Source organism: Psychrobacter sp. C 20.9 (assembly GCF_001921765.1).
Lineage (GTDB): Bacteria > Pseudomonadota > Gammaproteobacteria > Pseudomonadales > Moraxellaceae > Psychrobacter > Psychrobacter piscatorii_B.
On the sequence record NZ_MRYC01000001.1, the window covers coordinates 57,672 to 173,014 of the forward strand.

Genomic DNA, 115,343 nt, shown 5'->3' on the forward strand with positions numbered 1-115,343 from the left:
GCCAAGAGCATGTTATGCTGACCGTCGGTCTGTCTGTGGTCGATCAAACGACAGGCACAATGACAGCACCTAGCTCAGATGACACGTCGTTGCAAAGACCAATTCCGCTGGTTCGGATTCATTCTGAGTGCCTAACAGGCGATGCGTTTAGCTCATTAAAGTGTGACTGCGGACCACAGCTAAATACTGCCATGCAAGCCATCCAAGAGTCAGGTTGCGGTGCGATTTTGTATTTGCGTCAAGAAGGTCGCGGTATCGGTCTGACCAACAAGATTCGCGCTTATGCCCTCCAAGATCAGGGACACGACACGCTGGATGCCAATCTCATGTTAGGCTTGCCTGCTGATGCGCGTATCTATGATATGTGTGGTCCGATGCTTGCCCATATCGGTGTCAACGCTGTCAGACTCATCACTAACAATCCAAACAAAGTTGCTTATTTGACGGAGCACGGTATTGATGTTGTCGAACGGGTGCCATTGTTGGTCGGTGTCAACGATATGAACGCTGAGTACCTAGCGACCAAACGCGATCGTATGGGCCACTTGTTTGATAAAAATATCAACCTTGATATAGATACTTCTCTCGATACAGACCTTAATACAGCCATACACCTAAATAAATAGATGTCTTATGAGTATTTCAAATATAGATAACCAAGCAGACCTATCAACCGTGGCGTCAGAGACCACGCCAACCAATCAAGACATCCTGCGCGTACGGGCGTTTTTGGTGGACCTGCAGGCTCGTATCTGCGACGCCTTAGAAGCACAAGAACGCGATGGCAGCACTAATAAAAACGAGCATGCAACCTTCGTTCCCGATGACTGGGAACGTCCTGAAGGCGGCGGCGGTCGTTCGTGCGTATTGACAGATGGCACGGTCATCGAAAAAGCAGGCGTGATGTTCAGTCATATCCATGTCCACAATTTGCCTGCTTCTGCCACTGCACGCCACCCCAATATCGCTGGTCGCAAAGCGCAAGCCATGGGCGTGTCCTTAGTGGTACATCCCAAAAACCCAAATGTCCCAACCAGCCACGCCAACGTACGTTTGTTCGTGGCAGAAGCAGAAGGCGAAGCGCCGATTTGGTGGTTTGGCGGCGGCTTTGATTTGACGCCTTTCTACCCCGTACTCGCCGATTGTGTACACTGGCATCAAGTCTGTCATGATCTGTGCGCACCTTTCGGTGACCATATTTATGCTGATTTCAAACAGTGGTGCGATGAGTATTTTCATCTGCGTCATCGCGACGAGCAGCGTGGTATCGGTGGTTTGTTTTATGACGACGTCAGTACAGAGAGTCGCGGCTGGGATTTTGAGACGTGTTTTGACTTTATGAAAGCCGTTGGCAATGGTTACCTTGATGGTATTCTGCCGATTTTTGAGCAGCGTAAAAACACGCCTTATACTGATGCACAGCGCGAGTTTCAGCTCTATCGCCGTGGCCGTTATGTAGAGTACAATCTGGTCTACGATCGTGGCACATTATTTGGCTTGCAAAGTAACGGCCGTATTGAGTCGATCTTAGTCAGTATGCCACCTCTTGCCAGCTGGCATTATCGGTTTGAGCCGGCTGAGGGCACACCTGAGTTTGAGTTGACTGATTATTATCTCAAGCCGCGTGATTGGTTGGCTCTCTAAGCTTTTTTAAAGCTCAAGAATGTTAGGTTTGAGAGTGTAGGTCAGCGATTATCGCTGGCCTTTTTTATATCTAACAAACGATTTGCTAAAGGGGTTTTATATCATCCGATGATTACGAGGATATAACATTATATTGCTCCCATTCTGCCGATAAACGCTACAATAGTAGAGACTCTTTCGCAGCCACTGTGCGCAAAAGAATCTTAAGAAATATTTTTATAATAATATTTGAGGTAAGGCGAGCGTGATAGCGATGCCTACTATTAGCCACGTTTAAAGGAGTAAGTCATATGGCACAGGTTTATACCAAAAAATCTTTGAAATCTTTTTTTAGCATCACCTTAATGGCAGCGGCGCTGGGTTTGACAGCGTGTAGCGGTGCAGGCGACGATCCTGATATCAAAGCGCGCCAAGACAGCATGAAAAGCTGGGGCGATGCGATGGGCGTCATGGGTGATATGGTCAAAGCCCCTGATACCTTTGATGCGGCGGTTTTCAAAGAGCAGGCATCATTCTTGGCAGAAGATGCGGCAAACCCTTGGAGTCACTTTGAAAACCAAGAAGCCATGGGCAACGCGACTGAAGCCGTATGGTCAAATGCTGATGGTTTCAGTGCTGAAGCGGACAACTTTCAAAAAGTGACGGCTGAGCTAAATGCTGCTGCACAGTCGGCTACTAGTGTCGAAGACGTCCAGCCTGCCTTTGGTGAAGTGGGCGCAAGTTGTAAATCGTGCCATACCGAATTTAGAGCAAAAAATGACTAATGCTTTATACTAGCCTAGTAGCTTGTAGAAAGACAAAAAACCGCCATATCATTGAATATGGCGGTTTTTTATTGCTCAAAAAACATCACGTGAAGACAGCTCTTTGAAATAACGCTCTAAGCAAATTACTCTGTCTCTGCTTTTTTGGCATTATCATCATTAACATTGTCATCTTGCTGCTTATTTATCTGCTTAACAATAGACTTCACCGAAGGATCACTCAAATCAATCGTACGTATTGGGAATGGAATATTTACGCCCGCTGCATCCAACGAGTTTTTGATACCTACAATTACTTGATGAATCGAGGCAACTTTGTTGGCTTGCGTACCATCTTCGATGAACCAACGTACCATTAGATCAATGGACGAACCACCGAAACCAGTGGCAATTACGCTTGGCGTTGCTTTCTTTGAGACGCTCTCTATCTTATCTAATGTTTTTATAATCTCAGCTTTAGCCGCTTCAATATCATCTTCATAACCGATACCAACTGCGACTTGCAGACGGCGCTGCTTATAAGCGGTATTGACGGTCAATGCTGAGGTATAGAGATCTGAATTTGGAATCACCACTTGACGGCCATCATAAGTCCTGATGGTAGTTGCGCGGATTTTGATATCTTCGACTGTTCCTTCATAGTCGCCTGAAACGATTTGATCACCGATACGAAACGGCTCTGAGATCAGCAATAAAATACCAGAGAGTAGGTTTTGAAAAATATCTTTAAAAGCAAAACCAATCGCCACCGAACCAATACCCAGCGCGCCGATTAATTTGGCTGGTGTAAATCCTGGAATAGCAACAACCATGGCGATCATAAAGCCAATAAACAGAATAAGCGCCCCACCTATGCGCTGAAACACCTTCACCAAGTTTTGATGACGCACGCGCGCGCCTAAGGTTTTATGCACGACTTTTTTGAAAATAATCGACAACAGCCAAAAAATCCCCAACACAATGAGCGCCGCTACAAAATATGGAATGCGCTCAATAAAGCCTCTTGCCAAGTCTTGCGTGGTATAGACCACTTGTTGATAGACGGTCACACCATCGGTTAGCGTGTTCGATAGGCGGCTCACGTCAGGGGTGGGCATAAAGGGTTGCTCCTATTGCTGTCTTAGCGCGTGTTTAAATGAATAAATAAATGAACATCTCACTACTGTTTTGCCAGTTATGACATCAAATCAGCTTGTACAATTTCGATCCAATAGCCATCAACATCCTTGATAAAGGCGATGTTTTTCATACTGCCGTCTTCTGGACGTTTTTTGAACTCAACATCGTTCTTATCAAACCAAGCAATGGCCTCATCCAAGTTCGGTACATTAAAACAAATGTGTCCAAAGCCTTGAGGTTCTTGGTTGCCATCGTGATAGCTAAAGTCAGCTTTTGTCTCTGTGCCGTAATTATGGGTCAGCTCCAAAATACCGCGCTGACGGAAAGCAAAAATTTCTAAATCATCACCAGCAGGCAGGTTCTCACGCTCGCTCTCAGTTAGCTTTGCCAAGAAATACAGATCAAACTCCATATCAGGGAATTTTTTGACCGCCAGCAACGTCATACCCAACACGCCAGTATAAAACGCCAATGATTTTGCAGGATCTTTGACGCGGAGCATGGTGTGATTAAACGTAAAACCTGTCGTTTGCGTAGAGATTGACTGGACGCCATCTACACTGATACTGCTCGCAGGCTGTGCGATGGTTGCGTTATTATTATTAGATGGAGTAGACATAATTATCCCAATATAATTTAGAAAATGCAGTTATAAATAAGCGAATCACGATGATCGCAATTCGCTTGGTTCTCTCATCATAATAAAAATTGGCAAAATAATTGATAGGGTTTTGTAAGGATATGAACAAAGTATGTTCATATTTAGATATATTAGCTGTCTAAGAATCGTACCTTTCCGGTCTCTAGATCATATTCAGCGCCCACAACAAGTAGCTGACCACTGTTAGTCAAATCCTCTAGTGCCCGCGATCCATGTCTTAGCTGACTCACTGACATGCGCACGTTGGCACGGATAGAGCGATCAACCAGCTCATCGGCATCGACGTCTTGACCATTGGCCGTTGCCAGCTCGTGCAAGTTATAAACACTTGGGCGAATGCGATCAACGATCGATTGCAAATTAGGAGAATAGTTCTGATCAGGATTGATCAAGGTCTCAACGCAGGCCGTGACCGCGCCGCATTTTGAATGTCCAAGGACTACCACCAACTGCGTACCGAAAGCTTCGGCCGCAAACTCAATTGAGCCAATCTGTGATGGCGCCACCACATTGCCCGCCACACGTATGACAAACAAATCCCCCAAGCCTTGATCAAAGACAATCTCAACAGGTACTCGTGCATCCGAGCAGCCCAAAATAATGGCTAATGGATTTTGATCCTTGACCAATTCTGGACGACGCTGCATATATTCATCGGTACTGGTGAGACTATCCACGTAGCGGGCGTTACCTTGTTTCAACAATTCAAGCGCTTCTTGACCGGTAGTTGGACGTGTATCAGTAGGCATGAGAGATCCTTTATTATCAATAATATGAGAGTTATAAACGGCTTTATATACTTGTATGCAAACATAAATGGGCAGATGACTATTCACACTCACCCACCAGATGCCTTATGTTTGTCAGCCATACCGTGATTGTATAGGAATAGACGCCAAAAAACGGTAAAAAATTTTGTTTAAATGTCGTTATATCAAAGCATATATCATCAAAAGTAGAGCACCTCCTGGCGCTACCATAACGGTACAACTCGCGTAATTGATAACGAACTTGCACTGATTTATATCACGGGTTTGTTATAATACGCAGCAATCAGACAGCTATCAGGCAGCAATCAAATCGTGCTTACGCTCTTGCCAGTTTTTTGATGACATCGAGATACCTTGATGGCTGCATTGATTTACTGCTCTGATCTATTGGACGCTTAGGAACAGATATTATGACCGACCCATCGCCAAGCACGCACAAAACCTCCGCGTCGCCTCAAAACGACAAGACGCTGCTGCAACTGAGTGGTATTAAAAAGACCTACGATCAAACTGAAGTGTTAAAAGACATCAATCTTGATATCAAGCATGGCGAGTTTTTGACCCTGCTTGGGCCCTCAGGCTGTGGCAAAACGACATTACTGCGTTTGATTGCAGGTTTTGAGCAACCCAATGCGGGGACAATCTATCTAGATGGCGTGCAGATGGCAGGCTTATCCGCTGATAAACGTCCGGTCAATACCGTCTTTCAGCAGTACGCCCTGTTTCCACATATGAGCGTCGCCCAAAATGTCGCTTATGGCCTAAAGATTAAAAAAGTGCCAAAAGCTGAGATTCAAGCGCGTGTGAGCGAGATGCTAGCCATGGTGCAGTTGGAGCATTTGGCCAATCGCAAACCGCAGGATTTATCTGGTGGGCAGCAGCAGCGCGTGGCGATCGCCCGTGCGGTAATCAATCGCCCCAAGCTATTACTACTCGATGAACCACTATCCGCGCTCGATCATAAGCTACGCTTGCAAATGCAGTCTGAACTCAAGCGTCTGCAACGTGAGCTGGGCATTACCTTTGTCTTTGTCACGCATGATCAAGAAGAAGCGCTGTCGATGTCAGACCGCATTGCCGTGATGAAAGACGGCATGTTCCAGCAAATCGGCACGCCTATTGAGATTTATGAGACTCCTGCCAACTTGTTTACTGCCAAGTTCATTGGTGAGACCAATCTGTTTAGAGCTGAGGTCAAGGGTGTCTATCCAGACCTTCCCGATCGTGATGGCAACGTGACCAATGGACGCATCGAAGTTGAAGTCTGTGAGGCTCAAGCGCAAGAAGGGCCAACAACGCTACGTAACTTGCGTCGACCCAATTTTGCCAATGATGTACAAGTGGGCGATATCGTTAATTTACTACTTCGTCCCGAAGATCTACGAATATATGATCCAAGAGATAACGAGCATAGCGGGCTACTGGGGCGCGTCATCGAAAGTAACTATAAAGGCAGTACGTTAGACTCGATTATTGAATTGGCAAATGGCCATATCATTAAGGCCTCTGAGTTTTTTGATGAAGATGACCCAAGCTTTGATTACAAACTCAACGAAGGCGTCAAGGTCTCATGGGTCGATGGCTGGGAGTGGGTATTGCCAGAAGACGCTGACCATACAAACAAGGCGACTGTACAAAAGGATGGTAGCTGATGGCCTGCAACCACTTAGGCAGCAAAAGTCCGTTTCGTACGGCAACGCTCTGGCTGATCTGGGGTTGGCTACTGATATTTGCGCTATTACCAAACATATTGGTCATTGCTGTCAGTTTTTTAACCCGTGATAGCAGCGCCTTTATTAGCCTGCCTGTCAGTATTGACAGCTATGTGCGCATGGTTGATCCGTTATATTTTGAGGTCTTTGTTCATTCATTATGGATGGCAGGTATCACAACGGTTATCTGTCTACTGCTGGGCTACCCTTTTGCGTGGCTCGTGTCCAAGGTAAAAGTGCGTTGGCAGCCGTTACTCATGCTGCTGTTGATCCTGCCCTTTTGGACCAACTCTTTGGTGCGCACCTATGCGCTAAAGCTGCTCTTTGCGAATAATGGCTTGATTAATAAGTCACTGCTGGCAATCGGTGTCATTGATGCCCCTATCGATATTTTATATACGCAAGGCGCAGTGATTGCAGGCCTAACTTACTTATTATTTCCGTTTATGGTACTGCCGTTATATGCCGTATTTACCGATTTGCGCAATGACATGCTGCTCGCCTCGCAGGATTTGGGCGCAACTAAAACACAGACCTTTTGGCATGTGGTGCTGCCACTGACGACGCCAGGGATTATCTCTGGGGTGCTGCTCGTGCTCTTGCCTGCGATGGGTATGTTTTATGTGGCGGATATTTTGGGCGGCTCTCGTAACTTGCTGGTCGGTAATATCATCAAAAACCAATTCTTAGATGCCCGTGACTGGCCTTTTGGCGCGGCTGCTAGCGTGTTATTGACAGTGGCAATGGCGGTATTATTACTAGCCTACCGTGCCAGTAGTCGCCGCATTGGCAAGACTGACTTTAACGAGGTGGCTTAATGTCTTATTCGCGTACGCTTAAAATTGGCAGTATCGCTGCCAAAGGCTATCTCGGTCTTATTTATACTTTGTTATATCTACCCATTATTATTTTGGTGGTGATGTCATTTAACAAGTCAAAAATCGGCTACAACTGGGGCGGCTTTAGCTTAAAGTGGTACGAATCACTATTTAACAACCAAGCGATGCTCGATGCGTTTTGGCATTCTATTGTCTTGGGGCTAGGCGCGGCTACCGTTTCGACTCTTATAGGGACGCTTACAGCGCTAGCACTGCATCGCTATAACTTTCGCGGTAAAGGCTTACTAAACGGGCTGCTGTTTGTGCTGATGATGTCGCCTGAGATTGTGTTGGCTATCTCTTTGCTCGCGCTATTTTTATTGATAGGCTTACAGCTAGGCTTTGTGTCTTTACTGATAGCGCATATCACTTTTTGCCTGCCGTTCGTGGTCATTACTGTTTTTGCGCGTCTGAGCAGCTTGGATGAGCGGCTAATGGAGGCAGCGCGCGATTTGGGCGCATCTGAGTCGACGATGATACGTACGGTACTGATTCCGGTAATATTGCCTGCGGTAATGGCCGGTTGGTTATTGGCTTTTACCTTATCACTCGATGATGTGGTGGTATCGACCTTTGTCACAGGGCCTAGTTATGAGATTTTACCGCTGCGTATTTATTCTATGGTGCGGGTAGGTCTCAAACCTGAAGTCAATGCGATAGGTACGTTATTGCTAGTTGCCTCTCTGGTATTAGTCGTTATCTCACAGTTGTTGTTACGCAAGCGCTAGACGTTGATTACTTATTGACTTCTCACTAATAGCAGACTATGAGTGAAAATCAACACAGTATCCACTATAATGAGTTTTTCTCACTTTAGCGGTTAGGTCTTATCATGCTTGAGCTTCGTCATCTTAATACCTTAACTGCGCTACGAGCGCATGGTTCACTTGCGGCAGCGGCCGATGAGCTACACGTCACTGCTTCTGCCGTTTCACATCAACTAAAAGAGCTAGAGAACTATTACGATGTCAGCCTCGTCAATCGCCGCACCCGCCCGCTCACTTTCACGCCAGCAGGTAAAGCCGTGCTAGCCTTAGCGGATAATATCATGCCGCAAGTCACACGTACCAAAAACGATCTAAAGCGCTTAGCGCATGGGCAAGCCGGTCGCCTGCGCTTAGCGTCTGAATGTCATAGCTGTTTTGATTGGTTGATGCCGATACTCAATCACTATCGCCGCGAGTGGTCGGATGTCGAGCTTGATTTTGCCACGGGCTTTGAGCCTGAGCCGCATCATCTCTTGATGGAAGGCGATATCGATTTGCTTATTACCACCAGTGATTTACCGCTCGACGATATTAGCTATCAGCCATTGTTTGAGTATGAGAGTCGCTTGGTGCTGTCACCAACGCATGATTTAGCGACGCAAGAATTTATTGAACCTAATGATTTGGTTAATGAGACATTGATTGCCTATCCGGTAGAAGCCAAACGCCTCGATATCATTGCTAATTTTATGACGCCAGCACAAGTGAGCTTTGAGAGTGTTCGTACCACAGAACTGACCGCGATGCTGATTCAGTTGGTCGCCAGCGAGCGCGGCGTGGCAGCCCTGCCCGATTGGGTCGTTGCTGAATATGAGAAAAAAGGCTGGGTCGTCTCGCGACCATTAGGTGATGGCGTACATTGTCAGTTGTATGCAGCAACGCGCACGGCAAGCCAAGATATGGCTTATATGCAGGGTTTCGCGAGTTTACTTGATGGGATTGTGAAGCCGTTGTAGTTTCATTACTAATTACTTTTTTATAGTGATGAAATATTATTCACCTTTTCATATCGTAATGAATGTTATGGTAAATAATGGTTCCCTAGTATTGTGTATTTAATTTATGAAGTGACAATCGCTAATAATATTGACGTTAAAGGTTGGTGGCCATTGGCACTAATCTTTACAGCGCTGTACCAAGCCTTGGTCTCCATAGTATATTGTGTCATTGATAAATTATCTCCGTCTTCTTATCAATATACAGCCGTCTATGGCTTACTATTTGCCTTACCTTTTGCGATAATTTTTCTGATTAGTGAAGTTTTTTATCCGATTAATTGGTATGCAGTTAATATGAAAGAGGTCGAATTGACTGCGGCACAAGCGGTAGTTCAAAGTTCTCTTTTTTTACCATTTACTATAGGGCTGATTCTATTGACTCATTTAATCATAAGGTGGTTGATATGCCTTAGGAGAGGTCGATAGGTATACCTATGGGGGGCAATCAGGCGCTCTCACTGATTTGGCTCCCTATACACGCATCAAGCTTAGCCTTGAAAATATAGTACGCTTACCAAAATAGGCTAAACGATTGTATGGAAAGGATACTAGAATGGCATCGTATAAACCCTAGATTATTAGTGAAACAAATATGAAGAACAACCAGTATTGTTATCTTAAAAAAATGCCTAGTAACCGTATTATGGGCGCATTAGCGATCAGCAGCCTATTGGTGATGGTCAGTGGTTGTGACAGTATCATGAAGGAGACTAAGCCTACTGACACGGTAGCCAATACGGCATTAAATCCAGATAATACACCTAAAAATAACTCCGATTATAAAGCCGTTAGTAAAGATGGCTTTATTGCTGCTGATGATTCCGCGTCAACCTCGAATGGCGTTATGCAAGTCATCAATGCCAACAACCAGTTCGCTGTTGATATGTATCAGCAGATAAACGAGCAACCTGATCAAGCAGATAAGAATGTATTTTTCTCACCCTATAGTTTGTCTACGGCAATGGCAATGCTGTATGCAGCAGCAGAAGGGGAAACAAAGCAGCAAATTCAGAAGACCTTTTACTATCCGTCGATGGATACTCTAAACCCTAATAGTGCTGCACTCTATAATCAATTCAATAAATCCAATCCTGATTATAAGCTCGCCACGGTCAATGATTTATGGATGCAACAAGGGCTAACGCCTAATAAGGCGTACGTAGACACCGTACAACGCTATTATGGCGGTCAAGTAACCAACCTTAATTTTAAAGGTAGTCCTGATCCCTCGCGCCTTATCATTAATAAAAAAATTGCTCAGCACACCAATCAGCTGATTCCTGAGTTGCTACCAAAGGGTAGTATTCCCTCTAGTGTTGTCGCAGTATTAACCAACGCGGTTTACTTTAAGGGCGATTGGAAAATGCCTTTTGAGGCAAATAGCACTTTTGAGCAGCCGTTCCATCCTCTTACGGGCACACCATCTGATATCAAAATAATGAATATGAAGGCTGATTTCGGCTATAGCGAGGACAAGCAAGTACAGGTCGTGCAATTGCCTTACAAGGGCGATGACTTATCCATGCTAGTGATATTACCCAAATCAAAAGACAAAGCTGCGATGGAACAGCTGGTGCAGGATTTGAGTGCTGATAAGATTAAACAATGGAATAAAGACTTAGTCACTCAAGAAGTAAACCTTTACTTGCCAAAGTTTAAGCTTGCAGAGCGCTACGATATGAAAAGTTTGCTGTCAGCTATGGGTATGCCAAGCGCCTTTCAGGACAAAGCTACATTTAAATTATTTGATCAGCCTCTGCCTATAAAAATTGATGATGTTTATCATCAGGCGGTAGTTATTGTCGATGAAAAAGGGACAGAGGCGGCAGCAGCAACAGCCATTGTAGCAACGGAAGCTTCTGCTCCTATAGATCAGCCAGTAGAGTTTAAAGCCGATCATCCGTTTGTATTTTTAATTAAGGACAACAAAACTGATGCAATATTATTCTTAGGGCAAGTCAATAAGCCTTAATTAGGGTATACCCCAGCGGAACCAGTCATTATGCCCTCTAGACTCATTAACAGACCATTTAAAACAGACTGTATTTCGATAACCACTTAAATCAGACCACTCATTAAGCAGGTGATATCGATACAAGCTCAAAGTACGCACTTAAAGAAATAAAAGCCAAGCGCGGTTGCTAATAATGTCAGTCCAACATGCAAGCCGATGAGCGCTAAGCCTGCTAGCAGCCGCCCATCATGAATAAAACCAAATACTTCTGCACTAAACGTACTAAAGGTAGTTAACCCGCCCAAAAAACCAGTTATCACAAACACGCGCACATGATCAGATAAGTTGCTACCCATACGCTCAAACCAGACGAGCGCAAGGCCAATCAGCAGGCCGCCCAAGACATTTGCGCCAAGCGTGCCAAGTGGTATCCAATGATACAGTGGATTAAAGCGCGCTAAATAGCCACGTAAACACGCGCCTAATGCTGCTCCTAAGCCGATTGCTAGCCACTGCATAGATTATCCTTAATTTATATGGCTTTTGAACGTTATACTGCAGGCAACAGTGCTGGTAATTCTGTCATTGGCCAGCGCGGAATACAGCTAATCGCCAGATCATCAGACTGTCCTGCCTGCAAGCGCTCAAATCCGGCATAAGCAATCATTGCACCATTGTCCGTACACAGTGCTGGCGGTGCGTAGTGGACCGTCGCATTGATCTTAGCCAGCTCCGCCTCTAGCATCTCGCGCAGATGTGTGTTGGCACTGACGCCGCCTGCAATGACCAGACGGCTCATACCTGCTTGCTTGAGTGCTTTGACACATTTCTTCACTAAGGTATCGACCACTGCATGCTGGAAGCTCGCGGCGATATCCGAGCGAATTTGCGGATCGCTATCAGAGCCCTCAGTGTCTTTGATCAAGTTATGTACCGCTGTTTTCATACCGCTAAACGAAAAGTCCAAACCTCGATGTAGCATCGGTCTTGGCAGCGCATAAGCATCAGGATTGCCAGCTTCTGCCAGTTTGGCAACATTAGGCCCACCGGGATAAGGTAAGCCTAGCATCTTAGCCGCTTTATCAAAGCACTCACCCGCCGCGTCATCGATCGACTCACCCAAGATTTCATACTGTCCCACACCATGAGCGGCTATAAGTAAAGTGTGACCACCAGAGACCAACAGCGAAACAAAAGGAAAAGCGGGCGGATTGGCACCCATAAGCGGCGCGAGCAAATGCCCTTCCATATGATGAATACCAATGGCAGGAATATCCAAACCATACGCCAGACTGCGGCCAAATAATGCGCCGGTCATCAACGCACCGATCAGCCCTGGCCCTTTAGTATAGGCAATCGCATCGATGTCGTTTTTACTCATATCACACTGCTCAAGCAGCTCGTTGAGTAAGGGCACGAGCTTACGAATATGATCACGACTGGCAAGCTCAGGTACAACGCCGCCATAGAGCGCATGTAGCTCAATCTGTGAGTACAGTACTTGCCCGACCAACCCTTGATTGTCACTATTGATCTGCTCGCTATCAAAGATCGCCAGCCCAGTTTCATCACAAGACGTCTCTAAACCCAATACCTTCATACTTTTGCCTTTATGCTTTTGTTTTCGGACTATTTTTTGCCACGTTTTTATTGTATATCGCTTTAAAATTTTGAATATCGAATCAAATCCGCTTCGCACAGCCAGTCATATTTTTAAAATCGATAGTAATAGAAAACGCGCATAAAAAAACCGCCATTGTCAGTCACAATGACGGTCAGTTTAACAAATTTCAATGACTGGTATACTCTATATATACTATATCAGCTTACTGACGCGAGCATATAATCAACAGCGGCTTTGACTTGTGCCTCACTGACACCATTTACCGCTTGTGCTGGCATTTTATTAAAGCCCTTAGCAGAGTGCATATATAGTGTCTCTTTATCTTTGGTCAAACGAGTCGCCCAAGCGGCTGTGTCACCATATTTCGGTGCATTCAATAAACCCGCTGTATGGCAGACTTTACAGTTTGACTCGTAAAGTTTAGCACCAGCATCTGCAGCGAGCACTTCAGGCTCAGCGACAACAGCAGTCTTTTCTTCAACCACCATGTCGGTAGTCTCAGATTCAGCCATAGGCTCAGGCACCGTAGTTTCAGATTCTGTTGCAACTGTTTCTTCAACACTCGTAGCAGCAGGTTCGTTGGCTGCGCTGGACTCTTCCGTAGTCGCGTTATCACCACTACAAGCGCTCAATACTAATAACACACTCAGACTGATAACAGATAAGCTCAGTCTTCTTATATCCTGCTGTATATCGATCATGACCTTACCTTTATTTGATGCGTTTGTGGCCAAATTTTTTGTAGCAGTTCATAGACTCACAATATTATATTACGAGTCTAATTAAAAGCTTATTCAGCAGGTGTTGCCATATCGGCGCTGTCAGTGGCAGCAGGCGCAGCCGCGGTATCAGCACTCTCTGTGGCTGGGGTTGTCGCGTCTGCCATGCTTGTATCCGCCGTACCTGCTTCAGCAGTGGCATCAACTTCTGTCCCATCTGCAGCTGTTGCATCCGCCGCTGGCATCGGTGCCGTCTCTGGAAACTCCATGTCTTCTGCTTCAGGGGCGTTTGCGCGTGCCAGCTCAGCCGCTTCATCTACCATATCAATCGCCAATACTTCTTCGTGCTCTTCGCCGCCGCTACAAGCACTCACGCCCGCACCCAAAGCTACGATAAAAGCTGTGCTTAACACCGTGTTCAATACTGTTTTTTTCATTCCAACATCCTCAATAAAATACGCACAAAACGGTTCATAGACCCTACAATATGGGAAATATCATAGCATAAACTCCCACTAAACCGTTATAGACCGTAGGGATTTTTTATTAACACTAAACTTTGTGCTCTAACTCACCTAAAACCTGACAGCTCAGCCTCGATACATTTTAAACAAAGTATAAATAGACAATAAACCGTTAAAATCATTGACTTTGTTGGTATTTTTTATTAAAATACCTGCCCTTACGCTAATGCGTGAGAATTGTCCTAGTTTGAGCTGATGCCAGTAATCTTGAGATATTACGGCTAAATACTAATACACAGCCAAACTAATGCCCTTATATCTCATCCTAATCGAGGAGTCTTCATGCCTGCAGTTAAGGTTAAAGAAAACGAACCAGTTGATATCGCTATCCGTCGTTTCAAGCGCGCTTGTGAAAAAGCTGGCGTATTATCAGACGTACGTAAGCGTGAGTTTTATGAAAAACCAACGCAAGTACGTAAGCGCAAAAAAGCTGCTGCCGTAAAGCGTTATAAGAAGAAGTTACAACGCGAAACTATTCGTACTACTCGTATGTACTAATCAACAATCTGATTAGTTAAGTACAAGTGCTACACTAACGCCACTGTTATCCATCGATATCAGTGGCGTTTTTTATGCTACAATTTTCGTTGTTACTGCTGATGCAATTTTTTATCAAAGCCCGCTCTCAGCAGGTTTTACCCCAAAAAAACTTATTAAACAGTACCCAACAAATAGCATTTAACAAACGAATAAGGATAATAGCAGTGAGCCAACTTAAACAGACGTTATCAGACAACATCAAAACTTCTATGAAAGCTCGTGAGCTTGAGCGTGTCAAAATACTGCGCAACGTACAGTCAGTTGTCAAACAAATTGAGATCGATCGTCAGACAGAGCTTGATGACGCGCAAGTATTAGAAGTGCTACAAAAGCAGCTCAAACAACGTCAAGAGTCGCTCACTATTTTTACTGAAAATGGCCGTGATGATTTGGCGGCCAAAGAGCAGTTTGAGATTGATATTATCAATGAGTTTATGCCACAGCAAATGAATCAAGATGAAATCATGGCATTGGTCAACGCGGAAATCGCAGAGCAAGGTGCCACTTCTATGCGTGATATGGGCAGCGTGATGGGTGTACTGAAAAACAAGACCGCTGGTCGTGCTGATCCTGCGTTGATCTCTAAAATGGTTAAAGATGCGCTACAAGGCTAATTTTTCGTTTTGGGTAGCAAGCCGGCATATGAGCTGCTATTACTGAAAATGATGTCGTCAAGCGCACCCGTTGTTGTACGAAAAACTGACTATTTACAAACCGCCTAAGGCTCAAAGTCTTTGGCGGTTTTTATTGCTTTGATTTCTGCATTGATATTGGCTAGTAGCGGGCGCGCACTATTGCTTTGTGCTGTGGCTTGCAGGTTTTCCGTCAATTGCTTGGCCTGCGTCAGTGATGTCAACGCACTCTCATAGCGACCATTCCAGAGCTGATCGTAGCTGCGATAACGCAATGCGTTGATCGTTGCAATATTAGCCAGTTGTGGTGACGTTGCGGTTTTAGCGAGCTTTTCATTAGCAAGCTGCAAACTTTGCCATGCATAGCGATCGCTTGGTTGCTGCTCTGTGAGTGGTTTTAGCAGTACTTGTGCCCTTGATGGCTGATTGCTATTGGTCAGTGCTTCCGCCAAATACAGACGCAAGTCACGGCGCTCAGGATACAGACGCTGCTGACTCTCTAAAATATCTGCAGCTTGTTGCCATTTGCCTTGTTCACTTAAAAGCTGACTATGAGTAATCGACAGCAAAGGTTCTAGGCTTTGACGCTGCGTATTTGGGAGTTTATGTATCTCAGTCAATACCTCATTAGCCTCTTTGATACGCTGCTGTTCTCCATACCAGCTTACTAAGGCAAGTTTGGCACCCAGACTATTTTTAGCAGCGGTTGTGAGCGTCACTTCAGAAGCATGTTTGCCAGTAACTTGTACACGCCAATAGAGCAAATCAAACAAGGCTTGATGGCGCTGCTGCTGGCTCAATGACAGTGTGGGATACTGCCCAGCACGGCTCTGCGACTCACTCAGTCGCTCATCACTGAGCGGGTGCGAGCGCACAAAGCTTGGTAAAAAGCGATTTTCAACCTGATTGAGCTGGCTTTGTTGATTCATCGTGGCAAAAAACCGTGGCATTGCCCGAGGGTCATAGCCTGCCTGAGTCATGATTTGCATCCCTACTCGGTCGGCCTCGCGCTCGTTGTTACGGCTAAAAGCCATGCTGCTATTCATAGAAGCTGTCTGGCTACCCGCCATTACAGCCGCCGCCGCATCACCATCGACTGCTGATGCGGCAATCGCAGCCAACATACCGCCTACTTGCATCAGTAAGGCTTTTTTGCGCTCGTCTGCGCTGTGCTCATAGTGACGTTGACTGATGTGCGCGACTTCATGGGCGATGACACTTGCCAGCTCATCCATACTTTTGGCAGCCAATATCGTCCCTGTATTGATCCCGATGACTCCGCCAGGTGCCGCAAAAGCATTGATGCTGGGATTATCAAGAATAACTAAGCCAAGTGGTGCTTGCTGACGGGCTTGCGCATTCAATCGCCACGTCATGTCTTTTACCGTTTCTTGCACCCAAGGGTCGTGCTCCATTTTGACCCGACCATTGATGTTCTGTAATGACCACTCACCCAGCATTTTGTTTTGATACTGCTCAGCAAAGCTCAGTCCTTGCCCGCGCAAATTGGGTAGCTCTAACGATTGTGACTCTACTGTTTGCCATGAATGATTGGCAAATGGCATAGCTTGGCTATCATCACCATCCTTGCTATGAGCACTTGTAGCAATTACCAGCAGTGTCACTGACAGTCCGATTTTGATACTATTTGAAAAAGATAAAACCACAGAGTTGCGGCTATCTGTTTGCCCAAATAGTTTAGATAGCGAGCTTTCCGACAGCTTATTTAACGAATGGCTGGTGGCTTTAATAAGTCGTGGCGGTCTATTAGCGTGGTACAAATTCGTATCCTATCAGATTGTTGACGACGTCTTTTTGACTATACGAGCTTGTTTGTATAAGGTCAATTCTACTATGTGCTTAGCTACCAATCACTCAGCCACCCGTCACGATTGTGCAACATGACTGTGTGATTCTAATGAACCGAACATGGCGTTGATTATATTCAAATGCAATTATACATCGGCTATTTGGTATAATGGTTAAACACAATAATAGTAAGCTCATGGTTTCCGTAAATAGATTGACGATAATCAAAATAATTGTTTGAGCCTTTTTTGATAAAGAAACCGAAATATTGATACTTGTAAGGTTTGTATTATGTCCGCTGATAGCCAATTACCCATCAAACGTGCATCACACTCTATTTACTTATCAGCGAGCTTATCCGATCCAGAACAGCAAGAGATCAATCATCTGTTAGACTTGTTGCCAGTAGAGAATGGTGGCCCAGATGTTGGCACTGAGACGAAAATAGATGAAGAGCAACCTTTACTAAATATCAAGCGTTTCGTCGATGGTCGCGGGCTTGCATGCCCCATGCCACTGCTGAAAACCAAGGTTGCGTTACGCGATGTAGCCGCTGGTGACTCATTATATGTGGTCGCGACGGATCCCAACTCACAAGCTGATATCACAGCGTTTTGTCGTCAGAGTCAGCAAACACAAACGAGCGACTACTTAGCGTTAATCGTCAACGAAGTTACTGATTTGTCAGGCAATAGCACATCATTGCAGCGTTTCGCTACAATATATCACTTCATCATTACCAAAACTGATAGCAACTAAACGCTGCTGTCCTTTACAATTACAACTATAGAGATTTTTATCTGACTATTTGCTTAACTATTTAACCAAGGTCAAGAATATGGCTACTACTACTTCTGATGCTGCGAATGCGAATAAAAAAGACAGTACAGCTCCTATAAAAAACGATGCGCGCGATGCTGCACTAAAGGCAGCTGCACAGCGCCCACCTTATGACGCCAGTACGTTAGGCAATACCAGTACGCGTGATTTGGTGCCAGCAATGCCAACCCATTTGTCAGCGCCAGGGGTCAATTTGGGTGCGTACATCAATACCGTTCATCAAATCCCTATCTTGACTACTGTACAAGAGCAAGAACTTGCCCATCGCTATTATGATGAAGGTGATGTCGAAGCAGCACGTCTGCTGGTGATGTCACATCTGCGTTTTGTCATTCATATTGCACGTAGCTACTCAGGTTATGGACTGCCACAAGCTGATTTAATCCAAGAAGGTAATCTTGGATTGATGAAGGCGGTCAAACGTTTCGATCCCAATAAAGGTGTGCGCTTGGTGTCTTTTGCCGTACATTGGATCAAAGCTGAAATTCACGAATTTGTCATCCGTAACTGGCGTATCGTAAAAGTTGCGACCACCAAAGCACATCGCAAGTTATTCTTTAATTTACGTAGTTTAAAGAAAACCAACAATCAGCTCACGCTAGAAGAAGCAGACGCGATTGCCAAAGACTTGAATGTTACGCGCAAGCAAGTGCTCGAGATGGAGTCACGCCTGACTTCTTATGATGCCTCATTTGAAGCACAGTCAAGTGACGATGATGATGGTCGTTATGCACCGCAGCTGTTTTTGGAAGATGGCATCGATCCTGCTGAGCAGTTGGAAGAAGAAGACTGGGAAGAAAATAACTCGTCAGCGTTGATCGCGGCTATGGGAACATTGGACGATCGCTCACGTGATATCGTCGAGCAGCGCTGGCTTTCTGAGCAAAAATCCACTTTGCACGAGCTGGCAGCAGTTTACTCTATCTCGGCTGAGCGTGTCCGTCAGATCGAAAAAAACGCGATGGATAAAATTCGTGATGCCATGACCATTGATAGCGTGATCTTGCCAGATGACATTCAGTAGCTCTAAAAAAATACGAGTTTTGCCATGCTAAATTGGATCGGTATTGCCGCCATTAATATGGCTATTGCTGTCGCTTTGGGCGCATTTGGTGCTCATGGTTTAGAGAATATTGTCAGCGCACAACAGCTTGAATGGTGGCATACCGCGACGCTGTATTTGTTCATACATGCGCTGGGTCTATTAGTTGTGGGCTTACTGATACGCTTAAAATATACCACTCAAACTACGGCTTGGTTATTGCAAATCGGTATTATTATATTTGCTGGTAGTATGTATGCCATGACGCTTGGAGCACCGCGCTGGTTTGGCGCGATTACGCCCATTGGCGGGGTCCTTATGATTGCAGGTTGGTTATGGCTTGCTATCTCTACATTTCGATTTGAGAACTCAATGGATTAATCCATTCTACTCATACCTGCCGAAAGTTGATTGATATTATGAGTATAGATAAAAATAAGTCACCCATAATATTGAAAGCAGCTATATTGCGGTTGATACAAGAGGAAGGCTGATACAAGGAATCTCAAATTATTAAGGAGGATTTTATATGAGCACTATTAGTGTTAATGGTAAAAACTTACAAACCACCCATCAGACAGTGCAGTTGGTCATCAATGAACTTGGACTCAGTCAAGGACGCTATGCCGTCGAAGTAGATGGTGAGCTGATACCAAAGAGTGAGCTGGCTCAATTGCGTATTGAAGAAGGTATGAACATCGAAGTCGTACAGGCTGTGGGCGGAGGCTGATTTTTTATTTTTCAGTCTATTATTAGCTTTTATGAGTTATGAAGTCCTGATCGCAGTATTAAAGACGTACTAAAAAAGACCTCAACGTGTCAAACGTTCGAGGTCTTTTTTCTTTGGTAAATCACCAATGAATGAAATAGCTGTTTGTCGAATTTCTTATTTTTTAGCTTGTTCAGACGCTTTTGATGATCTGATTGCCCCCTTAATCAACGTGATTCAAACGTATCATTAAGCTGCTGGTACTGCTTCAGCAGGAGTGGTGTCTTGATAGCGCTCATCACGCCCAGCACCCTGAGTCTTTTTGCGCTCTTGACGGGTTTTGTACTTGCGTACTTGTCTATCAAGTTTGTCTGCCATCTCGTTAATGGCTTTATACATATCATCTTCTAATGCTTGGACAAACATTTCTTGACCTGAGACGCGCATAATTGCTTCAGCTTTATGGCTTTTTTTACCGCCATCATTTGCGCCACTATTGTCTAGCGATAATATCACTTTAATACTCTGTATCTGATCAAAGTGTCGCTCTACTTTTTCAAGCTTTTCACGAACTGCTGTGTCCATAGCTTCGGTAACACTGATATGGTGACCACTGATAGAAACATTCATATTATTGTCCTTGTATTTGTGACTTACATTCAACAGATGAAGTCGCATTCCTGCTCTTATCATCCTGCCTTACCAATAACTTATCTAATGCCTCTAGTAAGATTTCGACATATCCTTTTATCGTCTCCTTTATTCATTACAAGTAAATACTATAGATTGGCACTTAGATTTCGTTGTTGGTATGACTCTAATTTGTCATGAAAGAGAGATAGTAGCAAGACGTTAAATTGTAATTAAGTGTAACAATAGCTGTTGTTTCCATTATGTTTCTATATAATCAAAAAATTTTATTTTTTATATCTTGTCACAGAAATATCAATGATTACTCAAAATTGTTGCAGATGGCTGTATTTAAACGATTAATACTTCTGTTTGCGCTGAGTAGATGAGCCAATATTCATGGCTTCACGATATTTGGCAACTGTTCTTCTGGCAATATCGATACCGTCTGCCAATAATTCTTTTTGAATACGGCTATCCGATAGCGGTTTTTTGGGATCTTCATCAGCGATTAGTTTTTTAATCATGGCACTGATGGCCGTTGATGAGATATCGCCATCCGAACTGCTGACGTGAGAAGAAAAAAAGTGCTTTAGTGGAAATAGTCCTTGCGGTGTCAAAATCGTCTTACTGGTCGTGAGACGTGAAACGGTGGACTCGTGTAGATTTACTTCTTCTGCGATTGCCTTTAGAATAAGTGGTTGCATGGCCGTCGCACCGTGCTGCAAAAACTCCTGCTGATAACGCACAATACTGGTTGCTACTTTTAATAGGTTTTGGTTGCGCTCTTCGATACTGCGGATAAAGAGGCGCGCATCGGTGAGGTTTTCACGTAGATATTGGTTGTCCGGACTGTCATCACCGCGTTTGACTAAATTGGCATATTCTTGGTTTACTCGCAGCTTCGGCAAGGTGTCAGGATTGAGGCGTACATGCCAACCGTCTTCTAATGCCTCAGTATTGGCAGTGGCTTTACGACTCCTAATGGGTGTGACTAATACATCTGGAATGTCGTAACTGTCGGGCTGCTGGGTATAATCAGGCTGGTTGATCTGAAAGAGTAATCCGGGTGAAGGGTTTAAGGTGCGCAGTAAGTTAAGCGCAGGGGTGATGTTCTCAGGGGCAAGGCCTGTCCGTTCAGTAAGCGCTTTGATATTGTTACTCACCAAAAGCTCGCCGGCTGTTAGCAGCGCTTTTGCTTCTTTGAGATATGCAGTATTGGCGTCTAGCTTGGACAACTGAATCGCTAGGCACTCACTCAAATGACGTGCGCCAACGCCAATCGGATCGCAAGATTGGATCATACGCAATACGGCCATGACCTCGTCGTACTCAACGCGTTCATCCCACTGATAAAAGTTGGCCATGGTATCAAAGCTCTGTAGCAGCTCATCGATATCAATTCGTATGAATCCCATGTCATCCATAGAGTCCATCAAATACTCTGCAATCAATGTGTCCGCTTCTGATAGGCGCTTAAAGTTGAGCTGCCAACGTACGTGATCTTGGATAGTCGACGAAGTACCGCCCTGATAACTATCAAAATCCTCATCGCCTCTATTATTGCCTGCGCCTGTTGATGTCGAAGCGTAATTCTCTTTATCAAAGCTGCTAGCATCGAAGCTATCAGTGTCAAAACTGCTATCACTATCCATCGCTCCATCATCAATACGAGATTGCTGCAGTTTCTCCCAGCTGTCAGTGCTATCGTCACCATAGTCTGTATGGTTATCAGATCCTGCGCTAGATGCGTCACTGCTGCTTTGGTTCCAGCTATCAAGTGTTAATGACTCGCTTAGCTCATCTGCTCTATCGTCACGGTTATTCTCGTACTCGTCATCATCCTCTTCGATACGTTCAAGCAGCGGATTACTATCCAGTTTGGCTTGAACCTCTTGTGCGAGCTCAAGACTAGAGAGCTGCAGCAATTTAATGGCTTGCTGCATTTGCGGTGTCAGTTTTTGTGAAGTACTTAGCGTGCTCGCCAATCCGAACGACATACTCATGGGCGGCTTATTACACTCCAGTCTTGGTCATATTGTATTTATTTTGCCAATTAAGGCGATGATGTCACCTTAACAGGACATGACGATAGCATTTTTTATCACAATTTTGCTACGATAATTTATATCCTATCCAGATACGATTGGTATGTTTGTGATACAAATTTAGCATGTTTGCCTTAATAACCAACCGATAACTATGAATGGTTTGTTCAGCGTCATCAACATTTTATAATAAAAAACGTCATAAAAAATTGTCATGAGCAGCCATCAAGACTTACCCGTCACGGAGAATATTGTCATGACTGACACAACAATGCCCTCTCAATTTAGCACAGCTGCCATTCAAATGAACAGTCAGCAAGACATCGATAGCAATTTAGCGAATATAAAAGCGGCGATCATTGATGCCAAATCGCAAGGTGCTGAACTCGTTGTCGTACCTGAAAACTGCTGTAGCATGGGTCAGCAGTTTGCGACTGCAGAGCGTTTTGACGCGCTATCAGCGACGATGGCAGAGTATGCCCGCACTCATAATATATATCTACTGGCAGGCTCACTGCCTTGCCCTTATCGGCCTGATGGCATGGTCGTTCCTGATGGTCGGCTGCGCCAAGTTAGTCAATTGTTTGCGCCAGACGGGTCGCGAGTGGCACGATACGATAAAATTCATCTGTTCACCGCGACCGTGGCCGACAAGCAAGGCAGCTACAATGAAGCGGCGACGTTTGAGCCGGGCACGCAGACCGTGGTTGCGCCTCTTGAGTCCGGCGACGCTGTCTATCAGTTGGGTATGATGGTCTGTTTTGATTTGCGCTTTCCTGCTCTAGCGCAGCGCTTAAGTCAAGCAGGTGCTGATATATTAAGCGCACCGTCTGCTTTTACTTATCTGACTGGACAAGCGCATTGGTCGCTATTGTTACAGGCACGTGCTTTGGACAGTCAGTGCATGGTGATCGGGGCAGCACAGGGCGGCGATCATGCATATAAAAATGGCAATACTCGCCAGACGTGGGGACATACTACCATTACTGCTTTTGATGGCAGCGTTATTGCGAGCCATGATAGCAGTGAGCTAAATCTGTCTACGACATCTGACATAGATAAAGGATACGCCATCGTCATGGCATCATTAGACAAGCAAGCTCAAGTGCAAGGTCGACAGAAATTACCTATCTTTGATTGTCATCGTTTGGCATAACTTAAGAAGTAACATAGATTGCTTAAACCGTAGATTGCTTAAACCATAGATTACTTAATTAGGTAGGATTTTCATCATTTTGAGTGTGGGTGGCTCGTGGATGGGCGCGATCATAGACTTGTGTTAATTTGGCAAAATCAACGTGAGTATAAATTTGCGTGGTGCTAATATCACTATGCCCGAGCATCTCTTGTACGGCGCGCAAGTCACCACTGCCTGACAGCATATGTGATGCAAAACAATGACGCAGTAGATGTGGATACATGTTTTGGGCAATACCCGCGCGAGTAGCAGCAACTTTTAAGCGCTGTTGCACTGCCCGTGTTGATAATCTGGTGCCGAGCTTTTCACTGATGAACAATGCGCTATCCATCTGCTCTACCCATAGGTTACGATGTGGTAGGTAACGATTAATCGCTTCTGCAGCCTTTATCCCTAATGGCACTAGGCGTGTTTTATTCCCCTTACCCGTGACTCGTACCCGTAAGTCAGACAAATCTACATCTGCCATATCGAGTGCAACCAACTCGCCAACACGCAAGCCACTACTATAGAGCAATTCGAACATAGCCTTGTCACGCAACCATAAGCGCGCTTGCTCTGGCGTATCAGGAATCTCTTGATCGAGTAGCTGAGTCAGTAAATCGACATCAGCGATAGAAGGCAGCGGTCTAGGACTACGCTTCAGCTGATAGCCAGTGGTTGGGTTGATACGTGCTAGCGCTTCTTCAATCATCCAACCATAAAAATGCCGAATCGCAGACAACTCTTGCTGAACACTGGCAAGCGCTAGCTTGTCTTCATCAAGACGTTGACTGATATGCTGGGCCAGTTGCCGTTTATCACAGCGCGTCCACGTTAGACGCTTACCACGCAAAAATAACGCCAGTTGATTTAAACCAGCGAAATAAGCGGTCAGAGTATGCGGCGAATGGTTGCGCACAGACAGCGTATTGAGCCAACGATGCACAGGTGCGAGTAGCTCTCGCAATGCAGCGTCTGACTCTATAGTGGCGGCCAGCTCAGTAGATAGCCAAGGTGCTGAGCTCGCCGCCTGACTATCGTTATTTGTAGACATAACCATATTAGAACCATCCTTGGTATTTATACGATTGGCCTAACAACCGTTATCAGCCTTCAGCATTGGGTTTAAGACCCGCTTGTGCCATCAGTCCATCTGGACTAAATACACCTTCATAGACGAAAGCGGTCGGACCTGTCATCGTAACTGAATAACCTGGCTGCCATTTGATAATCATGCTGCCACCATATAGCTGCGCGCGCACTTCTTCGCCTTCATCGAGCCAGCCCTCTCTTATACCGACTGCAACTGCTGCACAGGCGCCCGTGCCGCAAGCTTGCGTCTCGCCCACGCCGCGCTCATACACACGCAGACGAATATGACGCTGGTTCATCACTTGCATAAAGCCCACGTTGACGCGATCTGGGAACGCTGGATGAGACTCAATGGCTTTGCCTAACGTCTCAACCTCAGCGTCCAGCACGTCATCAACTTTGATAACGGCATGTGGGTTGCCCATATTGGCGACATATAGCTGTACAGGTGTGCCATTGACATCGAGGTGATAAGTGTTTTGGATTTTGGTCGTGGCTCTTGGGCTAAAGGGAATCTCATTTGGCTCAAACTTGGGCTTACCCATATCAACCTCTACCCAACCAAACCGATCAGTGGTCAAAGAGATAATGCCGCTCGCCGTCTCAACCCGTAGACGCTGCTTAAATGACAGTTTACGTGCTTGCACAAAACGGGCAAAACAGCGCGCACCATTGCCGCATTGCTCCACCTCGGTGCCATCCGTGTTAAAAATACGGTAACTAAAATCAACATCGGGGCGCATCGGTGGCTCGACCACAAGCAGTTGATCAAAGCCAATACCTAGGTGGCGATCTCCCAATAACTCTACCAACTCCTTGGTCAAATCTAAGCGCTGGGTCACCAAATCGATAACCATAAAATCATTGCCCAGCCCATGCATTTTAGTAAATTCTATTAGCATATCTTTGATGTCCTATCCTATTTTTATGTATGGCTTATATTAGCACGCTGTCAGATACAATCATAATTATCACCGCTATCAAATACTAACTTATCGTTATACCTCAAACTCGATATACCCCATTCGAGTTTGCCATAAAAAACCCACCGTTATTATCTCGGTGGGTTTTATTTATTATGCAAAAACAGTGTCAGTGTTGGCAGGTTGGCGGCTTTATTTATCCTGCCACAGTATTTCGTCAGCATACAATGCTTCAACCGTTTCACGTTTGCGGATGAGCTGATGTTTATTGCCTGATACCATCACTTCGCTGGCACGCGGACGCGAGTTGTAATTACTACTCATAGTAAAGCCATAAGCCCCTGCGCCCGTCACTGCCAAGACAGCTCCTGCCTCTAATGACAGTAAGCGATCTTTTGCTAAAAAATCCCCTGTCTCACAAATCGCGCCAACAATGTCCCACGGCTTTGTACCATTTGTATCAATACCATCGCTCGGTAATGTACTTGGAATCACGGCCATTTCAGCTTGATATAAAGCAGGACGAATCAAGTCATTCATCGCAGCATCGACAATCGCAAAGTTCTTATGCTCAGTCGGCTTAAGTACATCGACTTGCGTCAATAGCACACCAGCATTGGCAACGATACTACGACCCGGCTCAAAGAATACGGTCAAACCAAGCTCGCTAAGCTTTGGTAATAAAGCCTCGGCAAACTCATCGATAGACACGGGCGTCTCATCAATATAACGCACGCCTAGACCACCACCCAAATCAATATGACGCAGCTCAATACTATTATCGCGCAGGCTATGTATCAGCTCAATGACTTTATCTAGTGCGGCGACAAACGGCGCGACTTCCGTCAACTGCGAGCCAATGTGACAATCAATACCAACGATATCAATATGCGATAAATCCGCCGCTTGCTGATAGACCGCTAAGGCGTCTTCGTGGGTAATACCAAACTTGTTGTCTTTAAGACCTGTTGAGATATACGGATGCGTCTTGGCATCGACATTTGGATTGACGCGTAATGAGATTGGCGCACGTTTATTCAGTGCTGCCGCTACCTCGTTGATCAAGGTCAGCTCACTAATCGACTCGACGTTAAAACAGCCAATACCTTGGGTCAGTGCGTATTCGATATCGCCGTAAGTTTTGCCAACACCTGAGAAGACAACGCGCGCTGCCGCTCCGCCTGCAGCCAGTACGCGCATCAGCTCACCACGAGAGACGATATCAAACCCAGCGCCTGCCTGCGCAAGCACTCCAAGCACCGCAAGATTCGAGTTTGCTTTTACCGCGTAGCATACCTGATGGTCGAGACTGGCAAAGCTATCGGTATAGGCTTGATAAACATCCAGTATCGCCTGCTTTGAGTAGACATAGCATGGCGTACCATATTGTTTTGCCAACTCATCAACACTAACCTGCTCCATATATAGCGCGTCGTCGCCATAGCTTAGCGCGGGCAGATGAGCGCTCAACGCTTTAGGATCAACATATAGACCGTGCTCAGTTTGGATAGTGACAGATTTGCCAGTAGCAACATCGGTTACGTCAGCAGGTAGTTCAGAATGACTCATATAAACATCTCTAATATAATCAGGGTATCAAGGGTAAGAATAAACATTAATAATCGTTAGGATCTGTACTCGGCTCGGGCAGTATTTGCTGCTCATCTAAATAGTCATTTTTTTGATAGGTATCATCATCAATACCAGCAAAAGCGGCATCTTGTGGTTTACTTGTACTACTCAGTACAGACGAGCTACCCTCTACCGTTTGGCTACTGGACTCTGGTAAGTACAAAGCGCCTTTTTGTCCGCAACCTGACAACCCTACCATCATCGCACTGCCAATCACTAAAGTAATAATGGCACGGCGACTGGCAAGTCTCCATAAGGCGATATGCCCAGTTTCTGATGAGCGAAGTATAGTAGACATAGAGTGGATCACCTGTGAGCGTGTAGCGGTGTAAGTGCGATTAAAAATCGTAATAAATAAAGAGCGAAAAAGGCAGCCCAAAAATGGCCAATATCAAAGTTTCAATCATAGCATTATGACACAAAGCTGTACGCATACTGAACAGCATTGGCCAATAAATTTGGCTCATAGTGGGGATTAGTTTGATGCTTTCATCATAATTTACTGACGGTATCGCTTTATAATTTGCGCATAAAAACATGTCTGATAGGTATTTAGACAATATTTCTTACAATTTTTGATATTCATAAGGCAGCTCTATAACAGCCAATAATCAATAGCTAAAGTACCTAGGAGCCACTAGCTATAACAGATGTATCAATATTTTTAACGCTTGATAGACACCAATTTTAAACCTTACCGTTATCGCGGTATAGCTACAAAAATATGTTACATTATACCGCGGCCTTACGGCTATGATGAGGCGCAGGCCTGCGATTCGGCGGTACTGCTATATAGTAATAAGATACAACCATCAGCCTCAGTATGACTAAGCTCGGCCATATATTTGTTTGATAGATCAGCATGGATATGGCTAATTTTGTGTTAAACACGATCAATCTATCATCAACTTAATATGAACATGATGCGATATCAGTGTCACTTTTATCATAGTAATCTGACGATATGATGATTTTCTACCTATAAAAACCCACCTATAAAAACCAATCTAAGGATAGAGTATGAGCGCCAGCCTAACGACCACTTTTGATGATAAGAACTCTGAAACATCAACCCTGACCAGCCCAACTTTGGTTTTAAACTGCGGCTCGTCTTCCATCAAATACGCGTTGATTAGCGATGACAACTCTACTCGTATCACCGGTCTTGCCGAAAACTTAGGTCTCGATACGGCTCGTATCAAGCACACGACCTTAAACGGTGAAAAACTTGAAATCTCTATCCCTGGTGGTCGCCATAAGCTGGCACTACAAAAAATCCTTGAGCTACTAGAGCAGTATCATTTCATCGCCGTCGGTCATCGTGTGGTACATGGTGGTCGCGAATATTCTAAGGCCGTTCGCGTTGATGAGCATGCGTTAGAAGAAGTAAAGCGCCTCAAGATACTAGCTCCGCTACACAACCCTGCAAATGCGCTGGGTATCGAAGCGGTTCAGGCGATCTATCCTGATATGCCGCAAGTGGTGGTGTTTGACACTGCCTTTCACCAAACCATGCCACCCGTTGCTTTTCGCTATGCGCTACCAAAGTATCTGTACGAAGAGCATAAAATCCGTCGCTATGGTTTTCATGGGACATCTCACGCCTATGTCTCAGAGCGTGCCAGCCAAATCACTGAGGCAAAAGGCCCGCATGGTTGGTTGACCGCGCATTTGGGTAATGGTTGCTCAATCGCGGCGGTATATGATGGCAAGAGTCTCGATACCAGCATGGGACTGACCCCACTTGAGGGGCTGATGATGGGTACGCGCAGTGGTGATGTGGATCCTAGCTTGCACATGCATCTGAAGCGTCAGCTCGATATGAGCTTAGAAGAGACCGACAAAATGCTCAATAATGACAGCGGTCTACTCGGCATCTCAGGACTGTCTAACGACTTGCGTACCATCGAGCAAGCAGCCAGTGAAGGTCACGAAGATGCCAAGCTCGCTATCGAGATGTTCTGCTATCGTGCTGGTAAATATCTGGCCAGCCTTAGCTGTGCGCTACCAGAGTTTACCGGTATTGTCTTTACTGGCGGTATCGGTGAGAACTCCGACATTACACGTACCAAAATCCTGGCAGTGATGCGTCATTTCGGTATCAAAATAGATGCTGACAAAAATGCCAGTTTGGTTCGTGGTAAAGAAGGCAGCTTCCACGCAGATGACAGCAGTATCGAGTTATGGGTCGTCCCAACTGATGAAGAGTGCCGTATTGCTCAAGAGACTCGTCAGGCATTGAATTTAATATAAGCGTGAGCGTGTTTGATAAGCCATATCTATATAATTAACATTTGCTATAAGGCTATGGCGTACATACTCAGCACATTGCTCATTCTGCCAAGGATGAATTGAACTTAATAATAAAATAAACCGTAGGATACACTATGCAGACCATTTTACTTGTTCCCATTAGCCGCGGTATCGGTGTGACATCAGCCGCGCTTGGACTGATTCGCGCCTTTGATTATAACGGTATCAAAGCGGGCTTTATGAAGCCGTTTTTGCAAGACGATACCCTAGATAAGCAGCATAGCTTAGACAGCTCAAGCGCATTGACCATGCATGCCTTTGGTCTAAAGCCGCCCAAATCGATCAGCCGTCAGCACGTCGAGCGGATGTTGGGCGATGGCAACCTTGATGATTTGATGGAAGAAGTGATTGCCAATTATCACACAATAGATGATGGCCCTGACGTCATCATCTGTGAAGGTCTGGTGCCGACCACTGAGACCTCTTACGCCTCACAAATCAACCGCGCCCTCGCCCATGCTTTAGATGCCAAGATTATATTTGTTGGTGCCGCTGATATCGGTCAACCAGCGGCGTTGGCGGACAAGCTTGATGTGCATGCGCGCGAGTTCGGCGGTGTCATGGATGCACGTACGCTTGGCGTGATATTGATGCGGGTACAAGACGTGCCTAATACCTTTGAAAATCAACCAGTCGCTCCGGGTGAGGCGGTCGTCAGCTTAGATCCAACCTTTTTGCAAGAAGTGCAGCGTCTATCGCCTTCGTTCAATACCGACGCGTTTCGCCTCATCGGCGTGGTGCCCTTTAGCGATTCGTTGTCTGTACCGCGCACTTGGGACATTGCCACCGAGCTTGATGCCACTTGGCTTAACGTTGGTGAAGCAAAAACACGTCGTATCAATCGCATCAGTCTAACGGCGCGCTCAGTCGCTCGTGTCAATCAAGTGTTCAAACGTGGTACGTTGATGGTGGTCCCTGGTGACCGCGATGACTTGCTATTGGCCGCAGGATTGGCCTGTATCAATGGTATTCCGCTGGCAGGATTGGTCTTGACAGGTGGTATCCTACCAAGCGAGACCGTAACGGAGCTGTGGCAGTCGGCGCTCAAAACGGGCATCCCTATCATGAGCGTCGAGAGTGACAGCTATCAAACGGTACAGAGCCTTGTCCATATGAGCTCAGAGATTCCAAGTGATGACACCGATCGCGCTGAAGAAGTAGCGCGTTATGTCGCTGCCCATTTGGATTTGAGCTGGATTAAAGAATACTTTAGCCGTAATCATGAACCGCGCTTGTCCCCATCGGCGTTTCGCCATCAGTTGGTCAAAAAATCACAGCACGCTAAAAAACGTATCGTATTGCCAGAAGGTTCTGAACCACGTACCGTCGAAGCGGCCTGTATCTGTCAGAGCCGCGGTATCGCCGACTGCGTACTGCTAGCTAAGCGTAGCGATGTCGAGCAAGTCGCCAAAAATCGCGATTTGACGTTGCCAGAAGGTCTAGAAATCATCGACCCTGACACCCTTGATATGAGCAAATATATCGCTGCTGTCGTTGAGCGCCGTAAAGGCAAGACTGGCGCAGACGTCGCCGCTGAATATCTAAAAGATACGGTGTATCTTGGCACCATCATGCTACACCTAGATGAGGTCGACGGTCTGGTTTCAGGTGCGATTCATACCACTGCCAATACCGTACGCCCAGCGTTTCAATTAATCAAAACCGCGCCGCAGTACTCGCTCGTATCGTCCGTGTTCTTTATGCTGTTGCCTGAGCAAGTGGTTGTCTATGGTGACTGTGCGATCAATCCTGATCCGAATGCTGAAGAGTTGGCAGAAATTGCCATTCAATCGGCACAGTCTGCTGCTGCCTTTGGTATCGATCCAAAAGTCGCGATGATCAGCTATTCTACGGGCTCATCAGGCGCAGGCGCGGATGTCGAAAAAGTCGCTCGTGCCACCCAAATCGTCCGTGAGCGTGCGCCGAACCTCAAAGTCGACGGCCCACTACAATATGATGCCGCCTCGGTCATGAGTGTGGGTAAACAAAAAGCGCCTGACTCTCCTGTCGCAGGTCAAGCCAACGTCTTTATTTTCCCTGATCTCAATACTGGTAACACCACGTATAAAGCGGTGCAGCGTAGCGCCAATGTCATCAGCGTTGGACCGATGCTGCAAGGTTTGAATAAGCCAGTCAATGACTTATCGCGTGGCGCACTCGTTGATGATATCGTCTATACCATCGCGCTAACTGCTATCCAAGCGTATAGCGATTTGATTTAATCGCTATACGATTTGCCAATCAAAGTCCGTTATACCGCCGACTATCATCATGATGGTCGGTTTTTTATTGGTGCTGTGGTGGTATAGTCAAAGCATCTCAAAAACGATACGGTACTGCTAATGTCAATTTTTGCAGCCTCTGTCTGCGCAGGCACAGCAAGCAAAAAAATTGATTTAACAGTGCATAATGTAGCGGTATTAATTTTCACTGACTATAGGTGGTGATAGATAGTGATGACAGATACTCGCCCGCCCTCTACAATAGCGCTATGATTCAGTTAATATAAAAAGGTTAGCGGATAAAAGAGTAAGGTGTATTGATACCAACAGATACTTCATCTCTTTTTACGCATTTATTTATGCCAAATACGAGCAATAACTCTCACGAAAAGATCTCTGCCCCTGCCATCCGTGCCTATCTTGGCGGCTCGTTTGATCCGGTACATAATGGTCACCTAGAAGTGGCTCTACACGTCTATCAGGACTTGTTGCCAATCGCAAAGCAGCAAAACCGCCCCTTGCACGTGTCATTATTACCCAATGCGCGCTCGCCATTTAAAACGCAGAGCACTGACCCTAAACACCGCTTAGCCATGTTGCAGCTCGCAATGCAAGACACACCGATACAAATTAATGAGCTGGAGCTATGGCAAACGCCGCCTGTCTATACGATTGATAGTGTGCGCTCACTCAAACAGCAGTATCCTAATGACTGTTTGATATTTATCATGGGTATGGACAGCGCGCGCAGTTTGGATAAATGGAAAGACGGGTTAGGACTCACTGATTATGTCAATCTGTGGGTGTTTAATCGTGAGGATAGCGATGATATTAATGATAAAATTTCTGCCAGTACGACATCATTTGAAAACCCTATATCGACCTCGCAATATCTGGCAACCTTGCAATCGCAACTGCCGCTACCTTTACAATCACATGTAACCGACTCACCGATTGAGCTATTCACTCCAATTGCTCGATGCTTGGTAGATAGCTTAGAAACAGATAGCACTGACTTGAAAAGCGCTATGAAAGGACACATTTATATAGATACGCGACCGATCACTGCCGTATCAAGCACGCAAATACGCGAGCAACTACACATATTGGCGACTGAAACAAATAAAATGCCCGTCACTGACAGGCAAATCGCATCTATCGCACCAATAAATGATATTATGAGCAATACTCACCCCAATTCATTAGCTAAATGGCTCAATCCTGCCGTTTATCACTATATTATCGCCCATCAGCTATATTCTGCTGCTCAATTCCGTTAAAATCGCCTTATCTATGTCATTTTGCCTATCCTGTCTCTATACGTGACTGACGACATATGATCAGTCGAATCAGACAAATTGACGTTTTACCCCTTTATTTTTAATAGTTACGATTGAAGAGATTAAAATTTATGATCAACACCATGACCGAAGAACGCTTAACCGTGTGCTTAAACATTATACAAAGCGCGCTAGATGATATGAAAGCAAAGAACATCACTGTAATGAATGTAGAAGACTTAACTGACGTCACCGAGCGTATCGTCATCGCTGATGGTACCTCAAAACGTCATGTACGCGCGATGGCGGATAGCGTCGGCGCTGAAGCCAAACAAGCGGGCTTTATGCCGCTTGGCCGTGAAGGCGGTATCGACTCTGACTGGACGTTGATTGACTTGGGCGCGGTTGTCGTTCATATCATGACCCCGCAAGCGCGTGAGTTCTATGACTTAGAAGGCCTATGGTCATCACCGGATCAATTGGCTGAGCTGGTCGCCACACCGCGTGAAAAGAAAACCGCTGGTCGTCGCAACAAGAACAAATAAGATTATTGAGTACAATAATCGCGTCATACTAAAAGCATGAGATCAAAAGACCAGAATAACAATTCTGGTCTTTTTTTGTGCCGATATTTAGACATATCTGCAATGATAAACAGCCATTAGAATGGATAATTGTCGGATAGATTGTTATCATCCTTACCACTATTGCTGCGCAAATTTTGTCCTGCGCTCGCCTACTATTAAGGATTGCCCATGTCTGCTACTCACCGCTCAAACCCTGAGATTAACCTACCCTTGCATGTGGCAAACTTAGTATGTGTCCGCGCAGGCAAAGCCATGCCGTTCACTCGTGAAGAAATGAGCGCCATCGATAAAGCGCCCATTACAGCACCCGTCGCCGTCAATTTTATGGGATTGACCACTGACGAGCAAGCCGATCGCAAACATCATGGCGGCCCACTCAAAGCCGTACATCAACTGCCAACGGCCACTTATGAAAAAATCAATACTGAGTTTGATCTAAAAGTACGTGTCGGTACGCTCGGAGAAAACCTCACCACTGAAGCCGTTGATGGCTTGCCTGAGATGGATGAGTCTAACGTCTGTATTGGCGACGTTTATCAGTATGGTGAAATAGAGGACACTGAAAGCGTGCAGCTGCGCATCGTCCAACCGCGCCGCCCGTGCTACAAAATCAACGACCAAATCGGCCAATTTACCAAAGTGCCCAATATTGCAGCATGGGTCAGCAAGCAAGGTATCTCAGGCTGGTATTTTCAAGTGGTGCGTGATGGCATCATTAACGCTGATTTGCCAGTCTACTTGATACAACGTCCTTATCCATTTGCCACGCTTGAGACACTGTGGCAGTTGTCTAATTCAAAAGAAAAGTTTGACGCTGAGGTGATTGAGCCGTGGCTCGCGATTGAGTGTTTGGAGGCGAGTTGGAAAAAGGTGTTGGCAAAAAAAATTAAAAGAGGCTGAATACAATCAGCAAAATCTCTAGACATCATCTGATAATAGGCGCTTAAAATATAAGTGGACAGCGACATATACCCTTTATCTACACAGAGCATTTCATGGTAAAAAACATCTTCTTAGCACTTGGCTTAACTCTGCCTTTAATTGGCTGCGTGACTACGACCTCACCAGTCGCAACGACCAAAAATTATAGCGTCGACAGCGATACCTATCAATCGACTGGCAAAAGCCAGCGTATCAAAACCATTGTCCTACACTACACAGTCTCAGATAATGAGCGCTCAATCAAAACATTGACCACGGGCAATGTGAGCGTGCATTACTTAATCTTGGACAAGAACGATGATAAAATTTATAACCTCGTACCAGAGTCTGAGCGCGCGTGGCATGCAGGCGAAGGTGGCTTTTCAGGTCGAACCATCCTCAATGATACGTCTATTGGCATCGAAATCGTCAATGCAGGAATCAAGCCTGAATATCGAGACGCGCTAAAGAATGGCGATATGGATTACCATCCTTATGAGCATTATGTGGCGTTTGATGGATTGCAGATTAAAAAGGTCGCACAACTGGTGCAAGATATCGCTAGACGCTATGACATCTCACCAAAAAACATCATCGGTCATGCAGATATGGCACCCTCGCGCAAGATCGATCCAGGTGCCAAATTCCCGTGGGAGCGACTGTATAAAGAGTACGGTATCGGCGCTTGGTATAATGAAGCGGACAAGCAAGAAATTATGAATCGGCGTACCTTGGTCGCGCCAAGCGTGCAGGAGATCAAGCAAGCTTTTCGCAAATACGGCTATCAAATCAATAATAGCGACGAGTGGGACAAGCCCAGTCGCGATGTCATCTATGCGTTTCAGCTGCATTTCAGACCGCAGCAGCCAACCGGTAATATGGATAGCGAGACCTATGCGATATTGCAGGCGCTCAATATGAAGTATGCTAGTCGGGATGATTTTTATTGAAGCGATACAAATATAGGCAGTTTAAAAAGATAATTGGCGCGACTGGCATGAATTTTTCGCAGCCTCTGTCAGCGTAGACACAGCCCGCCAGAAAATTCATACCAGTCAAGCGTGATAACATAAGGTCTATGTTTTATTATCGGACATAACAACAATGAAAAAGGACATATTATGAGCACCCTATTTAGTGTCAATTTAAACAAACTCGCCTTAATCAGAAACTCTCGCGGCACAGATTATCCCAATCTGCTGTACTTCGTGAAGAAGCTGATTGATCTGGGTGTCAAAGGCTTTACTGTACATCCGCGACCTGATGAACGTCATATCAGATACCAAGATGTCTATGATATCAGTGCCTTTTTAAAAGACTATCCAGAGATTGAGTTCAATATTGAGGGCAACCCGAACGAGCAGTTTTTATCCTTGATTCGCGAAGTCAAACCGCATCAATGTACGCTCGTGCCCGACAGCGAAGACCAACTGACCTCCGATCATGGTTTCGATATCATTAAACACAAAGATATGCTGTCAGCGTTGAGTCATGAGTTGCAAGGGTTTGGCACACGCTGCGCGGTATTTATCGATCCTGATATCGAGCAGATTAAAGCCGTCATCGACAGCGATGTGCAAACGATAGAGATGTATACCGAAGAATGGGCGCGCGCCTACAGTAATGGTAAGAACGATGGCAATATTGATTTCGATGAGGTCAAGCAACGCTTTAGCGATTGTATTACCCTCGCCAGTGATAACGGCATTCGCGTCAATGCTGGTCATGATTTGAATCTAGAAAATCTAGCCCAATTGCTCAGTCTTGGTAATATCGCTGAGGTGTCTATCGGACATGCGTTTACGATTGAATCACTAGAGCAAGGCATGGATAATGTGGTGCGTCAGTATTTAGACATCTGTGCTTAACTCGCATCAATAAGCAAATAATTTGGCTCTATCAACAAACCCTAAGCAAACGCCAATAATAGTAAAAAAGGACTCTTTATGTATCAAGCCTTTCAAAAATATCTATAACAAGAAATCAGCGATATCCGCGACGCAGGGCTGTATAAAAACGAGCGCGTTATCACCTCTCCGCAAGATGCGCTCATCACGATAGCCGATCGACGATGGGCGTGAGATATGGGAGACGTGGTATCAGATGGAGCAAATGCTGATTAGCGGTATTGATCTGTCGCCAATCATTACCCATCGCATGCACATTGATGAGTTTCAAGAAGGCTTTGATATCATGGAAAGTGGGCAATGCGGTAAGGTAATCTTAAGCTGGGATTGATTTTGGTGATATAGTATTTGAAAAGTCGTGGTTAGGGTTTACATTGTCACGACCTATAAAACGGTACTGATTTCAGTGCCGTTTTCTATGTGGTAAAAATCATACGAGGGATAAACTATGAGCGATTCTGAAGCAGATAAACTTGAAAAGTATTTAGCAGAAAAAGCCAAGCAAGATCAGGAAGAAGAACAAGAGCCTAAGCCGCTTTCCGCCTATGATGCTTGCGTGCTAAAGGAAAGTGCTAAGATTCATGAGTTGATTGCTGAGGCTCAGAGAAAGGGTAAAGAGCTGTCAGAAGATAAATAATCATATAACATGATGCTTTGAATCAAAACTCTGATTGAGAGACCATCCCAGATTCTGTGTAACTGCCATTTAGATTAAATGCCTGCTAATACGATCATCAAACATAATCATAAAGCGATTAAGGGCAGACGTCCAGTTACGAATCGGCATCGACCACTTTTTAGACGCCTGCTGGGTTGCTAGATAGACTACCTTAAACGCTGCCTGATCAGAGGGGAACACCTTACGCTTATTCACCGCCGTACGAATCACACTGTTTAGCGACTCAATAGCATTGGTGGTATAGATGGCTTTTCTGATGTCTTTAGGGTAGCCAAAGAACACCGTTAAGCCTTCCCAGTTATTGCGCCAAGACTTGACCACGTGCGGGTATTTATCGCCCCACACTTCATCAAAGTGCTCAAGATTGGCCTCTGCTATCTCAAGCGTATCAGCGCCGTAGATGGCCTTTAAATCAGCCGCTATTGCCTTTTTATCCGTCCACGGCACAAACTTCATCGAATAGCGCACCATGTGTACGATACACAGCTGAACCTGAGCGTTGGGGTAGACGGTATTAATGGCATCAGGGAAACCCTTTAGACCGTCAACACAAGCGATTAAGATGTCTTGTACGCCACGGTTTTGAAGCTCGGTAAGAACACCTAGCCAGAACTTAGCGCCTTCATTCTCTGATAGCCACATACCAAGCAGCTCTTTTTTACCGTTAAGGTTAATGCCTAGGGCTAAGTAAATGGCTTTGTTGATGATCTGCTTGTCTTGACGTACTTTGACGACAATGCAGTCCAAATAGACGATAGGATAAACACTGCTCAATGGCCGGTTCTGCCATGCAGTGATGTCCTCTAAGATGTTGTCAGTGACTCTTGAAACCAAGCTACTTGAGATATCGACATCGTAGAGCTCTTTAATGCTCTCTACAATCTCGGTGGTGGTTTGGCCCTTGGCGTAAAGAAATATGATTTTATCATCAAGCCCTGAGATACGGGTTTGATGCTTGCACACAAGTGTAGGTTCAAAGTCACCATCACGGTCTCTTGGGGTAGATATCTCAAGATCGCCTGTGTCACTGCGGACGGTCTTTTTAGTGTGCCCGTTGCGCTTGTTAGGCTTATCCGCCTTTTCATGCTTGGGATAGCCGAGATGATCTTCCATCTCAGCTTCAAGGGCAGTGTCGATAAAGGATTGCATGAGCTGCTTTTGAAAGTCTTTGATGTCATCAAAGCTGTTCATGCTACCAGCCATTTGCTCGGCCAGTTTTTTAATGTCAGATTGAGTAGTCATTGCTTATTCTCCAGTTAGTGGATTATAAGCAGTTACACAAAGTTTGGGAAAGGCTCCTGATTGAAGCATATTTATTCAACATAAATCAACTCTTCTTCAGACCCATAATAACCCATTGTAGTTAATAAATTATACGACTAACTATCTGTTCGAGCTACTTTAGTCTCACTTATTTCTCAAAAATCTTCATGTAATCTATAATAGTTCTGGTCAAACTCTTCTATAGTATAGCCTAATCCTGCTATAGAAGAGACTACCTCCTCGACTACATCAAAATTAGGATTACCAACAGCAACCGTAATATAAATTTTCCCTGAATCAAAATTTATGTTTTTATGAGCGGGCTAATTGGTTCCAAAGCTTCATGCACATTCAAATATAATTCGTCTTTATTTCTTATTCTATCGAGATAAAACTCTAAAACATTTGGTTCTTCGTGATCATGAAAATCTAGTTGGTGTGCTGTTGCATTCCTGACAAACTGAGTTTTATTATTGCGGTTTGAAGATTTAGAATTCATAGAACTAGAAAGGCGACTAACTGATGATTGAAGGCTTTTAAGCTCTTCTAATACATATCTATCTATAGAGACAGTCTCTTCAGTAATTAATGGGGCTTTAAAATCACCATAGTTTTTCAAGAAAGTTGAATAATTTTCAGGATCGTTTTCATATGCTTTGTAAGTCTTTTTTATTCTATCTTTTAAATTTTCTTTGAAAATCTCAATGTCATGATATCTTAAGTCTTTTGGATAACTTAGATGTTCAATTACAGATGTATAAAAAGAATAAGGTGTTATTTCGTCTTTTATAATGATTGTTGGTTTGTCGAAAGCTAGACGTAATCCTAGCTCAAACATGACATTTGGATTTCTACCGCTTATATCGCAAACTATCATCGGATTATCATATAAGTTCTGAACAATACGTTTGTGAATAACGCCTATATCATCCGCATCACTCACCAATCTAGCTTCAAAATTAGCTTCTTTAATAGCAGATTCTATTATCCTTTTGACATCTTTCCAATGAGATTCAGGATAGCCTTCCATACTTGCAATAGGCATTACAATGCCACATTTTTTCGGTAAATTATCATCTGATTTTTCGTGTGGCTTGTTTTCGACTTTATTCGGTTCAGATTGATTATCCATTCTAATCTCCAAAGAAAACAATGAGTTCGTGGGGTGCGCCCAGCGCACCAATAATACTAAAATTAAAGTTTAGACTAATTTATCATAAAACGGTCATTCAGGAGCGCGTTTTAGCCCTGATTGCAGCGGATATACTTGGTTGGTCACTGGGCTGCGGAGGCTTGGCTAGAGGTGGTCGCTCGAATGCTGGAACGCCTCTAGCCTTAGCCAACGCCCCAGTGAACGACCAAGATAGTAGCGAAAAGCAGGATTAGCTCCCAATAGAACCAAAACCCAAACACAAAAAAGGTGAGCTTTACGCTCACCTTTTCATTCTAAAAAACAGTTATCTACAATAATATTCTAAACCAACTTAGCCTATCTAAACCAAGCACAAGCGTTACGGAACATACGCATCCATGCGTCATCGCTTTCACACACATCCATAATCCCACCGAGTGCGTGACCAAGATAAGATTGACTGTTTTTGATCAATTAAGCTTCGGTAATTAACTCAGGCTTTTTATTCAATAAGCGCATTAATGTGACCGCAGCCCCTGTTGGGTTTCTAGTACCTTGCTCCCAATTTTGTAAGGTACGCGAACTGATATTAAGTTTATCGGCAAACTGCTGTTGCGATAGCCCTGTCTTAGTTCTTATTTCCTTAATACTAGGCACGTCATGGGTAAACTGGCGGCTAGGCTGAGCCTGTCCTTTAGCAATCGCCAATGCTTGATTTAGTGATGTAGATAAATCATCGTAAAATTCATTGCTCATGGCTATACACCTCTTTAATTTGTTGAGTCAGTTTGTATAAACCAGACTTCTCTTCGCTTGATAGAGAGGCTTGTTTATTCTTCGGATAAGCGAGCAGCATAAAAAATATGCCTTGACTATTCACAAAATAATAGATAATCCGAATACCGCCACTCTTACCTTGGTTAAGTGCCCATCTGGTTTTTCGAACGCCCCCTGTACCTTGAATCAAATCACCTTGTTCTGGATTATTGATTAGATTTTCCTGTAGCTCTTTATAAGCTTCATCATCTAATAGTTTCAGTACTTGCTTAGTAAATATTGGCGTTTCGATGAAATGTAACATTCAATATCCTTTATCTTTATGTCTTATTATATACGTCATTGAAGTACTTATCTATATGTTTTTCCTGGATCTAATTAAGCTAAATATCATAAACACAAAAAAGGTGAGCTTTACGCTCACCTTTTCATTCTAAAAAACAGTTATCTACAACAATACTCTAAACCAACTTAGTCTATCTAAACCAAGCGCGAGCGTTACGGAACATACGCATCCACGCGCCGTCCTCATCCCACGCTTCTGGTTTCCAGCTGTGGTTATAAGCTTTTAGGTTACGCTCAGGATGCGGCATCATGATAGTGACGCGACCATCAGTGCTACACAGACCCGTGACACCGCCGAGCGAGCCGTTTGGATTGAGCGGATAGGTCTCGGTTGGATGACCTTGGCTATCGACATAACGCATGGCGAGCTGACCGTGGTTTGCCATACCGTCGATTTCGGTATTATTCAGCGTAGCATAGCCTTCACCATGTGCCACCGCGATTGGCAAGATACTGTCTTGCATACCTTTGAACAGAATTGACTTGGTACGCTCGATTTTGACATTGACCGTACGCCCTTCAAAACGCGCGGATTTATTAGCGATGAAGCGTGGGAAGTTCTCCGCACCTGGGATGAGGTCTTTTAGCTGCGCCATCATCTGACAACCGTTACAGACACCCAAGCTAAAGGTATCAGGACGGGCAAAGAAGCGGACAAACTGCATGCGTAGCTCGTCATGGAACAAGATAGAGTTCGCCCAGCCAGAGCCTGCGCCGAGTACATCACCATAACTAAAGCCACCACAAGCGACCAGACCATCGAAGTCACGTAGGTTGATGCGACCGCTGAGTAGATCGCTCATGTGTACGTCGACCGCTTCAAAGCCCGCTTGGGTAAAGCCTGCTGCCATCTCTGTCTGACCATTGACGCCTTGCTCACGGAGGATGGCGACTCTTGGTTTGTTTTCACGACTGGCTAAGTATGGCTCTTCAACTTTTTGATTGAGATCAAAGTTTGGCGCAGCGATTAGACCTTTATGGCTCGCGTCGCTAATCAAGTCATACTCTTGCTGTACGCACGCTGGGTTATCACGGCGACGCGCGATTTGATAGCTGACCTGCGTCCACGCTTGCTGCAATTCAGTACGGCTAAAGCGTAGGGTATCGTCACCCATGAGTGTTGGCGTTTGGATCAGTAGGCTGTCTTCTTCAGAGCTCTGACCGACGAGGCTGAGCATATCGCTGACGTTAAACTCTTCTACCAATTGCATGAGCGCGGCGACGTTTTCTGGTAAGACTTGGATGACCGCACCCAGCTCTTCACTGAACAGCTGACCGAGTAAGTTGTCATCATCTAATGACAGCTTGATACCCTGACGGCTGGTGAACTGCATCTCTGCGATAGTCGCAAGCAAACCGCCATCACCGATATCGTGATAAGCGCTGATGACGCCTTGCGCGTTACCTGCTTGGATAAAGTTAAAGAAGTCGACTAAGTCACTTGGCTGCGCTAGATCTGGGCAGTCATTGCCTAGTTGGCTTAGCGTCTGCGCAAGGATTGAACCGCCTAGACGCAATTTGCCTTTAGACAAGTCAATACGATAGAACGCGCTGTCGCCATTGATTAGCTCAGGGGTTAGCGTTTTTGCCACGTCAACGACAGGCGCAAACGCCGTTACGACCAAGCTCATTGGTGAGACGACTGATTTGTCAGCGCCCTCTTCATCAGTCCAGTTAGCACGCATAGATAGCGAGTCTTTACCGACTGGGATAGCGATACCAAGTGCTGGGCACAGCTCTTCACCAACGGCGTGTACCGCATCGAAGAGTGCCGCATCTTCCGCATCATTACCGCATGCAGCCATCCAGTTCGCCGACATGGTAATGTCTGAGAGCTGAGCGATACGTGCGCCCGCGATGTTGGTAATGGCTTCACCGACTGCCAGACGCGCGGAGGCTTTTGGACTGATAAGGGCAACAGGCGTACGCTCGCCGACACTCATGGCCTCACCAGTCATTGGCTGACCATCTAGCGCAACCAAACCTGACGCCGTCACCGCGCAATCTGATACAGGCACTTGATAGCGACCCACATACTGATCGCGCACGACCATACCGGTGATAGAGCGGTCACCAATGCTAATCAAAAATGATTTACTCGCCACGGTTGGGTGACGCAATACATCAGTAATTGATTCGGCTAGATTAACGTCACCAAGTTCTAGTGCTGGCAACGTGTGCTTAGTACGCTCAAAGCTGCGTTGCATTTTTGGTGTACCACCGAGCAGCACTTGCATCGGCATATCGACTGGTTGCTCGTCCAATAGCTCGTCATCAACGATGAGCTGACGGATATCCGTCGCCTCACCCAAGATGGCATATGGGCAGCGCTCACGGGCACAGATGGCGTCAAACTGATCTTTGCTCTCTGGGCGAATCGCGAGGACATAACGCTCTTGCGCTTCGTTTGACCAGATTGCCATTGGCGACATGCCCGCTTCCAATGATGGGATCTTACGCAAGTTCAGATGCGCGCCCATTTCATGGTCATTGACCAGCTCTGGCATCGCATTAGACAGACCACCTGCGCCTACGTCATGTAGTGAGACAATTGGATTGCCATCTTTACTGTTATTACTGGCGTCTACATCATCACCAAACTCTTTATTACCAGCTAAGGCCCAGCAGCGATCGATGACTTCTTGGCAACGACGCTCCATCTCAGCATTGTCGCGCTGGACTGAAGCAAAATCCAAACCTTCATCAAGCTCGCCACTATCGACCGATGAGGCCGCGCCGCCGCCTAGACCGATTTGCATTGCAGGGCCACCCAGAACGATGAGCAAATCGCCTTTTTTAATCGCATTTTTTTCAATCAGATTGCGTTTGATATTGCCGTAACCACCTGCCAGCATGATTGGCTTGTGGTAGCCGCGCATCTCGCTACCGTCTTTTGCCGCAGAGGTATCTAGCTGAAAACTACGGAAATACCCGCATAAGTTCGGACGACCAAACTCGTTTGAGAAGTTGGCGCTACCTAATGGGGCATCAAGCATAATCTCAAGGCTGGTTGCCATACGATCTGGCGTACCATATGCTTGCGTGCTCAGTTGACCTGACTGCTCCCATTTCTCGCTAAGCTCTGGGATATGTAGATGCGACACGTGGAAGCCTGCTAGACCCGCTTTTGGCTTACCGCCGCGACCCGTTGCGCCTTCGTCACGAATCTCACCACCAGAACCAGTCGCCGCACCTGAATACGGCGCAATCGCGGTTGGGTGATTGTGCGTCTCAACTTTCATCAAGATATCGATGTTTTCTTGATGAAATCCATAAGGATGGATTGAGTTGGCATCCATCGCATCCGTTGGGATCGGATAAAAACGCATGCCATCAGACCCCGCCATCACAGCAGCGTTGTCTTTATAGGCTGATAAGATACCTTGCGGATTAGACTGGTAAGTGTTTTTGATCATTTGGAACAATGATTTTGGCTGTGCTTCGCCGTCAACTGTCCACTGAGCATTAAAGATCTTATGACGGCAATGCTCTGAGTTTGCCTGTGCAAACATCATCAGCTCAACGTCCGTTGGATTGCGCTGTAGGTCATTGACATACGCATTCATCAGATAGTCGATATCTTCGCTGGATAACGCAAAACCGAACTCAGTATTGGCCGACTCTAGCGCTGACTGACCTTGTCCGATGACATCGATATGATTCAGTGATGCTGGTGCTTGATCGTCAAACAATTTGCTGACATCGCTCAAGTCATAAACCAAGCTCTGAGTCATACGGTCGAACAACAACTGCTCAGCGTCTACTGATAGTTTTTCGCCTGCGTCACCGTCTGTTTTTTCATCGAGGGTTAATGTATAAACAACGACACGCTCAACACGGTTTATTTTGATTTCACAGTTATTAAAGATATCGGTGGCTTTACTCGCCCATGGTGAGATAGTGCCAAAGCGCGGCGCAACGATCACTTGCAGTTGGTTGTCTTGTGGCGTGGTAAGCGCAATCGCTTCTTTGATCCCAAACAAGTCTAAGGATTTTTTGTGCTCATCACCGCTCAATTCGCGTGAGAGTACATACACTTGCTGAGTACTTATTTGACTAACATTTAGCTCGGTTTTTTGCTGGAATTGACTGATGAGTTGCTGCGTCTGAAAATCGGTAAGAAACGGTTGTCCGGCGATGGTCATCATAAAGGCATAATCCGTAAGATCAAGGCATCTCTGCCATGCTAAGTAAATGGTCTGGGTATTATAACAAGAAGACCTATAATAAGCAGGTCTAAACCAAGATAAATTGCTGATAAGTTGTCTTCTGTCAGCATCACATGTGTGTTAAATGCCAAGTCTAATTGACCTATTGTCTACTATAGTTTTGCTTCGATACTTCTTAGATTTCATTTTAGACCTCATTATTTTAATGCCTGATATCACAATTTTTACCTAACCCTCATACTCCTTACAAACACTCACATCGCATTACTGGGCACCTATATAAATGCAAAGGCATAACTCGGTATTCTAGTTCCAGTTGTTGAGGCGATGTTTTTAAAAGATGAATTACATCTACCTTGAATAAAAATAATTACTACAAACAATGAATCATCCAATCACTATAAAGAAAAGGAAATCCTCTATGAATAAGCAAGAACAAATCGACAAAATCCAAGACATTATCAAAGATGTAAAATTTGCAATGTTAAGCACCGTCAATAGTAAAGGTGACGTACATGCGTGGCCAATGACGACCAGCGAAGCGAGTATCGGTGGTAAAGAAATTTGGTTCATCGGTGACAAAACATCAGATGTGGTCAAAGACATTCAGAACAACCAAAAAATTGGTTTGTCTTATGCTTCTAAAGATGAAAAAGACTATGTCTCTGTCAGCGCCAATGCTGAGTTACCAACGGATAAAAACAAATTAGAAGAACTGTGGTCACCAGTCTACAATGCGTTTTTTGAACATGGTAAAGAAGATCCAAACGTACAGTTAATCAAGGTCGTTCCACATGGCGTTGAGTGCTGGCTAGGTGGTAGCTCTACTATTAATATGTTCAAAATGGCAGCCGCCGCGCTACAAGACGGCAAAACAGCCGAAGACATCGGCGAGCAATTTGAAGTCACGTTGTAATCTTGAAGCCATACATTAAAAATAGCCTGAGATAGTTGGGTAGTTGCTCAGTTTTTCAACCCATATGGCTATTTGATAAGTCAAAATTATTTGACAAACCAAAACGCCAATAATCTTTCGTTTATTGGCGTTTTTTGTGTCTACATTTTATCTGTAGTATGCCACCCGCCATCACGTTGATAAGCCATTACAAACCATCACAGAGTATTACAGTCCGACTGTATTGTTATGTTGGATGATATCGTTATATTGATAATGGCAATGTTAGTAAGGATGATCATGAGCATCGACAAGGCACAAACCATTTTCTAATAAATAACTCTTTTTAATAAATCACTCTAATTTTTCACCCTCACTTAAATTCAACCTCACTTAGAATAGTAAAGGATAACTACGATGAGCAAGCAACAACAAATGGACACCATCCAAGCCATGGTAAAAGACATCAAATATACGATGATGACCACGCGCACCAGTGAGAACCATCTTCACTCATGCCCCATGAATACCACCGAGACCAGTATTGGTGCCAAAGAAATTTGGTTTATCGGTCACAGCCCTTGTGAGACCATCAACAACATCAAAAACGATCCACAAGTCAATTTGGCCTATGTCAGCCAAGACAACAAACAATATCTGTCTATCACTGGTAAAGCGGAGCTGGTAGATGATAAAGACAAGTTAGATGAGCTTTGGTCAATGACTTATAACGCTTACTTTGAAAAAGGTAAAGAAGACCCAAAGGTACAGCTGATCAAGGTCGTCCCTCATGGTGCTGAATACTGGGCAAATGGGAATGCGATTACTAGCGCTGTCAAATTGACAGCAGCGGCAGTGACAGATAATGCCATTGAAAAGAGCTTGGGTGAGAATTTTTCGATAGAGCTGTCATGATTTAGCAGAGCTTTAACGACTTAATAATTAACAGCTTTCAATAAAAAACGCCAGTCGCATGAGCCACTGGCGTTTTTTATGCAGGTTATGATTGTTTGTCTCACTATTAGCCACTTTGCTTTAGGTACGGCCACGCAGCTTTGAGATAAATCATCATCGACCATAGTGTCAATATCACCGCGGCCACCATCAGCGCATAACCGATTGTCTCAAGCGACTCCCAGTTTAATAACAGTACTGTAATCGCTATCATCTGAAAGGTCGTTTTTAATTTGCCCACATAGGACACAGCGACACTGGTTCGGTTGCCAAGCTCTGCCATCCACTCGCGCAATGCGGATACAGCGATCTCACGTGAGATGATGACGATCGCAGCGATTGCCATAATAATATTGGGATGCCATTGCACCAAAACGATCAAGGCCGCCGCCACCATCAGCTTGTCAGCAACTGGGTCCAAAAAGCGCCCAAACGCTGACATGACATTCAGCTTACGAGCAAAGTAACCATCTAGCCAATCGGTAATTGCTGCAATAATAAAGACGCTGGTTAATAATAAATGGCGCAATAGGCTATCGCTAAACTCACTCATCCCCACTCGCGCAATGACGTTGTCTGAGATTGCAGGCATACCGATGCCCATAGCAGGCGGCCAGTACGCAATCGCAACAAACAACGGAATCATCAAGATACGAGCAATCGTAAGATTATTAGGCAAGTTAAAAATACTTTTGGTATTTTGCGAACTTGACGGTTCCTGCGTATGCAAATGCGTGCTCTCAGTCATGGCAAACCCAGTTTAATATAGACATAATAATGGCAGATAGCTTAGCATTTTTCCGGCAAGCCGTCATGCCATCTCTGCAGCGATTGAGTCATCAAAGGTATCACCATCAGATGTCTCTTTTCATATCGATATAATTTCTTGAAAACATTGAGCGCTTTTATCGAGATTAATAATAAAAAACACTAAGACGTTACCATTGGTTTAATGGCGTATTGCTTAGATAGCTTGGCATATCACTTACTACTTAAATAGCTTACTAGCCAAATAAAGGCTTAATGCATTGATCATACGGTTCAGTATTTTTATAACGTAATATACTGTAACCAAAACAGCCAAATAGCAGTCAGTCGGGTTATGATAGCAACTGTCACAAAACACTTGTACACTTAAATATGTAAGCAAATATATGTACCTATTGTATTGGTTATTATTGCCCTAATAAATGAGTGTATAGAAAGCTGATAACTATAATAAATCACGACCACGGAACTTGTGATCAATCTGCACAGCCCGTTTTCCTCAGCCCACAGCACCTCCTCTGTGGGCTTTTTTTTGCCTTTTTGCTGATACGATAGCCTCTTATATATAATAAAAATTATCTTTAAATCTTATTTGTAAACCAGTGCTGCTGACAGACCATCACAGCACCGTTATCTTTTCTTACAGATCGCCTCAACGGTTTGCTGTGCTACCTGATAGCAGCTTTCAATATTGCCTCGTGCGCACCAGTCGCCACTGACAATCCACTGTCTGGTTTCATCGACTAAGATACCTAGCTCTTTAGTATCTGTATCTATTATAGTAGCCGCATAGCGCCAGCGATGACAATCTGTTTGGCTTGGAGCACTATCTTTGTCCCAGGTTAAGGCTTGCTGCGCTGCCATTAATAACGCGGCTTTGACTGTCTCCAAATCATCATCGACGTGGACTTGTGACCAGTCATTACGCGCATGAATGGTGATGCTTGGTAATAGCTCATCACGAGCGGGTTTATGATGTTCAATAAATATTCTATCGAGTACCTCACTATTTAAATAAGCAACATCCCACTGCAGTGCTGTTTGAGAGTTCAATGTTTCAGGTAATTCTTGGGCATTGTCCCAACCGAGCATCAACGTATAGCAGGCCTGCATCTGCGGCTGGGTGATGTTAACTTGCTGACTAAATCCACTGTCTGCCATCAGCTCTACTGCCTGACCGTTTGGTGCAGTACAAACGACCCAATCAAACCAACCGAGGCTCTCCCCTGTCTCATCAAATAGCTCAGTTTTTTTATCATCTGAGTGAGTGGTATGCTCATCAAGCGGAGCCACACGCGTCTTAAACACTATGTTTGTGTGCTTGAGCCCAGCGGCTAACTCACGTCCCCAACTGGTCATTTTTGGTGTACTGATATAGCGCGCATGCACGGTATGCCATTGCTCTTTACTTTGGATATCGGGCGATTGGCCATTATCATTCGCGGGCGTGAGCTCGACCACGTTGGCACACCATGGCTGTAGCAGCCCAGTATCTAGCCAAGGGGCAATAAACTGCTGAAAACTATCAGTCTTTGCCGTAAAGAACTGTGCACCAAATGCCCATTGCCAGTTTTTACCTGTGTCACTGTCGGTACGATAGCGCGTCGCTAACCGGCCAACACTACGCGACTTTTCAAAAATAGTGATTTGCGGTGTATTGGATAGATCGTGTGTCTGATTTGAGGCGCGTTCTAGTAGTGTCGCGGTTAGCAGTCCTGTCAGACCACCACCGATGATCGCGATTTTTGGTGAAGATTTATTCGTTGAGAGCAAAGTATGATCAGTCATAATGACAGGAAACCTTATCGAGTATTTATGAGTCGCTACCATCTATAAATGGCAAAACGATCTGTTATATGGCGGGCAACTAGTGGGTAGCAATGTTCATTGACCATTGATATTGAACCGTCAAAACGCCGCAATATCAATATTGTCTGCGTAAAAAAGCCATGCTATTCACGATAACATGGCTTTTGTTCCACTTTGATCGGCAGGTCCTAATGGTAGGCAAGTGTTAAAGGTCAGGTTTAAATTACTTCTTCAACAATGCATATCCATTTATCAAGCTACTCTCCGCGACCAGCTTTGACCTGTTCGACCAGATCATTAATCACTGAGCTATCGGCCAGCGTAGATAAGTCGCCTAATCCCACATACTGACCTTCTGCCAGCTTACGCAAGATGCGACGCATAATCTTTCCTGAGCGAGTCTTTGGTAGCGCATCCACCATATAAATAGCATCTAAGGTCGCAATCGGCCCAATCTCGGCACGCACATGACGTTTTAGCTCCGCTTTTAGATCGTCTGTTTTTTCTTCGCCAGACTTTAGAATGATAAAGGCACAGATACCTGTCCCGCGAATCTCATGCGGCATACCAACAATCGCGGCCTCGGCAGTAGCCGGATGAGCAACCAATGCACTCTCAATCTCTGCCGTACCCAAGCGATGCCCTGAGACGTTTAGCACGTCATCCACGCGGCCTGTGATCCAATAATGTCCGTCTTCATCACGCTGCGCACCATCACCTGTGAAGTAATAGCCGGGATAATCGCTAAAATAGGTTTTCAAAAAGCGCGGATGGTCATTGTAGATCGTACGCATTTGCCCAGGCCAACCACTACTGATGACCAAGTTGCCTTCGGCAGCGCCTTCCATGATTGCGCCTTCAGCATTGACGACTTCAGGTTTAATACCATATAGCGGCGTCATCGCGGCACCCGGCTTAAGATCGACCGCTCCCGGAATCGGTGCCATCAAAATACCGCCTGTCTCCGTTTGCCACCACGTATCGACAATAGGACACTTACCATCACCGACGACATGATAGTACCAATCCCACGCTTCTGGGTTGATTGGCTCACCGACCGAACCAAGCAAACGCAGGCTTGAGCGATCTGACTCACGTACAAAGGCATCACCCTCTTTCATCATCGCTCGAATAGCGGTCGGGGCGGTATATAAAATAGTCACGTCATGCTTGTCGATGATATGTCCGATACGTGCCCATGTTGGGTGCTCTGGTACGCCTTCAAACATAACCGTGGTTGTACCATTAGCGAGTGGTGCATACGTTGAGTAGGTATGACCTGTGATCCAGCCCACATCTGCGGTACACCAATAAACGTCATCTTCTTTGACATCAAAGACATCACGGAAGGTAGACAAGGCATAAATGATATAACCTCCTGTGGTATGCACAACGCCTTTGGGTTTACCCGTTGAGCCAGAGGTATACAGTAAGAATAATGGATCTTCGGCATTCATCACTTCAGGCTCACAGATCTCTGATTGCCCATCAACGAGATTGTGATACCAGACATCGCGGCGACCACTCATTGGGATAGAGTTGCCTGTGCGGTGGACGACGATGACTTTTTCGACACTGTCAGTCCCATCCATTTCTAGTGCATGATCGACATTGGCTTTGAGCGGTGTGTGCTTGCCGCCACGTAAACCCTCATCTGCCGTAATAACGACTTTTGAGCGGCTGTCTATCAAACGATTGCCTAGACTCTCAGCAGAAAACCCACCAAATACCACAGAATGCACTGCGCCAATACGCGCACATGCCAGCATTGAAACCATGGCTTCTGGTATCATTGGCATATACAACGTGACACGATCGCCTTTGCCAACGCCAAGCTTGCGTAGCGAGTTGCCCAGACGACAGACTGCTTCATGTAATTCTTTAAAAGAAATAATCTTGTGTAGTGAAGGGTGATCCCCTTCCCAAATAATGGCTGGCTTGTATGGATCTTTTTCGAGGTGACGATCAAGACAGTTGACGGAGATATTCAGCTCACCATCTTCAAACCATTTAATATTAAAATTGTCTAAGTCATAATTGACATTGCTGACTTTGGTCGGTTTTTTTATCCAGTCGATCAGCTCAGCACGCTTCGCCCAAAACGCATCATTTGCTTCGGTTGATTCGATAGATTGATTGTAGTCTTCGAGATACTTTTCAGGGGTGGTATTGGCAGCAGCCATAAACTCGGCTGAGATTGGAAATGATTTCTGGGTCATAGTATTGGTCCTTTTAATTATCATGACTTACATAGAAAGTCGTCTATAACGACTACCCATGCAGGCAATAAGAGTCATCTTCCATAATGCGTGACACTCAGCGATAGTTTGACAAATAAGCGTGTCGGTTGCAAGACATCATCAGCCAATCATAAAAATTTCGCTGTACATCTGTATACTTGGTGATTGATAGCAGCGGTTATTGAATAATTATTAGTAAGGATTATTGCAACATCGCAATCAAGAGTGCTCTTGATATGCAGATGCCATGTCACAGCTCATCGGATATCACATTTAATCCTTGTAACCTCAAATGAAATATGGACAATAGCTACCCTACCGATACTGCTTTAGACAACACCGCCGATCTGTATTATTAACACATACAATTGGTTTTGTTATCACCTTTTTTTAAATGATTGTTTTACGAGACCGCAATGACTAATCACCGCAATGCACAACCCTCTACTCACTATGACGTCATCATCGTCGGCGCTGGCGCTTCAGGATTATATTGTGCGCTCACCGCAGGTCGCCGTGGTCGTCGCGTTTTGGTCATAGATCACGCCAATAAAGCGGGCAAAAAGATTTTGATGTCAGGTGGTGGTCGTTGTAATTTTACCAATTACTTCGTCGAGCCTGAGCATTTTATCGGTGCCAATCCTCACTTTTGTAAGTCGGCACTGAGCCGCTATCCAAGCTGGGAGTTTATCGGCATGGTAGAGGCGCATCAGATTCCCTACCATGAGCGTGAACACGGGCAGCTATTTTGTGATGATTCTGCCCAAGATATCCTCACTATGCTCCTTGATGAATGTACGGCTGTCGGTGTGCAAATCAAGCTCAATACCCAAATCAATCATGTACAGACGACTGACCATGATAAAGCAAAACGGTTTGAGCTAATAACCAGCAAAAAGCTTGGCAAAAAAGACGTCGCAAGCGAAAGTCAACCTTCACAGATGCGCTATAGCTGTGAGTCGCTAGTCGTGGCAACTGGTGGTTTGTCTATTCCAACGATGGGCGCAAGCGGCATTGGCTATGAACTAGCGCAGCAGTTTGGGCATACACTGATAGCAACCGATGCCAGTCTCGTACCATTTACCTTCACGGACAAAACAGGCGAGCTGATTCGTAGCTTAGCAGGCATCAGCCTACCAGTCATTGCCAGTAACGAGCGTATCTCTTTTAAACTGCCTGTACTGTTTACCCATCGCGGGCTCTCTGGCCCTGCCATGCTCCAGCTATCGAACTATTGGCACAGTGGTGAGACGATCAGCATTAACCTACTGCCCGATGTAGATGTCACCGATATTTTACTCACCCGCAAAAAGTCACACCCACGCCAACTGATCCGTACTATATTGGCAGAAAACACAGACAACGCACTACCCAAAAAACTATTGGCAGCACTACAAACCCAGCTGTGGGACGATATCAAAGATACTGAGCTTGCCAATATCAAAGATGAGCGACTGAGTGAGCTTGGCGCTACTCTCAATGGCTGGCAGCTCAAGCCGTCTGGTACTGAAGGCTATCGCACGGCCGAGGTCACCCGCGGCGGCGTAAAAACCGATGAGGTATCCTCAAAGACCATGCAAAGCAATTTGCAAGAGGGCTTGTATTTCATCGGCGAAGTGCTCGATGTAACAGGCTGGCTTGGTGGTTATAACTTCCAATGGGCTTGGGCCAGTGGCTTTGTGAGTGGCGAGGTGGTCTGATGACTACCTGTCATATCACCACCATAAAATAGACACAACATAAGTTCATTATACTATAGAATTATAGTATAATATTCACTTATTGTTATTTATGCTAGATAGAATTGCGAGGTACTCGATGCGCCCAATCAAACAGATTCATGGTGATAAAGCACCACATTGGGTCGGTGACGGATTTTTTGTGAAAACATTGATCAATTATGTCGATGACCAACCAGACTTCAATTACAGTCATACCGATCCATTTTTACTATTTGATTATGGCGAGCCGACGACATTTGCACCAAATCCTGATTATCAGACGCAGCCACATGGCATTGGCAAACACCCTCATAAAGGTTTTGAGACCGTCACCCTCGCGTACTCAGGTGAGATCAGTCATGCTGACTCTATCGGTGGACGCGAGGATATTTTGGAAGGAGATGTGCAATGGATGACCGCTGGTCGCGGTATTCTGCACGAAGAGTTCCATTCTGAGGCGTTTGGTCAGCGCGGCGGTGTGTTCAGTATGGTGCAAATGTGGGTCAATCTGCCAAGCGCGCATAAGCTGACTGATCCCAAATATCAGTTCATCAAACGTGCTGAGATGCCTATTATCGAGTTAATGGATTACAGTGACGCCGATGAGCGAACCGTGATCGGTCACGTTGCTATCATTGCAGGCGACTGGCACGGCGTTGCTGGCAGTGCAGATACCTTTACGCCAGTTAACATGTGGGATATCGCGCTGCATACCGCAGGCACAACGATACTCGAAGTACCTAACACGCACAATACGTTACTGCTCGTACAAGAAGGCCGAATACTGGTCAATGGCACATCTATCAGTGCAGGCAATCTGATTCAGTTTGCAGTGCCGATTAAACCATCTGTAGATTCTCAACCTGTACCTTTATCTGATGCTGCTACCGATACTATTGAGCTCACCTATTCTACCGATAACGATGAACACACTCCTGCCAAACTACTGTTGTTAAGTGGTGAGCCTATCGGAGAGCCTATCGCAGGTCACGGCCCCTTTGTGATGAATACCCAAGATGAGCTACGACAAACTTTTCGTGATTATCAAACGGGGAATTTTGGTACATAATGAAAATAGAAGCACAAAAAAGCCCTCTGACTATCAATAGTCAGAGGGCTTTTATGAAGCATAATTTAGCTATTTAGTCAGCAGAACCGACAAATAAACTATTGCGCCTGATCCATAAACGGATAATCAGTGTAGCCAACCGTGCTGCCACCATAGAAAGACTCTGGATGCTGCTCATTGAGCGGTGCGCCTTTTTGGATACGTTCAGCGAGATCAGGGTTGGCAATATAGTCACGACCGAATGCTACCGCATCGATATAACCTGCCTTGATATTTTTTTCTGCTTTGCCCGCATCATAGCCACCCGCCGCGATGATGGTCTGATCGAACGCATCACGGACACGCTGACGGAACTCATCGCTATACGGCGTACCCCCTGCCCAATCTGGCTCTGACAGATGCAAATACATTAGACCACGCTTATTGATTTGCTCAATCAGCCAAATGTTATCGTCTTCTTCGTAGCCTCCCTCAACATTGTTGAATGTGCCCAGTGGCGAGATACGAATACCAATATGATCTGCATCCCAAGCATCCACACATGCATCGATAACATCTAAGGTTAGACGCGCGCGGTTTTCGCGGCTGCCACCGTACTCATCATCACGCTGATTGGTATGCTCGGCCCAAAACTGATGCAGCAAATAACCATGCGCGCCATGAATTTCAATACCATCAAACCCTGCCTCCTGCGCGCACTTGATTGCATGCGCAAAGTCAGCAATCACTTGCTGAATCTCATCAAGACTGGCTGGGCGCGGCGGCGTGGCATCCGCGCGAATGGCTTGGTTGTCACTATCACGCAATGAGGTACGGATACCTACATCGACATCTGAGGCTGAAATTGGCGCACGGCGCTCAGGTTGTACGCTTTCGTGTGAGACAAGTCCTGTGTGCCATAGCTGGACGACAATCTTGCCACCTTTGGCATGGACATTGTCAACGATGGCTTTCCATGCAGTGACTTGATCTTGGGTATGTAGCCCTGGTGCGCCTGCATAGCCTTTTGCTTGAAACGATACTTGCGTCGCTTCAGTGATGACAAGGCCCGCCCCTGCACGCTGCGAGTAGTACTCTGCTGCCCATGTGATAGGGACATCGCCTGGCTCAACGGCACGCAGACGTGTCAGTGGGGCCATCATAATGCGGTTTTTTAGCGTTTGTGTGCCCATTTTTACAGGCTCAAATAAAATATCGTGTGCCATAATCTGTCCTATTGGTTATTGTTGCTATTTATGATCTTTAGTTATAGCAACCATCAATCATACTAATTATCATCGCATGCTGTTTAGAAAAACTTATAATATCATTAGTAAATCTACGTTTAGCGCCTACCTTTATAGGGGACAGATTTCATTATTCCAAGCAATATTTACAAACAGATACAGTAATATTCACCTATACAAATACTCGTATTTATTTACTACGAAGACTGTTTACTAAGCCTTAAATACTGTTCGTCTGAGTCTTGTCTTTCGGCTTTAGCATTTTCTTAATTGACAGCTCTAGTGACAAATACGTGCCGATCAATATCACAATCGAACCAATGATGGCTTGTATATTTAGCGCCTCGCCAAGCAATAGATAGCCCAAAATAATCGCAAAAATTGGAATGACTAACGTGATACTCGTGGCACGCGTTGGCCCAATATTTTTAATAAGCTGATTCATAAAGATAAGGGCGATGGCAGTCGAAAATACACCGATACAGATCACGGATACCCACGCCTTTATGCTGATATCTTTACCATATGGGAACTCATTAAAAGCCACAGGCAGCATAATGATACTACCGATAATGAGCGAGCCTGCGGTGATAGCGACTGGCGATACTTCGTACAGATAGTTTTTGGTGATGTTGGCCCCAAGCGCATAACCTACACAAGCTAATAGCGCGTAACCCATCGGGAGTAGCCCTTCGACCAATCCTTTTCCTGACTCGCCGCCACCAAATAAGCTTTCGCTCATTAGTATGATTACCCCAATCACCCCGATCACCAAACCAAGTGCTTGTTTTTTTGATAGCCTATCCTTAAAGAAGACTCTAGCGATAAAGCCACTCATCATCGGTACAGAAGCATTTAGCACGGCAAGCACGCCTGCATTCACTGACTGCGCAGAAAAAGAGAACAATACAAATGGCAATGCGGCGGAGAATAAACCAACCAGCGACAGCATTTTCCAGTGCTGTTTGATACCGTCTCTGTTTTTCTTTTTTAGCAGTACAAATACGAGCATGACCAGTCCGGCAAATATCACGCGCAGACTGGCAAAAGCCAATGACCCAAACTCAGGCACGCCAACCCGATAAAACACAAAGGAGAGCGACCACATAAAAGAGAGCGTCACAAAGATGATGAGGTCACGGTTGGTCATTAGGTAATCCTATTAAGCGCGTAGACTGCATTTGCCAACTCGTGTCGGTCATAAGTGTCTAATATAGTATGGAAATTATCATGATAATAAAACATACCATGATAAATTTTCGATGGTTGGGTGAGTGATTTTTATCACTATTACGGCTATATTTATCGGCTCATTTGCTGTCTCAAAACCAGTTTATCGCGGCTCGCTTTTTTATACTCAAATACATGAGACACGATATTTCATCGAGCGATAGCGGGTCAAGCGCTTTTATTTTATAGCCTGTATACTGTAGCCTATTTTATCGCCTCTCTATGCATATACTCGCAAACTGCAAAGTCACACCGAGAAATCCACTATATTAACGCAGATAAAAACGTCATTCACCAGTATAGATAAATGTGATAACAGAGTGAGATTTTTTAATAAAACCAATCTTTCATTATTAAGAGAAAATCTAATATTTGTTTACTAATTAATGCTAATTATGTTAAAAATACAACGAGTAAATACATTAACAGTTATGACAATTTTGGGGAGCAATGATGAAGAGAGTGATTTTTTTGATAGGGAGTATGACAGTTGCAACGGCAGGATTTTGCGGGGTTGGTCAGTTCTCAGATGAGACCACCTGCTACGTTTATAAACAAGACAAATTACACAAAAAGCTAAACTGTCAGTATGAGGGCGCTGAAGGTGCAGCGATGAGTTATAGCTTTAGGCAGGTCTCTTATAACCTGCCAGGACTTGGCAAAATGGCCACATCTAATCAAGCAAACTACAATGACCGTAATGAGATCACTGGATGGACGACCACCGTCAATGATGAGCCAGCCATTATCAGATATCGTTTGCCAAGCAATCAGCGTATCGTCAGTGATGCCTATGCGCAGTCTGGTAAAGCGGTGATGCAGTGCTACCTTAGTACCAAATCGCAGTGGGAGATTTGTGCTGAATAGAGTGAGATAGTATTGATACTTAAAAGATCATAAAGCTAAGTATTATACTCAGCTTTATGATGGTTAGACATTCTATGGACCTAAGCTTTTAATTGCTTTATCAATACTTTTTAATTGTTCATTAGTTTTTATTAAAGTTTCTGAAATTTTCTTATCCCAGTTTGAGTCAGAAATATCTGTCTGATAAAAGGCTTCAACAGAAAGCTTAGATGAGCTAGACAGTTTGTTAAGCCAGAACTTAGCATTAGCTCTTCCATAATAAGCTGTGACCACAATGCTTTCTCCACCAATATATTTTTTTAACCCTCCATATTGTCCCCAAGTAAGAACTATTTTCTGATTAGGAGCTAAAAAAGGTATTCCACTTACAATGGGTCCGGATGACATCGTGTTTGGCATATTTCTAGGTTCTTCTATACTAAAGGCTTTCTCAGGTAAGCTTCTTGATGTTTTAAAACTAATGTTCTCCGCTGGGCCTTTACCTATATTCTCAATAATTAGAATTATAACTGAAGGGCGCTTCTTATCTGTATCAGCATATACGATAACTTCTGGATCAGTTGAGGACCGATAGACAGCATAGGTAATCATAGCCGACGCCGTCGCTATTAAAGCCATAAATAAAGATACCCAATTCACCCATTCTGTTTGCATGAATACAATCTCCGTGAAGCTAATGTCAATAGGAAAACTCAACTTTTAACTACTTTATCAGCTTGTTAAGCTTTACACCTCGTTTTTTAAGAACATACTTAAACTTTAGCAACGTTCTTATCATCGATAAGAATGTCAGTATCTATTTATAACGCTCACTCTATAAGAACTATTTTAAAAAGGATCCATCATGAAACTGCGCATCTTAAAGTCTGCGGTGACCAATCCTTGGTTTAATCTTGCCACTGAGGACTGGATATTTAATACGCTCAATCCCGACTCGCACACGCTTTTCTTATGGCGCAACTCTGAGACCGTGGTCATTGGTCGCTCACAAAACCCATGGGTAGAATGCAAGACGGATAAGATGGCAGCAGACGATGTCTTTTTGGCGCGGCGTCAGAGTGGTGGCGGTGCGGTATTTCATGACTTGGGCAATACCAATTTTACTTTTTTATCCCCAAAACACGCGTACGACCAAGCGGCCAACTTTACCATTATCACCAATGCGCTAAAAAAGCTGGACATAGACACCACCTTATCTGGTCGTAATGACATGCAAGTCGGCAATCGAAAAATATCAGGTAGCGCCTTTAAACATGCCGCCGATCGCAGCTTTCATCACGGGACACTGCTAGTCAATGCCAATATGCAAAAGCTTGGCGACTATCTCAATCCGCATCCGCTAAAGCTCAAAGCAAAAGGCATCAAATCTGTACGTGCGCGCGTGGCAAACTTGGTAGAATTCAATGATGCCATCAATCATGAGACCTTGTCTGATGCGATTATCGAGGCGTTTTGCGAATATTACGGAGAGACTGCGCCAGTTGAGCAGCTGGATGAAGCCAGCCTTGCCCAGCAGCCAACGCTAAACGCTTACTACCAGCAGATGGCTGACTGGGATTGGCGCTTTGGCAAGACGCCTGAGTTTAGCCATCATATCGAGACGCGCTTTGATTGGGGCATGATAGATGTGCATATGGATGTGAAGCAAGCCGTGATTGCAGAGGTCGTTATTTTCTCTGATGCGCTAAATGTTGAGCTGATTGACTTGCTCAAAGAGACATTGACGGGTGTTAAATATAATAAGCATGAGATAAAAAATGCGCTTGCCGAGCTAGCAAAAGTGCAACCTGAACTAGCGACGCAGGTTAGTGATTTTGAGGAGTGGTTGGTTGAGGAGATGGAAGGTTAGGGTTTCTATCTTAATGTTAAGACTTCAAAAATTTCCTATATATATTAATAGTTGAGGGTTACGAATGGAAGTTAAAGTAGCATTAATGTGAAATTTTAAACGGAAATTCCAGCCCCTCCCATATACTAATTATTTTTGAAACCAAATATATTGCTCAGTGGATCATAACTATTAGTTGTCTTAAAAAAATCTGTGCCTACCAGCATTGGCTTATACTTGACTTTTAATCTTTCTTCGTAAAAACCAATATCTCCAACGCAAGATAGAATATCATGAGGATACAGATAGTTTTTCTTTAATCTATCAGGCAGTCCAAAATCTACTATTATATTACCACCTAAACCAACCCATGCATGGATATCCTGCTCACCTTGATTAATTCTATTCTCGTATTCATATCTTAATGACTCAGGCGTGGTGTCAAACTCGTCTTCTGGAGAGTTATTAATATTCACATTACCGTAAATCATTTCAACATCGTAACCTTTTGCGCTTAGGAACATAAAAGCTATTGATGCTAAGTCAAGACACATATTGCCTAAATATGGATGACCCATGAATATATGTTCAATAACATCGAATAGTTCGCCATGTACTATCTTTATAATTTCACGTATTTCGCTTTCATTTTGATATTTGTAATTTATAGAATTCCATTTCAAATTAGGAATTTTTATTTCTTTAGAAAGGTTAATTGATTGCTGCAACATATCCAGATATCGACTCTGATTATTCATCCTCTCTTATCCCCATTTTGTATAACTGTCTTGAAAAAACTTTTATAGGTATCTTATCATGCTAAGTCTAAACAAAAAACGGCAGAAGATAATATCCCTGCCGCCTTATAATCACTTCTTATTTAACCATTAAATCCCTGCCGCAACCTCAGCGCCATCACGAATCGCACGTTTGGCATCTAGCTCAGCTGCGAGCTTAGCACCACCGATGAGATGATATTGCGCGTCTGGTGCATCGCCGACATTTGGCATCAGACTGGCGACTGACTCTTGACCAGCACAGACGACGACGCTATCGACACGGAGTAGCTGGCTTTGACCTTGAGCGTTGGTGACCCAAATACCTTCGTTGGTGATTTTGTCGTACTGCACGCCAGCGACTTGGATGACGCCATGAGACTTGATATGCGCACGGTGTACCCAGCCTGAGGTTTTGTTTAGTCCACTGCCCAGACGACCTTTACTACGCTGCATCAAGTAAACTTGGCGGATAGGCTTAATGGCTTCTGGTCTGACCAAACCACCATCGCTTTGATAGTCCGTATCACTGGTCACACCCCACTCTTCGCGCCAGTCACTGATAGACTGCGGCTCAGGACGATAGCTTGGGTCTTTTAGTGTTTCAGGGCCAAGCTCGTCTAGCGACTGACCATGATTGGCAGTTAGGTATTCACTGACGTCAAATCCGATACCGCCTGCCCCAATGACCGCCACCGTGTCGCCCACGGCTTTTTCGCCAGAGAGCAGTTCAGCATAGCTGATAACTTGCGGTAGATCCGCTCCTTCAAGCTTGCCTTTTAGGCTTCTCGGTACGACGCCAGTGGCAACAATCACATGGTGGAATTTGGCTTTTTCAAGCATGTCCTTATCCACAAAAGTATTGAGTTTTATCTCAACACCCAAGTGCTCAAGCTCATTGATATAGTAACGAATGGTCTCAAAGAACTCCTCTTTACCAGGGATGACTTTGGCGTAGTTGAACTGACCGCCTAAGATATCTTTGGCTTCAAACAAGGTCACCTCATGACCACGCAGAGCTGCTACGTGAGCGGCTGACATACCCGCGACACCGCCACCGATGACGGCAACTTTCTTTGGATTTTTCGCTTTTTTGTAGACCAACTCAGTCTCGTAGCAGGCTTGAGGGTTTACCAGACAAGTCGAGCGTTTGTTTTCAAACGTATGATCGAGGCATGCTTGGTTACAGGCGATACAGGTATTAATGCGGTCTGTCTGACCGTTTTTGGCTTTGTTGACCCAGTTTGCATCCGCCAAGAATGGTCGTGCCATCTGAATCACATCTGCCTGACCATCAGCGATGATTTTTTCTGCGGTATCTGGCATGTTGATGCGGTTGGCCGCCATCATTGGGATATTGATGTGTTTTTTGATCTCAGCGGTGAAATCAACGAAAGCCGCTCGTGGTACGCTGGTGACGATCGTCGGGACACGCGCTTCATGCCAGCCGATGCCCGTATTCATGATAGTCACGCCCGCTTCTTCTAGCGCTTTTGCCACGGTGATGACTTCATCCATGACGTTGCCATCTTTGACTAAGTCGATGACTGACAGGCGGAATAGGATAATAAAATCTTCACCAACGGCCTCGCGAACGGCTTTGACCACATCAACGGCAAACTTCATGCGACCTTGAATATCACCGCCATAGATGTCTTTACGCTTGTTCACATGACGCGATAAGAACTGATTGAGCAAGTAGCCTTCAGAGCCCATGATTTCGACACCGTCATAGCCCGCTTGCTTGGCAAGACGCGCTGAGCGGGCATAATCTTTGACTGTCTGCTCGATATTTTTGATGCTCATCTTGCGCGGTTTAAACGGCGAGATTGGTGATTTGATTGGGCTAGAGGATACCGCAAAAGGATGATAGCCATAGCGACCACTGTGCAATATCTGCATGATGATTTTGCTGTCGTGCTTATGCACAGCACGAGTAACGCGCTGATGATTGATGACGTCAGCTTTGGTATTCATCGTGCCGCCAGCAGGTAGTAGCCAACCTTCGCGATTGGGCGAGATACCGCCTGTGATCATCATTGCCACGCCGCCTTTGGCACGTTCTGCAAAATACGCCGCCAGCTTGCCATAATTATAAAAACGGTCTTCAAGCCCCGTATGCATAGAGCCCATGACCATGCGGTTTTTTAGCGTGGTAAAACCCAAATCTAATGGCTCAAATAAATGTGGATAATATTCGTTAGTGCTGGCAGTTTCGATCGTATTGGCAGAACGGCTGGCGGTCATATCATTTTCCTTATGAATTTTTTTGAGACGGCTTCTTAAAAATAGCTTTGTAGAAATCGTGATGCTACAGGATTTAGCGTTACTGGTATCGTAACACACCGCTATTATTGTCAGCTATGCAGACAAACGACTGATGAGTGAGCACTATTTAGCGACGATCAGAATACGATCGTGAAGTGTGCCAACTATCGCACGGACTGGTGGCGTATCGTTAGATTATTACGGTAAAATCCGCTCCAGTGTTGACTGTGTTTTTTTTATAATCAGACACCTATTTTATCACTTCCTCCTCACCGCCCATTAGACTAATCGATAAACATCGACTATTCTAATCCCTTTCTGTGTTAAATTACGGTGCTGCGTTACCCTATTGACGCGTTATAAAAATACGATAAAGGATTATCATCATGACAGATTTTCATACTGGCCTCGGCAAGAACGCCGCCAATTATCAACCACTCACCCCTATTGATTTTATTATCCGTAGCGCTCAGGTTTATCCCGATAAGACTGCGATCATTTATGATGACCTTGCACACAACAATCTCACTCAGACATGGCAACAGACTTATACGCGCTGCCGTCAATTGGCGGATGGCTTACGCAAACTGGGTATCGATAAAAACGATACGGTCGCCGTCATGCTGCCAAACACGCCAGCGATGGTCGAATGCGCCTTTGGCGTACCCATGTCAGGCGGCGTACTCTGCACGTTGAACACGCGCCTTGATATCAACGCCCTGACCTTTTGTTTGCAGCATTCAGAGGCCAAGGTTCTTATCTTGGATAGCGAGTTTGCGGAGCACGCTGAGATTATCGATGAGACCTTCCCAAACCTCATTGTCATTCACGCGACCGATCATGCTATCGATGTCGAGCCGTTTGGACAGATGAGCTATGAAGCATTGGTTGCCAGTTCAGACAGCTTGGATAATTGGGAGCTGCCAGCGGATGAATGGGATGCCATTGCCCTGAACTACACCTCTGGCACAACAGGCAAACCAAAAGGCGTCGTTTATCATCATCGCGGTGCTACGCTCAATGCGGTGTCGAATATTTTGGATTGGGATATGCCAAAGCATCCAATGTATCTGTGGACGTTGCCGCTGTTCCATTGTAACGGTTGGTGCTTCCCGTGGAGCATCGCTGAGCGCGCTGGGGTCAATGTCTGCTTGCGTAAAATTGACGCGGATCTGATATTGCAGCTGATAGCAAAGCATCAAGTGACCCATTATTGCTCTGCGCCCGTCGTCCATAATATGATTGCTGGCGGCAAACCTGAGTATAAGGAAGCCATTATGCATACCGTCAAAGGCTGGGTCGCTGGGGCACCGCCGTCTGAAACCATGCTAGCAGCAATGGAAGAAATGGGCTTTGATATCTCTCACGTCTACGGTCTGACTGAGGTCTATGGGCCAGTGACCGTTTGCGCTGAGCAAGAAGAATGGAGTGATCTTGATGTCGCCACCCGCGCCCAAAAGAAATCACGTCAAGGCGTGACCTCACACTTAATGACAGGGTTTGAGGTATTTAAACAAGGCACGACTGAGCCAGTCGCCGCCGATGGCGAAGAGATGGGTGAGCTGGCACTACGTGGCAACATGGTGATGAAAGGCTATCTAAAAAGCCGCAAAGCCACCGAAGAAGCATTCACTGATGGCTGGTTCCGCACGGGGGACTTGGGTGTCAAATACCCTGACGGCTACATCAAAATCATGGACAGGCTCAAAGATATTATCATCTCAGGCGGTGAGAATATCTCTAGTATCGAGGTCGAAAATGTCTTATACAAGCTCCCTGCCATTGAGAGCTGTGCGGTCGTCGCCGCGCCACATGATAAATGGGGTGAGGTGCCCGTCGCCTTTATCGAGATTCATGAGGGCAGCACCTTGCAACGCGATACGGTAATGGCGCATTGTAGTCAGCACTTAGCAGGCTTTAAAGTGCCAAAATATATTGTCTTTGCTGAAATCCCAAAAACCAGTACGGGTAAAGTACAAAAGTTTGAGCTACGCCAAGCAGCCAAATCGTTGGCGCACGAAACGTCAAAAGTTACTGCCAGTGTTAAATAAAATGGCGGCTTATTAAATCCTGTCATCAACTAACATTCATAAAAAAGGTCAATCACATATACGTGGCTGACCTTTTTTCGAGTGCTAGCCTATTTATACTATAGTTGGTTCAATATAATTTGGAGACAAGGAAGCCAAGTAAAAGTACTACAAATAGTAGACTAAGCGAGGCTGACAACGTATCCAATTTATAGAGAACTAACTATATCAGCCAATTTTTGGCTCAAACCACTGATAGACCAGCATCCCTATGATCATCGCAGGGATAAACACATACGCTTGCCACTGACCCGTCCCGAGCAAGACGATGCCTGGCCCCGGGCAAATACCGACCAGCCCCCAGCCGATACCAAACAACATGGCTCCGATAATCAATTGTTTGGTGATGACGGTTTTGCTTGGCATATCAATGGGCGTGCCAACCCAGCTATTCTCTTGACGCTTGGCCAACAGCACACCAAAAAATGCAACGAACAAACCACCACCCATCACCAGTGCAAGGGAGATATCCCATGCGCCAAACACATCCAAGAACCCTTGTACTTTTACAGGGTCCGTCATACCTGACACCAGTAACCCAAACCCAAACAGTAACCCTGCCAGCAATCCGATTATATTTTTTAGCATCGTCGTATCTCGCTATTATTATCTTCTATTAACTATCATATGTCGTGCGTGCTTTAGTCCTACTAGCAATCTCATGGCAATCTGCCGTTGAGCATTTATAGTAGCCCTAGGACATGACGACCGATATACACGGTCACAATACCCAACAGCATAAAGGTGACGGTCGCGGCCAGTGAGCGTGGAGATAGACGTGCATTACCGCAGATACCATGCCCACTGGTACAGCCTGAGCCAAGACGCGTGCCAAAGCCCACCAATAGCCCTGCGGCAATCAACAGTGGCAAAGAAGTGCTAATCTCTACGTTAGGTAGCGGTCTTGCCAGCCTGTACAGCACGGGCGATATGACCAAACCCAGTATAAATAGCACCTGCCACATCTCCACACGCTTGGGTTTTAGCAAGCTTGAAAAAATGCCACTGATACCCGCTATACGGCCGATACCGAGCAGCAAAATAACTGTCGCTACCCCTAGCATCAGACCACCGACTAAAGAGATCGGTGTAAATGCTTGCCAGTCTATTTGTATACTCATAACGGACTACCCATTTAGGTTTATTAAGTATTTGCTTAACTTTCGATTTATATAAATACATTATATTATAAAATATAATAAAAGGGTAAAAAAATACTGAGCACGTATGATGATAATAACGGCTCAGTATTTTATGATGATAAAAGCGTCTTCAGAAGTACTTATAAAGTTAGCGGTATCATTTTAAAAGGTTTCTCAATCATAACTACTGGCTTAGTACTTCATCCAGTGCGGACTCAAAACGCGTGACCGTACCATCGATATCGGTTAATTTATCCAAGCCAAACAGACCCAAACGGAACGTCTTGAAGCTGTCAGGCTCACCTACTTTTAAGGGTACACCAGCGGCGATTTGCACACCCGCTGCCGCAAAAGCGCTGCCTTTATGCATATCATCACGATCGGTATAAGACACGACAACGCCAGGCGCTTGAAAGCCTTTAGCCGCAACGCTCTCGATGCCTTTGGCTTCTAGTACTTCACGAATACGTTTGCCAAGCGTCCACTGCGCCTCACATAGCTTATCAAAACCAACCGCTTTGGCTTCATTCACCGCATCACGGAACTGGCGTAAGCTGTCTGTCGGCATCGTCGCGTGGTAGGCATGACCGCCATTTTCGTAGGCGCGCATGATGTTCAGCCATTGCTTTAGATCAATACTGAAGCTATCAGACTCTGTGCTGTCTACTTTTTTGACCGCCGCATCGCTTAGCATGACAAGACCAGCGCCTGGTGTACTGCTCCAACCTTTTTGCGGGGCGCTGATAAGCACATCGATACCCAAGTCTTTCATGTCTAGCCAGACACAGCCTGACGCGATACAGTCGATAACCAACAATCCACCGACGCTATGCACAGCCGCGCTCAACGCTTTGATATAGTCATCTGACAAAATCATGCCAGACGAAGTCTCGACGTGCGGCGCAAATACCACTGCTGGCTGCTCTTCTTTGATTTTAGCTACCGCCGTGTCGATATCGACTGGTGCAAACGGTTTTGGTGACTCGCTATCATCTGCACGATTGGCTGTGAGCACGGTTGAGGATTTGGCAATTTTGCCTTTTTCTAAGATTTGTGTCCAACGATAACTAAACCAACCATTACGAATGATGAGGCAATCTTCGTCATTTGCCAGTTGGCGAGCGACCGCTTCCATACCATAAGTACCAGAACCCGGTACGATAACCACGGCATCCGCGTTGTAGACAGATTTTAGATCACTAGATAAGTCATTCATCACTTGCTGAAAGGCTTTTGACATATGGTTTAGCGCACGATCAGTGTAGACCACTGAATACTCTAATAAGCCGTTTGGATCGATATCTTGACGTAATGCAGGCATGGAACACTCCTAGTATATGATTAGATGATGACTGTTTCTTAATTTTTTGGACCTTATTTTTATACCATAATATAGGGATAGGAAATAATATAGATACTAATATCGTTAAGTACCATAGATGATTGGTATCAACCGAATACTCATATCGAACAAAAATGAAGAAGATATAGGATAGACAAGATAACCCTTTAACCCAGCGCTACTGTCTTTAATGATGAGGTCATGTGTTGTTTTGATATCAATGCTTCAGATTCATGATATGCAAACGCACTGGTTCTAATACACATTAATGAAGGCTATAAACATGGGGCGAAACTATTTCTAGTCACGTTATAGTCACAACATGAGCGAGTCTCATCACCCTATGTTAAGCCAAACTGTCTTGACCCAAATCATCCATAAGATTTGATAGTAGCACTGATGCTAGAGGTTGACAACGATACGCTCAGGCACTGATATGGCTTGCGCGATTAGAGTTTTATTGGTAAGTGTTCGTTGATCGACGCGGTGAGAACATCAGCGCCCGCGATGGGCATCCTGTAGCCCAGACACTACAAAATCTAGCAAATCACTGTCGCCTTCGCGGGCCGCTTTACGCATGAGCTTGGATGGTGCGTGCGTCAGTGTTTGAGTCAGGCGCCGTGACAGCTCAATAAGAATGTCTTCTGGACTGATATCTTCTTGTTGCAGCTTGGCAATGGACTCATGCAGTAGCTTATCTACTTGATTTTGAGTACAGGTACGATACTGCTGGATGTCTTTACCCACTTGGCGAACTTGGAAGCGACGATCTATTTCAACGACCAATTGACTGACTAAAAGTTCCGCATCGACCGCCGCTTGCCGACGCTGCTCAATATTGCCAGCAATCACATGCTGCAAATCATCGACAGAATACAGATAGACATCATCCATGCGACTGATGGTTGAGTCAATATCACGTGGTACGGCCAAATCTATCATCAACATTGGCTGATAACGGCGACGCTTAAGCGCTTGCATGGTCATGGTTTTATCAATCAATAAATCCATACTACCACTACAGCTGCTGACAATATCGGCGTCTGCCAGCACTTGCGGCAAATCTTGCAAGGGTCTGACGTCTATGCGGCGATTGGGACTACGCAGTTCAGCCGCCAATGCCTCAGCACGCTCAGGATTACGATTACAAATAATCACTCGCCCAACGCCAAGTCCTGCGATATGGGTGGCAACCAAGCGATTCATCTCACCTGCCGCGACGACCAATAGCGTACGACTCGGCAAGTCATCAAATATCTGCGTGACCAATTTGGCCGCCGCAAAACTCAGCGATACCGCTTGTGCACCCACTTGCGTCTCATTACGTACTCGTTTAGCAGCGGCAAATACTTGATCAACGATCCAACCGAGCTGATTGCTCAATACTTTTTGCTCTTGTGCCAAATGCACAGAGCGCTTGATTTGACCAAGTATTTGCGGCTCACCCAGTATCATAGAATCCAGCCCCGCTGCGACTCTTAGCCAGTGGGTCAATGCGTGCGTGTCGCGGTGCACATAGAGATAAGGATCGATATCTACGAGTGGCAGCTGTTTGAATTCAGCAAGCCACGTCTTAATCTTGAGGATATGAGCGCTGATCATGCTTGATGTGACATGAGCACTGCTACTAAAATCATTATGAGAGATGGCATGATCTGACTGCTCATTAACTGCCGAGCTTGATGCATGTGAGTGGTGCGGAGTCAACGTATGGGGCACAAGCGCATAAATCTCGGTACGGTTACAAGTAGAGACAATCACGCTGCCATCAGTGAAGGATTCTATTTGCTCAAGCGCAACATTCACATCGTCACCCACCAGCGCCAAGCGCTCTCGCAGAGCGACTGGTGCAGTTTTGTGATTGACCCCAATGACCACTAATCTCATTATTGATAGACCATAAACATGCCGCTCAGCTGCTCACTCACGCTATCTCATTATTTTTAAAAGACAGTTTTTGACGACAGCGCTGAAAGGAAGACCCTAAAAACCGCTTATTATATCATTATTGCTGGCGTTAATTAACACTCACCCATCTATGATAGCGATATCTCTGTATCTGGTCGCAAATGTAACAAATCAACTACCGATATGATTGATAAAATCAATGGATGTGTTTTGGCAAATAGTCGCTAAGATCACCATAAATCATTCGCTTAGTGTCGCCTAACTTGTTATATTTCCACAGTATTCTGGTCAGCATAGCTATTTGTATAAAAGTTCTAGCAAAATAACTCATGCTTAAAACAAGTATCAGTTATAGCCTATCAATAGAATGGTGATTGCTCGGATATGAGTAACACGGATGCTATTGTTTATACTGTTCATCTGCTCTTATAATGTTTGTCATGGGTACTCGTTACCACTATTTGATTTGAAATGATTAAAATAAAATTGCCTCAGCTATGTAGGTAAACCATGGGCGAACACGGCTATCTATGATGTTTTTTGGATCATTATCTAGATCACAACCTCTTTATAACGAGCAATCTAGCCTCCGCGCTTTATTGCAGGTCGTTATCGATCGTTTGTGCCAGCGTTATAAGCTAGCGTTGTCATTGGCCTTCTGTTTATGCCTTGCCGTACCTGCGCATGCCAGCCATGCTGATACAGAATTGGCCGCAAAAACGCCACCAGCAGCAGTCATTACTAGCGATAACTGGGCAAATAATAATGCTACTTCTAGTACCTCTATCAGCACGACTGTTCATAAAAACAGCCAAATGACAGATAGCGTAACCAACATTGATGGTCTAGCGCCAGCCAGCCTATGGCAGCCTGAACTCAACGAACCCAGTTTATATGCTCTATTAGATGCAGAGTTTGCTGCGGATCGTGATGACAAACAACGTGCGATTACGATCTATAAGCAACAATCTTTTAAAGAAGATGCCACAGCGGTATTTGAGAGGGCACTAACTCTATCATTGCGTAATGAAAGGGTTGAGGATTCATTAGCCTTTGCGAAATCATGGCAAGACCAGAATCCTGATCATGTACCTGCTTGGTTTTATGTGGCGCATTTGGCACTACGGGCACACGACTATATCTTAGCTGGCGAGACCTTAAACCGCATCTTGCGTTACGATCCGCGTGCAGATTTGAGCGAAATCCTTATCGGTATTTATCCCAATAATGACTATGACAAACGCGAGCTGCTTGCCGCTTTGCAGCCACTAGATAGTGAGCAAAATGCTTCACTGTCCGTATTAAAAGCTGGTTTACTTTACCAATTTAATGAGCCCGAAATCGCTATCGTGCATATTAACCGCGCGCTAGAGCGCCAGCCTGATTATGTGCCTTTTATCACCCTAAAGGCTGACATCTTGCGCAAAATCGTCACCTCTGAAACTGTGGTCAACTATATAAGCCAAGCACGCTTGCGCAATCCTGATAGCAAAAGCTTGTACCTGTACGAGATTCGCTACTTATTAGACTTAAAACAAAGCGAGCAGGCTTGGAAGTTACTGCTTGACGCACATAATCGTTTTAATGATGATGCCGAGATTACCTTGCTAGCAGCACTGGTGAGCTTGGATATTGAGCAATATGCAAGTGCGGATGATCTACTCAATATGCTTGCCAAAAACCCCGCTTACCTTGACCAAGCTTATTACTATCTCGGTATCAGTGCCGAGCGGCAGCAGCAGTATGATAAAGCCAAATACTATCTCAATGCCGTGATGCAAGAAGACTTAGTATTAGAAGCACGTCGAAAAGTGGTCGCATTTGAATTGCTCAATGACGACGTCGACGCCGCCATTGCTACTTTAGAAAAGCTACGCAAAGACTTTACCGTATTCGCCCCTGACACCTTTGTGATGCAAGCCGATATCTTGTGGCAGCAAAATGAATCAGAAGAAGCCTTACGTCTATTGACGCGGGCCGCTCGTAAATATCCTGATAATGAGATGTTACTCTTTGCCCGTGTCCAACTGTTAGATGACAAAAGCGACTATGTCGTCAAACGTACACTCCTTAATCATTTGCAGGCGCTCGATCCTACCAATTTATCCTATCAGCTCAGTTATGCACAGTTGCTATTGGCCAACGAGCGTAGCTCTGAGCAAGGTCTGGCGCTTGCTACAGCAATTATCCAAATTCGCTATGACGACCCACGCTATGATAATGACCTTCATCTACAAGCTCTCAATGTATTGGCGGGTAATGCATTGGCAAAAGAAAACTATAAGCAAGTCATCGATTATCTGCAAACGCCTTACGATGTGCTCCCAACTCTGCGCTCAGGCACTCTATTACTGCGTGCTTATCAAGGTCTCGGCAATAACGAAAAAGTCGAAGCACTACTCGCAGACTTGCAACAGCGCTTCTCGTTTGGACAACACAATATCAATGACAGCATACAGCTATATTGATATTGGTTTTTCAAAATAACTGTTGCGGCGTGATGCCATCAGGCCTGATACGTTACAAAGCAATTATCAATTACAAGGGACGTATAAGAAGCTAACAGCCGTGCATAACTGAGCAACAAATAGCCCTTAAGCTAATATCTTTGTTAACCTGTCCATTTTACCATTTTCGAGAGCACATTATGTCAGTATCAATCACTTCTTATAAACCAAATAAATTGGCTCTGTTTACTGCTATAACTGCAGCAATGGTCATTACCTCTGGTTGTCAGTCATTAAAAACGGCCAACGCGACTAACCAGCCAACGACCACTGTACAAGGTCAAAACGCTGATCAACCAAAAAAGCTAGAGAGCTTCAATATCACGGGTAAAATTGGGGTGACCACACCTGCTAATGACACCTCAGGTACCCAAGGCGGTAGTGCGTTTTATGCATGGGGACAAGAAAACGATCGTTTTGCTATTGAACTCATCGGCGCGCTTGGCATTGGTAAAACCAACATCGAGTACAACGGTCAAACCGCGACGCTAGTCAGTGAAAAGACAGGCACATTGACTGCTGATGACCCTGAGGAACTATTACAAAAAGCCACTGGCTGGCAAGCGCCTATCTCGCAAATGCCTTACTGGATTTCTGGTCGCCCCGCGCCTTCAGATAGCGCTCCGCAGCTAGATGCTCAAAACCGATTGATCAGCTCAGTCAATGGCGACTGGAGTGCCAGCTTTACTTATAAAGGGAATGACAAGCTCCCTAGTAAAATCAGCGCTGTACAACCACAGGGCAATAAAGTGGTGATGACGATTAATCACTAGTCCGTCATTACTAGTGTATCACCACAAAAAAATCAGCCCCTATTGCTCATTACCATAGTCGTTTATGACTGTACCTTATGATGAAAAAACATGATTGAAAACATAGCCGAAGCATCTGACTCTACTGTTACGCGTTTATCCCCTGCAAAAATCAATCTATTTTTGCATATTACAGGCAAGCGTGCTGACGGTTATCATAATTTGCAAACGGTGTTTCGCCTGCTTGATTGGGGTGATTACTTGCATTTTTCACTCATGGATGATGTTGTGATACAAACGGCTGATAATAAAGCAGATGCCAATACCCTCTGTCATCAGCTATTAGTATTAGCTGGTGCAGAGGCGATAACTGCCAATATAGAAGACAACTTAATCTTCAAAGCGGCGCGCGCATTGCTCGCTTTTGCCATACAGTCAAACACGCTGCCCGAGCAGTTAGCACCAATTACTATCAGGTTAGACAAGCATTTGCCAATGGGTGCAGGATTGGGCGGTGGTTCGTCCAATGCCGCAACGACTATGCTGGTGCTCAATGAGCTTTGGCAGCTTAACTTTACTCGCGATGCGCTTATAAAAATTGGTGCAAAGGTAGGCGCAGACGTACCTATCTTTATTTTTGGTCAAGATGCGATTGCGATGGGTATTGGTGAAGAATTGACTGCCATCAATTTGCCTGACCAGCAGTATTTAGTCTTGACACCTGAAGCGCATGTCAATACTGCCAAACTATTCGCCCACCCCAAACTACAGCGAGATATCACTTCTCTGTCGATTGATACGATTAAAAATCAATCCAATGATTATGTTCAAAATTTGAATACGCCTTATCACAATGTCTTTACGCCAGTAGTGACAAGCCTCGCTCCTGCTGTTGCAGAGGCTTTGAATTATTTGCAAAGGTTAGAAACACAAGCGCTGGGCACAGCGCGCATGACTGGCTCTGGTAGCGCGGTATTTTTACCGCTAGATACGAGTATTGCCTCTGATAAAAAACTGTTGGCAAAGTGGGTTGAAGATGCGCCGTGTCAGGCTTATCTAACCAGTAATTTATAAATCGAACCTAGGGCATGTCATCAAGCTCAATATTTTTCAATAAGCCCATACTATTTAAACTTAGGAGTTTTTGCGATGAAAACCAATTTCTCAGCCGCTATGTCAGGTACTTTGTTGAGTGTTATTTTGCTGCCATTGATGGTGGCTGGTTGTACTACAAATGCGACTACCCCAAACAAAAACTCACCAACCCCTGAAATACCTGAAGCGGGTAAAGATACTGAACCACAAGCATACGCACCATTTTTTACGTACCCTTATGCGAATGGCATGGAAATACAGCCAGCAACGGGCGGTACATTGGTCATGCAAGACGGCTGTTTATTGCTACAAAGTGGTAATACGCTTGAGGTTCCTGTGTTTCCACATGGCATCACTACTTGGAATGCAAACACAAAAACGCTGACAGCAAATGGGATTGCTATCCCTCTAAATTCAGAATTATTTACCAATGGGCCACTGGGCCGTGAAAAATACGATCCAAATAATGACTATAATTTTGCACAACAAGCAAACCCCGATTGTTTAAAGGGTAGATACATACAGTTTTTAGGGTCGCAATTTATGGATGCCAATAAACTGTCCAACCCCTCGTCATAAGGCTGTCTGTATAAAAGCAAGTCGCTGAATGACACAACAATATGAATAAATCCTAGAAAAAAGCGCAAATGACTTGCAAAATCTGAAAATTTACTTATAATAGGTCGCCACAATAGGGGTATAGCCAAGTTGGTAAGGCATCAGGTTTTGATCCTGACATCCGTTGGTTCGAGTCCAGCTACCCCTGCCATTTTTTAGTACGAAGCGTGAGAAATACACTGAGTATAAGCGGTTTATAAATAACCTCTTATGCTATTGTCATTGACAACGTTATCCCAGTTTCGGTATAGTTCGCAATGAACACCGCTAGGGAAAAGTTATGTTTTAGGCGGCTCAATCGTTTATAAGATAACTGACAGGTCGTGACACCATTCTAAGAATGACTATTAGTCGCTATTAGCTTTCGGTTGTTCATAGCCTAGACATTACAGGGGTATAGCCAAGTTGGTAAGGCATCAGGTTTTGATCCTGACATCCGTTGGTTCGAGTCCAGCTACCCCTGCCATTTTTTACTGTAATAGTAGTCTTCAATCTTTTTCACCACTCTTTTCTTAATTTGAGCAGTTTGTCACTGCTTAGCGGTCGCTGCTTGAGTCAATCAATAGGACTTCTGTCATGCCTTATTTGGCGATTTTTACGGGCAATGCCCACCCAGAATTAGCAAAAACCGTAGCCGATCATCTTCATATACCTCTTGGTAAAGCTGACATCACGCGTTTTTCTGATGGCGAAATTGCCGTGGAAATCAAAGAACACGTACGTGGTAAAGATGTGTTTATCATGCAGCCTACTTGTGCACCGACCAATGACAACTTGATGGAAATCATGATGATGGCGGACGCCTTGCGTCGCTCTAGTGCTGGTCGTATCACAGCTGTCATGCCATATTTTGGTTATGCGCGTCAGGATCGTCGTCCACGCTCAGCTCGTGTACCTATCTCGGCTAAAGTGGTCGCTGACATGCTAAACATTGTCAGTATCGATCGCGTGATGACGGTTGATTTGCACTCAGATCAGATTCAGGGGTTCTTTGACATTCCTGTAGACAATATCTACGGTACGCCAGTACTCCTAAACGATCTACAAAAACAAGATTATGACAATATCATGGTGGTTTCACCTGATGTTGGTGGTGTGGTTCGTGCACGTGCGATGGCCAAGCAATTAGGCGATACTGACATGGCGATTATTGATAAACGCCGTGCCCGTGCCAATGAGTCACAAGTCATGCACATCATTGGTGATGTCCGTGACCGTGATTGCGTCATCGTTGACGATATGGTCGATACGGCTGGTACATTATGTAAAGCAGCTGAAGCATTGAAAGAAAATGGTGCACGCCGCGTCTTAGCTTACATCACTCACCCTGTCCTATCGGGTAATGCACTCAAAAACATCAGTGAATCTGCGCTAGACGAAGTTGTCGTGACCGATACGATTCCATTGTCTGCTGAAGCAAAAGCGTGCAGCAAAATCCGTCAGGTCAGTATCGCGCCAATGCTTGCTGAGAGCTTACGCCGTATTAACAACGAAGAATCTATTAGTGCGATGTTTGATGCCTAATGCTAGACAGTCATTGTTATAAATTTTAATAGCAATGATTGTGATAATACAATTTTAGTTATTAAAAAAAAGAGCGCCAAGTATTGACACTTAGCGCTCTTTTTATGTAGGCCTTTTGCGTAGGTCTTTATTATTGCTACAAAATCCCGTATAATGCGCGCCTGTGCTGACCTTTTGTTTTATTCAATCAGGTTGGCATTATCAAAAGTGCTGATCATGCTGAATAATAATGGCTATTGTGGTAATTTTTACTATAAAAATCATTGTTATAAGCAAATGGCTAACATCGATAGTTGTGTCATTTATACGCAACGATAGATATTAGCTCTCATCACGTATTAGTGGATTGGTCGCAAATCCACTTTTTTATGACCAGACACTTCATCATTCTTTTTATAGGATTATATCCATGAGCAATAATCATTTTGAACTAAACGCTACTGATCGTTCTGCTGAAATCCAAGGTAAAGGTGCGAGCCGCCGCCTACGTAAGCAGAACCTAGTTCCTGCTATCATTTATGGTGGTGGTGAGCAGCCAACAGCGATCTCTATCAAAATCAACGAGCTAGTAAAAGCACTTGAGTTTGAAGCATTTTTCTCACACATCTTGACCATCAATGTTGACGGTACCGAGCATCAAGCTGTTATCAAAGACTTGCAGCGTCATCCTGCTAAAGGCTTCCCAATGCATGCTGACTTCCAGCGCGTTGTAAAAGGTCAAAAAATCCACATGAACGTTCCTGTGCATTTTGTTGGTCGTGAAGAAGCGCCAGGTACTGCTGCTGCTGGTGTACTATCTACCCTAGTATCTGATATCGAAGTTATCTGCTTACCATCACAGTTACCTGAATATCTAGAAGTAGATGTATCTGGTATGGAAATCGGTGATTTGTTCCGTCTATCAGACATCAAACTTCCTGAAGGCGTTGTGATTCATGAGCTTGAGCTAGAAGACGGCCATGACCGCACTATCGTTAACATGCAGCCACCAACGGTTGAAGAAGTTGACGAAGATGCTGACGACGTTGATGCTGATGAAGTACCAGCAACTGAGCAAAACGACGACGCTGATGCTGAAGAAAGCAAAGACGACGAGTAATATACTATGTCTAGGTAGCACTTTATTTTGTGCCACTTAGTAATAGACTCGTTTAGTTAAGAAGACAGCAGGTGATTTGAAATCTCCTGCTGTTTTTGTAAGTAAGGTTTGAGAATATACTGTCTATCAATATTTCAAACCTTATCCTTATTTATCAAATTTAAGCAGGGTGTTTTTATGGCCATAAAGCTTATTGTCGGTCTTGGTAATCCTGGTCAGCAGTATATGTTTACGCGTCATAATGCCGGATTTTGGTTTGTCCATCATTTGGCTCAGCAGTTCAACATTACGCTCTCCCCTGACAAAAAATTTCATGGGGTGACAGGACGTGGGCACATTCATGGCTCTGATGTGCGTTTACTTATGCCTCTGACGTTTATGAATAAATCTGGTCAGTCAGTCGTGCCTATGGTAAATTTTTATGGCATCAAAAACGACGAGTTATTGATTGCCCATGATGAGCTCGATATTCCAGCTGGCAGCATCAAACTCAAAACCGACGGCGGTCATGGTGGTCACAATGGCTTGCGTGACATCACGCCGCATATCGGTAATGACTTTCATCGTCTGCGTGTGGGTATCGGTCATCCTGGTCACAAATCCAAAGTCAGTGGACATGTCCTTTCAAAAGCGTCTCCCGATGAGCAAATCGCCATCGATAGCGCGTTGACGGCGGCATTTGAAGCGCTCCCCTTATTGCTAGATGGAGAGGTCGAAAAAGCACGTTCACAAATTAATGGCTTTAAATTGCCTGAATAAAATATTACCTCTATAGTAATAGCCTTTTATTTTGGTAGGTTTGTCCCCATTAACCTTTTGATTTAGTTATTTAATATCAGTTACGCTAAGGAAGCAACCTATGCTACTTAATATGCTTAAATGCAAATTACACCGTGCTCGCGTTACCCATGCTGAGCTTCACTATGAAGGCTCATGCGGTATCGATGGTGATCTGCTGGACCTTGCCGGTCTACGTGAAAACGAATCTATCGATATCTATAATGTGACCAATGGCAAGCGCTTTCGCACCTATGCTATCCGTGCTGAGGCGGGCTCTGGTATTATCTCATTAAATGGTGCTGCGGCTCATATGGCAGACTTGGGCGATATCGTCATTATTTGTGCTTACGCGCATTTCGATGAAGTTGAAGCATCGACGTATCAGCCAAAACTGGTCTATTGCAACGAAGACAACACAGTTAAAGACACAGCAAATATCATTCCTGTACAAGTTGCTTAATATGACAGGATGGTGAGGTTTTGGTAAATTTAAGATAAACACAAAGTTACATTTTTGAATTACCTGCTATTATTACTAAAAATCTCGATGCTATGAGGAAAGCTGAATCTAAATCAAGATTCGGCTTTTTTTATGCCATTTTTCTCTATTAAACTCATACTTTTCATCATATATAAGGAAACATACCGATGTGGTTGGCGGTGATTGCAATACTGATTGGGTTAGCAATTTTGGTTTGGAGTGCTGATGTTTTTATTGACGGAGCAACAGCACTGGCAAAAAAGTTTAGTGTGCCAAGCTTCTTAATTGGGGTATTAATATTGGGCATCGGCACATCAGCACCTGAGATGGTCGTGTCAGTATTAGCAGCGTTAGAAGGCAGTCCTGAGCTGGCTTTAGGCAATGCTTACGGCTCAAATATTATCAATATTGCCTTAGTACTGGGTGCAACCGTACTGATTAGCCCTATCATCATCCGTAAAGGTATCGTAAAGCGTGACCTGCCACTGCTACTGCTAATCACTATCATCGCCGCTTGGCAGCTACGTGATGGCATATTAAGCCAAGTGGATGGTCTGATATTGCTTGTATTGTTGATTGCGGTATTGGGGTCACAGATCGTATTGAGCATTCGTGAGGGCTATCATGAGCATGAAGAGGACATTGATAATGCAGATTCAGATGCGACAGAGCCAAGCGTAGCGCGTGGACTTGGTAGCTTACTGCTCGGTATGCTGATGCTGGTAATCAGCTCGCGTGCGATCGTTTGGGGAGCGGTCGAATTGGCAACGCTCTGGGGTCTCAGCGAGCTCATCATTGGCTTGACGATTGTTGCGGTTGGTACATCACTGCCTGAGCTGGTATCAAGCTTGTCAGCAGCGCGTAAAGGCGAGCACGACATGGCACTTGGCAATATCATTGGCTCAAATGTCTTCAATACATTGGCGGTCGTAGGCCTAGCTACGGTCATTGCCCCGATTGCTGCTGATCCAGTGATTTTGTCACGTGATGTGATGGCAATGGGGCTACTGACGGTATTACTCGTTGCACTGTGCGTGTTTGCCTTTACCACGAAGCGTCAATTCGGTCGCACATCAGGCGCTACGTTGGTACTGTTTTTTGTCAGCTATACAGCATGGCTGATTCAAAGCGTTAGTATAGTTAATCCTCTTTAAAAGAGTGACAGCGTTAACCTCGCTTGCAGTATTGCATATACATCTGCACTCGGTTGCCTTTTCTCTCTTTTAAACTAAATCAACTATATATAATTTTTCACTTTTATATGTTTTGAGCCTTGCTGGCTATTTTATAATCCTAAGACTTTTTCTTACGATTTTTAAAACCGCGCCATAACCCTTCATGTGCCACTTTTGGCATTTTTAGGGTAATGGTGTTGGATAGCAAATCTTGTACTGCCAGACCGCGAGGGTTGAACAGACAAAACACATAGTTGAATACCAATCCCAAAAACGCGCTCGCAAGCAAGGCGGCGCGTGACCCATCGATCAGACTACCAATAATACCAAAAATCAGCGGCATCAAACACGCTGCCAAGATACGTTTGAAAGACTGTCCCCACGTGAGCCACTGACCCGCGTCATTAATGGTTTTGAGCCGCCATGTCTGCATCCCAAGCGTCTGACCACCACGGCGCCAAAATATGCCGTAGAAAGCCACCAATGTCAGTACAAATGATGGCGTCATAATAGCGTTTTGATACCAGACCGGTAGCGACTGCGCCTGTGAAGACTCGGTACCCGTCTCCATGGTCAAAAGCGTGCCAACCACAGTCAATATCGTGCCGACCAAAAATAACAATGCCAAAATCAACATGCCATCATAAAGAATGGCCACAACGCGAACCATGGGCTTGGCAATGGTGGGCGCTTCATTAGGATCTTGCTGCGCAAAAGCGCTCGGTTGCGGCTTTGATTTGCTAATAGACTTTGACGGGCGTTTAGAGGAACTTTTTGACATGGTACGAGCTCATAGCAAGCAGTGAATAGTAATGCTATTGTACCGTAAATGACTGGTCTATCGTACATTATAGTCAATCCACTATAAAAGCGTTACAGCGTTAACCTCGCTTGAAGTATGACGTATACATCTGCACTCGGTTGCCTTGTACCACTCTTAAATTGGATCAACTATATCCTAAATGACTGTCTAATCATCCTAATCACATAGGATGGCTATGATGTGACCAATATAAAATCACGAAACCAAAATCCTTAAAGTCACTAAGCAAAAGGCAATACTAAAACACAAAAACTGCAGACATAAAAAAATCGCCAATTGTCATAAGACAGGCGATTGATTTAGTTGATTATGCAAATGGTGCGCTTGGAGAGATTCGAACTCCCGACCCCTTAGTTCGTAGCCAAGTGCTCTATCCAACTGAGCTACAAGCGCGTACTTTGCAAATCATTTACCGAGTTGTTAAAAACAATTTCAGTAAATTAGGTTGGCTATTATATAGATAATATCGCTTGTGTCAACATCTTTTTTAATTAAAGACAAAATATTTTTTGATTTAATTATTAAGAATGTTTAACGCAATATACTGCGTTACTACTCTAATAATAACTGAATAAATGGCGGTGAAGGAGGGATTCGAACCCTCGATACGCTTACACGTATGGTTCCTTAGCAGGGAACTGGTTTCAGCCACTCACCCACTTCACCTAACGATTTAAGACATTTATAAAAATAAACACAGTATTGATGCTAATAATACGTCTTATGCCGTGGGCGAGTATTATAGCAAAGCCAAAACGAATTGCAAGCCTTGTCTACCGATTTAATGAGGCTTTTCTCATAATTATCGATATAAATGCTTTTCTCGGCTTTTAATACTTAAAATTACGCCATATTGCAAAAAAATGCCACTGCTAAATTGATGATTCAGAACAGTCTCATTTGTTTTGATATTTTATACTTAATCTATAGGTACTAGACTGAGATAGATTTTTTGGCAGTAGGTGGCTATAGTATTTATCACTGATTATAAAATACCTAAAAGGAGCGGTTATGCGACCTGTCGTACTGTGTTTTTCTGGACTGGATCCCTCAGGCGGTGCTGGATTACAAGCGGACATTGAAGCCATCGGTCAATCTGGTGCGCATGCGGCTATTGCTTGTACGGCAGTCACAATTCAAAGCTCACAGCAGGTATTTGGTTTTGAAGCTTGTGCGGCAGCGCTAGTGAAGTCTCAAGCCACTGCGGTGCTTGACGATTTACCTGTCAAAGCCATCAAATCAGGTATGCTGGGCACCACTGATAACATCGCAATGCTAACGCACTTGTTTGCTGAGCAAAAGATCAGCAAGGACACACCATTTGTATTGGATCCTGTATTGGTCGCCAATAGCGGTGGCAGCTTGGGTGATGAAAAAACGCTGGTCAGTGCTTTTAGGCAGCTGCTACCCTATGCCACCTTGATTACACCCAATACGCATGAACTGCGCGCGCTGAGCGGCGAGCAGAATTTGCACAGTGGTGCGAAAAAACTATGCGCGCAAGGCGTTCATGCGGTGTTGGTAAAAACCTCTCATGATTTTGATAGCGGTGATATCGAGCAGTATTTATATATAGAGGGCGAGATGGTACATAAGAGCATCTTACCGCGCTTAGAGGGTGAGTTTCATGGCTCAGGATGTTCGCTTGCCAGCTTTATCGCTGGGCGTTTGGCGATGGAAGATGATTTGATTGATGCGGTAAAATCCGCAGATAATTGGATTACCCAGACATTGCGCGCGGCTGACGACCCGCACCCTGAAGATGCTCAGGCGCAATTAATACCCAATCGCTTTGTTCGTTTTTAGCATATCTAACAAGCCATAGCTTACCCAAGTAGCAGACATAAAAAAGGCGCTCTATATTTTATAAAGCGCCTTTTTAGTCAAAGATCTGACAATGTGCATGGTTGATTTACTATTGCAAAATATCGCTTACCCCAACATAGGCATGAAGTTTGCGGCCAACCCGCCGATAAATATCTCAAGTAAATAAAACACAAAGAAAGCAACCATCGGTGACAAATCAAGCATCCCTAAGTTTGGCGTGATACGACGAAACGGCTCTAGTATCGGCTCCGCTAAGCTCATAATAATACCAATAATAGGATGCTGGGATTGGGTAAACACCACGATCCAGCTGACGATAATAGACCCAATCACCAAGTAGCGACACATGCGTAAAAAATCTAACACTAGGCTGATCGTACCCGTGAAAAATAGCGGCACAGGGGCAATCCCTTGATGCGTCAATGCCGCTTTTCCAGAGATATCGATCAGACGAATCAAAAACATCAGGACGATAGCCGCAATGCTAATACGCCCCTGTCCGACCGTTGGGAATATACGCCCAAACACATCGACGATATGGGTCGCTTTATAGGCAGGTGCAATCATCGGGTTGCGCGCATCCATCCCTGCAAATTGCAGCATAAAACGAATAAACACCAGCATCATAGCGAATGTGGTGACCAGATCAAAAACTTGAAATAACATGTTGTTCATGAAGGGCTACTCAATGGGACATTGTTGACAGATTTTAGGATGACAACTGTCATTATCAGATGCGAATCATTATGCAATGTAGATCAGCTGTTTAGCCTGACCTACTTTTTGGGTCGTTACGTACTAATTATTAATTGCTAATTGCTAATCAATAACTATTTACTCATCTCTTCACTAAGCGCTTGGCTACGATCATAGCACGCTTGCATGGCTTCACCGATTTGGCGACCAATCTCATTGGCTTGCATAGATTCAACAGCGGCTTGAGTGGTACCGTTTGGAGACGTCACTTTGCGGCGCAATTCAGCAGGCGTATCTTCACTATTCATCGCCATTTTTGCCGCACCTATCATGGTTTGCATGGCAAGTGCTGAGGCTTGTTCTTTATCAAGCCCTAATGCCACTGCGCCATCGACCATCGATTCGATAAAGTAAAACATATACGCTGGCGCTGAGCCTGACACGGCAGTCACAGCATGCATATGTTCTTCGTCATCGACCCACATGACCAATCCTGACGCTTCCATCACCGCGGTTGCCAACGCTTTTTGTTCAGCTGAGATATTATCTGTGCCGTAGAGACCCGTCGCCCCCATCTGAATCATCGAAGGCGTGTTTGGCATGGCGCGCACGATATTACTATAGCCGCCCAGCATGCTAGACAATAGGTCAGTTGACAGACCTGCGGCAACCGAGATGACCAACTGATTGTCCAATGCATCAGCAAAAGCACCAACCACCACTTTCATCATTTGTGGTTTTACTGCCAGTACCACGATATCAGCATCGACCACAGCTGCTTTGGCATCCGCCATTGGGTCAACGGTGTTTAGACCTTTAGCCGCTAGTTGCTCACGGATATCGCTGCTAGGATCGGCGACCGTGATGAGGTTTGGTTCGATGCCGCAGCCCACAAGACCGCTGATAAGCGCTTGTGCCATATTTCCGCCACCGATGAAGCTGATTTTCTTATTATCTAATACCGACATACTTGTCTCCTAGTCACAAAATTCAAAAGTATTCAACTTAACATATTGATATATAAAACGACACTCAGTTTATCATACTGCCACTACAACCGTTTGATAAATTCCTGTCAGCTACAATCGCATTAAACCTAATTGAAACACGTAACTGACATCGACTATGACATGGTTTAGCTGTTAGATTGAGAAATAATTTTTATAAAATATTTTGAGGTGTCAAATATGTTTTCTATTCGAAAAGCCGAGCAAAAAGATTATTCAGACATCGCAAAGGTGCATGTCCACAGTTGGCATGATACTTACCTAGACCTTTTACCCATTTCTTATATCAATGAGATGAATAACTTGGCTAAAAAAACAGCCCTGTGGGAACAGATATTGCGTCAACCCGAAGTAGAGGTTTGGGTAGCACAGGACGGTGATACCATCGTAGGTTTCATCGGTTACTATTCTCAAAATGAGCGCTATGAAATCACCACGCTATATATTTTACCTACTTATCAACATCAAGGTATGGGCAGCACACTTATGAAAGCCTCATTGCAAGATATAATAGCCGCTAATGCCGAGGCTCGTTTTCATCTATGGGTTTTGGACACCAATAGCAACGCCATTAATTTTTATAAAAAACATGGCTTTGAGCAGAGCGCAGAGCGTCACGAGGAGATGTATGAAAACGCCAAAATAATAGATATTAAAATGATAAAAAATACCGACCCTCTGACTACCTAAATAGTTTTGTTTCATCTACTCAACTACGCTTATAACATTCTTAAAAACATCGTCGATATCACTACCTAGATTTTTGGTATTGATCGAAAAGTCATTTTTCAATATCCACCTATCAAAAGGCGATAATAATAAGATAGGAATCTCATTTTTAGCGTGTTCTTTATCTAAGAGTACGACACTGACCACAACCAAGCTTTCTCGCAGCCATAATGGAATACCAAGCGTTTGATACAGTTTTTTGCCTGATTGTGAACGTGTCGCCAATGCCGTCTGCACACGCTGTTTGCGATCTAATGGCTTTATCTTTAATACTGCATTGAGTGCGCCTATATGACTTTTTATCAATCTTGCCAGCGCATCTGGATACACTTGCAACTGCCAGATACAGTCTTCACTGCGACGAACAGTCAGTAGTGCAAAATCACTGTCTGCTGAGTCATTTGTTGTCAAATCCAAACTCGATAATGGCAGCTCTTGCTCCATCAGTGGCAAGTTTAACCAAGACAACCATTTATTGCTTTGACGATAGATCTGCTGACGATAGCGACGAATAATATAGGAATGCGTGCGACCTTGCCAAAACAGCTCAGTTTGGTGATCATGGTCGCTGCGCTGAGTGAGACTCCATACGTCATCGACAAGCTGCTTAGCAGGTGGTAACGGCTCATCTTGACCCAGCCAATGATGCAGTAGTTGCCGCTGGCGATAAATGGGCAATACTTGCAATGTATCGATATTGAGCACGCGCTGTGCTGCTGGTAGCTGTAGGCTTTCATCAGCTGTCTGCTGCATATCTTGCTCAGCCTGAACATTGACAGTGGCTTGCGCATCGCCTAATAGCTGCGCACTGCGAGCAATATTATCAATGACATTGGGATTATAAGTTGCCAGTATAGGCATGATATCGCGGCGCAGTCCGCTACGGACATTATCACCCGTCTCGTTGGTCGGGTCATCGATATAAGGCAACGCTAAGCGCTTGGCATAATTACTAATCGTGGCGCGCCTCACCGTAAGCCAAGGCCGCCACAATGCATAGCGTCGTCCATGCTGCGTTTGTGCTCGCCATGGCTGCATACCTGACAGACCATTGACCCCAGCGCCTTGGATCAAGCGCATCAGTACCGTTTCGGCTTGGTCGTCGGCGTGATGTCCTAGTAGCAATACATCATCTTGGTTGATATGCGCACGCATGGCGTTATAGCGGGCTTGCCGCGCGGCTTGCTCATCATGACCTGTCACTTGTGCTCTTAGGATATGACAAGGTATCTGCTGCATCTTAGCCCAATTCGCGACATGCGTTGCCCAATGCTGACTATCGGCTTGCAAACCATGATCAACATGTAACAGCTGCGGCAAACATGGCAATCTGCCTTGCCGATAGAGCTGCACACATAACGCTGCAAGCGCCAATGAATCACGCCCACCACTACAGGCTAGCCACAGGCGACGACCATGCAGCTGCTCCCTATAGTCATTTATACTGCCCAATAATGCATCTGCCAATGTCTCATCAATCGGCAAATCACTGATTGGTCTAATAGGATGCGTGAGGATGGCACTGCTGGTCATAATCAGCCTTAGTTTTAGATAGATAAATTCATGAGCAAATTAATAGACATAAAAAAACGCGCCATTGAATGACACGTTTTATTTTAGCATTAAGACTCAGTCTCTAATATGAAAAGCTTAGCACATGCTTTGCATTAAGCAGGCAGCATCACTTCTGAGTTAAACGTCTTTAATTTTTCGTAGCGGAGCTCACAACGCGCTTGAGGATCCAAATCTCTGATTTCATCAAGCTGCTCAGTGATCAGTGATTTTAGAGCTTCCATAACGGGTTGTGGCTGCACATGTGCGCCCTCACCCTCATCAATAACAGCATCAATCAAACCTAGCTGGTAAAGGTTGATGGCATTTAATTTCAGTGCTTCACTGGCATCTGGTGCTTTTTCAGCGGTTTTCCACAAGATAGACGCACAGCCTTCAGGGGAGATGACCGAATAGATGCTGTTTTGCAGCATATTGACTTTGTCGCCAACGCCAATTGCCAATGCACCACCTGAACCACCTTCTCCGATAATGGTCACGATGATAGGCACTTTTAGGCTAGAGAATACAGCGATACTCTCTGCAATTGCTTGCGCTTGACCGCGCTCTTCTGCGCCAACACCAGGATAGGCACCTTGAGTATCGACAAAGGTCATCACAGGAATATTAAAGCGCTCAGCCATTTTGACCAAGCGAATCACTTTACGATAGCCTTCAGGATTGGCCATACCAAAGTTATGTTCGATACGCTCACGAGTACTGCGACCACGATGCTGACCGATGACCATTACAGGCTGATCGTTGAATCGTGCCAGACCGCCCAAGATGGCTTTGTCATCGGCAAAAGCACGATCGCCGTGCAACTCATCAAATTCGGTAAAAAGCTGATTAACATAGTCCATAAATAATGGACGCTTGGCATGTCGTGCAAGCTGCACACTATCCCAGACAGTGCTCATAGACGCTTCCCTTTAATCATTATACTTAATGTATTTATGTTTAAGAATAATATCGTTATCGGTGTTCAGATAATGAAAGTACAGTTGTAAACTGAGTAGAAGCTATAGTAGCACATCTTATATGGCATGACATTATCGACAGCACTGCTTTTGTTACGTTAATCTTTAACTCGATACTGACAATGGTAACGGTTCAGTTGCTTGCGCCTCTACCACACTAAGCTGCACGCCCCATTTGGCAAACTGCTCAATCTCTGTGCGCAAATCAGCAACCAAAAACGCATAATGCTCGCTGCTATCAGCAACCGTGATTTGCCAGACGCTATCACTGATGACCTTTAATTCCAGCTCTGGCAGTTTATAATCACTACGGCTATGATGCGCGAGTACCGCAAGACGCAATAGCAAGCACAGATAGACGAGCTGGTTTCCGCCAATCTGACAGGTCTGCTCGAACATATCGGCTTTGAGCTTACGGCGATGATTGAGCATTAGCTGCGCCATACGCTTTTGATCTACTTGCGAGAACCCTGGAATGTCAGAATACTCAAGCAAATAGGCGCTGTGCTTATGATAACTGCTATGACTGATTGCAAGGCCAATCTCATGCAAAAACGCGGCACGTCTGAGTAAGTCACAGTCATCGCTTGTTAGGGCAAGCGTTTCTTTTACTTGCTCAAACAGGTTACGACTGGTTTTTACCACTTGTTTGGCTTGCTTTTTGTCGCCTGAATAACGCTTGATGAGCGCGAGCACACTGCGGTCACGCACATCTTCGCTCGCAAAACGCCCCAGCATATCATACATCACGCCTTCACGTAACGCCCCATCTGAGTAGGTAATGGTTTCAACGCCTAGTACCTTCATCACCGCACGCAACACGGCCACACCTGCCGGAAATACGGCTTTGCGGTGGTCTTTGACGCCTTCTAACTCAATATCATCAATATTGCCAATCTTAAGCAGCAATCGCTCTAGTTTCTTGACGCCTTTATAAGTAATGCGTTCTTGCTCATCGGCCCAGCCTTTGGACACAAGGACGTTACGCACCGCTTTAATCGTCCCACTTGAGCCGACCACGCTGCTCCAACCAGTCTTTTGGTAACGACCATTGATTGCCAGTACTTCCTTGCGCGCGCCTGAAATGGCATTGTTAAAAGCCTCTTTGGTAATGAGTCCATCAGCAAAGTACTTCTGTGTAAATGCGACGCAGCCCATTTGTAAGCTTTCCGTCAATAAAGGATCGAATTCTTGACCGATAATAAATTCCGTCGAGCCACCACCGATATCAATAACCAAGCGCTTGTCGCTACTCTCATTGGTATGCGAGACGCCCAAATAAATCAATCGTGCCTCTTCGCGACCAGCGATAATCTCAATAGGTTTTGGCAAAATTTTATTGGCTTTTGCAATAAAATCGTTGGCATTTTTGGCTTGGCGCAAGGCGTTGGTCGCAACCACACGAATACGCTCTGGCGGTACAGAATCCAGACGCGCCACAAACCGACTCAAACAATCCAGACCACGCTGTTCAGCTGTCTCGCTCAAGATTTTATGCTCATCCAGTCCAGCAGCGAGCTGTACCTTTTCAGACATAGAGACTACTTTGCGCACTTCCCCATGATCAAGACGGGCAATGGCTAAGTGGAAACTGTTGGAACCAATATCAATGGCTGCCATCATTTCATCATCGCCGAGTGGCGGGTTTGTAAGATAGTCAGTAGGCATAAGGCAAGTTGTCACCGTATTAGAGAGAGTGTGTAGTTTAACAAAATCAGGTACGACATAGATATAAAATCATAGGTATAGAAAAAGCAGCCGCCACACAAATCTGGGCCATTTTGCCATTAAAGCATTTATCCTAAATACGCGCAAGCGCCGCAAAATCATAGCAAAAGTGTAAAACCACTCTATCAAAGGCTAATGACCAAGCCTACATCTAACGCTTGTGTTAGTAATATCGGTTTGCTACATTGAAAGCTCATAATATTGTGATAAAAAACCGTTATTTACTGCTTTTACATCGGTATAAATCACATCGAAATCCATCAATTATTTACCTAAAAACTGCCGACAATGGATAGTCGATCAACTCACTAGCAAGGACGCTAACCGCATGAGTCAGACCACCAAAAAAGACATCAGCAAAACGGCTGGAGCACACAGTAGCAGAACGGACATGATAAAAACCGAAACGCCGCCCAAACAGACATTTTATGATTTTTATTTGGATGAGCATCAAAACATGGCTTGTCGCCGTTTGCATTTCGCAGGTAGCAGCTTTGGCTTGTTAGGATTGGCAAAGTCTATCAAAACTGGCTCGGTAAAGCCGTTAATAAAAGGTATCGCAGCAGGATATACCTGCGCTTGGGTCGGGCATTTTTTCTTTGAAAAAAACAAACCCGCCTCATTTAAATTTCCGCTAAAAAGTTTTGCTAGTGATTTTCGGATGTATGGCGATGTCCTGCGTGGCAATTTGAGCTTAAAAGATCGCAAGTTTGATAAAGCACGATAAAATGTAGTCGTCATATAAGTTGAATAATAAAAAAACTGGACGACTATTTTGAGCCGCCCAGTTTTTACTGATATGGATAGCGTCGTTGATGTCAGCTCATTTCTATGAGCGACATGCCACATTTTTTATCGTAAGGATTTACGTAATATTTTGCCGACCGCCGTCTTAGGCAACTCATCGATGAACTCATAGGACTGTGGACGCTTATAACCAGTTAGACGCTTGCTCGCAAAGTCTTGTAGTTCCTCTACGGTGAGATTTGTATCTTTTTTGACCACAAATGCTTTTGGTACTTCTCCGCTATGATCATCTGCCACCCCGACTACCGCGACTTCGAGCACTTTAGGGTGTTCAGTCAGTGCAGCCTCTACTTCGTTAGGATATACGTTAAATCCTGATACCAGTATCATGTCCTTTTTACGGTCGACGAGCGTCAAAAACCCCTCATTATTCATAACGCCAATATCACCTGACCTAAAGTAGCCATTTGAGGTAAAAGTATCGGCATTGTCTCGCTGCCAATAACCGCGCATGACCTGAGGCCCTTTGATACAGACCTCTCCTCTTGTACCTACTGGGCATATGTTCCCATTTTCATCAATAATCTGGATATCTGTCAAAGCCAGCGGCAATCCAACGCTACCATTGAACGCTGTAATGCCAGACGGATTGAAAGAAATAACGGGCGACGTCTCAGACATACCATAGCCTTCACTAATAATCATACCCGTGACTTGCTGCCACTGATCCGAGACGGCTTTAATAATCGCTGTACCGCCACCAATAGATAGCGCTAGACGACTAAAATCAAGATTGGCGAATTTTGGATGATGCAGCATACCAATGAATAAGGTATTCACAGAAGGGATAACGTGAGGTCGATGCTGTTCAATGGTATTTACTAAACCATCGATATCACGTGGATTGGTGACCAATATATCTTCCCAGCCGCCATAAAGACAAAGCAAGCCGCAGACTGTAAACGAAAAAATATGATAAAGCGGTAAAGGATTGAGCATTTTAATCTGCTCGCTACAATTGGCTTCAATCATCTTGCCAAACATTGCATAGCACTGGCAGACATTGGCCATGACATTGTAATGAGTCAGCATGGCGCCTTTTGGCTTGCCCGTCGTACCGCCTGTATATTGCAGTAGCGCCAAATCTTCACGTTCAATCGTAACGGCTTTGAACCCTTTTGCATCATAGGTTTGCATAATATGGGCAAACGTTATGTTGTGCTGAGATGACTCAAGTGATGACTCGGTCGAGGCATGTATCTGCTCATCTGTGTTCGAAGATTGTACTGAGCCAATTTGACTGAGCAAGGCAATATCATTATCATCAATGCTAGGATCTATAGAACATCTGACCACCCACGCTAACTGCGCTTTGACGGTGTCCTCTAATTGCTCATAAGCCGTGCTCATGCCATCTAGTACGATTAGACCACAGGCTTGAGCATCTGTGAGCTGATGCGCCAATTCATATTGGGTGTACATGGGATTGACATTGACCAGTACCACACCGGCACGTAGGCAACCCAGCAATACCACGGCATACTGCAATATATTTGGTAGTTGTACTGCAATACGGTCGCCTTTCTCGACACCTTGCGCTTGTAAAAAAGCCGCGAAACGTCGACTGGCTATATCTAGCTGCCCAAAAGTGAGCGTGGCCGCCCCCATACTAAAAGCTGGCAACTCACTATGTTTTTCAATTTTTGGTTGTAGTAAGTCCATCAGATTTTGCTTATCTTCCAATACATCCAAATGATTCTCTAATCCGTATTGGTCATAAGTGGCTTGCCATAGTGGTGCGGTGTGGCTAGAAGGGCTGGTACTCATTCGTTTGCATCCTTGCTTAATTATTCAGGTTTGCCTCAGAATATCATAACTCATTGTCTATTTTTTGGACGCACAGGTAAGAAATGTATAAGCATCAGTCACGCTGTCCACTATAAAAACGATTTTCAGGAATACGTCATATTATTCGCAAAAGTATCATAAATAATATATCCATAAAAAAACCAGCAAAAATCACAGAATGATCTTGCTGGTTTTCTAGACTGCCACTTTTTAACGAGTCAGTCGCTTATTCTTAACGAGTCAATCGCTTAAATGGCTAAACTACGCTGTTGCCATTTCTGCAAATATCTCGTCAGCGGCTTTGATTGAGGCATCGATGTCTGCATCGCTGTGCTTGATAGACATAAAGCCTGCTTCATATGCTGACGGCGCCAAGTAGATACCGCGATCGAGCATACCATGGAAGAAGGTATTGAACACGTCCATGTCGCACTCTGTCACATCATCAAAGTTACTTGGGGTTTTGGTATCAGCGTCTTTGACAAAGAACATACCAAACATGCCGCCCAATTTATTGGTGCGCAGATTGATGCCATGCTTATCCGCCGCCGCTTGAAAGCCATCGACCAGATGATCGACTTTGGCAGCTAAGTCTTCGTAAAAACCTTCTGCTGTTAAGTCTTCAAACATCGCAATACCAGCACGCATGGCGAGCGGGTTGCCTGATAACGTACCCGCTTGATAAACGCCGCCAAGCGGTGCGATGCACGACATGATTTCTTCTTTACCGCCAAACGCACCAACTGGCAGGCCTGCACCGATGATTTTACCAAAACAGGTCAAATCAGGCGTGATACCGAAGTGTGCCTGCGCACCGCCCAGACCCACGCGGAATCCTGTCATCACTTCATCAAAAATCAATACTGCGCCATTGTCCGTACACTGGGTACGCAACGTATCATGAAACTCTTGTGTTGGGATTACCATATTCATGTTACCAGCGATCGGCTCTAAGATCACGCAAGCAATCTCGTCGCCCCATTTTTCAAAGCAGTCTTTGATCGCTTGTGGATCATTATAAGGAATCGTGATCGTGTGCTTCGCAAAATCGGCTGGTACGCCTTTAGACGTTGGTTCACCGATATCGAGCATGCCTGAGCCTGCTTTGACAAGCAGACTGTCTGAATGGCCATGGTAGCAGCCTTCGAACTTGACGATTTTGTCACGCTGAGTATAGCCGCGTGCCAGACGGATCGCGCTCATGGTCGCCTCAGTCCCCGAGCTGGTCATGCGAATCATCTCAACGCTCGGGACGATGTCACAAATCTTGTCGGCGACCGTCGTTTCAAACGGGGTTGGTGTTCCAAAGCTCAAGCCGTCATCGGCGGCTTGTTTGACAGCGTCGATGACTTTTGGATGCGCATGACCCAAAATCATTGGGCCCCAAGAACCCACATAATCAATATAGGCATTGTCTTCGGTGTCATAAATCTTGCTACCATTGGCGCGGTGCATAAAGATTGGCGTACCACCGACCCCTGCAAAGGCGCGAACGGGTGAATTAACGCCGCCTGGAATATGTTTGCGGGCTTGCGCAAAAAGCTGTTCGTTTTTAGTACTCATAGCTATTCTCTATTTATAGGTTTTATATTGTATCAGTTCTGTATTTTCTAAATGTCGTCAGTCTTATATTTGTTTATTATCGAATCTTTCAAGACATTTTTACAATTTACGCTTTTTTGACGACAGAAGATTTGAGCTTCATTGGGCCATAGCCGTCAAGTTTACAATCAATATCGTGACCATCGGTTGCGTCTGGCAATAGGCGAATACTTTTCGCTTTAGTTCCAACTTTAATGACAAGTGAAGAGCCTTTAACCTTGAGGTCTTTAATGACGGTCACCGCATCGCCATCCTGTAACTCATTGCCAACCGCATCACGAATGACGGCATCTTGCTCTTCCGCTTGTGCCGCATCCGTCTCAGCCGCCGTCCACTCGTGAGCGCACATCGGACATACCAGTAACGCACCATCTTCATACGTATATTCAGCATCACATTTTGGGCAATTTGGTAAGCTCATCATATCCTCGGCAGTCATCAGACGTTGGGTTTATTGTAGAGCGGATATTGTACCGTAACTCGCCATTTTTAACCAATTTGTACCGTTGAAAATGGCGCACTACGCCCAATTTAATGCTTAACCCACACTGAAGCGCCCCACTTATTGATGACGTTTTTGTGACACCATTTTTGTGGTACTCTTCTTAACCTTATTTACATTTTTGCTGACACGTTCTGTCAGTAACAACAGCGTCTATATTAAAGCGCACCTATAACTTTTATCGCTTCGATTTCATCTATATATTTTAATTATTAAGCAGAAGGATAATAACAATGACTCAGTCTCCAAACCCCTCAGCATTGCCGCAGTTTTCGCAGTTGACCATTCAAGGTGAGGATGCCGAAAAATTCTTGCAAGGGCAATTGACTTGTGATGTCACCAAACTTGGGCTTAGCTATCAGGCAGCCGCTATTTGTAATCTAAAAGGTCGTATTGAATTTGGTATTTGGATTAAGAAACAAGCCGAGAAGCACTATGATGTGGTCATCAGCAGCGATTGTGCAGATGGCTTACAAGCTCATTTAAAAAAGTTTGGCGCGTTTTCTAAATTTGATACCAGTGAGTCGATCGCGATTTATCCGTGTGTGTTAGCAGACGAACCAACCTTTAGCCATAAGGACGATCACAATACCGCTAAAGACACGCAGGATTGGATGGCGTGCAGTATCGCCACTGGTAACTATTGGATTGTCGCGGCGACTCAAGGCGAGTTCCAACCGCAAGAGCTGCGCCTGCATCAACGTGGCGGTATGGACTATGATAAAGGCTGCTACTTGGGCCAAGAAGTCATCGCCCGTATTTATTTTAAATCAGCGCCCAAAGCGTTTTTGCATTATGTCAAAGGCACAGGCGCGCTCCCCGTAGCAGGCGACAAACTCGATAAAATCCAGGTGGTGAATGCGATAGAAAATGACAATGGCTTTACTGCACTGGTCGTTGCTCGTCCTGAACACTTGGCAGAAAGCGATTTGAATATATTGGACTTGCCAGCCGCATTGCAGGTGGATGTTGCGCGCCCAAAGTAAAAGCAAGCTGAAACAAATAGGCGGCGCAGCAACGGTGATGGCAAGCTAATACACGGCTGCCGTCATGATTAACATGAGCATAGAGAATCCCATGACACATATTGCGGTACTCGGAGCAGGCGTGGTGGGCGTGACCACCGCATGGTATCTACGTCAAGCAGGCTATGATGTGACTGTGATCGAGCGCGAATCGGCGGCAGGGATGCAGACGTCTTTTGCCAATGGTGGTCAAATATCGGTCTCTCATGCGACGCCGTGGGCCAATCCTGCCACCCCGATGAAAGCGCTCAAATGGTTGTTTAAAGAGGATGCACCGCTGTTATTCCGTCTGCGTGCGGATAAGGATCAGCTCAAATGGGCGATGCAGTTTTTGCAAGAGTGCCGCGCTGATCGTGCCGATGCCAATCTGGTGCAAATGGTACGCTTAGGATTATATTCTCGCGACGCCTTACAACAGCTACGCGCAGACATCGGTATCGAGTATGAGCAGCAAACACGCGGTATCATGCACTTTTACACCAGCCAAGCTGAGTTTGATGCGGCGATTGAACCCACTGAGCGCATGCAAGCGCTTGGTTGTGAGCGCCAAGTGATTGATATCAATAATGCCGTTAACTTGGAACCTGCCCTCTACCCGATTGCGCATAAACTCACTGGTGCAACCTATACCAGCCGTGACGAATCTGGTAATGCGCACCTATTTACACAAAGACTCGCACAGCGCTGCATTGATGCGGGTGTACAGTTCTTATATGATACTGAGATCTTAGCGCTTAATACTGACGCTCACTCTGCGCGTCCGCATGTGCATAGTATTACCATTCGCCCAAAAGGCGAAAATGCGCAAACCTTTACTGCTGATAATCATGTGATCGCGCTAGGCAGTTATAGCGCTCCTCTGTTAAAACCATTGGATATTCGCGTGCCTATTTTTCCAGCAAAGGGCTATTCAGCCACCTATATGGTCAATCCACGAGCGCCGCATTTAGCGCCTTTTGTGAGCTTGATTGATGATGAGTTTAAGCTGGTGACTTCACGTTTGGGTGATAAGTTGCGAGTGGCAGGCACCGCAGAATTTAATGGTTATAATTTGGACCTAAATGCCATGCGCTGTGAAGCCATTACTCGTCGCGTGCAGCAATTATTTCCAAAAGGTATCATCGCAAATTCTGTGCAATATTGGACAGGACTGCGCCCCATGACCCCATCGAACGTACCTTTGATTGGGCGCGCGCACTGCGGTCAAGTCAAGCATGGCAGTCGCAATACATCAGCAACTTTTGACAATCTATGGCTCAATACAGGGCACGGCACGTTAGGCTGGACGCATGCTTGCGGCTCTGCAAAAGCCATCAGCTTATTAATACAAGGTGAAACGCCCAACGTTGATTTTGATTTTGTGGGTACAAACAGCTGACTTAATCTCTAGACACTATAAAAAAACTATCTCCATAAAAAAGCAGGCGCTTACATCGTGTAAGCGCCTGCTTTTTACTTTAAAAAAATTGAACTTATGCGATTGCACTATCTATTGAGTTTTCTAATACTGCATTAGCCACACTGTCTGCGTTAGCACCCAACGCCTCTAATTGCACTGGCACGCCATTGACGGCGGCATTACCACTCAACTGATCAATTAAGGTATCGTCTGTTAGGTCATTAACACTGACACCGGCATGCGCTTGCGCAATCTTCTGCTTCACCCCTTTACGTCCATGACCAAAGCCATGCGGAATACTGACCACGCTGGGCATAAGCTCATCAGTCACCTCTGCTGCAATAACCACACTGCCTACGCGAGAGGTCACTCTCACGTCTTGTCCGTCTTCAATACCATGCTGTGCCGCCGTTTCTGGATGCAGCATTAACGTACAACGAGACTTACCTTTCACCAATCGATAACTATTGTGCAGCCATGAGTTATTGCTACGTACATGGCGACGTCCGATGAGCAAAATCTCTTGATCATTGTATTGCTGCATCATTTCTTTGACCCGTGCCAAATCTGCCTGATAAAAATCAACATTGAGATTGATTTGCTTATCGGCATGCTTGATCGCCTCCGGCAACATACGATGCAATGCTCCTAAATCAATACCATGTGGATTGTCTATCAGCGCATCCAATGTGACGTCTTTATAAGGTCCGTACTTGAGAGCTTGCTCAAGTAAGAATTTCGGTCCAAACGCTTTTGTCGCGGCACGTTCTTTTTGCGTTGCTTCTGGCGCGTCTTTATCCAAACGGTCGGCAAGCTCTAGATAAATCTCCCAGTCATGCTTCTCATTCTCCGTTTTGCTAAATAAGGCAGGCGAGTATTTGGCAACGTTATGTACAGCAAAACCATTAAACGTAATGTCGTAATGGTCACGCTCGAGTGGCGAGACGGGCGGCAGGATAATGTTGGCATGACGGCTGGTCTCGGTCACAAAGTAATCGAGCGACACCATAAACTCAAGCCCTGATAAGGCCTCATCTAGCTTTTCGCCATTTGGTGTGCTAAGGACAGGGTTACCGGCGACACTCATAAAGCCTTTTAACTGCCCTTCTCCTTTTACCAACATCTCATCCGCCATCGCAACCACTGGATATTCGCCATTAAAGTCAGGTAGATTGCTCACGCGGCTATGGCGTTTGCCCAAATAACCTGGGCCCGAGCTATTGACCACATCGATAGCAGGATTGGGGAACATGAGTCCGCCCACTTCATCTAAGCGCCCTGTGACGATATTGATGACCATGGACAGATATTGGCTGAGCAAACCAAACTCTTGCACCGAGATACCCATACGGCCATAACAGACCGAGCTTTCGGCTTCACAAAACTCTTTGACGATGCGTTTGATTTCAGCGGCGGTAATACCTGTAATATTTGCCACTGACTCAGGGGTGAATCCTTCTGCAAATGATGCAATACGATCAATCTCTGGTGCCAAACCTGCCACTCGGCTATCTACCTTGGCATAGCCTTGCGCGTAGATTTCATTGAGCATGGCCAATAGCAATAATACGTCTGTCGCTGGACGAATAAAGTGATGTTCACTGGCGATATCTGCGGTTTCGGTACGCCTTGGATCGATCACCACCACTTTGCCATCACGTGCTTTGATGTCTTTGAGCTTTTGACGCATGTTGGGCGCAGTCATGATACTGCCATTAGAGGCCAGCGGGTTACCGCCGATGATGAGCATATACTGCGTGCGATTCACATCCGGAACAGGGATGCGGAGCATATGACCGAACAGATGCATGCTGACGATATGGTGTGGCAGTTGGTCAATTGAGGTCGCAGAAAAGCGACTACGCGTCTTTAGGCTGGTCAATAGCTGCTTAATGGTCAACATACCACCCATGTTATGGACATTCGGGTTACCCAAATACACCCCAAATGCATTTTGACCATGTTTTTGTTGGACGGACTGGATACCTGCAGCGACTTTATCTAACGCCTCAATCCAGCTGATCGATTTCCAACCGTCCGCCGTTCTTTCAACAGGCCCTCGTAAACGATCAGGATCTTCGTACAAATCCTGCAAAGCAGTGGCTTTTGGGCAAATGTAGCCTTGAGAAAAAGGATCGTTTTTATCCCCTTTGATCGATAAGACTTTTTCGCCATCGTGCTTGATCTCGATGCCGCACATCGCCTCGCATAAAGTACAGGTTCTAAAGTGGATTTGTTCGTTGTCCGTCGCGCTAGCCGCTGTAGTGCCCATAGTCATACTCCCTTTTATGTTTTATAAATCCTAGCTTTCATGAGATATATCATGAGCCGCTATGATTGCTTCCTTGCAAAAAATTGGCGAACAGTGTATCAAAGCTGATATTCAATGTCGCAATCGCTTGCTCCCTCGAGTAGCGCTGCTGATGACAGCCTAGTATCAGCTCATGTACTTGCGCGGCTGCCATATCCACACAAAGATTAACAGCGCTGCGTTCACAAGAACGATTGGATAGCTGCAATCCTTGAATAAATATCTCCGTCCACTCTTCTTGTATTTCGCTGACTAGATTACCCAGTCCATTATTGAGTGAGGATTGGTTCTCTATATCGGCAGTGAATCGCGGACGATCTTCGAGTAAGTGCTGAAATAGCGCAATATTCTGAAAGGCAGAATCAAAAATCATTATCAGACATTGTTGACACTGCTGATTAAACTCATCCTTAGTCAGTACATCATAGTCCTTGAGCATATTGACCCATGCCAGCCGCATTGGCGATAGATAGTGGTCTTTTAACTGAGCGCTGAGCTCATTCTGTAGCGCATCTAAGCTTTCAAAATGATTATAAAAACTGGGCTGCGCAATACCCGCCCCTTTAGCCACTTTATTCATGCTCATGCCTTGAGCGCCTTCTAGACTATAGAGCCGTAACGCACTTTTTAATAAGGCACGCCGCGTCTTGGCTTTTGCCAGCTCACGTTTTGACTCTATAGGTGCGGCTTCATTTTGCGCTAATGCATTCAATATAGAGGTATCCCTACTCGATAAATGATTATGTCAACACGCCAGTAATTTACCTGAAGTGCTATTGTGCTAAAAAAGTGTGATGATAGTCACATATTGATTACTATTTTTAGACTCGTCATTTTTAAACCCACAACAACTTTTACTAATTATGTTTCGACTATAAGGTTATAGTCATTTAAACGATAAGTCTATAGCCAAATTCGTGGAAGGATAAGGTCTTAAGTGCCGTTGCTACCATGGCAGTCATCAAGCGCCAACTACAGCGTATGGGTAAAGCAAAGCCACCTAAACCAAATGCGTCGCCAATATTGTCACTACTTAGTGACTGTATCCGTCTCAGCAAATTGACCAAACGTTACCAGCGTTACCTCGCTAACCTCTAGCAGAGTATAGTTGATCCAATTTGAGAGTGGTACAAGGCAACCGAGTGCAGATGTATCTGTCATACTTCAAGCGAGGTTAACGCTGTAACGCTTTTATAGTGGATTGACTATATCTTAACAAGCTGGCTCTTATCTTATATTGCAAAATAAAAAAGCAGATGACCTATTTTTAGGTTTCTGCTATTTATTCGTAGGCTATATATTTTACGTAATATTGGTTTTTTATCTTATTCTTACTTAATGACAATTATTGATTTGAGCATTTTTATTACGCATGGCAGACGTAATTTACGCTTTGCTACTACAGCGAGCTGACAGATAACACATAATGCACGCTCACTATAATTAAGTAACACTATAAACATAGCACATACAGACAGCTGAATTGAAACGTCCTATATTTAATACCACAAGATAATTGGTAACAGCCAATAATACTTGTGAACTACTAAAATAAGAAAATCAATAAATAAGTAGGTTTGTTAATTAGTAAACAGAACTACCATGAAAAGCAATTAAAAATTATATTACACATATTAATTAAAGAAAAAGGAATACAACTATGAACGAGAATACTCTAAAAGGTGAATGGAAGCAGCTAAAAGGCTCAGTAAAAAAAAAATGGGGCGAGCTGACTGATGATGATTTAGATCAAGTTGAAGGTAGCCGTGATAAGCTGGTTGGCCGTATACAAGAGCGTTATGGCCATGCTCAAGATCACGCTGAGCGCGAAGTAGATGACTGGCGCCGCGAAAACAATTACTAATAAATTTTCTTTGGGAAATATAAGTAGTGTCTTTTTCAAAGTAAATAAAATAAAAACCGCATAGAAATTTATGCGGTTTTTTTGTATTAGACAAATCATAAATTAAAGACGCAGTATTTTATAATTCTTATTTCATATTTTGTATCAGCTAAAAGCTAATATCGACTGACAAGAATAACTAGCTTCGTCCAGACACAATAAAACCGCATAGCAATAAATTATTATGCGGTTTTATTGTTAACGATCCATGTTACCTATCACGACTGCTTTCTATGCATCCTTGCACAAATATTCAGTGATTGTGATACTGAGCATCCTGCCCTTATTACTGCATACAGCATCTAATTTTAACTGCTGCTATCAGCAATGGGTATGTGTCCTTACTTCAACTATTATTATCATCCTGATGCTAATAATTGAATCATTATCCTTAATGCGGCCAACTCAATCCTTGAGTCACATTCCCTAATACCGTGTAACCATAATGCCTAACTCTCACTCTCATGTTAAGTCGCGTAAACGTCATTGCATGTAAGCATATGCTTACAACAATTTAATTATTCTCAATAATTACAACTTATTAACGCAAATGACACTTAATATAAAGCTTTGTATCCTATGATAGATAATGTAAGAAAACATTTCTAAAAATAGATTTTCCAGTGATGGTAACCTTTAACATCTATCTGAATATGGCTGTATCAACATATTTTAGAACCTTCCACCTTTGACTTATATAAGCATTCTTATCGCAAGCTCTCTGAAACCTTATAGGATATTGCCTCATGAAAACTCTCAAGCCGTTCTCCTTTAAGACAGCCATATCTACTGTTCTTATCGTTGCTCTATTGGGTACCACTGTCGGTTGTGCTGTCGTTGGTCCTGGCTATGATAACCAGCCCATATATCGTGGTGATAATAATCGGCAGAACGATAGCTTCAACCGTGTCAGCCAGCAGCTACGTCAAGACTTACGCCGCAAAGGCTATCAAGTCATAGACATTCGCTCTGATAGCTATCGTGGCGATCGCGCAATGACAGCTTTTGCCAAAAAGAATAATCAGCTCTATGAGCTAACATATACTTATCCTTCTCTAAGACTCATCAGCTCAAATAAAAGATCATGGTCGAACAATTGGGGAGATAACAAGTATCAAAAAGACAATGACCGCTATAAAAAAGATAAGCATAAAGATAATGGTAAATATAAGAACGACAAGCGCTATAAAAAAGGTGATATAGAGGACAGCATTAAAAGAGAGTCACGTTACCCAGCGATCAAGCGCCGTGCCATCAATAAAGTAAGATCTATGGGTTACCGTGTCGAAGATATCGATCTTGAAGAAAAAAACAAGCGTGGTGTCTTTGACATTGAGGCCAGACGCGGCTCGCAGGAGTATGAGATATTGCTTAGCTATCCAAATTTAGACGTTATTAACGTTAAAAAAGACTGATGACGCTGACACTACTGTCAGTAGAGCAGTTCTACATGCCCCTTTACTGAAATATTAGAAAACTATCTTTATCCAACGATAGTAGATTATGAGGACATTTTTATGAAAGCTTTATCATCTTCAACACTAAAGAATGTAGTGTCTGGCAGTATTGTCGCCACTTTATTAGCGGTAACTACTGGCTGTGTCACCACACCTAGCGGCTATAGTGTATATGACGATATCTATGGAGACGTCTACAAAGATAAAAAAGAGCATAAAAAGCACAAAGACAAGCATAAAAAAGCGGATAAAAACGTCTACTCAGCTGCTATCGAGCGTCGAGCTGCCAACAAAGTTAGCAGCATGGGATACCGTGTCAAAGATGTTAAATATAAAAAGGGCGACCGTAAAATCAAGGTCAAAGCTGAGCGTGGTGGCGACGATTATAAAATCGAACTGGGCTATCCAAGCTACAATGTCATTAAGATTAAAAAGGATTAATCGATTATTAGGGTCTGATATTCACTGTTAATACTCAGTTGAAATATCAAAAAAATTATAACCAAATAAGTCATCAAGTGGCTTATTTGGTTTTTTTGTGAGAATTCTTACACTCAACAAGCTAATATTTTTCTAGATAAAACTAAAAATCCAAGACTTTTATCACATCATACGCTGGCGTTTCATACGGGTGCGCCTCTTTTAACGCGATGACAGCAGCAGTAATAAATGCGTCATCGACGACCATCTCTACTCGCCATTCATCGACCGTTTCTAAACTATCTTGCTTACCGATATGCGGCGCGCTACCTGCTAACGGCATAAACTGCCCTGTACCCTGCACTTGCCAACAGCACTGTTCATAATCGCCAATACTCCCAGCACCAGCAGCAAACAATGCGGACTTTACTTGCTCTAAGGCCTCATCAGGAATAAAAACCGTCAACTTATACATGAACTTACCTCACAAAATAGATTTAAATCTCAATCTACTAGTTCTTAGATAAAGAAGGATGATCGGTCCATATATAGCGTAGTAGCCAGTCTTTAGCATCACCAGCATAATCAATACCGATACGCGGACGCACTGATACAGGTGGCTGGCAACCATCATCTTCAACCCAAACGCCTGAGTCTGGCGATATCGGTTTGCCATATAAATCGCGAGTTATCTGCAAGCGCTTGGTCAGTTTACCTGGCCCTGCAAACTGCTTGGGGTGAGTCAGCTGCTTATTTGGACTGAGATGTTGTTCATCAATCAGACGGTCGCTATCATCGGTCAAAAATCCAGCGCGAATCAGCACCGATTCAGGTGACTCTATAGAGCCGCTAATCAAATTTAGCATATGATGCACGCCGTATGTCAGATAGACATAAAATACGCCGCCTTGCTCATACATGATCTCAGTGCGTGCCGTACGCGTTCCTGCATGCGAATGACAGGCAGGGTCATCTTGACCAATATAGGCTTCTGTCTCAGAAATACGTATTCGCAAAACTTTTTCTGATCCGTCGCTGTCGATCAGCTTTCTACAAAGCACCTTACCGACCAAATCAGCGGCCACCACACAGGTTGGACGCGTAAACCAAGCTGGCTCTAAAACAGTTGATGAAGCAGTAGACATTAGCGAAACCTTTTCTTATTTTTATGGTCTAATTGATATGAGTAAGTACTAACAAATTAGCATAAAAGTAAGACAAGGTATCGAGGACAGTGTTGGCGCTATGTTTGATTTTTTATACGAGTTAAATGATAAGCCTATGGCTGAAAGGGTGATACTGGTTGATAAATGGATAGGAATTATAGTCTGTTATAAGTGGTTCTATAGTCAATCAATATTAAAAGTGGTACAAGGCGGACGAGTGCAAGTGCTACAGTAGTAGGCTAAACGAGTCTAACGCTGTAACATTTTAATAGTGGTTCGACTATATTATAGCGGTCTGTTTTAAGTGGTCTGTTAATAGGTTTGAAGGATAAAATAGCTGGTTCCCTTGAGGTATACCTTAATAGAAATAAATAGCAGATCAGATTTTTTAAAACGACAATCACCCAAATTATTATTTACGGATCTGACAGTAAAGGTCAACTTGCTATCGTTCCAAAGTAAAGTAAATACCAAGCTTAAACAGTTTTGGTATAACAAGTCCTAAACCTTTTCAACTGATTTGTAGTGTACAAATATCATAATTATCAATAATACAATAGCAGCCACAGCTGAAATTAATTGATTTAACTGGAAAAAATCAACTGAACCAAATATAAGAATATATATACAAAACGCTATAACCCCTAAATTGTAATCATGTTCTTTAAAGAACTTAAATATAATAATTAGAAGAAGCGCTATACCTACTACAAGGAAAAAAGTTCCATCAAGAAACATATCTTTCATAAAAAAATAATAAATCAAAGCAAATATAATATAAATGCCTAAACCAATTTTTTTATAAACTGACTTTTCCTGTGTTGACTTAGTATTTTCTAGGTTATCTCTCATTAAATTTATAAACCTTTATCACCTAACGTAAGACTGTAAGTTGACCATTTTTTCATACTGATCTATTTTAGTAATTTTTTACTATAACATCTGTCACTGAAATACGTTCGATGCCTGTATAGGGAACCGAACCAGTGCGAGCGTCTGATTGGTTCGCCATAGGTATGCCTAACAATACTATCTACTAATGTATTTAAGATCATCACGATAGGCATGTAAATGATAAATTGTAGTGTTATCTTGATTAACGAACAGGACGAACAGCTATGAAAAAAAGGCTAGCAACATTTTTACTGACTGGCATTCTGCTGACAGGGTGTCATAAAGCCATTGTTACTCAAATAAGTAGTTCTCAAAACGTAGTTTCAGCCGTAAAATCAGCTGTTGAAAAAGAATTTGAAGACATTGCAGTACAAGCTAATCAAGGCGATGCTGAGGCTCAATATAGCCTTGCAGTAATGTATGACGAGGGCGAAGGTACACGCGAGGATAACGCTAAAGCCATTGAGTGGTATACAAAATCTGCCAACCAAGGATATGATCTTGCTCAATATAACCTTGCAATTATGTACGACGATGGCGAAGGGGTAGAGCAGGATCGCTCTAAAGCTATTGAATGGTTCACAAAAGCCGCTAATCAAGGCTATGCTAAGGCTCAACTTGAACTTAGTAGAACTTACTACAATTACGATGGCAAAGGTACACGTGAGGATTACGATAAGCATATCGATTGGCGCACAAAAGCTGTTAACCAAGGGATTGGTCCGATGAAATTCATCAATGGCGTACCACATCGAAAGAGCGAGCGTGTGCGTCAAAATGATGCCAAAGTCGTTGAGGCGTGGCAGAAATTAGCTAACCAAGGCGATGTTGAGGCTCAATTCAACATTGGTAACGCTTACTACGAGGGTAAAGGTGTACGTCAGGATTATCCTAAAGCTATCGAGTGGTATACAAAAGCCGCTGACCAAGGATATGTTCCTGCCCAATACCAACTTGGAACAATCTATAGCTATGGCGAAGGTGCTCCTCAGGATTATGCTAAAGCCGGTAAGTGGTATCTAAAAGCCGCCAATCAAGGAGATGCTAGATCTCAATATAATCTTGGCATGATGTATCTTAATGGCATAGGCGTACGTCGAAATACAGTTATAGCGAAAAAGTACTTTTCCAAGGCTTGTGACAATGGATATCAATTAGGTTGTAACAACTTGGGTATAAGGACAGAGGATGAATAAAGACTAGGTTATTAGGGAATATCCTAGTCAAAGAATCACAAAGCTAATCTTATCAAGTACACTCAGATGTACACTAATTAAACCCAATAGCCTATAACTATTGAAATCGCTTAGCTACAGGCTAAGATTCAAGTCCTCACTAGGGAACCATCATAAATATAATGCCATAAAAAAAACTGAGCACATGGCTCAGTTTTTTATTTTATACTACCTATCGAATGCTTATTTTAATGGCACACCAATACGGTCAGCCACTTCTTCATAAGCTTCGATCACATCACCTAGTGACTGACGGAAACGGTCTTTATCTAGTTTTTTCTTGGTGTTCTTGTCCCAGATACGGCAGCCATCTGGTGAGAACTCATCACCCAATACGATACGGTCATGGAATACGCCAAACTCTAGTTTGAAATCAACTAAAATCAAATCACCCGCATCAAACAATGCTTTGAGTACATCGTTGACTTGATAGGTCAGCTCTTCCATTTTAGCCAATTGCTCTTTGGTCGCCCAGCCAAGAGATACAGAGAGCGACTCATTGACCATCGGATCACCTAGCGCATCATCTTTATAAAACAGCTCATACGTTGGCGGCGTCAATGCCTGCCCTTCTTCTAAGCCCAAACGACGTACCAAACTACCAGCGGCAAAGTTACGCACCACGCACTCTACAGGAATCATATCCAAGCGCTTGACCAATACTTCGTCGTCAGACAATTGCTTTTCAAAATGCGTCTCGATGCCAGCATCAGACAATTTTTGCATGATAAAAGCATTAAAGCGGTTATTCACCACGCCTTTACGTGCCAATTGTTCGATACGCTTACCATCAAGCGCTGAGGTATCATCACGGAAGTGTAAAATCAGAAGATCATTGTCTTCTGTTTCGTAGACAGATTTGGCTTTGCCTTTATACAGCAGTTGTTGCTTTTGCATTATGGGGGTTCCTGTTCGTTCAAGCTTATGTGGTAAAAACGCGCAGCGACCGCTGACTCTTATTACAATATCGATATTATTTTAATCAATAATCATAAAAATCGGCGGTACAAATGAAGAAAGAAATTAGTTTGAAGGGCTACTAACAGCACGCTGAGGCTTTGGCAACTGATACTGCTTACCTGACTCGTTTTGTAATTTAAGCGTGTTCGCGCCCACATTCGGTGTTGGGTACAAAGGCACGAAAGGCGCTGTTTCTTGAGCAGCCGGCAGCTCTATCGGTGCAAGCTTTTTGCTTTGTTGATAGTCTAAGCTGCCATTGTCGCGCTTTCCAAGCAAGCTCTTGGTCGCTTGGCAGCCGCTCAATACCAACGTACTACCCAAAACCAAAGTCAGCATTGCAGGAAGTAGTTTTGTCGTTTTTGATGATACTGTTTTTGATGATATTGTCATCATGTTGTCTCTCTGAGTTAGCAGTTATTGCTCATTTAGGCGATTGACTCATCATGATAAGTTGACTTGTTGCTCTCTTGAATATTAATCGTCAAGCAACAAGTCTTAAATCGCTGAAGATCAGGTTATAGTATGTTTGCTCGAACCAACGCTTCATCAATAGTCGCATGATGTTGCTCTGCCAACCAAACGAGTGGTAAGCGTATCCCTTTATCGATCATGCCCATTTTATGTAGCGCATACTTAGCAGGAATAGGACTTGACTCGATGAATAAGTCACGATGTAGATGTTTGACTACGTCATGAATCTGACTAGCCGTTTCAAAATCACCACGCAAGCCAGCAGCGAAAGTCTCGCTCATGGCTTTTGGCGCCACGTTGGCAGTCACCGAGATATTGCCTTTACCACCTACTTTTAGTAGATCAAGCGCTGTACCATCATCACCAGACAATACGACCATTCTGTCACCAACAGCTTTAATCAATTGCTCACCGCGACCAACAGAGCCTGTCGCATCTTTGATAGCAACGATATTGTCGATATCAGCAAGACGTTCGACTGTCTCTTGGGCAATATCGACGACCGTGCGACCCGGTACATTATAGAGCATCTGAGGAATATTGACGGCTTTAGCAATGGCTTGATAATGCTGAAACAAGCCTTCTTGTGGCGGCTTATTATAATAAGGAGCAACCAACAACGCACAATCTGCACCAGCATCTGCTGCGTCTTGAGTCAGTTTAATCGCTTCTATGGTGTTGTTTGCACCAGTACCTGCGATGACTGGTACGCGACCTTTAACATGCTGGACAAAATAGCGAATGACATCGCTATGCTCTTGCATCGATAGGGTTGCCGACTCGCCAGTGGTGCCGACAGCAACGAGGCAATGCGTGCCCTGCTCGATTTGCCAGTCTATGAGGTCAGCCAGACGTTTATAATCAACTGTACCGTCAGGGTGCATGGGCGTTACCAAGGCTACCATTGAGCCTTGTAATCGGGTTTTGATCTCGTCGTATGCTGTGCTCATAACCGTGCCTTACTGTATTATCCTAGCTTTTATCAAAGCTGTCACATGATAGGTCGTTTGCAAGTGCCAAAAATTTATATACGTTGATAAACGCTAATGACCAACCCTTGCTTGATGTTAATGCTGAAATTTTATTTATTATCATAACGTTTACATTATAAATTACTGCGTATTAAAGTGAGTATTGGCATTATCGATGCCAGTTACCGCAAATACCTGTTGCGCCATATAATAGTAAAAACGCCTGCTAGTGTAGCATATTTTGATTTGACCGCTATCAATCAATTGATGCTGCAATCATAAATCAAAGGTCGAAAAGAGGCTTTTGTATTACCAAAAACCATAAATATAAGCTCAGAGCTTTATCAATAAATACACGCTGAACTTAATAGCTAGTTTAGCGTAATGAATCAGCACTGATAAGTCTTTTGATTAATGTTAACGAATCGTCAACACATCGATGGTGGGACGATATAAGCGAAAAGGCAGGCCTCGCGTGCCTATACCGCTGCTGATGAATATTTAAATACATTATTTGCAGACTGATGCAATATCCGTTTGCGTATCTCTTATAGCGAGCGGTATTTATGATGAGCAATTATACTTTTCGGTGCTTTTCGGTATGCTGCTGTCCAAATCACTTCCTTATGGTTTTATCTATTCAATACGCAGACCAATAATAGCAGGGATACCTTGGCGGATGACCTCTATGGTCACAACGCCCTTTTTGGGTAGGGATGAGATGGCGTCAGAGAAATCCGTTACCTTTTTAATAGGCTTTTGGTGAAAATTGGTAATGACATCACCTGCTAAGATCCCCGAGCGCGCGGCTAACCCTGTCGGATCAACCGTGGTGACCAACACCCCCGTTTTATTGTCTGTAGCAATCTCTGCTTGTTCATCTTTGGTCAAATCGCGCAAACGTAGGCCCAGTTGGACATCATCACTTTGCTGATCCCCACTTTGGGCTCTGACATCATTAGGTGCATAAGCGAGTTTACCGCTAATGATCATCTGCTTACCATTGCGCTGAATCTGTGCGCGAAATGGATCGCTTGGCTTTGCTCGGTTGAGCAGATTCAATAAGTCGGATGCTCGCATGATTTGTACATTATTGTACTGCAAGATAATGTCACCAGGTTTTAGACCTGCTTTTTGTGCTGGCGAGTCTGGAGAAACGCGGGTCAGCAAAGCGCCTTGTGGTTTATCCAATTTATAAGCTTCGGCCAGATTGCGGTCAATATCTTGGGGATAGATACCCAAATATGCGCGAGCGACTTCACCACTGGTCTTTAATTGCTCATAGATATCCATAGCAGCGTCAATCGGGATAGAGAACGATAGTCCCATGTAGCCGCCCGTCCCACTAAAGATACGCGAGTTGATACCAATCACTTCGCCGCGCTGATTAAATAGAGGGCCACCTGAGTTACCAGGGTTCAGCGCCACATCGGTTTGAATAAATGGCACACTGGTTTCGCGTGAGAAGCTGCGTGATTTGGCACTGACGATGCCAGCGGAGGCTGAATAATCAAAACCAAATGGTGAACCAATGGCTAGTACGGGCTCCCCTACTTTTAAGCTGTTTGAGTCGCCAATCGGTAGCGCGGGGAACTGAGTGCCTTCAACTTTTAGTACAGCCACATCTGAGCGCTCGTCGCTACCAATCAAGGTTGCATCAAGCTCGGTTCTATCATTAAGTGTGACGGTGATTTTGTCAGCGCCCTCGATGACGTGATGATTGGTCAGCATGTAGCCGCTAGATGTGACAAAAAAGCCCGTACCATAAGCATGCTCTATCGCTGGCGTGACTGCTCGATCAGGAATGCGCACCCGATCGCCAAAAAACTGCCGCAACACTTCAGCCGTTTGCGCCTTAGCAAGCTCAGCCTCACTGACTGTCTTGGTGACGTTGACGCGCGCCACTGCGGGTGTCACTTGTTGAACTAGGCCAGAGAAATCAGCCGTGGTTACAGCCGCATGTGCATTGCTCATTGTGGTGACGTTAATACTAGCCACCATCGCCGTACTCACAGCGAGCGCCAGCGCACTGCGCTGTAACCAAAGTCGCATATCGACAGTGGTTCGTGATTTAAACATATTGATAGGCATATTGTCCTCCATATGAATGGTCATTATTATTGTTGGTAATTAGATGATGGTACTCGATAACGTCTTGCTTGACGCACATAACCCCAATCGTTATTGGTCAGCGTTCTTATATTTGCTTATATAGTGAATTCAGTATAAAAACGATACAGTGGGACTGGGATAAATTTTTCGCAGCCTCTGTCTGCGTAGGCACAGCACGCAAGGAAAATTTAGACCAGTTCCACCTTGATATATAATGTATCTGTTTTATTTAGGATTGACTATATCGTTATACTCATATTACACGATGGTATTCGTGCTATGCATCGATTTCATATATGTTTTATCGCTAGGCTGATATAGTAACGATCATATCAGCCCCGTTTTTATATTTATTTTAATCAAAATCAGGGTTTTTGGCTTTAGTAAACATAAACCCTCAGCGCCAATATACGGTCTATGATTGACGTCATATTATTGTTGTTTTGGCGGCGTGCATGACCAACGTAGCTACTGTATGATGGACAAAACGTTATCTTGCCATTATTTCCATAATGCAGGATAACCCAAGGCATGGTTATTTAATACTGACTTTGTACAATTTTGTGGCTGCGCGCTGATATCGTGGCAGGCTCTATATACATATATATGAATCAAATCATGTTATGATAGCAAGCAAAACAAATCATAAAACAAACAAAAGTCAATTAGTAAAAATGCTATCGACTACTCGTTTATCAAGCTGGCTATCATCATCCCTGTTTTCCATCTTTTGCACTTTTAGACCACTGTTATTTGTCTAAGAATGCTTTTGCCCTTGCTACTTTATAGTGTATATATCATCTCAAGCTCATGTTGCGATTCATGATGGCTATCAATGTGATGACCCAGATACAATCAGTAATGATAACAATTGATCATAAACGAACGGTAGCGACTATCTTATAGCAGCTATGGATAGATATAAAATATGACAAGATTACAAAAGGATTAATTTATGGATACCGCCCTATTGCTATCCGGCGTGGTTGGGATTGGCATTGCCGCCCAATGGCTGGCTTGGTATTTGAAGCAACCGTCCATTTTATTTTTATTGCTCATTGGCATTATCATCGGACCAGTCCTGGGGGTGTTTGACCCTGATTTGGTATTAGGTGAGCTGATGTTCCCCTTTATCTCTTTGGGCGTGGCAATTATTCTATTTGAGGGCTCGCTAACGCTAGAGTTTGATGAGATCAAGCAGCATGGTACTGTCGTGCAAATGCTGGTCTCGATTGGTGTACTCATCACCATCGCTATCGTGGCGCTATCGACTTATTTATTATTTGATGTCGATCCATTGATTGCACTCCTGTTTGGTGCGCTGGTTTGCGTGACCGGTCCGACGGTCATTATGCCGCTGTTGCGTAGCGTGCGCCCCAATAAAACCATCTCTAATATCCTAAAATGGGAAGGTATTATCATTGACCCAATCGGCGCAATTGCCGTGGTATTGGTCTATGAATATATCATCTCAGGCGGTGAAGCCAGTAGTATCTTACTATTTGCCAAAATTGTCGTATTGGCAACCGCCCTTGGTATGGCAGGCGCTTGGTTGCTGGCTTTCCTCATGCGTCGTCATATGGTGCCTGAGTTTTTGCGCAATGTTTTTACCCTGGCATTCGTCTTGGTCTTGTTTTCGGTATCAAATCACTTGGAGCATGAATCAGGATTATTGACTGTGACCGTACTGGGTGTGGCTTTGGCAAACTGGCCAAAATTCCCACGCGAGACGATTCTAGAGTTCAATGAGTCTTTAACCGTTCTGCTGATCTCTGTGCTATTTATTATTTTGGCCGCTCGTGTAGAGCTGGCAAGTTTGTTAAGCGTAGGATTTGCAGGTCTGGTGCTCCTTGCCATCGTTATGTTTGTGGCGCGTCCACTGTCGGTCTGGGCGTCCTCTATCGGCTCCAACCTAAAAACCAATGAAAAGCTGATGATCAGCTGGATTGGCCCTCGCGGTATCGTCGCTGCTGCTATCTCATCCCTGTTTGCGATTCGTTTGCAAGAGTATGATATTCAAGGCGTTGAGCTGCTTGTACCATTGGTATTTATGGTCATCATTGGCACGGTAATGATTCAGGGTCTGGGCGCAAAGGTGGTCGGCAACTTGCTGGGCGTACGTGAGCCTGAGACCAACGGTATTCTTATCGTCGGCTCAAACCCGATTGCCCTACTCATCGCTACCTCTCTTAAAGAGCAGGGCTTTGACGTCATCGTCGCCCATAATAACTATACCAATATCGCGCGCGCACGCATGAGCGGACTGCGTACTTACTTTGGCAACCCAATCTCTGATCATGCTGATCACCATCTTGATCTGATCGGTATCGGTCGTCTGTTTGCCATGAGTATGGACAAAGAGATGAATACCTTGTCTGAGATTCATTATCGTCATGAATTTGGCGAGCGTAAACTATATCGTCTCAAGTTCAGTGATGAAAAAGTCAAAAGTGAGCGCGACGATAAGCAGTCAAATTTCCATTCACAGTGGCTGTTTGGCAAAGATGTGACATATACCAAGCTTGCTAGTATGCTGTCCAAAAAAGCGCGCATCAAAATCACCAACATCACTGACAGCTATAGCTTTGAGCAGTATAAAGCGGATAACAAGCAGTTTGTGCCGCTATATACCATAGACAAAGAAGGCAAGCTGCACGTCATTACTGATAAGTTCGACGGTACGGTGCCGCGTGATCGCAAGCTTATCTCACTGGTCGTGGATGATGAAGTACAGCCAAAACCAGTGGACGTAACACCAAAACAAGAGCAAGCGCGTATGGTCGCCGATGCCAATTTTGAGTCCAGCTCAAAAGCGCCTGAAAAGCGTAAAGAAAAAGAGCTGGGCGGCGATAACCTACAAAAACCAGCGCCAGAGGCACCAACTAATACGGCTCAAAATACTGAGCAAAGCGTCGACAGTGCCCCTAATGCGAACAGCGCCATAGATAAGTCCAATACTGCGACAGTCGCGGCCGATGATAAGGCAGTAGCACCAAAAGCAGAGGCTACCAACACAGCGAACACAGGTGTGATGTCAGCAAACTCGACTGCGACCTCAAAGACTAAGCCGTCTAGTAATAGTAATACTAACGGTAATGGTAACGCGCCTAAAAACAAAAAAGGAGCGCTTGATCCCAATCGTCTTCCTGACTCTGGTCAAGACAGTGCTACTCATTCGACTGCCAAAACTGACACCGACGCTTCTATCGCAGTTGAGAAAGAAGCCGAGCAGAGTGAGCTGAATGACAAAAATAGTGATAAATAAACTCTATCGTTATTTACCTGCTAACGTCATAATCGGTTAAATAACAAACTGTCATCAATAAAAAGCCCCAGCGACATGCTGGGGCTTTTTACCTTTATCATATCCGCTTGATTATTAAATCTACTTACAAGATAAAAATGATCACTCAAATATGATTATTCAACATCAAATCTGTCTACGACTGCCTGCCATATCCGCGTGCTCACCTCATCAGTACTGCCTGACGCATCGATACGCTGTATGCGCTCAGGATGCGAGCTTGCAAGTTGACTAAAACCGGTATGTACCCAAGTAAAAAACGCCATTGCCTGCTGCTCAAAGCGATCTGCTGCGCTGCGCTTATTGGCGCGTGCCATGCCTTCTGCTACAGGTAAATCAAGCCATAAAGTCAGCTCAGGTAATTGGGTCACAAACTGCTCGATCAGCGTCTCAATTTTGGTCAGCATCACTTGATCGCCATGTCCGCGTCCAAACCCTTGATACGCAATAGTAGAGTCCGTAAACCTGTCACAAATAACCCATGTGCCACGTTGTAGCGCAGGCAGGATGACTTGCTGCATATGATCACAGCGCGCCGCAAACAATAATAAAAGCTCTGTATCATCCTCAATTTCAGTCGCAGGGTCTAGCAATATATCGCGCAGTCGCTCAGCAAACGGACTACCACCCGGCTCGCGAGTACGAAGGTATTGAATACCATTTTTCTCTAGTTGCAAGCATAGCTGCACAATCGCCGTGGTTTTCCCGACGCCTTCCGTTCCTTCAAAACTAATAAACCGCCCTACAATAGGTGCGGTCGTCGTTTGTGAAGCATTTGATTCCGGTAGCGTGGACGATGCTGTACTCGTTTGTACGGATGGCGCGTTGGTCTGTATAGATACTGACATGATATGACCTTATGTCATCGGTGAGCGCTATCGTTAGATTATAGCGCTTAATAAACGATAAGTTTTATAAGAGATAAAGAAGTGCTTTATTGCGGCGGTGTTTGAGATTTTTTCTCGCGCATGACGCTCAGATAGTCTTTTACCGCTTGGTTGTGCTCAGCCAAGCTATTGGTAAATTTGTGTCCGCCGTTACCTGTTGCCACAAAGTAAAGGGCGTCGCTATCGGCAGGATGCAAGGTGGCTTCGATAGATGCGGCAGATGGCAGCGCGATTGGCGTTGGCGGTAAGCCATCAATCTGATAGGTATTATAAGACGTTTTTTCATCGATGTCTTTGCGGCGGATATTACCATCATAACGGCTACCCATACCATAAATGATGGTCGGATCGGTCTGCATACGCATATTTTTAACCAAGCGATTTCTAAATACGGCAGAGACTAGCGGACGCTCTTCTGGTACGCTGGTTTCTTTTTCGATGATAGATGCCATTACTAGTGCTTCGTAAGGGCTATTATAAGGTAGGTCAGGCGCGCGATTTTCCCACGCATCAGTCAGCGCTTTTTGCTGGCGTTTATATAGGTCCGTGAGCACTTTTTTATCGCTCGTCCCTTCACCATAATAATAGGTATCGGGCGCAAACCACCCTTCAAGATTATGATTGACGATAGGATCGCTGCTGTTGGTCACGCTATCTGGCAATATACCAGCCAAATCTAACGCTTGTGCAATGCTGGCATTATCACTGTCGGCGGTCAGCACTTCTTTTTCGATATTGTTATTGTCACGCAGGGCTTGATAAAGGTCTTTTGAGGTTTTGCCTTCGATGATTTGCACCTTTACCATAGCTGCTTTTGCGCCCTGCTCTAATATTTGCAATGCCTCAGCAATGGTTGGGTTCTCAGGTAATTGATAAATGCCTGCATGCAAAGGCGCATCGACTTGCGACTTGATATATAGCTTGGCTACGCTGGCCGAAAATAGCGGAATCTGATTTTGCCACTGCGGCAATAGGCCATAATACGTCTGACCTTGCTCAATCGTGACCATTTGCTGTGGCTGTTCGATACGACCAAACAAGGTCTGATAAACCATGATTAAGAAAAATGCAGCAATGAGCCCTAGCACCAGCAATACCTGATAACCGCGCTGCATAAAAAACGAGGGATTGTTGACTTTATATTGACGCGGTTTGCTGTTGCCACTGATCAGCGAGACGTTGGTTGCTGGCGTGTCTTGCACCCTATCTACCACTGGTTGCGCGTCCGGTAGCGTGGTGTCTACACGCTCCTCGACTGTGCCATCTTGCTTATTCGATGGCGACTCATTGGGACGTTCAGGTGGTGTATTGGGTGTGGGCTTGCTCATGGCAACTCGCGAGGCAGATGTTTGCTAGAATTTAGCACTGAACCGTACGATTTTCAATGGTATTTGCTTAGCTTATGCATTAACTTGGTCTATACACTGATTTATATGGCTCAACATTCCCACCTTTTACTGGTATTTTTATCACTGTCCATCGATGCTGACACTCTATTATGAATCTATATTTTGACCAAAGACTCGCCAAAAACTATCACTCTAAATCACAGATTATTCGTGTTCTCAGTGAAACATGGGTAACAGAAAATGGTTACTGTCCTAATTGTAGCGAGCAGCCTTTGACTGAATTTGCTAACGGTCAACCTGTTGCTGATTTTTACTGCGCGCATTGTAATGAGCAATATGAGCTAAAAAGTAAAAAAGCTAAGTTAAGCAATGTTGTCAATGATGGTGCTTATAAGACGATGATTGAGCGTATCAATAGTAAGGACAATCCCAGCTTCTTCTTTTTAACCTACTCAAAAGAATACACCGT

At 44.6% G+C, this 115,343-nt stretch carries 103 protein-coding genes and 4 tRNA genes (2 of these 107 cut by a window edge); 54 read left to right on the forward strand and 53 right to left on the reverse strand.

Going from position 1 to position 115,343, the window contains the following annotated elements; genetic code table 11:
• The 3 genes from ribA to BTW00_RS00235 form a co-directional block, all read left to right on the forward strand.
• On the forward strand, positions 1-626 hold the 3' portion of the coding sequence (gene ribA, locus BTW00_RS00225; RefSeq protein ID WP_075105708.1) for a GTP cyclohydrolase II. It extends 82 nt beyond the left edge of the window; only the last 626 of its 708 coding nucleotides appear in the window; its start codon lies beyond the left edge, outside the window; the stop codon is at positions 624-626.
• A gap of 7 nt (positions 627-633) precedes the next feature.
• Complete coding sequence (gene hemF / locus BTW00_RS00230) at positions 634-1,644, forward strand: oxygen-dependent coproporphyrinogen oxidase (protein WP_075105709.1); 1,011 nt, start codon at positions 634-636, stop codon at positions 1,642-1,644.
• A 290-nt stretch (positions 1,645-1,934) separates the two neighbouring features.
• A complete protein-coding gene (locus tag BTW00_RS00235) occupies positions 1,935-2,408 on the forward strand; it encodes a cytochrome c (RefSeq protein WP_058025644.1) in 474 nt (157 codons plus the stop codon).
• A gap of 125 nt (positions 2,409-2,533) precedes the next feature.
• Here BTW00_RS00235 and BTW00_RS00240 read toward each other — a convergent pair whose 3' ends face one another.
• The 3 genes from BTW00_RS00240 to BTW00_RS00250 form a co-directional block, all read right to left on the reverse strand.
• A complete protein-coding gene (locus BTW00_RS00240) occupies positions 2,534-3,505 on the reverse strand; it encodes a mechanosensitive ion channel family protein (protein WP_075105710.1) in 972 nt (323 codons plus the stop codon).
• Between the two features lie 77 nt (positions 3,506-3,582).
• Positions 3,583-4,146, reverse strand: coding sequence for a lactoylglutathione lyase (gene gloA / locus BTW00_RS00245; protein ID WP_075105711.1), 564 nt, complete (start codon positions 4,144-4,146; stop codon positions 3,583-3,585).
• Between the two features lie 152 nt (positions 4,147-4,298).
• Positions 4,299-4,937, reverse strand: a complete 639-nt coding sequence (locus tag BTW00_RS00250; RefSeq protein ID WP_075105712.1) for a carbonic anhydrase — start codon at positions 4,935-4,937, stop codon at positions 4,299-4,301.
• A gap of 431 nt (positions 4,938-5,368) precedes the next feature.
• On the opposite strand from BTW00_RS00250, the gene potA reads away from it, so the two are divergent.
• The 5 genes from potA to BTW00_RS00280 all read left to right on the forward strand — a co-directional run bounded on the left by potA (position 5,369) and on the right by BTW00_RS00280 (position 11,285).
• Positions 5,369-6,610, forward strand: coding sequence for a spermidine/putrescine ABC transporter ATP-binding protein PotA (gene potA / locus BTW00_RS00255; RefSeq protein ID WP_075105713.1), 1,242 nt, complete (start codon positions 5,369-5,371; stop codon positions 6,608-6,610).
• Positions 6,610-7,488: a spermidine/putrescine ABC transporter permease PotB gene (gene potB / locus BTW00_RS00260; protein ID WP_075105714.1), complete on the forward strand. Its 879-nt coding sequence runs from the start codon at positions 6,610-6,612 to the stop codon at positions 7,486-7,488. The genes potA and potB overlap by 1 nt, the downstream gene beginning before the upstream one ends.
• The gene (gene potC / locus BTW00_RS00265) at positions 7,488-8,276 is read left to right on the forward strand and encodes a spermidine/putrescine ABC transporter permease PotC (RefSeq protein ID WP_075105715.1); all 789 of its coding nucleotides are present in this window, start codon (positions 7,488-7,490) and stop codon (positions 8,274-8,276) included. The genes potB and potC overlap by 1 nt, the downstream gene beginning before the upstream one ends.
• Before the next feature lie 104 nt (positions 8,277-8,380).
• A complete protein-coding gene (locus tag BTW00_RS00270) occupies positions 8,381-9,271 on the forward strand; it encodes a LysR family transcriptional regulator (protein ID WP_075105716.1) in 891 nt (296 codons plus the stop codon).
• Between the two features lie 634 nt (positions 9,272-9,905).
• Entirely contained in the window at positions 9,906-11,285 is a 1,380-nt protein-coding gene (locus BTW00_RS00280; RefSeq protein WP_075105718.1) for a serpin family protein, read from the forward strand.
• A gap of 128 nt (positions 11,286-11,413) precedes the next feature.
• Here BTW00_RS00280 and BTW00_RS00285 read toward each other — a convergent pair whose 3' ends face one another.
• The 4 genes from BTW00_RS00285 to BTW00_RS00300 all read right to left on the reverse strand — a co-directional run bounded on the left by BTW00_RS00285 (position 11,414) and on the right by BTW00_RS00300 (position 14,047).
• Positions 11,414-11,785: a CrcB family protein gene (locus tag BTW00_RS00285; protein WP_075105719.1), complete on the reverse strand. Its 372-nt coding sequence runs from the start codon at positions 11,783-11,785 to the stop codon at positions 11,414-11,416.
• A 32-nt stretch (positions 11,786-11,817) separates the two neighbouring features.
• Complete coding sequence (gene tsaD, locus BTW00_RS00290; protein ID WP_075105720.1) at positions 11,818-12,867, reverse strand: tRNA (adenosine(37)-N6)-threonylcarbamoyltransferase complex transferase subunit TsaD; 1,050 nt, start codon at positions 12,865-12,867, stop codon at positions 11,818-11,820.
• Between the two features lie 221 nt (positions 12,868-13,088).
• Entirely contained in the window at positions 13,089-13,592 is a 504-nt protein-coding gene (locus tag BTW00_RS00295; RefSeq protein WP_075105721.1) for a cytochrome c5 family protein, read from the reverse strand.
• Positions 13,593-13,681: 89 nt separating this feature from the next.
• On the reverse strand, positions 13,682-14,047 hold the full coding sequence (locus BTW00_RS00300; RefSeq protein WP_075105722.1) for a hypothetical protein: 366 nt from the start codon (positions 14,045-14,047) through the stop codon (positions 13,682-13,684).
• A gap of 369 nt (positions 14,048-14,416) precedes the next feature.
• Between BTW00_RS00300 and rpsU the strand changes: the two genes are divergently transcribed.
• Both rpsU and BTW00_RS00310 read left to right on the forward strand, forming a co-directional pair.
• Positions 14,417-14,632 carry a 30S ribosomal protein S21 gene (gene rpsU, locus BTW00_RS00305; RefSeq protein ID WP_010195908.1) on the forward strand — a complete coding sequence of 72 codons (216 nt, stop codon included), beginning with the start codon at positions 14,417-14,419 and terminating at the stop codon, positions 14,630-14,632.
• Between the two features lie 206 nt (positions 14,633-14,838).
• Positions 14,839-15,288 carry a GatB/YqeY domain-containing protein gene (locus BTW00_RS00310; protein WP_058025631.1) on the forward strand — a complete coding sequence of 150 codons (450 nt, stop codon included), beginning with the start codon at positions 14,839-14,841 and terminating at the stop codon, positions 15,286-15,288.
• A 104-nt stretch (positions 15,289-15,392) separates the two neighbouring features.
• On the opposite strand, the gene BTW00_RS00315 is transcribed toward BTW00_RS00310, so the two are convergent.
• Positions 15,393-17,087 carry a M48 family metalloprotease gene (locus tag BTW00_RS00315; protein ID WP_256713939.1) on the reverse strand — a complete coding sequence of 565 codons (1,695 nt, stop codon included), beginning with the start codon at positions 17,085-17,087 and terminating at the stop codon, positions 15,393-15,395.
• A gap of 319 nt (positions 17,088-17,406) precedes the next feature.
• Between BTW00_RS00315 and BTW00_RS00320 the strand changes: the two genes are divergently transcribed.
• From BTW00_RS00320 to thiS, 4 genes are all read left to right on the forward strand, one after another.
• Positions 17,407-17,874: a sulfurtransferase TusA family protein gene (locus BTW00_RS00320; RefSeq protein WP_075105723.1), complete on the forward strand. Its 468-nt coding sequence runs from the start codon at positions 17,407-17,409 to the stop codon at positions 17,872-17,874.
• 241 nt (positions 17,875-18,115) lie between these two features.
• A complete protein-coding gene (gene rpoH / locus BTW00_RS00325) occupies positions 18,116-18,979 on the forward strand; it encodes an RNA polymerase sigma factor RpoH (RefSeq protein ID WP_201601468.1) in 864 nt (287 codons plus the stop codon).
• 24 nt (positions 18,980-19,003) lie between these two features.
• Entirely contained in the window at positions 19,004-19,378 is a 375-nt protein-coding gene (locus tag BTW00_RS00330) for a DUF423 domain-containing protein (protein WP_075105725.1), read from the forward strand.
• A gap of 148 nt (positions 19,379-19,526) precedes the next feature.
• On the forward strand, positions 19,527-19,727 hold the full coding sequence (thiS, locus tag BTW00_RS00335; RefSeq protein WP_075105726.1) for a sulfur carrier protein ThiS: 201 nt from the start codon (positions 19,527-19,529) through the stop codon (positions 19,725-19,727).
• 228 nt (positions 19,728-19,955) lie between these two features.
• Here the strand turns inward: thiS and hpf are convergent, their stop codons facing one another.
• On the reverse strand, positions 19,956-20,336 hold the full coding sequence (gene hpf / locus BTW00_RS00340) for a ribosome hibernation-promoting factor, HPF/YfiA family (RefSeq protein WP_075105727.1): 381 nt from the start codon (positions 20,334-20,336) through the stop codon (positions 19,956-19,958).
• Positions 20,337-20,695: 359 nt separating this feature from the next.
• Positions 20,696-22,342 carry an RNA polymerase factor sigma-54 gene (gene rpoN / locus BTW00_RS00345; RefSeq protein ID WP_075105728.1) on the reverse strand — a complete coding sequence of 549 codons (1,647 nt, stop codon included), beginning with the start codon at positions 22,340-22,342 and terminating at the stop codon, positions 20,696-20,698.
• 298 nt (positions 22,343-22,640) lie between these two features.
• Between rpoN and BTW00_RS00350 the strand changes: the two genes are divergently transcribed.
• Positions 22,641-23,540 (forward strand): nitrilase-related carbon-nitrogen hydrolase, encoded by a 900-nt coding sequence (locus BTW00_RS00350; RefSeq protein WP_075105729.1) that lies wholly within the window; start codon positions 22,641-22,643, stop codon positions 23,538-23,540.
• 58 nt (positions 23,541-23,598) lie between these two features.
• On the opposite strand, the gene BTW00_RS00355 is transcribed toward BTW00_RS00350, so the two are convergent.
• The 4 genes from BTW00_RS00355 to BTW00_RS00370 form a co-directional block, all read right to left on the reverse strand.
• The gene (locus BTW00_RS00355; protein ID WP_075105730.1) at positions 23,599-24,624 is read right to left on the reverse strand and encodes a tyrosine recombinase XerC; all 1,026 of its coding nucleotides are present in this window, start codon (positions 24,622-24,624) and stop codon (positions 23,599-23,601) included.
• Positions 24,625-24,670: 46 nt separating this feature from the next.
• On the reverse strand, positions 24,671-25,558 hold the full coding sequence (gene dapF / locus BTW00_RS00360; protein WP_075105731.1) for a diaminopimelate epimerase: 888 nt from the start codon (positions 25,556-25,558) through the stop codon (positions 24,671-24,673).
• 213 nt (positions 25,559-25,771) lie between these two features.
• The gene (lysA, locus tag BTW00_RS00365) at positions 25,772-27,148 is read right to left on the reverse strand and encodes a diaminopimelate decarboxylase (protein WP_075105732.1); all 1,377 of its coding nucleotides are present in this window, start codon (positions 27,146-27,148) and stop codon (positions 25,772-25,774) included.
• A 46-nt stretch (positions 27,149-27,194) separates the two neighbouring features.
• Entirely contained in the window at positions 27,195-27,509 is a 315-nt protein-coding gene (locus BTW00_RS00370; protein WP_075105733.1) for a lipoprotein, read from the reverse strand.
• 722 nt (positions 27,510-28,231) lie between these two features.
• Here BTW00_RS00370 and BTW00_RS00380 point away from each other — a divergent pair.
• From BTW00_RS00380 to BTW00_RS00420, 9 genes are all read left to right on the forward strand, one after another.
• On the forward strand, positions 28,232-29,464 hold the full coding sequence (locus BTW00_RS00380; RefSeq protein ID WP_075105735.1) for an acetate/propionate family kinase: 1,233 nt from the start codon (positions 28,232-28,234) through the stop codon (positions 29,462-29,464).
• Between the two features lie 134 nt (positions 29,465-29,598).
• Entirely contained in the window at positions 29,599-31,746 is a 2,148-nt protein-coding gene (gene pta, locus BTW00_RS00385) for a phosphate acetyltransferase (protein ID WP_075105736.1), read from the forward strand.
• A gap of 359 nt (positions 31,747-32,105) precedes the next feature.
• Complete coding sequence (locus tag BTW00_RS00390; protein ID WP_075105737.1) at positions 32,106-33,026, forward strand: nicotinate-nicotinamide nucleotide adenylyltransferase; 921 nt, start codon at positions 32,106-32,108, stop codon at positions 33,024-33,026.
• Positions 33,027-33,157: 131 nt separating this feature from the next.
• A complete protein-coding gene (rsfS, locus tag BTW00_RS00395) occupies positions 33,158-33,571 on the forward strand; it encodes a ribosome silencing factor (RefSeq protein WP_058024376.1) in 414 nt (137 codons plus the stop codon).
• Positions 33,572-33,781: 210 nt separating this feature from the next.
• Positions 33,782-34,513 (forward strand): MOSC domain-containing protein, encoded by a 732-nt coding sequence (locus BTW00_RS00400; RefSeq protein ID WP_143506453.1) that lies wholly within the window; start codon positions 33,782-33,784, stop codon positions 34,511-34,513.
• A gap of 95 nt (positions 34,514-34,608) precedes the next feature.
• Positions 34,609-35,484, forward strand: coding sequence for an N-acetylmuramoyl-L-alanine amidase (locus tag BTW00_RS00405; RefSeq protein WP_075105738.1), 876 nt, complete (start codon positions 34,609-34,611; stop codon positions 35,482-35,484).
• Positions 35,485-35,655: 171 nt separating this feature from the next.
• Positions 35,656-36,402, forward strand: coding sequence for a pyridoxine 5'-phosphate synthase (locus BTW00_RS00410; protein ID WP_075105739.1), 747 nt, complete (start codon positions 35,656-35,658; stop codon positions 36,400-36,402).
• 235 nt (positions 36,403-36,637) lie between these two features.
• Positions 36,638-36,772: a hypothetical protein gene (locus BTW00_RS14140; protein ID WP_256713940.1), complete on the forward strand. Its 135-nt coding sequence runs from the start codon at positions 36,638-36,640 to the stop codon at positions 36,770-36,772.
• A 117-nt stretch (positions 36,773-36,889) separates the two neighbouring features.
• On the forward strand, positions 36,890-37,078 hold the full coding sequence (locus BTW00_RS00420) for a hypothetical protein (RefSeq protein WP_058024379.1): 189 nt from the start codon (positions 36,890-36,892) through the stop codon (positions 37,076-37,078).
• A gap of 69 nt (positions 37,079-37,147) precedes the next feature.
• On the opposite strand, the gene BTW00_RS00425 is transcribed toward BTW00_RS00420, so the two are convergent.
• Both BTW00_RS00425 and BTW00_RS00430 read right to left on the reverse strand, forming a co-directional pair.
• A complete protein-coding gene (locus BTW00_RS00425; RefSeq protein ID WP_075105740.1) occupies positions 37,148-38,362 on the reverse strand; it encodes an IS256 family transposase in 1,215 nt (404 codons plus the stop codon).
• Between the two features lie 325 nt (positions 38,363-38,687).
• Entirely contained in the window at positions 38,688-39,515 is an 828-nt protein-coding gene (locus BTW00_RS00430; protein WP_075105741.1) for a hypothetical protein, read from the reverse strand.
• 20 nt (positions 39,516-39,535) lie between these two features.
• Between BTW00_RS00430 and BTW00_RS00435 the strand changes: the two genes are divergently transcribed.
• Positions 39,536-39,769 carry a hypothetical protein gene (locus BTW00_RS00435; RefSeq protein ID WP_075105742.1) on the forward strand — a complete coding sequence of 78 codons (234 nt, stop codon included), beginning with the start codon at positions 39,536-39,538 and terminating at the stop codon, positions 39,767-39,769.
• Between the two features lie 220 nt (positions 39,770-39,989).
• Here BTW00_RS00435 and nadS read toward each other — a convergent pair whose 3' ends face one another.
• From nadS to purL, 3 genes are all read right to left on the reverse strand, one after another.
• Positions 39,990-40,271, reverse strand: coding sequence for a NadS family protein (gene nadS / locus BTW00_RS00440; RefSeq protein ID WP_058024381.1), 282 nt, complete (start codon positions 40,269-40,271; stop codon positions 39,990-39,992).
• Positions 40,261-40,596 carry a type II toxin-antitoxin system RelE/ParE family toxin gene (locus BTW00_RS00445; RefSeq protein WP_025643795.1) on the reverse strand — a complete coding sequence of 112 codons (336 nt, stop codon included), beginning with the start codon at positions 40,594-40,596 and terminating at the stop codon, positions 40,261-40,263. Before BTW00_RS00445 ends, nadS begins: the two co-directional genes overlap by 11 nt.
• 172 nt (positions 40,597-40,768) lie before the next feature.
• Positions 40,769-44,785 carry a phosphoribosylformylglycinamidine synthase gene (gene purL, locus BTW00_RS00450; RefSeq protein ID WP_075105743.1) on the reverse strand — a complete coding sequence of 1,339 codons (4,017 nt, stop codon included), beginning with the start codon at positions 44,783-44,785 and terminating at the stop codon, positions 40,769-40,771.
• 442 nt (positions 44,786-45,227) lie between these two features.
• On the opposite strand from purL, the gene BTW00_RS00455 reads away from it, so the two are divergent.
• Both BTW00_RS00455 and BTW00_RS00460 read left to right on the forward strand, forming a co-directional pair.
• Positions 45,228-45,722, forward strand: a complete 495-nt coding sequence (locus BTW00_RS00455) for a pyridoxamine 5'-phosphate oxidase family protein (protein WP_075105744.1) — start codon at positions 45,228-45,230, stop codon at positions 45,720-45,722.
• A gap of 396 nt (positions 45,723-46,118) precedes the next feature.
• Positions 46,119-46,616 carry a pyridoxamine 5'-phosphate oxidase family protein gene (locus tag BTW00_RS00460; RefSeq protein WP_075105745.1) on the forward strand — a complete coding sequence of 166 codons (498 nt, stop codon included), beginning with the start codon at positions 46,119-46,121 and terminating at the stop codon, positions 46,614-46,616.
• Positions 46,617-46,722: 106 nt separating this feature from the next.
• Here the strand turns inward: BTW00_RS00460 and pgsA are convergent, their stop codons facing one another.
• The 3 genes from pgsA to acs all read right to left on the reverse strand — a co-directional run bounded on the left by pgsA (position 46,723) and on the right by acs (position 51,451).
• Positions 46,723-47,403 carry a CDP-diacylglycerol--glycerol-3-phosphate 3-phosphatidyltransferase gene (gene pgsA / locus BTW00_RS00465; RefSeq protein WP_058024385.1) on the reverse strand — a complete coding sequence of 227 codons (681 nt, stop codon included), beginning with the start codon at positions 47,401-47,403 and terminating at the stop codon, positions 46,723-46,725.
• A gap of 650 nt (positions 47,404-48,053) precedes the next feature.
• Positions 48,054-49,211 carry an NAD(P)/FAD-dependent oxidoreductase gene (locus BTW00_RS00470; protein ID WP_075105746.1) on the reverse strand — a complete coding sequence of 386 codons (1,158 nt, stop codon included), beginning with the start codon at positions 49,209-49,211 and terminating at the stop codon, positions 48,054-48,056.
• Between the two features lie 278 nt (positions 49,212-49,489).
• On the reverse strand, positions 49,490-51,451 hold the full coding sequence (acs, locus tag BTW00_RS00475; protein ID WP_075105747.1) for an acetate--CoA ligase: 1,962 nt from the start codon (positions 51,449-51,451) through the stop codon (positions 49,490-49,492).
• A gap of 437 nt (positions 51,452-51,888) precedes the next feature.
• On the opposite strand from acs, the gene BTW00_RS00480 reads away from it, so the two are divergent.
• Together BTW00_RS00480 and BTW00_RS00485 are read left to right on the forward strand one after the other, a co-directional pair.
• Positions 51,889-53,172: an NAD(P)/FAD-dependent oxidoreductase gene (locus BTW00_RS00480; RefSeq protein ID WP_075105748.1), complete on the forward strand. Its 1,284-nt coding sequence runs from the start codon at positions 51,889-51,891 to the stop codon at positions 53,170-53,172.
• Positions 53,173-53,290: 118 nt separating this feature from the next.
• On the forward strand, positions 53,291-54,262 hold the full coding sequence (locus BTW00_RS00485; protein WP_075105749.1) for a pirin family protein: 972 nt from the start codon (positions 53,291-53,293) through the stop codon (positions 54,260-54,262).
• A 98-nt stretch (positions 54,263-54,360) separates the two neighbouring features.
• Here the strand turns inward: BTW00_RS00485 and BTW00_RS00490 are convergent, their stop codons facing one another.
• Complete coding sequence (locus tag BTW00_RS00490) at positions 54,361-55,467, reverse strand: alkene reductase (protein WP_075105750.1); 1,107 nt, start codon at positions 55,465-55,467, stop codon at positions 54,361-54,363.
• Between the two features lie 241 nt (positions 55,468-55,708).
• The gene (locus BTW00_RS00495; protein WP_075105751.1) at positions 55,709-56,638 is read right to left on the reverse strand and encodes a DMT family transporter; all 930 of its coding nucleotides are present in this window, start codon (positions 56,636-56,638) and stop codon (positions 55,709-55,711) included.
• A gap of 563 nt (positions 56,639-57,201) precedes the next feature.
• On the opposite strand from BTW00_RS00495, the gene BTW00_RS00500 reads away from it, so the two are divergent.
• On the forward strand, positions 57,202-57,585 hold the full coding sequence (locus tag BTW00_RS00500; protein ID WP_075105752.1) for a hypothetical protein: 384 nt from the start codon (positions 57,202-57,204) through the stop codon (positions 57,583-57,585).
• A gap of 72 nt (positions 57,586-57,657) precedes the next feature.
• Here the strand turns inward: BTW00_RS00500 and BTW00_RS00505 are convergent, their stop codons facing one another.
• On the reverse strand, positions 57,658-58,239 hold the full coding sequence (locus BTW00_RS00505) for a hypothetical protein (protein WP_075105753.1): 582 nt from the start codon (positions 58,237-58,239) through the stop codon (positions 57,658-57,660).
• Positions 58,240-58,429: 190 nt separating this feature from the next.
• Between BTW00_RS00505 and BTW00_RS00510 the strand changes: the two genes are divergently transcribed.
• The gene (locus tag BTW00_RS00510; protein WP_075105754.1) at positions 58,430-59,434 is read left to right on the forward strand and encodes a lipoate--protein ligase; all 1,005 of its coding nucleotides are present in this window, start codon (positions 58,430-58,432) and stop codon (positions 59,432-59,434) included.
• A gap of 125 nt (positions 59,435-59,559) precedes the next feature.
• Here the strand turns inward: BTW00_RS00510 and BTW00_RS00515 are convergent, their stop codons facing one another.
• Complete coding sequence (locus tag BTW00_RS00515) at positions 59,560-60,171, reverse strand: hypothetical protein (RefSeq protein ID WP_075105755.1); 612 nt, start codon at positions 60,169-60,171, stop codon at positions 59,560-59,562.
• 129 nt (positions 60,172-60,300) lie between these two features.
• A complete protein-coding gene (locus tag BTW00_RS00520) occupies positions 60,301-62,436 on the reverse strand; it encodes an NADPH-dependent 2,4-dienoyl-CoA reductase (RefSeq protein ID WP_075105756.1) in 2,136 nt (711 codons plus the stop codon).
• 407 nt (positions 62,437-62,843) lie between these two features.
• Between BTW00_RS00520 and BTW00_RS00525 the strand changes: the two genes are divergently transcribed.
• Complete coding sequence (locus BTW00_RS00525; protein ID WP_075105757.1) at positions 62,844-64,508, forward strand: AMP-binding protein; 1,665 nt, start codon at positions 62,844-62,846, stop codon at positions 64,506-64,508.
• A gap of 207 nt (positions 64,509-64,715) precedes the next feature.
• Here BTW00_RS00525 and BTW00_RS00530 read toward each other — a convergent pair whose 3' ends face one another.
• The 4 genes from BTW00_RS00530 to hemA all read right to left on the reverse strand — a co-directional run bounded on the left by BTW00_RS00530 (position 64,716) and on the right by hemA (position 68,918).
• Positions 64,716-65,135, reverse strand: a complete 420-nt coding sequence (locus tag BTW00_RS00530; RefSeq protein WP_075105758.1) for a DUF6691 family protein — start codon at positions 65,133-65,135, stop codon at positions 64,716-64,718.
• Between the two features lie 95 nt (positions 65,136-65,230).
• Positions 65,231-65,668 carry a YeeE/YedE family protein gene (locus tag BTW00_RS00535; protein WP_075105759.1) on the reverse strand — a complete coding sequence of 146 codons (438 nt, stop codon included), beginning with the start codon at positions 65,666-65,668 and terminating at the stop codon, positions 65,231-65,233.
• A gap of 205 nt (positions 65,669-65,873) precedes the next feature.
• A complete protein-coding gene (locus tag BTW00_RS00540; RefSeq protein WP_075105760.1) occupies positions 65,874-67,010 on the reverse strand; it encodes an aminotransferase class V-fold PLP-dependent enzyme in 1,137 nt (378 codons plus the stop codon).
• 516 nt (positions 67,011-67,526) lie between these two features.
• Positions 67,527-68,918 carry a glutamyl-tRNA reductase gene (gene hemA, locus BTW00_RS00545; protein ID WP_075105761.1) on the reverse strand — a complete coding sequence of 464 codons (1,392 nt, stop codon included), beginning with the start codon at positions 68,916-68,918 and terminating at the stop codon, positions 67,527-67,529.
• A gap of 551 nt (positions 68,919-69,469) precedes the next feature.
• Between hemA and BTW00_RS00550 the strand changes: the two genes are divergently transcribed.
• The 11 genes from BTW00_RS00550 to BTW00_RS00600 all read left to right on the forward strand — a co-directional run bounded on the left by BTW00_RS00550 (position 69,470) and on the right by BTW00_RS00600 (position 78,949).
• Positions 69,470-71,407 carry a tetratricopeptide repeat protein gene (locus tag BTW00_RS00550; protein WP_075105762.1) on the forward strand — a complete coding sequence of 646 codons (1,938 nt, stop codon included), beginning with the start codon at positions 69,470-69,472 and terminating at the stop codon, positions 71,405-71,407.
• 179 nt (positions 71,408-71,586) lie between these two features.
• Positions 71,587-72,219, forward strand: a complete 633-nt coding sequence (gene lolB / locus BTW00_RS00555) for a lipoprotein insertase outer membrane protein LolB (RefSeq protein WP_075105763.1) — start codon at positions 71,587-71,589, stop codon at positions 72,217-72,219.
• Between the two features lie 90 nt (positions 72,220-72,309).
• Positions 72,310-73,272: a 4-(cytidine 5'-diphospho)-2-C-methyl-D-erythritol kinase gene (gene ispE, locus BTW00_RS00560; protein ID WP_075105764.1), complete on the forward strand. Its 963-nt coding sequence runs from the start codon at positions 72,310-72,312 to the stop codon at positions 73,270-73,272.
• Between the two features lie 75 nt (positions 73,273-73,347).
• On the forward strand, positions 73,348-73,872 hold the full coding sequence (locus tag BTW00_RS00565) for a hypothetical protein (RefSeq protein WP_075105765.1): 525 nt from the start codon (positions 73,348-73,350) through the stop codon (positions 73,870-73,872).
• Positions 73,873-73,986: 114 nt separating this feature from the next.
• Positions 73,987-74,062: transfer RNA gene (locus BTW00_RS00570), tRNA-Gln, on the forward strand.
• Positions 74,063-74,301: 239 nt separating this feature from the next.
• Positions 74,302-74,377: transfer RNA gene (locus tag BTW00_RS00575), tRNA-Gln, on the forward strand.
• 110 nt (positions 74,378-74,487) lie between these two features.
• On the forward strand, positions 74,488-75,435 hold the full coding sequence (locus tag BTW00_RS00580; RefSeq protein WP_057758042.1) for a ribose-phosphate pyrophosphokinase: 948 nt from the start codon (positions 74,488-74,490) through the stop codon (positions 75,433-75,435).
• 409 nt (positions 75,436-75,844) lie between these two features.
• On the forward strand, positions 75,845-76,534 hold the full coding sequence (locus BTW00_RS00585) for a 50S ribosomal protein L25/general stress protein Ctc (protein WP_075105766.1): 690 nt from the start codon (positions 75,845-75,847) through the stop codon (positions 76,532-76,534).
• A 177-nt stretch (positions 76,535-76,711) separates the two neighbouring features.
• Complete coding sequence (gene pth / locus BTW00_RS00590) at positions 76,712-77,293, forward strand: aminoacyl-tRNA hydrolase (RefSeq protein ID WP_075105767.1); 582 nt, start codon at positions 76,712-76,714, stop codon at positions 77,291-77,293.
• A 100-nt stretch (positions 77,294-77,393) separates the two neighbouring features.
• Positions 77,394-77,774 carry an aspartate 1-decarboxylase gene (gene panD / locus BTW00_RS00595; RefSeq protein WP_010196068.1) on the forward strand — a complete coding sequence of 127 codons (381 nt, stop codon included), beginning with the start codon at positions 77,394-77,396 and terminating at the stop codon, positions 77,772-77,774.
• Positions 77,775-77,962: 188 nt separating this feature from the next.
• On the forward strand, positions 77,963-78,949 hold the full coding sequence (locus tag BTW00_RS00600) for a calcium/sodium antiporter (RefSeq protein ID WP_075105768.1): 987 nt from the start codon (positions 77,963-77,965) through the stop codon (positions 78,947-78,949).
• A gap of 139 nt (positions 78,950-79,088) precedes the next feature.
• On the opposite strand, the gene BTW00_RS00605 is transcribed toward BTW00_RS00600, so the two are convergent.
• The 3 genes from BTW00_RS00605 to BTW00_RS00615 all read right to left on the reverse strand — a co-directional run bounded on the left by BTW00_RS00605 (position 79,089) and on the right by BTW00_RS00615 (position 80,459).
• The gene (locus BTW00_RS00605) at positions 79,089-79,751 is read right to left on the reverse strand and encodes an RDD family protein (protein WP_075105769.1); all 663 of its coding nucleotides are present in this window, start codon (positions 79,749-79,751) and stop codon (positions 79,089-79,091) included.
• A 358-nt stretch (positions 79,752-80,109) separates the two neighbouring features.
• Positions 80,110-80,186: transfer RNA gene (locus BTW00_RS00610), tRNA-Arg, on the reverse strand.
• Positions 80,187-80,369: 183 nt separating this feature from the next.
• Positions 80,370-80,459: transfer RNA gene (locus BTW00_RS00615), tRNA-Ser, on the reverse strand.
• 345 nt (positions 80,460-80,804) lie between these two features.
• Between BTW00_RS00615 and BTW00_RS00620 the strand changes: the two genes are divergently transcribed.
• Positions 80,805-81,599: a hydroxymethylpyrimidine/phosphomethylpyrimidine kinase gene (locus BTW00_RS00620; RefSeq protein WP_075105770.1), complete on the forward strand. Its 795-nt coding sequence runs from the start codon at positions 80,805-80,807 to the stop codon at positions 81,597-81,599.
• Between the two features lie 126 nt (positions 81,600-81,725).
• Here BTW00_RS00620 and BTW00_RS00625 read toward each other — a convergent pair whose 3' ends face one another.
• Together BTW00_RS00625 and proC are read right to left on the reverse strand one after the other, a co-directional pair.
• Positions 81,726-82,295 (reverse strand): YggT family protein, encoded by a 570-nt coding sequence (locus BTW00_RS00625; protein ID WP_075105771.1) that lies wholly within the window; start codon positions 82,293-82,295, stop codon positions 81,726-81,728.
• Positions 82,296-82,450: 155 nt separating this feature from the next.
• A complete protein-coding gene (gene proC, locus BTW00_RS00630; protein ID WP_075105772.1) occupies positions 82,451-83,284 on the reverse strand; it encodes a pyrroline-5-carboxylate reductase in 834 nt (277 codons plus the stop codon).
• 219 nt (positions 83,285-83,503) lie between these two features.
• Between proC and BTW00_RS00635 the strand changes: the two genes are divergently transcribed.
• Entirely contained in the window at positions 83,504-84,013 is a 510-nt protein-coding gene (locus BTW00_RS00635; RefSeq protein ID WP_075105773.1) for a GNAT family N-acetyltransferase, read from the forward strand.
• Positions 84,014-84,028: 15 nt separating this feature from the next.
• On the opposite strand, the gene tilS is transcribed toward BTW00_RS00635, so the two are convergent.
• The 3 genes from tilS to ppx form a co-directional block, all read right to left on the reverse strand.
• The gene (gene tilS / locus BTW00_RS00640; protein WP_075105774.1) at positions 84,029-85,585 is read right to left on the reverse strand and encodes a tRNA lysidine(34) synthetase TilS; all 1,557 of its coding nucleotides are present in this window, start codon (positions 85,583-85,585) and stop codon (positions 84,029-84,031) included.
• Positions 85,586-85,719: 134 nt separating this feature from the next.
• Positions 85,720-86,523 (reverse strand): acetyl-CoA carboxylase carboxyltransferase subunit alpha, encoded by an 804-nt coding sequence (locus tag BTW00_RS00645; RefSeq protein ID WP_058025325.1) that lies wholly within the window; start codon positions 86,521-86,523, stop codon positions 85,720-85,722.
• A 165-nt stretch (positions 86,524-86,688) separates the two neighbouring features.
• Positions 86,689-88,251, reverse strand: coding sequence for an exopolyphosphatase (gene ppx, locus BTW00_RS00650; protein ID WP_075105775.1), 1,563 nt, complete (start codon positions 88,249-88,251; stop codon positions 86,689-86,691).
• Between the two features lie 451 nt (positions 88,252-88,702).
• Here ppx and BTW00_RS00655 point away from each other — a divergent pair, with 451 nt between their 5' ends.
• Complete coding sequence (locus BTW00_RS00655) at positions 88,703-89,038, forward strand: DUF962 domain-containing protein (RefSeq protein WP_075105901.1); 336 nt, start codon at positions 88,703-88,705, stop codon at positions 89,036-89,038.
• 125 nt (positions 89,039-89,163) lie between these two features.
• Here the strand turns inward: BTW00_RS00655 and BTW00_RS00660 are convergent, their stop codons facing one another.
• From BTW00_RS00660 to BTW00_RS00670, 3 genes are all read right to left on the reverse strand, one after another.
• Entirely contained in the window at positions 89,164-90,885 is a 1,722-nt protein-coding gene (locus BTW00_RS00660) for an AMP-binding protein (RefSeq protein WP_075105776.1), read from the reverse strand.
• A gap of 282 nt (positions 90,886-91,167) precedes the next feature.
• Complete coding sequence (gene hemL / locus BTW00_RS00665; protein WP_075105777.1) at positions 91,168-92,469, reverse strand: glutamate-1-semialdehyde 2,1-aminomutase; 1,302 nt, start codon at positions 92,467-92,469, stop codon at positions 91,168-91,170.
• Positions 92,470-92,575: 106 nt separating this feature from the next.
• Positions 92,576-92,929, reverse strand: coding sequence for a zinc ribbon domain-containing protein YjdM (locus BTW00_RS00670; protein WP_058025320.1), 354 nt, complete (start codon positions 92,927-92,929; stop codon positions 92,576-92,578).
• A 314-nt stretch (positions 92,930-93,243) separates the two neighbouring features.
• Here BTW00_RS00670 and BTW00_RS00675 point away from each other — a divergent pair, with 314 nt between their 5' ends.
• Positions 93,244-93,996 (forward strand): folate-binding protein YgfZ, encoded by a 753-nt coding sequence (locus BTW00_RS00675; RefSeq protein WP_075105778.1) that lies wholly within the window; start codon positions 93,244-93,246, stop codon positions 93,994-93,996.
• 91 nt (positions 93,997-94,087) lie between these two features.
• Entirely contained in the window at positions 94,088-95,413 is a 1,326-nt protein-coding gene (locus tag BTW00_RS00680) for a D-amino acid dehydrogenase (RefSeq protein ID WP_075105779.1), read from the forward strand.
• A 94-nt stretch (positions 95,414-95,507) separates the two neighbouring features.
• Here the strand turns inward: BTW00_RS00680 and BTW00_RS00685 are convergent, their stop codons facing one another.
• Positions 95,508-97,706, reverse strand: coding sequence for a molybdopterin oxidoreductase family protein (locus tag BTW00_RS00685; protein ID WP_075105780.1), 2,199 nt, complete (start codon positions 97,704-97,706; stop codon positions 95,508-95,510).
• Positions 97,707-97,755: 49 nt separating this feature from the next.
• On the reverse strand, positions 97,756-98,457 hold the full coding sequence (locus BTW00_RS00690; RefSeq protein WP_075105781.1) for a TetR/AcrR family transcriptional regulator: 702 nt from the start codon (positions 98,455-98,457) through the stop codon (positions 97,756-97,758).
• 948 nt (positions 98,458-99,405) lie between these two features.
• On the opposite strand from BTW00_RS00690, the gene BTW00_RS00700 reads away from it, so the two are divergent.
• From BTW00_RS00700 to BTW00_RS00710, 3 genes are all read left to right on the forward strand, one after another.
• The gene (locus tag BTW00_RS00700; protein WP_075105782.1) at positions 99,406-99,609 is read left to right on the forward strand and encodes a CsbD family protein; all 204 of its coding nucleotides are present in this window, start codon (positions 99,406-99,408) and stop codon (positions 99,607-99,609) included.
• Positions 99,610-100,394: 785 nt separating this feature from the next.
• The gene (locus BTW00_RS00705; RefSeq protein ID WP_075105783.1) at positions 100,395-101,063 is read left to right on the forward strand and encodes a hypothetical protein; all 669 of its coding nucleotides are present in this window, start codon (positions 100,395-100,397) and stop codon (positions 101,061-101,063) included.
• Positions 101,064-101,165: 102 nt separating this feature from the next.
• The gene (locus BTW00_RS00710) at positions 101,166-101,546 is read left to right on the forward strand and encodes a hypothetical protein (RefSeq protein WP_075105784.1); all 381 of its coding nucleotides are present in this window, start codon (positions 101,166-101,168) and stop codon (positions 101,544-101,546) included.
• A 142-nt stretch (positions 101,547-101,688) separates the two neighbouring features.
• Here BTW00_RS00710 and BTW00_RS00715 read toward each other — a convergent pair whose 3' ends face one another.
• The 3 genes from BTW00_RS00715 to BTW00_RS00725 all read right to left on the reverse strand — a co-directional run bounded on the left by BTW00_RS00715 (position 101,689) and on the right by BTW00_RS00725 (position 103,543).
• Positions 101,689-102,000 (reverse strand): NGG1p interacting factor NIF3, encoded by a 312-nt coding sequence (locus tag BTW00_RS00715; RefSeq protein WP_071002521.1) that lies wholly within the window; start codon positions 101,998-102,000, stop codon positions 101,689-101,691.
• Between the two features lie 37 nt (positions 102,001-102,037).
• Entirely contained in the window at positions 102,038-102,670 is a 633-nt protein-coding gene (locus BTW00_RS00720) for a DNA-3-methyladenine glycosylase (RefSeq protein ID WP_075105785.1), read from the reverse strand.
• Positions 102,671-103,192: 522 nt separating this feature from the next.
• Positions 103,193-103,543: a hypothetical protein gene (locus tag BTW00_RS00725; RefSeq protein WP_075105786.1), complete on the reverse strand. Its 351-nt coding sequence runs from the start codon at positions 103,541-103,543 to the stop codon at positions 103,193-103,195.
• A 266-nt stretch (positions 103,544-103,809) separates the two neighbouring features.
• Between BTW00_RS00725 and BTW00_RS00730 the strand changes: the two genes are divergently transcribed.
• On the forward strand, positions 103,810-104,781 hold the full coding sequence (locus BTW00_RS00730) for a tetratricopeptide repeat protein (RefSeq protein ID WP_143506456.1): 972 nt from the start codon (positions 103,810-103,812) through the stop codon (positions 104,779-104,781).
• Positions 104,782-105,003: 222 nt separating this feature from the next.
• Here the strand turns inward: BTW00_RS00730 and purC are convergent, their stop codons facing one another.
• The 4 genes from purC to BTW00_RS00750 all read right to left on the reverse strand — a co-directional run bounded on the left by purC (position 105,004) and on the right by BTW00_RS00750 (position 109,274).
• Entirely contained in the window at positions 105,004-105,717 is a 714-nt protein-coding gene (gene purC / locus BTW00_RS00735; protein WP_057757995.1) for a phosphoribosylaminoimidazolesuccinocarboxamide synthase, read from the reverse strand.
• Between the two features lie 126 nt (positions 105,718-105,843).
• Positions 105,844-106,173 (reverse strand): hypothetical protein, encoded by a 330-nt coding sequence (locus BTW00_RS00740; protein WP_256713941.1) that lies wholly within the window; start codon positions 106,171-106,173, stop codon positions 105,844-105,846.
• A gap of 122 nt (positions 106,174-106,295) precedes the next feature.
• A complete protein-coding gene (dapA, locus tag BTW00_RS00745; RefSeq protein ID WP_075105788.1) occupies positions 106,296-107,201 on the reverse strand; it encodes a 4-hydroxy-tetrahydrodipicolinate synthase in 906 nt (301 codons plus the stop codon).
• A gap of 657 nt (positions 107,202-107,858) precedes the next feature.
• Entirely contained in the window at positions 107,859-109,274 is a 1,416-nt protein-coding gene (locus BTW00_RS00750) for a Do family serine endopeptidase (protein WP_371915053.1), read from the reverse strand.
• Between the two features lie 1,015 nt (positions 109,275-110,289).
• Here BTW00_RS00750 and BTW00_RS00755 point away from each other — a divergent pair.
• Positions 110,290-112,599: a cation:proton antiporter gene (locus BTW00_RS00755; protein ID WP_075105790.1), complete on the forward strand. Its 2,310-nt coding sequence runs from the start codon at positions 110,290-110,292 to the stop codon at positions 112,597-112,599.
• Positions 112,600-112,754: 155 nt separating this feature from the next.
• On the opposite strand, the gene tmk is transcribed toward BTW00_RS00755, so the two are convergent.
• Positions 112,755-113,387 carry a dTMP kinase gene (gene tmk, locus BTW00_RS00760; protein ID WP_075105903.1) on the reverse strand — a complete coding sequence of 211 codons (633 nt, stop codon included), beginning with the start codon at positions 113,385-113,387 and terminating at the stop codon, positions 112,755-112,757.
• Positions 113,388-113,572: 185 nt separating this feature from the next.
• Positions 113,573-114,853 (reverse strand): endolytic transglycosylase MltG, encoded by a 1,281-nt coding sequence (gene mltG / locus BTW00_RS00765; protein WP_075105791.1) that lies wholly within the window; start codon positions 114,851-114,853, stop codon positions 113,573-113,575.
• Between the two features lie 170 nt (positions 114,854-115,023).
• Between mltG and BTW00_RS00770 the strand changes: the two genes are divergently transcribed.
• A protein-coding gene (locus BTW00_RS00770; protein ID WP_075105792.1) for a DpnI domain-containing protein crosses the window boundary here: on the forward strand, positions 115,024-115,343 show its 5' end (the start). It continues 445 nt past the right edge of the window; only the first 320 of its 765 coding nucleotides appear in the window; its start codon is at positions 115,024-115,026; the stop codon falls past the right edge of the window.

What these genes read in the sequence shown, in the direction of transcription:
- BTW00_RS00725 (WP_075105786.1), bottom strand. Translation starts at nt 103,543, where the DNA reads ATGAGAGATAACCTAGAAAATACTAAGTCAACACAGGAAAAGTCAGTT.
- tsaD (WP_075105720.1), bottom strand. Translation starts at nt 12,867, where the DNA reads ATGAAGGTATTGGGTTTAGAGACGTCTTGTGATGAAACTGGGCTGGCG.
- BTW00_RS00605 (WP_075105769.1), bottom strand. Translation starts at nt 79,751, where the DNA reads ATGTCAAAAAGTTCCTCTAAACGCCCGTCAAAGTCTATTAGCAAATCA.
- BTW00_RS00530 (WP_075105758.1), bottom strand. Translation starts at nt 65,135, where the DNA reads ATGCTAAAAAATATAATCGGATTGCTGGCAGGGTTACTGTTTGGGTTT.
- BTW00_RS00740 (WP_256713941.1), bottom strand. Translation starts at nt 106,173, where the DNA reads ATGATGACAATATCATCAAAAACAGTATCATCAAAAACGACAAAACTA.
- pta (WP_075105736.1), top strand. Translation starts at nt 29,599, where the DNA reads ATGCAGACCATTTTACTTGTTCCCATTAGCCGCGGTATCGGTGTGACA.
- BTW00_RS00510 (WP_075105754.1), top strand. Translation starts at nt 58,430, where the DNA reads ATGAAACTGCGCATCTTAAAGTCTGCGGTGACCAATCCTTGGTTTAAT.
- BTW00_RS00520 (WP_075105756.1), bottom strand. Translation starts at nt 62,436, where the DNA reads ATGACCGCCAGCCGTTCTGCCAATACGATCGAAACTGCCAGCACTAAC.
- BTW00_RS00635 (WP_075105773.1), top strand. Translation starts at nt 83,504, where the DNA reads ATGTTTTCTATTCGAAAAGCCGAGCAAAAAGATTATTCAGACATCGCA.
- pth (WP_075105767.1), top strand. Translation starts at nt 76,712, where the DNA reads ATGGCCATAAAGCTTATTGTCGGTCTTGGTAATCCTGGTCAGCAGTAT.
- BTW00_RS00480 (WP_075105748.1), top strand. Translation starts at nt 51,889, where the DNA reads ATGACTAATCACCGCAATGCACAACCCTCTACTCACTATGACGTCATC.
- panD (WP_010196068.1), top strand. Translation starts at nt 77,394, where the DNA reads ATGCTACTTAATATGCTTAAATGCAAATTACACCGTGCTCGCGTTACC.
- BTW00_RS00495 (WP_075105751.1), bottom strand. Translation starts at nt 56,638, where the DNA reads ATGACCAACCGTGACCTCATCATCTTTGTGACGCTCTCTTTTATGTGG.
- BTW00_RS00525 (WP_075105757.1), top strand. Translation starts at nt 62,844, where the DNA reads ATGACAGATTTTCATACTGGCCTCGGCAAGAACGCCGCCAATTATCAA.
- BTW00_RS00250 (WP_075105712.1), bottom strand. Translation starts at nt 4,937, where the DNA reads ATGCCTACTGATACACGTCCAACTACCGGTCAAGAAGCGCTTGAATTG.
- BTW00_RS00565 (WP_075105765.1), top strand. Translation starts at nt 73,348, where the DNA reads ATGAAAACCAATTTCTCAGCCGCTATGTCAGGTACTTTGTTGAGTGTT.
- dapA (WP_075105788.1), bottom strand. Translation starts at nt 107,201, where the DNA reads ATGAGCACAGCATACGACGAGATCAAAACCCGATTACAAGGCTCAATG.
- BTW00_RS00580 (WP_057758042.1), top strand. Translation starts at nt 74,488, where the DNA reads ATGCCTTATTTGGCGATTTTTACGGGCAATGCCCACCCAGAATTAGCA.
- BTW00_RS00680 (WP_075105779.1), top strand. Translation starts at nt 94,088, where the DNA reads ATGACACATATTGCGGTACTCGGAGCAGGCGTGGTGGGCGTGACCACC.
- hpf (WP_075105727.1), bottom strand. Translation starts at nt 20,336, where the DNA reads ATGAATGTTTCTATCAGTGGTCACCATATCAGTGTTACCGAAGCTATG.
- gloA (WP_075105711.1), bottom strand. Translation starts at nt 4,146, where the DNA reads ATGTCTACTCCATCTAATAATAATAACGCAACCATCGCACAGCCTGCG.
- ispE (WP_075105764.1), top strand. Translation starts at nt 72,310, where the DNA reads ATGATTGAAAACATAGCCGAAGCATCTGACTCTACTGTTACGCGTTTA.
- BTW00_RS00280 (WP_075105718.1), top strand. Translation starts at nt 9,906, where the DNA reads ATGAAGAACAACCAGTATTGTTATCTTAAAAAAATGCCTAGTAACCGT.
- BTW00_RS00300 (WP_075105722.1), bottom strand. Translation starts at nt 14,047, where the DNA reads ATGAAAAAAACAGTATTGAACACGGTGTTAAGCACAGCTTTTATCGTA.
- mltG (WP_075105791.1), bottom strand. Translation starts at nt 114,853, where the DNA reads ATGAGCAAGCCCACACCCAATACACCACCTGAACGTCCCAATGAGTCG.
- hemF (WP_075105709.1), top strand. Translation starts at nt 634, where the DNA reads ATGAGTATTTCAAATATAGATAACCAAGCAGACCTATCAACCGTGGCG.
- lolB (WP_075105763.1), top strand. Translation starts at nt 71,587, where the DNA reads ATGTCAGTATCAATCACTTCTTATAAACCAAATAAATTGGCTCTGTTT.
- BTW00_RS00600 (WP_075105768.1), top strand. Translation starts at nt 77,963, where the DNA reads ATGTGGTTGGCGGTGATTGCAATACTGATTGGGTTAGCAATTTTGGTT.
- BTW00_RS00620 (WP_075105770.1), top strand. Translation starts at nt 80,805, where the DNA reads ATGCGACCTGTCGTACTGTGTTTTTCTGGACTGGATCCCTCAGGCGGT.
- BTW00_RS00500 (WP_075105752.1), top strand. Translation starts at nt 57,202, where the DNA reads ATGACAGTTGCAACGGCAGGATTTTGCGGGGTTGGTCAGTTCTCAGAT.
- BTW00_RS00485 (WP_075105749.1), top strand. Translation starts at nt 53,291, where the DNA reads ATGCGCCCAATCAAACAGATTCATGGTGATAAAGCACCACATTGGGTC.
- BTW00_RS00515 (WP_075105755.1), bottom strand. Translation starts at nt 60,171, where the DNA reads ATGAATAATCAGAGTCGATATCTGGATATGTTGCAGCAATCAATTAAC.
- BTW00_RS00660 (WP_075105776.1), bottom strand. Translation starts at nt 90,885, where the DNA reads ATGAGTACCAGCCCTTCTAGCCACACCGCACCACTATGGCAAGCCACT.
- thiS (WP_075105726.1), top strand. Translation starts at nt 19,527, where the DNA reads ATGAGCACTATTAGTGTTAATGGTAAAAACTTACAAACCACCCATCAG.
- BTW00_RS00405 (WP_075105738.1), top strand. Translation starts at nt 34,609, where the DNA reads ATGGTAAAAAACATCTTCTTAGCACTTGGCTTAACTCTGCCTTTAATT.
- BTW00_RS00400 (WP_143506453.1), top strand. Translation starts at nt 33,782, where the DNA reads ATGTCTGCTACTCACCGCTCAAACCCTGAGATTAACCTACCCTTGCAT.
- BTW00_RS00655 (WP_075105901.1), top strand. Translation starts at nt 88,703, where the DNA reads ATGATAAAAACCGAAACGCCGCCCAAACAGACATTTTATGATTTTTAT.
- BTW00_RS00445 (WP_025643795.1), bottom strand. Translation starts at nt 40,596, where the DNA reads ATGTTACATTTCATCGAAACGCCAATATTTACTAAGCAAGTACTGAAA.
- proC (WP_075105772.1), bottom strand. Translation starts at nt 83,284, where the DNA reads ATGTCGGTATTAGATAATAAGAAAATCAGCTTCATCGGTGGCGGAAAT.
- BTW00_RS00320 (WP_075105723.1), top strand. Translation starts at nt 17,407, where the DNA reads ATGTCCGCTGATAGCCAATTACCCATCAAACGTGCATCACACTCTATT.
- pgsA (WP_058024385.1), bottom strand. Translation starts at nt 47,403, where the DNA reads ATGACTGAGAGCACGCATTTGCATACGCAGGAACCGTCAAGTTCGCAA.
- BTW00_RS00705 (WP_075105783.1), top strand. Translation starts at nt 100,395, where the DNA reads ATGAAAACTCTCAAGCCGTTCTCCTTTAAGACAGCCATATCTACTGTT.
- hemA (WP_075105761.1), bottom strand. Translation starts at nt 68,918, where the DNA reads ATGAGATTAGTGGTCATTGGGGTCAATCACAAAACTGCACCAGTCGCT.
- BTW00_RS00685 (WP_075105780.1), bottom strand. Translation starts at nt 97,706, where the DNA reads ATGGGCACTACAGCGGCTAGCGCGACGGACAACGAACAAATCCACTTT.
- BTW00_RS00700 (WP_075105782.1), top strand. Translation starts at nt 99,406, where the DNA reads ATGAACGAGAATACTCTAAAAGGTGAATGGAAGCAGCTAAAAGGCTCA.
- BTW00_RS00535 (WP_075105759.1), bottom strand. Translation starts at nt 65,668, where the DNA reads ATGAGTATACAAATAGACTGGCAAGCATTTACACCGATCTCTTTAGTC.
- rpsU (WP_010195908.1), top strand. Translation starts at nt 14,417, where the DNA reads ATGCCTGCAGTTAAGGTTAAAGAAAACGAACCAGTTGATATCGCTATC.
- BTW00_RS00505 (WP_075105753.1), bottom strand. Translation starts at nt 58,239, where the DNA reads ATGCAAACAGAATGGGTGAATTGGGTATCTTTATTTATGGCTTTAATA.
- BTW00_RS00715 (WP_071002521.1), bottom strand. Translation starts at nt 102,000, where the DNA reads ATGTATAAGTTGACGGTTTTTATTCCTGATGAGGCCTTAGAGCAAGTA.
- BTW00_RS00235 (WP_058025644.1), top strand. Translation starts at nt 1,935, where the DNA reads ATGGCACAGGTTTATACCAAAAAATCTTTGAAATCTTTTTTTAGCATC.
- BTW00_RS00490 (WP_075105750.1), bottom strand. Translation starts at nt 55,467, where the DNA reads ATGGCACACGATATTTTATTTGAGCCTGTAAAAATGGGCACACAAACG.
- BTW00_RS00730 (WP_143506456.1), top strand. Translation starts at nt 103,810, where the DNA reads ATGAAAAAAAGGCTAGCAACATTTTTACTGACTGGCATTCTGCTGACA.
- BTW00_RS00455 (WP_075105744.1), top strand. Translation starts at nt 45,228, where the DNA reads ATGAATAAGCAAGAACAAATCGACAAAATCCAAGACATTATCAAAGAT.
- lysA (WP_075105732.1), bottom strand. Translation starts at nt 27,148, where the DNA reads ATGAGTCATTCTGAACTACCTGCTGACGTAACCGATGTTGCTACTGGC.
- BTW00_RS00410 (WP_075105739.1), top strand. Translation starts at nt 35,656, where the DNA reads ATGAGCACCCTATTTAGTGTCAATTTAAACAAACTCGCCTTAATCAGA.
- rsfS (WP_058024376.1), top strand. Translation starts at nt 33,158, where the DNA reads ATGATCAACACCATGACCGAAGAACGCTTAACCGTGTGCTTAAACATT.
- purC (WP_057757995.1), bottom strand. Translation starts at nt 105,717, where the DNA reads ATGCAAAAGCAACAACTGCTGTATAAAGGCAAAGCCAAATCTGTCTAC.
- BTW00_RS00435 (WP_075105742.1), top strand. Translation starts at nt 39,536, where the DNA reads ATGAGTTCGTGGGGTGCGCCCAGCGCACCAATAATACTAAAATTAAAG.
- BTW00_RS00240 (WP_075105710.1), bottom strand. Translation starts at nt 3,505, where the DNA reads ATGCCCACCCCTGACGTGAGCCGCCTATCGAACACGCTAACCGATGGT.
- BTW00_RS00720 (WP_075105785.1), bottom strand. Translation starts at nt 102,670, where the DNA reads ATGTCTACTGCTTCATCAACTGTTTTAGAGCCAGCTTGGTTTACGCGT.
- BTW00_RS00540 (WP_075105760.1), bottom strand. Translation starts at nt 67,010, where the DNA reads ATGCCTGCATTACGTCAAGATATCGATCCAAACGGCTTATTAGAGTAT.
- potA (WP_075105713.1), top strand. Translation starts at nt 5,369, where the DNA reads ATGACCGACCCATCGCCAAGCACGCACAAAACCTCCGCGTCGCCTCAA.
- BTW00_RS00625 (WP_075105771.1), bottom strand. Translation starts at nt 82,295, where the DNA reads ATGAACAACATGTTATTTCAAGTTTTTGATCTGGTCACCACATTCGCT.
- BTW00_RS00470 (WP_075105746.1), bottom strand. Translation starts at nt 49,211, where the DNA reads ATGACTGATCATACTTTGCTCTCAACGAATAAATCTTCACCAAAAATC.
- BTW00_RS00330 (WP_075105725.1), top strand. Translation starts at nt 19,004, where the DNA reads ATGCTAAATTGGATCGGTATTGCCGCCATTAATATGGCTATTGCTGTC.
- tilS (WP_075105774.1), bottom strand. Translation starts at nt 85,585, where the DNA reads ATGACCAGCAGTGCCATCCTCACGCATCCTATTAGACCAATCAGTGAT.
- BTW00_RS00550 (WP_075105762.1), top strand. Translation starts at nt 69,470, where the DNA reads ATGATGTTTTTTGGATCATTATCTAGATCACAACCTCTTTATAACGAG.
- BTW00_RS00755 (WP_075105790.1), top strand. Translation starts at nt 110,290, where the DNA reads ATGGATACCGCCCTATTGCTATCCGGCGTGGTTGGGATTGGCATTGCC.
- BTW00_RS00710 (WP_075105784.1), top strand. Translation starts at nt 101,166, where the DNA reads ATGAAAGCTTTATCATCTTCAACACTAAAGAATGTAGTGTCTGGCAGT.
- dapF (WP_075105731.1), bottom strand. Translation starts at nt 25,558, where the DNA reads ATGCTAATAGAATTTACTAAAATGCATGGGCTGGGCAATGATTTTATG.
- BTW00_RS00350 (WP_075105729.1), top strand. Translation starts at nt 22,641, where the DNA reads ATGACTGACACAACAATGCCCTCTCAATTTAGCACAGCTGCCATTCAA.
- BTW00_RS00750 (WP_371915053.1), bottom strand. Translation starts at nt 109,274, where the DNA reads ATGCGACTTTGGTTACAGCGCAGTGCGCTGGCGCTCGCTGTGAGTACG.
- potC (WP_075105715.1), top strand. Translation starts at nt 7,488, where the DNA reads ATGTCTTATTCGCGTACGCTTAAAATTGGCAGTATCGCTGCCAAAGGC.
- BTW00_RS00420 (WP_058024379.1), top strand. Translation starts at nt 36,890, where the DNA reads ATGAGCGATTCTGAAGCAGATAAACTTGAAAAGTATTTAGCAGAAAAA.
- BTW00_RS00355 (WP_075105730.1), bottom strand. Translation starts at nt 24,624, where the DNA reads ATGGTTATGTCTACAAATAACGATAGTCAGGCGGCGAGCTCAGCACCT.
- hemL (WP_075105777.1), bottom strand. Translation starts at nt 92,469, where the DNA reads ATGAGTACTAAAAACGAACAGCTTTTTGCGCAAGCCCGCAAACATATT.
- BTW00_RS00390 (WP_075105737.1), top strand. Translation starts at nt 32,106, where the DNA reads ATGCCAAATACGAGCAATAACTCTCACGAAAAGATCTCTGCCCCTGCC.
- BTW00_RS00295 (WP_075105721.1), bottom strand. Translation starts at nt 13,592, where the DNA reads ATGATCGATATACAGCAGGATATAAGAAGACTGAGCTTATCTGTTATC.
- acs (WP_075105747.1), bottom strand. Translation starts at nt 51,451, where the DNA reads ATGACCCAGAAATCATTTCCAATCTCAGCCGAGTTTATGGCTGCTGCC.
- BTW00_RS00425 (WP_075105740.1), bottom strand. Translation starts at nt 38,362, where the DNA reads ATGACTACTCAATCTGACATTAAAAAACTGGCCGAGCAAATGGCTGGT.
- BTW00_RS00645 (WP_058025325.1), bottom strand. Translation starts at nt 86,523, where the DNA reads ATGAGCACTGTCTGGGATAGTGTGCAGCTTGCACGACATGCCAAGCGT.
- nadS (WP_058024381.1), bottom strand. Translation starts at nt 40,271, where the DNA reads ATGAGCAATGAATTTTACGATGATTTATCTACATCACTAAATCAAGCA.
- BTW00_RS14140 (WP_256713940.1), top strand. Translation starts at nt 36,638, where the DNA reads ATGGAGCAAATGCTGATTAGCGGTATTGATCTGTCGCCAATCATTACC.
- rpoN (WP_075105728.1), bottom strand. Translation starts at nt 22,342, where the DNA reads ATGAGTATGTCGTTCGGATTGGCGAGCACGCTAAGTACTTCACAAAAA.
- BTW00_RS00370 (WP_075105733.1), bottom strand. Translation starts at nt 27,509, where the DNA reads ATGTCTACTATACTTCGCTCATCAGAAACTGGGCATATCGCCTTATGG.
- ppx (WP_075105775.1), bottom strand. Translation starts at nt 88,251, where the DNA reads ATGCCTACTGACTATCTTACAAACCCGCCACTCGGCGATGATGAAATG.
- BTW00_RS00460 (WP_075105745.1), top strand. Translation starts at nt 46,119, where the DNA reads ATGAGCAAGCAACAACAAATGGACACCATCCAAGCCATGGTAAAAGAC.
- BTW00_RS00675 (WP_075105778.1), top strand. Translation starts at nt 93,244, where the DNA reads ATGACTCAGTCTCCAAACCCCTCAGCATTGCCGCAGTTTTCGCAGTTG.
- BTW00_RS00670 (WP_058025320.1), bottom strand. Translation starts at nt 92,929, where the DNA reads ATGAGCTTACCAAATTGCCCAAAATGTGATGCTGAATATACGTATGAA.
- BTW00_RS00430 (WP_075105741.1), bottom strand. Translation starts at nt 39,515, where the DNA reads ATGGATAATCAATCTGAACCGAATAAAGTCGAAAACAAGCCACACGAA.
- BTW00_RS00270 (WP_075105716.1), top strand. Translation starts at nt 8,381, where the DNA reads ATGCTTGAGCTTCGTCATCTTAATACCTTAACTGCGCTACGAGCGCAT.
- BTW00_RS00585 (WP_075105766.1), top strand. Translation starts at nt 75,845, where the DNA reads ATGAGCAATAATCATTTTGAACTAAACGCTACTGATCGTTCTGCTGAA.
- potB (WP_075105714.1), top strand. Translation starts at nt 6,610, where the DNA reads ATGGCCTGCAACCACTTAGGCAGCAAAAGTCCGTTTCGTACGGCAACG.
- purL (WP_075105743.1), bottom strand. Translation starts at nt 44,785, where the DNA reads ATGATGACCATCGCCGGACAACCGTTTCTTACCGATTTTCAGACGCAG.
- rpoH (WP_201601468.1), top strand. Translation starts at nt 18,116, where the DNA reads ATGCCAACCCATTTGTCAGCGCCAGGGGTCAATTTGGGTGCGTACATC.
- BTW00_RS00380 (WP_075105735.1), top strand. Translation starts at nt 28,232, where the DNA reads ATGAGCGCCAGCCTAACGACCACTTTTGATGATAAGAACTCTGAAACA.
- BTW00_RS00285 (WP_075105719.1), bottom strand. Translation starts at nt 11,785, where the DNA reads ATGCAGTGGCTAGCAATCGGCTTAGGAGCAGCATTAGGCGCGTGTTTA.